Here is a 115,343-nt window from a genome sequence, read left to right as displayed (position 1 = left end):
TATTTTTTCGTTCGCTTGCGGGGTTCCCGAAAACCCCGCCTGGGGCTCGGGAGACTCCATCTTTTCTGGAGAACTATCATGTCCCAACGATACGATCTACTGCATCACGACCGTTCAATCTGCATTCTCCTTGGCGGTTCCGGCATTCTCCCTGCATGCAAGGAGCAAGCTAGTCTGAGCGCGATCCCGCGAGGTCCAGCACTGACGATAGGCATTCAGCAGAGTCCAGCCAAGGCGCGCCTGCTTTCAAGTTGGCCGCAGATGCCGCATACCTGCCGGCTCCTGTGCCCTGCACGGCCCAGGCTCTCCTGGTACACCATGGCACTCGCGTCTCTTTTCCATGTATCGGTCAGTAAGCTGCCGCAATGGGCTGCGCGCAGTCATCCATGCGTCAACCTGGCAAATAAACAGGGAGGCTGAGATGAGTACCATGGTATTTGGCAACGGTGTCGAACCTGGCGGCATGGAACTGGACGACGAACGCTATCAAGGAGAGTGTCCTGGGTGCGGTCATGAATGGGCACGCTACCGTTACTGGGAAAATGCCGACTCCGGGTCAATCAATCAGTACTGGAGCATTGACTGTCCCGCCTGCGGTTACTGCTCCCCCTATGGGGAGGAGTAGTCAGTCCGATGGCGACACCCGCCATTCGCTGGCGAGCTGCAGTCAAACCCTGCCTGTGCAGTAGGCCATCACAGCAGGCAGTACTGCTTGCAGCCAGTGGCCAATGTCAATTGGCTAGTGCATCTCACGCCTATGCTGCCGGATAACTCCCGGCGGGCGTGGCATGCGGTCATCGCAGATATCGGCCGCATGGCACGCAATCCGTAGCAGCCTCCCTATTCGAGCCTGCCGCTGGGCTTCCTGCGGCGCCAGGCCACGCTGACAAGGTAGTCCGTGTGCGCATGGTACAGCGATGGAGCGCGATTTCACATAGTCACAACCATGCGGTGAGCGGAAACCACTCACGGCCGCATGGCTGAAACACATGATTCAGCAACCACCCCACAACCCAGAGCACGGAGGAGGACATGAAACACCATTTTTCACCTTTCAATGGAGTGCATGCGCTGAGCACTGCCAGTTCGGCTGGCGAGCCTGCCGCATTGATTGAACAGCTGGAGGCGCTGCTTCCAGGTACGCGCGTCATGACCCGGGATGGCGCGCGTTTCATTCGGACAAACAGAACGTGTTTTTGTTTCTGCGACCTGGCGACGGGGCACCTGTGCTCGGCAAAAGATCTTTGCTACCTGCACGGAGGGGCGCTGCACGACGGCACAAAGCGTATGCATTAAGGAGTAATAAAATGGATGAGGTTCTGAGTATTACCATCAGATTGATTTATCAAGACTATTGCCGCGCACTGGACATGCAATACCATCCTCAGCACCGGCATGAACGCATGAGTGTATTGCTCTTCCGCGCTGAAGAAATCGGCTATGACGACTACGCGCGCGGCAATAACCAGGTACCACGCCTCTTTAATTGCCAGATTGAACTGCGCGATGCCTGGCTGATGGGATTTGCGGAGGCAGCCATTCGCGACAGCGTGAATCAGCTAAGAGCATCTTCGCAGCCGAGCCGGCAGTCCCGTGAAGCTGACGGACCAGGATAGTAAGCAGGTACTGTTTCCGAGCCATGCCGAGGCTGGCAATATGTCTATTGAGTGCGAAGTCATGCAGAAGCGTCCCCATTGTTCTGGGGACGCTACCGGGATCGCGGCCGGATGGCCGCGCCGGCTTCCTTGACGGAGATGATGCTGAGCCGCCAGGCGAAGCCTGCCGGCAGTCCTATTGGGAACTAATGTCGGCGCTCTCGCCACTACCGCCGGGCTGGCCATCCTTGCCCATGGAGACGATGTCGTACTCGCCTTTGGTGCCTGGCGAGCGGTATTGGTAGGCGTGCCCCCATGGATCCAATGGCACATTCTTTTTCAGATAAGGGCCATTCCAGCGTGTGCCTGCGCTTGGCGGCGCGAGGAGCAATGCCGCCAAGCCTTCTTCTGTTGTGGGATAGCGTCCCACATCCAGGCGATAGGTATCCAGAGATTTTTCAAATGCTTCGATCTGCGCCTTGGCTACTGTCACCTCCGACTTGCCCAGCTGGGCGAAGTATTTCGGACCGACATACGCTGCCAGCAAGCCGATGATCACGATAACGACCAATAATTCGAGCAATGTAAAGCCACCCACGCCGCGCAACAGCGCCAAGTTCTTCCTTCGTATTCCGTGCATTGATTCCTCATTCATTGTTTGCCGATTGTTGCTACCTGCTCTAAATGCAGCTATGCGCCAATTGTATCTCTGCAGTCCTGCCTCCGGATGTATTTCGTTATCTGGCTTCTTCTCGTTTCGCTGACTTGAGGACCACTTCGCCAGGTCGGAGGAGTCGTGAATGGCAGGTTCCCATGACGCAGTTCACGCCATAGGTGGTCATTATCGAGAAGGAAGCGGTCCCGCTTGATGTATCGCCTTCATAGCGATATAAGGCACGATCGATATTGTCCACGTGATGGGTGCCGTTGTCGTCGTGCCGCATTTGACTTCACCATCGGCGTGTCCTACATTGAGAGATAATTCAGCAGCAGCTGGCCCTGCAAGCATCGGCGAGCCACCATAGTTGCGCGCAGCACCGTCACTTTGCCTATCGATGGCTGTCGCGTCACCACTGTCCTCCTGTCGCCATCCTTTCCATCTTGAGACCTTTCGTCGCGCCGCATCGCTGCTTCATGCGCCGCGTCAAAAGGTTTGTAGGACGGTAGCTGGCAGCCCGTCATTGCGGTTCGTGCCGCATCTTAAGCCAGTCTTGTCATTGCCGGCTCCGCCGGTATTCTTTCACCCCCAGGGACAAACAATCCCGGGGGATTGATTGCCCCTGCTCCATGGGAGGCAATCATGCATAGCACATTTAACCATTCCGGCCTGACACCCGAATCAGGCCGAAGCCTGCCCCAACCAGACATGTTTCAGATCGACAAAGGTAGTCAAGGCGATCTGAGTAGCCAGGCATTACTGCAATCCATTGATGCTGCGCCAGATGTCCTATGGGACGAGCAAGCTGTGGTCAACCTTCACTGGCTGCTCCTGACGAAAATCGACGGGCTTCGCGATCCACTTGCACCACTGGAAGAGAAGTTTGAGCTGCTACGATGGATCTTTACCGATCCTGAACACGACCGGATGCCGTTTTCCTTTGCCAGCTGCCTGGAAGTGGTGGGAGCGAGTCCGCTTTCTCCGACTGCCTACTTCGGCAAGCTCAGCGCTGACGACATTCGCGGCTGGATTCTCAGCCATTTGAAGGCATGGTTCAGCGCTTCGCTGCACCACTATCCGGCCTGGATACAGTCCGAAATCCTGCACCACCCCGACTGGGTCGCACACCAGCTGGAGAAAAATCCGCAATGGATCAACCAGCAGATCAAGCAATCTGCCGTCCAGACCGATCTGTTTTCCTGAAGCGTCGGCATGCTTCAGCAATCCGGCTCCGCCGCACCAACCACCATTATCACCCGTCATTTCAAAGGAGATCAACGTGAAAAATTCATTCAACCATGTCGCCGGTCCCCGTGGCCGCATGCTCCGCGTCACAGCGATGGCGGATCTGTCGTATCTCGTCAAAGAAAGGGAAGTGGTATACGGCCGGCCAGGTCGGTATTTCTTTGTAGGGAAGCGCCGGAACCTGGCATTTGTGATCCATGCCGAAGGCAATGGCTTCGAGATCAGGAGAGCGGATAGTCATGCTGCGAACGAAGTGCACTACGTGACGGACCAGCAAGCAGCCGAAACCGTCATCGGCAGCGCACTGCGCGACGGCAAGCTGTTCACGCCAAGGCTCGCCGATTAACCGATTTTCATCCACAAGCGGGGTGCAGACCCCGCCGGTCGCGCTTCGCTGCTGGGGTGCTGACCAATGGAGGAGATGATGAGGAAAGAGGAATTTGACGAAAGAATGCGCAGGATGCTACCGCTGGCACATGGCCGGTGGACGTCCATCCTGGCGCAATGCGGCGTCGACGAGCGGCTGTTAAATCACCGCAATGGCCCGTGTCCCATCAATGGCTGTGGCGGTAGAGATCGCTTTCAATACACCGATAAGTTTGGTGAAGGGAACTATTTTTGCCGGCACTGCGGTGCCGGTGGCGGTTTCAAGCTGCTGCAGCATTGGCTGCGAATCAGCGCCGGCGAGACGCTGCGCACCGTCGAACGCGTGCTCAACGTGCTTCCCGAGCAAGCCCCCGGAGAAGCACTTCAGCGCGCGGTCCATGATACCCGGCGAAGCCGGAACAAAGTCTGGAACGAGACCATACCGATCCGTACGGGAGACGATGTCGACCGCTACCTGGCCAATCGCGGCATCGCCCTGGAACACTATCCGGCGACGCTGCGTTTACACCCAGCACTGCCGTATTTTGTGCGAGAAGGTGCGGCAGGCAAGTATGTGCATGTGGCTGATTTTCCGGCCATGGTGGCTTGCCTGCAGGGGAAGGATGGCGGCATCGTGGCGTTACATCGCACGTACTTGAAAAATGGCGCGAAGGCCCCCGTCGAGGAACCGAAAAAGCTGCTGGGAGAGGCGTGGTTTGGTTCGGCCGTCCGTCTGGGAGAGCCTACGACTGAATTGTCGGTGTCGGAAGGCATCGAGAATGGCATTGCGGTGCTCAAACGCACCGGACCACCCGTCTGGCCTGCGCTAACGGCCGGTAACCTGGAGCATGTCTGGATCCCGGATTCGGTCACCAAGCTCAGAATTTACGCCGACAACGATGCGGATCGCTGCTTTGATGGCCAGGCATCGGCCTACTTCCTGGCACGGCGCTTGAAAAAGACACGCCGTACGACGCCCATCGACGTGGAGGTGTTTGTTCCCAAAGCACCAGGATCAGACTGGACAAATGTGTTTGCAGCGACATTGTGCTGCACGAGCAAGGCGGCCTGATCCTCCGACAGGAATCGCGAGGTATCACGTCTGCTGATGGCGCCACCGGCAATACCGGGTGGCGCATGGACGCAGCACGATGCGTCCAGGTAATTGACTACTTTCTATTTTCACCCTGCGGGGATGTTCCCGCCCGGGTGCATCTCCGCTTTTTTTTAGGAGATCATCATGAGAGAAGGCCGCACCCTGAAAAATCTGGCTGTTGAGCTTGAACGTCAGCTGGCCAGCAAGAAAGACCTGATCGTACCGTCGATGAAGATGCGCTTGTCCACCAGTATGACAGGGCAGTGCACTTTAATGATTGACGAATCCGACGGTCCGCGCGAATACCCTGTCAATGCATTCGCCTTGCGCCAGATTGCAGATAAACATGCGATCCCGCATGGCTACTTTGAACGCATGCGCCAGGAAAAGCCCGTGCTGCTCGACCGGAACGTGAATACCTGGCTGCACGCGCAACCCCAGATCAACCGGCTGGTACGCACGCTCGATGGCAGGGCCCGTGCGTTCCTGACCGACCGCTATCGCCGCATCGACCACTGGGACTTGGCGAACTACATTCTGCCCATCCTCGACCGGCTGCCCGGCGCCCGCTTCGAATCGCTGGAACTGACGGAGTCGCGGTTGTACCTGAAAGTGGTGACCAGCAAGGTCTGCTGCGAGGTCGCCCCTGGCGACGTGATACAGGCAGGCGTCGTGGTGAGCAATTCGGAAATAGGCAGCGCCAAATTGCGTGTCGAACCACTCATCTATCGCCTGGTGTGCAAGAACGGCCTGATTGCCGCAGACCGTTCGATGCGCAAGACGCACCTGGGACGCAAGATGATCAGCGATGAGGATCATGTGATCGTATTTCAGGACGACACCTTGAAGGCCGACGATCATGCCTTGTTCCTGAAGGTACGGGACATGGTCGAAGCCGCAGTATCGGCAGCGACCTTTCAGATGATCTCCGCCAAAATGCAGAAGACCATGGGCATCAAATTGACGGGAGACCCTGTCAGATCGGTGGAGGTATTGGCGAACCGCTTTGCCCTGAACGACGAAGAGCGGGGCGGGGTATTGCGTTATTTGGTTGAAGGCGGCGCGTTGTCCGGTTATGGACTTGTCAACGCCGTAACGGGCTACTCGCAAGAAATTGCCGACTATGACCGCGCCACGGCATTCGAGGAATTCGGCGGACATATGCTCGATTTCGAATCCTCCGAGTGGAAAACCATTGCGGCTGCAGCTTAGCCGAACCTATCTGCGCGATGACAATTTTTCTTGTTATCGCGCAGTACTCTCTTCCCGCTGCAAGGAAGCACACGTCCTGTTTGTCTGCAAACAGCCAGGATAAACCATGGTAGCGGCCCCCGAGGTGCATGGCCGGCAACATGGACGCACACTATCCCCCCACACCGCCAACGAATGCGGTTTCCCCAGCGAGCTTGCGCTGCCCCCACGCTGTCTGGCCTACCCGGCCGCTCAAAAGTGCACTGGATTGAACACCAGCTTGACTTTTCCCATGATCTTCAAACCAGGCAAAGGGCGCGGGACGCTGATCGGCGCGTAGCGCATATTCTCGCATCGCAATACCAGATCGCGTCCCAGCAGCACTTCAATGTGGCGCACCAGCATCTGCCCCGAATAGTCCAGCACGTAGGTACCATTGGCATCCGTGCGCGTATCAAGCAGGTCAAAAAAGACGGCGGCGCCCGGATTAATCAAGGGTGCCATGTCATCCCCCGACATGACATGCACCTGCCAGGCATGCAGGTCGGAGGCGGCTTGCGCAATCAGGGCCCCGATCCAGTCTGGGCGCTTTTTATGCTCATCAGCAACGTGTGCGGCAACACCGTCGACCAGGTCATCCAACAGAAACGCTGTGCGGTGTTGCGTCAGGCCAAGCATCCAGTTTGCGTCCACACCGAACTGGATGCACAGGATGGCCAGCGATCGCAAGTCTGGCAGGCCAGGCATTCCCGGCTCAATCCAGCGGCCGACCGTTTGTAGCGCGCGGCCGGTTATGTCGCTCAGAAAACGTTGACGTTGCGTTACAGGAATATTCAAGCTTGCGAGCTCGACATTTAATCTGTTGCGGAAACCTGGCATGAGATCAATCACGACAGTGCTTGCTGTCTCTTTTGACAACGGTACAATTTTTTTCAGCGTATTCATTTTTGTGCTACTCCCCAGAGTCAAAAATCGCGGAGCCAATTTATTTGTAAGGCATTTGCAGCATTTGCTATTTCCTCCTATCACTAAATACACGTCCCATTTCGAGAGCTACCACATAAATAATTATAATCAAGTCGCCCCTCCAATTTTCCCCACTTCCTACCAAAAGAAGCATCTGCTATTGACTCCCCGTTTTTCGTGGTGTAGCCTAAAAATTAAATAGCCGAGCGAATTACTTACTAAGAATAATTTAATAGACGAGATTGCTAATTTTCATAGCAGCCACCCAAGTTATTACCTTTTTTAGTTTCAATATGGAAAAGATTGAGGACGACCATGGATAACGACCACGTTTTTAATAGTGTGCAATGGATGAATTTCCAGTTATTGACGCTCATTCATTCCAACCTCAAAACCAACCCCGCTGCCACTGCATACAGCTTCAGGCTCACGAAGGAACAGTGCACGCGCTTGCTCAAGATGAGTTTCACGGACATCCAGACCATCGCCGTCAACATGACGGGTGAAAGCCTGTTCTTGCCGCGTGACAACCTGCTTCAGCTGCTCGATGCCCCAGCCGGGCTGGCCAGCATCCTCTCTGCAGTACGCAAACATGTGCCACCTGGCAGCAGGATGGAGCCGGGCATGGCGATGTCCTCTTGAAGGAGGTGCGTCATGGGCCATATTCAGGTGAATCGCCATATCAATGCGTTCATTCTTGCCGATACCTGCGCGCAGCTGGGCGCCACCATCGGCACCGCATCCTGTGTCAGCGGATTGAGTGTGACCGTCCTGCGCCGTCTCTTGTACGACCAGTCCGGCGAGAAACGTGGGAGGGGAATTGCTTCGGCCATTTTCTGGTATGAACGGGCGAACAATATGGCCAAGGCAGACGCCTGCATGTTTGCGGCCATTTTCATGCAGGTCTGCGAGCTGAATGACTTTGAAACAAGCTATACGCCTGGCAATGCGTTGATTGATAGTTTTAAATTGTATTCGGAACGATGCCGGCGTGATCCGTATGTATCGATTGACCGCGCATTTTTATTGGCCTGCCATTTAAAAGGCATCTGGACGCAGCGTTCGCCATCGCTGTTATTAAAAACATGCCGCTACTGTACTTCTCAATATATTGTTCATCGAAGAAATGTAATGAGTTGCAATAACCCATGCATCTTCTGCCATCTGGTCAAAGCCTATGCGACGGATCCACGCATTCGCCGGCATTTTCCACAACCTGATCCGCACACTGCCCTGCAGGATCTTGCCGCGCACTACGCCCTCCGACGCGCCGGCCATGCCTAGCCCTGAGAAAAGATCAGCTCCCATGAACTACGGCATATTATTGATGTACTAAGGAACCATGCATCATGCGCTGGCCAGCCTGGCTCCAATCGATCTTGCGGCGTGATCCGCGCGGCGGCACGGAAGCGGAACGGGCGCGCCTCCCGCAACAGCATCCAGAACAGAGCATGGCAGATGCATCCCGCCAGCACGAGGGTATGGCCATCCGCTCCACAGAGGCAATTATGCAGAGCCAGCGTGCGTTCATTCAGCGCATCAAATTGTCATATGGCAGTGATCACGAGACATTCCAGAGAGAACTCATCCCACCGATCCGCAAGTTCATCGACTATGTGCTCGACTTGCCAGCAACGCCCAATCAGCACTTCTGTGCCAGCGGAGGGATGGTCGACCTGGGATTAAGGACGGCATTCTTTGCCCTGCAGGCCACCGATGACCAGATTTTTGAAGGGCGCGCGACCATTACGGCCCGGCGACATCTGGAGCCGCGATGGCGGCGGGCCACGTTTATCGCCGGCCTGTGCGCTGAACTGTACCGGACACTGAGCCATATCCGGGTCAGCGATGAGCATGGCGAGCAATGGCAGCCCTTTTTCATGCCGTTGGCACAATGGGCCGCGCGGCGTCAGGCAAGGCATCTGGTGGTGCGATGGGAACACGGCATGCCGGAAACACGCTCGGTTGGCTTGTTTGCGCTGCCGATGATCATCACCCCGGAGACGATGGCGTATCTGGCAGAGGGCAACAGCGTGGTGGTACCGCACATGCTCGCCGCGATCAGCGGCAGCACGACACGGCAGCAGCACAACTTGGTAGACGAGCTGGTACGCCGGGCGGCCGCCTTTGTCATCGACAAGAACCTGCAGGAAAGCGCCCGAATACAAGGTGCTTTGAAACCCGCGCTGCATCTGGGCCGCTATTTTCTCGACACCATGAAGGATCTGGTCGACGCGCATCCCGGATGGGTGCCGAACAGCGAGAAATCGCGGGTCTGGTTCGGCCCCGACGGGGTGTTCATCGTCTGGCCGAACGCGGTTGCCGACATTCTCAAGGTCCTGGAGGAAGCATTGCTGCCGGGGCTGCCCCAGTCGGCCAACGAAGTATTGGACATCCTGCTGGCCAACGGCATCGCGCAGCCGCGGGACGAGGTACAGCTTACCTGGCTGATCAAACCGCCCAACGTGGCCAGCGCGCTGGAGGCGGTCAGGCTCGATAGCCCGGGATTACTCTTCGAAGGCATGGTGCCGCAACCAGTGCCGCTGGCGATGCCATTGGCGGTGACGGCCAAGGGTTCGCGCCCGCCTGCACCACCCGCGCCAGTGCCGGGCGCGGCGCAGCGATCGGGACAAAATCCGAAGCCGTCTTCATCGGACGGGGCCAAGACCAGCGCACCAGTTCAACATTTGCGGCTCGCCGCTGATAACACCGCAGCCAGGCCGGCGCCCGTGGTGCCAATCACCTCTGGCAGCAAAACAGCCGGCGTGGAGGATCTGTTCTCCGGAATCGAACCCGGCAGGGAACGCGCTCCCAACGGCATGGACGACATGCCGCCGGCAGCCGGGACAGTGGAGGCAATCCCTGCCGGCCAGAATGACTCGCCGGGGCGGGAGATCGAGATGTTGTCGTTCGCCGCGCCCATGCGCCTGCACCCTGCGCTGGTGAAGGCCGTGGCAGATATCCTCCATACGCTGAACTTGCCGGTCTCGCGGATGGCCTGTTTGACCACCTCGGAGGGAGTCTTCATTCCGCTCGGTGAGCTGGCGCAGCGCCAGATCGATATACAGACCGCCATCCGCAGCATGACAGAACTCGGTATGCTGGTACGGCAGCGTGGCAAGGGGACCACCACCGACTTGCCATTCCGCGGCAAGACCGTGCCTGGCGTGGTCCTCAAGCCGGCATGCGTCAACGGCTTGCATGTCGAGGATTTCAAAGATCCGGATGCCGAGGAGTGACCCATGCTGCTGCGCAAATACGAAATGCCGTGGCGCCGGCCGTCAGAACTGCTGGCAGGAACGGCCTGGATGGCCGCGGCGGCGGCCTTCGTGTACATGACACCAGATGGCATGCCAGTCAAGCTGGGCCTGTGTTCTGCCGCGGCCGCTGTACTCATGGCCGCCATCCGCATGCGGCAGGGCCTGCATATCGTCAAGGTGCGCGCCGCCCTGTCAGGGCGCGCCATGGAAATGATCAGCACCAGTACCCTGGCAACGTATATACAGCAGGACGACCGGCTTTTCCTGGGCTTTGGCTTCGAATGGACGCCGGTGCACTCCCAGCGCCTCTACGAGCTGTCGAAGATCGACTACAAGGACTACCTGATCTCGCCGCTGCTGCAGAAAGTGTTGGGCTATGCGATTGGACGCAGTTACGTGATCCAGCCGCAGCCCGATGCGGAGATCGGCCTGCCGATACTGCACGGCGTCAGCCCCGTGGAACAGCCCCTCTACCGGCCGCTGCAAAACTTCGAGGGCGGCACGGTCATCGTCGGCACCACGCAGGCCGGCAAGGGTGTCATGCTGGGCAACCTGCTGACCCAGGCCATCAAACGCGGCGATGTCGTAATCATCCTCGATCCAAAAAACTCCAAGCGCCTCAAGCGCATTGTGATGCGAGCCTGCCACGACTATCGCGATCCAGACACTTTTTTGTGGTTTCATCCTGCTTTTCCGGAAAAAAGCGCCCGCATCGACTTCACGTTCAACTGGCAGAAGCCAACCGAGATCGCCTCGCGCCTGGAATCGATCCTGCCACCGGATACGGCCGGCGCCTTCACGGCGTTTGCCTGGAGCGCTGTCAATGTCGTGTGCCAGGGCATGGTCACCCTGGAACGGCGTCCGAATCTGATGAAGCTGATGCGCTACATCGAAGGCGGCATCGAGCCGATCCTCGAAGCCTGCTTACGGCGGCACTACCAGACCTTGTTCGGTACAGGCTGGCGCAGCCGGCCGGACATGGCGCACCTGCTGGACAAATCCAGCCGGGGCCTGATCAAGGCTCCGAGCCCGTCCGCCAGTGCCGACCTGCTAGCATTCGTCGCCTACTATGAGCTGCTCCTACCGGAAGCGCAGCACGACAAGGTCATTGACTCCCAGGTCGGCGTCTTTCGCCACAACCGCGAGCACTACCAGAAGATTACGGCCAACCTGCTGCCGATCCTGTCCATGCTCACGTCAGGAGACCTGGGCAAGTCGCTTTCGCCAAATCCCTTTGATCCGGATGACGAGCGGCCAATCATGAATTTCGAGAAGATCGAGCGGGGAGGGCATGTCCTCCTGATGTGCCTGGACTCGCTGCCGGATCCCTCTGTCGCCAGCGCGATCGGCGCCCTGGCGCTGGCCGACCTGGCGGCGCGCTCTGGCATGCGCTACAACCTGGGCGGCTATCGCCGCATCACCCTGGCGGCGGACGAAGTATCCAACGTGATCAACCAGCCCCTCATCGAAATTCTGAACAAGGGCGCCGAGGGCGGCATCTATTCGATCGTGGCGATGCAAACCATTTCCGACCTGGTGAACCGCCTGGGCAGCCAGGATGCAGCCAGGATGGCACTAGGCAACCTGAACAACCTGATCGCCTTCCGCTCCAAGGATCAGCCGACGCAGGAATTCATCTGTGAGACGTTTGGCAAAACCGGTATCCACAGCATGAAAGTGGGGCGCAACACCGCCTCCGACGGACATCTCTCCGATTTTACTTCCGTGACGTCGCAGCAGGTGACGGAGGAACTGGACGATGCGATTCCGCCTTCGATGCTGGGAAAACTGCCCAATCTGCAGTATTTCGCCTCCGTTTCCGGAGGCCGGCTGATCAAAGGGCGTTGCACGCTGCTCGATCCGGGTCCGGAGAACGCAGAGGAGGCCGCATGATCATCCGCATCGTCGCCGTGGCGTCACTGTGCCTGATGCTGCTTCTGGTGCTGTATCTGCCGGCGGCCTATACCACGGCGCAATTCCTGCAGCAGATCCGCGTGGAGCACGCCATCTGCAGCCAGTACTGGCAAGGTGGTGCTGCGGCACGCATCCTGGCGCGGACATTGGCCTTCGTTGAGAGCAAGCCGACGCGCGCGCCCCTCATCATCCAGGACAAGCCGCCAGCGTCGCCGGGCACTGCCGTGACACAAGAGGTGGCGAGAGTCGGCACCCGCACGTTCGACAACGCCTACATCCGTTCGCTCAACGGACTCTTCGCCCTGGGTGCCTATCGCCTGGCAACGCTGGTTGAATGGCTGCCACCGTTCGGGATACTGCTTGGCGCTGCCAGCATCGACGGCATCATCATCCGCGCCGTCAAAAAACAGGAATTCAGGCGGTACAGCCCGGAAATCGTGAGCTTGTCAGCCTGTATCACGATCATGACGGCCTGCGCCATGGTGCTCCTGCTGGTCATGCCCTGGACCTTGCACCCGGCTGTCCTGCCAGTCATGCTTCTCATCATCAGCATATGGATGAATCTTGGCATCGCCAACTATGCCAAGGCGTAAGGCATAAACTGGCCATCCATTCAGTGGATGTACGTCGCCGCGCAATCTGGTTTTGCAAGACCCTCTGGTGGTTCGTTCAAAACAATAGTGGCCCGCATTGAGCGGGCCACTATTGTTAGGCTTCTGCGTACTCTCTTTTTTCAGACTCTTCCGCGATTAAGCTCATTGCAGCTCTGGACAAGAACCCACTTCGCGTTTCATGTCTAGAATCGACATAATTATCAATTTTCTTTAAGATGAAGCGCGGAAGGCTAATATTGATTCGTTCAGGCTTTGAGTCAAGGTCTGACAAATCAATATTTACGATTGCCCATATTCCATCGGCATATTCCTCATTTTTGATTAGATCCTCAATCTTGGAATTTTCAATTGAGACTGGTTCATTTAATAAGAGCAGAGTTTCGATATGACTGCGGATTGCTTCCTTAGCATTCTTCATCGCGTCATCAATTGTATCGCCCCAGGAGTGGCATCCCTTAATGTCAGGAACAGTAACACCATATACACTCCCGTTATCCTTATGGATTACGACGGAGATTTCCATTTTACACCTTTGGTTATAAAGTAATCGAAGAAACGATCCTTTTCTTTATTTCAATTTTATTGCATTTCAAAAACAAGCTTCCTTCAATTTTTCCACTTCAAAATAATTAACTGGATTTCTCAGTCAATTATTTTGAAGGGAAAAAAGCCGAACTATCTTAGTCCGGCGTCTTTGAGGATGCTGTTAACAGTTCCTATAGGCAAATCTTTTTTAGGGTGAGGCACCGTAATCAAGAGCGGCTTAGTTGGATGTTTGAAATGGTGGTGGCTACCAACTACACGTACTAGTTTCCAACCATCCTCTTCCAGCATCCGAATAATTGCTCTTGAGTTTTTCAAGATCGCCTCCTCGAATGAGGTTGTGTGTAATTATACACACAGAAAATCCAACGGCAAGTTTTTTTGTGTATTCGTGTGTATTTTATTGCCTGAAAGTATCTCAATGTTTTTTGAGATCACTGACATGCCACGCGTAGGCGCAATCACATCCCGAAAAACCTCCCGTGACTCTCTGCCCGGCGCTTGAGATTGCTCGAAGCGATGCATTGGATTGGCAAGCAGGGCATTAAGCCAGAAATGAGGACAGCCATCTCTTCCTGCGTCAGGCAGGTCTTGGCAAAGAAATACACCAGTACCAAGAACCAGGCAACTCGCCATACAGGATCCCGCAATCCCTGCACATATTCACCACCGCCAGGATTCCCGCGACGCAGCCTTGGCGATGTTGAACACCGACAATCGCCAATGTGGGGAAGCGGCCGCACTGCAGCCTGAAGCAGGCCGGCGTTCACCTGCGGAGAAAGCAAAGTTCAGCTAAACGAAATACGTGCGAAAAACAATAATTTGTTGGCGACACAAGGCATTCCGCTGCGCTTACGATCCTCTTCATGGATCACTTTTCGCTCCCCAAGAACATGTCTACGCCACATCCGCCTTCGCCGCCGGGTTTCACTACGCCATGCACCAAAGCCAGCCAGGCGCAGGCGGACGATCCGAAGCAAACCGTGGCGACACGGGTGTTCTACGAAGAGTTCCGCTGCGTGAAAGCGCTCTACCTGGATGCCGACAACTATGCTCCCCAGTTCAGCGCGACGGACCTGATCAGCGCCTACATTTCACTGGCCTTCACCCTCGATAACCCGGAAGGCCTGATCTTTACCTATTTGCATACCGAGCTGCTCCTGCGCGATCAACGTACCCCGCGCCGCCAGGAGGAAATCTGGAAGCCGCAATACCAGCTATTAAGGGCGCTGCAGCGATCACCCCTGAACTGTGACCCGCATCCCCATTTCACGCTGGACCATTTCACCACGGCCTGCATTGCCATTGCGGTGAAAAAAGGAGTCGCAAAACACAGCATCTTTGGGCAAGCCCGCAAGAATACCGTGGCCCGCTCCATTGGTTTGAAGAATACCCGGCAATCGTAACGAGCACCAAGCAACAACCACCGCACCACCACCGCCTGCATCTACCTGGAAACACCCTTGCCTCGCGCTCTGCGCACGCGGCACCGGCTGACACCGAAGCGTCCTGTTCGCTACGCAACAGGCTGTTGAATCCTTTTTCCGGTGGTTTTACGCTCATGCAATCGGTCCTGTCATTCGCCACGCTTTCCTGCGCACTGCTGCCCGCACTGCTGCCATGCGCCGCGCACGCCTGCTGGGATGATGCCGGCCGGCAGTACGGCATCTCTCCCGCACTGCTGTTCAGCGTGGCCCAGGCTGAATCGTCCCTGAATCCGCGTGCCGTGAACCGTACGCATTTCCAGGTCACCCATACGGTCGATATTGGCTACATGGGGATCAATACGAACAGGGCCATGCTGAAAAACCTCGGCCTGAGCGAAGAGGACTTGTATAACCCCTGCAAGAACATCCACGCCGGCGCCCGCATACTGCGCGAGAAATTCCAGCGTTTTAACGTTACCTGGGAGGCCATCGGCGCCTACAACGCCTCGTGCGTCACGCTTGCGCCAGCCGCGTGCCAGGAAGCTCGCAGACGGTATGCCTGGCGCGTGTATGGCTTCCTCACCAACACCAGGGCGCCAACGGTACGCCGCTCCCCGCCAGCTGCCAAGCACAACATCCCCAACAAAACACGCTCCGACCGGTTGGCACCTGCCCCGGCCACGCTTGTCTCGGTGAGCTTGCCATGAGGCGCACGTTCACTCACGCTGCGCTGGCAGCGACAACAATCGCGAGTGCCTGCCTGTTGCTGGCCGCCTGCGAAAGCCTGTACACCCAGCCTCAGCCGGCAATCCTTCCCTCCCGCGCAGCCGCGTTTGGGTCCCACATGCAGCACATCGCCCAGCTCCACTACGGTACGCAGGCGCACTACGGCCTGTGCATTGCGCCGGCATGCCCTGCGCGCACGCCCAAGACGCTGGCAAGACAGGCGGCGCGCCTTGGAGACTTGATCCAAACCACGACACCGGCCGACAGCGCTGCGCAGACATCCGCTGCGGCGCCGGTGGAAACCGGTGCAGCAGACGAGACAGGCTTGTCCGATGCCAGCCAGCTGACGGTGCACTTTGCGCCGGGTTCCTCGCGGCTCGATAGCGCGGCCCGACACGCTCTCCAGCAATTTCTGACACTGGTGCAGCCAGGGACACGGATGCATATCGCGGGCAGAACCGATAACACCGGCACACCGGCATCGAACGACGCCATTGCCCACCAGCGTGCAGCCAGGGTCGAGCGCTATCTGCGCCGCCATCTGCACGTCCCGGCGGTCCAGTTCGAGGTCGAAAGCAGCGGGGCCTGCTGCTACGCCGCCGCCAATGCGACCGAAGCGGGCCGCCAGACCAACCGTCGCGTTGAGCTTAGTCTCAGCGCCGATCCACCTTGGCAGGCGCAGCGATGAGGACCTTGACACCCCAGGTCAACCTGACTGCGGTACTGGCAACGTGCCGGCCAGGTCATTTCCCCTGCTGCCGCCACTGCATCGCGTGGCATTGCCGCGTCCGCGGCCCTCCCGCATCGCCATGCAGCGCCAGATAGCCGCCCTACAACAGCCAGTTTTCTTCATTTTCACGATTGGAATGCACATGAACACCCTGCAATACGTCACCGTTCTCCCCTTCAAACAACATGGCAAGCGCCCCCTGGGCCTGCGTGTCTCCGCCGCAGCCAAGGTCCTGGCGCTGCTGACCCTGATTACCCTGGGTCTGCTTGCCGCCATTCCCGCCACGGCCATCGATCTCGTCGCGTTCACCGGCATCACCGGTCCGCTGACGTCCGCACTGACGCAACTGGCCGCACTGGCACCTGGCGTGAAAGCACTGGTCGGCTTCATCGGCTTCGTGGTGGCCCTGATCTCGCTGACTGCCCTGCGTAATTTCAGTCCGGTGCTGTTCTACATCGGCATGGCGATTTTCGGCGCGGTCGGGCTGATCATCGGCGGCTCCATCATGGGCGCCACGATCTGAACCAAGCGGGCAGATACACCACGCATTGAGAAAAGGAGGACGCCATGCAAGCCGATACCTACATTCCCCGGCGGCTGGACGACCAATGGAAAGTTGGCCTATGGGACTTTGATGTCGCCTTTCCCGTCCTCCTTTCCGTCTTTGTCGGCTATCTGGCCAGCAGCAAACTCGGATTTTTCCTCGCGGTCTGCGCCGGCGTCGCCGTGTCACGCTGGCTCAGCCGCAAAAAAGCGGACAAGCATCCGGCCTTTGTCCTGCACTGGGCGTACTGGTACCTGCCTGTCAGTCCACTGACGTCCATGCGCTCGACCCCGCCATCGCATATCCGCAAGATGGTTGGATAGCGAAAAGGAGAGCATCAGTGAAACTGGAAACCTATCAGGATGACCTGGGCGCACTGCGCCGCCGCGTCTTCGACCAGCGCCTGGCCATCGGCATCCTTTCCGTCTGCCTGATGCTGGCGTTGACCATCATTGTCCACATCGCCGGCACGGAACGCACTGTCATTGTGCCGCCGGCTATCAATAAAACGTTCTGGATCGAGGACGGCAAAGCCAGCAACGACTACCTGGTGCAGATGTCCGGCTATATCGCCTACCTGATGCTGGACGTCACGCCGAAGTCAATCGAATGGAAGAAGGACATGCTGCTCAGCTGGTGCCTGCCGGAGAACGCCGGCAGCATCAAGACACGCCAGGATCTGGAGGCGGCACGACTGAAGAAGCTCAATGCGAGCACGTATTTCCAGATGCAGCAGCTGGTACCTGACGAAGAAACGCAATCGGTCACGATGACCGGCTACCTCAAAACCCAGGTGAACGGGGCCAATACCTCCGACAACCTCAAGACCTACCGCGTGGACTTCGTCTTCCGCGGCGCGCGCGTGCATTTGAAAGATTTCAAGGAGTTGAAAGATGGAAAACCGGATACTGCCACTGGCGTGGCTGCTGCTGGGGCTCGTTGAGCTGCCCGCTTGGGCCGTACAGACCAGAGAGGTCAGGGACGGCGCTACCATCGAGGCGGTCATCGCCGCACATGAACCCACGCGCATCCGCATCGAGGGCGGCAAGATCATCGACGTCGTTGGCAACATCTACTCGAGCAGCAACTGTGCCCCCAAACCGACCGACGCCAGCCTGCCCGCAGCGCCTGGTGCCGTCACTGCCGTCAATCCCGGTGGCCAGGTGTCGCTTGCCTGCGACTTGGCCAAAGGCGAAATCTATATTCAGCCGGTGGGCACTGCTGCCAAGCCGATCAACCTGTTTATTTCCTCCGCCACGGCGACCTACACCTTGCGCCTGAACCGCGCGGAGGTTCCTGCAGACACCATCGTGATCTCAGACAAGTCGGCCAGACGCCAGGTCACGGCAGCCAATGCCAGCGGCGCGGCGGCGAGGTCCGTCACATTCATCCGCTCCCTGAAATCGATGCTGATGTTCATGGCTTCCGAGCAGGTGCCCGAGGACGTCCGGATGGAAGAGCGCGACGAAGCGCGCCTGCTGTGGGCGGAAGCGGAAATGAAGCTCATCCGCCAGTTTGAAGGCCGTGGCCTCATCGGCGAGACCTATGCACTGAGCAATATCAGCGGTGCGCCGCTGGTGCTCGCAGAACAGGAATTTGACCGCGACGATGGCGATGTCCTGGCCGTCGCCATCGACAACCTCAACTTGCGTCCGAATGAAAGCACGCGAGTCTATGTCATCAGGGCAGGGGAGTGAGCCGCCATGCGCATCATGCAAACATTGAAATCCTGCACGGCACGGTTGACGCCCAAGCAGCAGCAGTACCTGGCCGCCGCCAGTATCGTGACAGCCTGCATTGGCGTCCTGTGGGCGGTATTGGCCTATTCCGAGTCCGGCAGCCCGGCCAAGCAGCTCCCCAAAGCGACCGACAAACGCACCACCGTCAATGTGGATGGTGCCAGCATGATGGTGCCCGGCCAGATCTCGCCGGAAGACCAATGGGTCGGCAACGCCGGCAAGAAGCTGGCGCAATATGACAGCGACAAGGAAGCGCAAGACAAAATCAACAACGATCACAAGGCCGTCGAAGCAGCCTTGCTCAAGCGCCTGGCCGATCTGGAAGCAAAAACGGCCGCCACGGCAGAACCAGCGCCGCCACCCGCGCCGCCCACGCCCGTTACGCCGCCCATTCCGCAGCCATCGCCATCGGCACCGGCTCCGTCGCAGTACCCTCCCGGCACGCCACTCGGTGGCAACGCGCCGCCAGGACTACCCGCCACCGACGTAGCCAGTGGCAACCCCGGCGTACTGCGGCCAAACGAGCCACCGGAGACGCCCGCCCCCATGATCCGCGTGTCCCTGGGCGCCGCGGCAGACTCCAGCAGGAAGACTGGATCCACCGGCGAGATCGGGGCGAATGGGGGAAAGACTTCGAATACGCTGGAGGACTTCCTTCCGGTCGGCATCCTGCCGGGAGAGCTGCTCGGCGGGATCGATGCGCCGACGGGCGGCCAGGCCCAAAGCAATCCGCTGCCGGCACTCATCAAGATTTCAGCCGCCGCCATCCTGCCGAATCAGTTCCGCGCGGACGTCAAGGAATGCTTTGTGGTTGCCTCCGGCTATGGCGACATCAGTTCCGAACGCGCGTACCTGCGCACTGACGTGCTCTCCTGCATCCGCTACGACCGCTCGGTGGTCGAGGTCAAGATCGAGGGCAACATCTTTGGGGAGGATGGCAACCTGGGGCTGCGCGGCACGCTCGTCTCCAAACAGGGGCAGCTGCTGGCCAACAGCCTGCGCGCCGGCATCGTCAGCGGCATCGGCCAGGGTTTTGCACAAGGCAACAGCTCATTTACGACTTCGCCGTTTGGCACCCTGTCGACGACGACCGGCGGCACCGGCGACCAGTTCCGCCGTGGCATTGGCAGCGGCATGGGGAGCGCGCTCAACAACCTGGCCAACTATTACATCCGGCTGGCCGAACAGACGTTTCCCGTCATCGAGGTGCATGCGGGGCGCAAAGTGGACGTGGTGCTGACCCGTGGCGTGCGTATTCCCGCGCGGCCCATGTCACGCAGCGACGCGGACCGGCAGGATCAGCTTGGCCTTGCCGAGCGCACGATGGAGGTTCCCAATGAAGATGCTGACTAGACTGGCCCTCGCCGCGCTCGCCTGCGCCGCCACACTCGGTGCCCACGCCAGTACGGCCGAGGACACGCTGCTCGCCACGCTGAAGCGAACCTATCCCGGCACGGCCTTTGATATGGTCACGGCGACACCGATCCCCCACGTCTTCGAGGTGTGGATGGGCGACAACGTCGGCTTTGTCGCCGATACACGCCCTGACTACATGATTTTTGGCCGCCTGGTCGATCTGCGTGCCATGCGCGACCTGACCGCACCGAAACTGCAGCAGCGGAGCAACGCCGCCAGCCCGGCAGCGCCGACGGCAGCGGCTATCGATGTCCGCCAGCTGCCGTTGACCGATGCGATCGTCTCCACGCAGGGCAAGGGCGAACGCGTCCTGTATCTCTTCACCGATCCACATTGTCCGTATTGCCGCCAGCTCGAACCGGAACTGGTCAAGGTACCCAACCTGCGCATCTACAACTTCATGGTGCCGTTCCAAGACCAGGTTTTACCTCTGCGCATCTGGTGTGCTACCGACCGCATCGCTGCCTGGCGCAGCGCCGTCAGCGGCACATTGGACGGGCAGGGTGCACCAGCCCAATGCGCCCATCCGCTCGACCGCAACCTGGCCCTGGCCAGCACATTGGGCGTACAGGGCACGCCGACCCTCTTCTTTGCTGATGGCGCACGGGAAACCGGTTTTATCAGTGCCAGTGAGATTGAGGCCCATCTGGCGCAAGCCGCGTCGCGCCACCAAGCCAGTAAGAACCCACAGGAGTAATCATGCAGCTGATTCCATCGAATTCATTCCGAGTCAACAACCTGTCCGCCGCAGCGGTTTGCCTGACGATCCTGGCCGGGTGCGGCGACATGACAGGCCTGGGCGGCAAGTCCGAATATGCCTGCAAGGCGCCGGAAGGCGTGCAGTGCAACTCCGTATCCGGCAATTACTACAACTCGTTGACATTGGGCGGCGGCGCGGCGGCCAAAGGGGCAGCTGCCAAGGGCAGGCCACCTTCAGCCCCGCGCAGCATGTACACGATGGCCAAAGCGGCCTCCAGCGGCAGTTCCATGCAGGGACTGCCTGCGTTCGAACCCGCCGCACTGCGCTCGCCGCCGCGCGTCATGCGGCTCTGGATCAAGCCGTGGGAGGACAGCGACCATGATCTCCACGATCAGTCCTTTGTCTACCTGCAGACAGACTCTGGCCGGTGGCAGGTCGCCCACGCGCAGCGGCAGATCCGTGATGCCTTTGCTCCCCTGAAACCGCCCGCACCTCAGCAGGCGTCATCTTCGGGTACTGCGTCTCCCTCTGGACAGGCCAACTCCGGCGCCGAAACACGGCCAACCTTGCCGCCAGCGGGAGCGCTTGCCGATCCTCCAGTCGGGGCCGTCACGCCGGTTCCAGAAGGCGCGCCGTCTCCAGCGCCGGCAACAAACCAATAGCGATATTGCATTCAGAGAGGACAAATATGCTCAAGTTCTTCATGCCAGAAAACGATGGCGAAGGGATCCGCGCTGGCCTCTGGGATCTGCTTGGATTGAGCCGAGGCGAGGCATTTTCCCAGGATCAGTTTGCCAGCTGGCTACCGTACGGTCCCTATGTCGACAGCGAGCAGCTGTTCGTCAATCGCCATCACCGGCTCGGTTTCATGCTGGAACTCATGCCCCAGGCCGGCGCCGATGAGCGCATGGTGGAAGTGCTGCAAAGCCTGTACACCAACTGTCCCGCCAACACGGGTGTGCAATTTCACCTGTTTGGCTCGCCGGACATCCGCGCCCCGCTGATCCAATATGCCAACATGCGCATGGAAGACGAGGATCAATATGAAAACTCGCAGCAGTGGGGCCGTCCGGCCCGGAACAGCAACCTGTACCGCCAGCTGGCACGCCAGCGCGTGCAACATCTGCTGGCCGGGAGCCAGAAATCCCTGACCAAGGGATTTCATTTTACGCTGCGCGACTTTCGATTGATGATGAGCGTCACGGTGGATGGACGCGCCGATGATATCGGCCAGCGCGAAGCGGCGATCGGTTTGCGCGACTCGATGGCAAGCACCCTTGACGCCGCCTCTATACCCAGCAACGTATGCGAAGCGGCCGACTTAATCAACTGGTGCGCACTGTTCACCAATCCGCACCGGCTCACAGATGGTTTCATCCCATGGATTCACTACGATGAGGGAAGAGAACTGCGGGATCAGATTGTCGACTTCGATACCGTCCAGGAGCCGACCAACGAAGGCATCCGGTTTTCGAAGCCAGGCAAGCCGCAGCAGGTGGAAGCACGCTTCTTCTCCATTAAATCGTTTCCTGGACGTTTCCCCCTCTGGCAGATGGGTGCGCTCATCGGCCACGCCATGCAACCGGCACTGCAGTACCGTGCGCCGTTCCTGCTCACCATGGGCGTACACATCCTCGATACGAACACGACGCGGACATTGATTACGGCGAACCATATCCGCGCGACACAGAACGCCGGTAGCAAGATGGCCGCCATCATGCCGGACGTGCAGAAGAAGCAGGAAGACTGGAATGCCGTCGCCAACGCCATGGATGTCGGCGGCAACCTCGTCTCGATGTACCACCAGCTGGCCATTTTCTGCCCGCCTGCCGAGGCGACTGCGGCGGCAGAAGCGGCCAGGGCCATCTGGCGTGCCAGCGGCTTTGAACTCAATGCCGATGTGTACATGCACCGCCAGGCGCTGCTGGCGAGCTTGCCCATGACCCTGACGCCTGCGTTCCACAACGACATGAAGAAGATGAAGCGGGTGACGCGCAAATCCATGGCGAACGCCATCCATCTCGCGCCCCTGCTGGGGGAATGGCGAGGAACCGACACGCCAACGCTCATCTTCGCCGGCCGCCGCGGCCAGCTCGTGACGCTGGACCTGTATGACAACGACTTGGGCAACTACAATTTTGCCGTCGTCGGCGCCCCAGGATCCGGCAAGTCCGTCACCCTCAACGAGATAGCCTGGTCATACCGCTCCGGCGGTGCGCAAGTGCGCCTGCTTGATCTCGGGCGCTCATTCGAGAAGCTGTGCAAGAAAGCCAATGGCACGCATGTCGAGTTCAGCCCCCGCTCGAAGATCATTTTGAACCCGTTTACGGCGGTCAATGACATTCACGAAGACATCGATATGCTAATGCCCGCCCTGGCGAAGATGTGTTCCATGAGTCAGCAATTGCAAGAAGTGCAATATAAGGCCATTTCAACGGTCCTCCTGAAGCTATGGAAATCCTACGGCAATGATCTGACGATCACCGCTTTGCGCGACGAATTCAAGACCGGCAGTATTGCTGAACTCGAAATCAAAGGCGATGAGCGCATCCGCGATCTTGCCATCATGCTCAATCCATACTCCAAGGACGGGCAGTACGAACGCTTCTTCGAGGGCAAGAATAACGTCGACTTCTCGAATGACTTCGTCGTGATCGAAAACGAAGAACTCAAACGCAAGCCCGATCTGCATGCCGTCGTCAATATCCTGCTGATGTACCAGATCACCGGCGAGATGTACCTGAACCGTGATCGCAAGAAGCTCCTGATTATCGATGAACTCAAGCAACAGCTTGGAGAGATCGGTGCAGACGACCCGGTCAAGGCCGCCGTGGTGGAAGAAGCAGCCCGGCGTGCGCGCAAGTATGGCGGTGCACTGGGCACCGCGACGCAGGGTGCCGATGATTATTACGGTTCTGTGCAAATGACGGCCGCTTTCAACTGCTCCGACTGGGTTTTCCTGCTGCGGCAAAAACCGGAGTCGATTGACATCCTGGAAAGCAACAAGCGCCTCGTCATGGATGCTGCCAAAAAGCGGCTGCTCAAATCGCTGCGCACGGAAGCGGGGGCCTTTGCGGAAATGTACGTCTCGTCGCCCATCGGCGAAGGCGTCGTACGCCTCGTCATTGATCCAGCCACGCAGCTGCTGTTCTCGAACAAACTCGCGGATAACAAGCCGATTGATGCCCTGCGCGCCCAAGGCTACTCCATCGACGAGGCCATCGCCCGGGTACTGGCCGACAGGGGACTCCAATGAGAATCATGCTGATCAATTTCCTCGTATCGGCCTGCTTCGTGGCGATCGGGATTGCCGCCTATGACCGGCTGGTGCTGCGGCCGATGCTGGTCATCGGGGTCGTCGACGCGGCGAACGTCTTCAATGCAAAACAGGAACAGTACTTCAAAGCCATGACGACCAGCCGTACCGACATGGAACGGCGGCAGGCGATATCCGATGCTGAACGATTCGTCCCCCGTTTTGCTGCTGCGTTGGCGCAATTGCCGCAAGAGTGCGCATGCCTAGTGGTCGACAAAACGGCGGTGATCGGCAGCCGCGCAACATTGATCGATCTCACTCCATTGCTCAGAAAAAAGGTGAAACTGTGACCCGCGATTTCTTTCAGCATGTGCGCAGGCGCTGGTATCTGTACCTGGTGCTGGTCGTGATCTGGACACTCGCCTATGTCCGTCTGTTTATCGATGCTACCCCGCGTCTGCCTATCCTGTTTAACGTGACCCCCAGCTTGCCCTACACGGTCGCAGTGGTCGACTACCGGGCGGACGGCATCCGTCGCGGAGATTATGTGGTCTATGCATTCGAAGGGGCGGCGTACCGCATCTTCCCCGGCCTGTACCACCAGCCGTTCTTCAAGATCGTGCGCGGCGTGGCCGGCGACAAAGTGACCGTCCGGGATCGCCATGTTTTCGTCAATGGCGAGGAGGTCGGCATTGCCAAGACCCATACCACCGTTAAACACCTCCGGCTCGAACCTATCGCCGAGACCGTGATTCCGCCCTCGTATTTTTATGTACAAGGCACCAGCCCGGACAGCTTCGATTCACGCTACAGCATCAATGGCCTGGTACGCGCCGACGCGGTCCTGGGCGTCGTCATTCCGATCTTTTGAAGGAAAAGCAAATCATGCCATTACTTGAACCCGCACCCACGACACGGGGTTTTCACATCCTGCCATGCGGTGAGCTGACCAGGCGGATTTTGTCCGTCCTGTTGCTGGCCAGTGGCCTCACGGGAGCATTGGCAAAGGCCGAGGAGCTGGCTGCGATCGGGCCGACGTATCCGATTGCCGAGCAAAACCTGCTCGACATGATCGCCCAGCGCCTGCGTGCGCTGGAAAAGAGCGGCCAGCTTCACGCACTGCAGGAGCAGGCGATCGCCAAAGGCAGGGCGGCCGTGGCCAATCCGGCCCCGGTGGCAGGTTTGACGCCGGCGAAGGCACCGCGGACCCTTTACTTTGATCCCACCTATGTGCTCGACAAGAACATCCTCGATGCACAGGGTCACGTCCTGCTCCCCGCAGGCACCCGCACTAATCCGCTGGCGATCACGTCCATGTCCAAGAAACTCCTGTTTTTTGACGCGCGCGATCCTGTACAGGCAGGGATGGCGCGCAGCCTGCTCCAGCGCGATGGCGCGCGGATCAAGCCGGTACTCGTCGGCGGCTCGTATTTGCAGCTGATGAAACAGTGGAAGACGCGGATCTACTTCGATCAGCAGGGCAGATTAGTAGGGCGCTTTGGCATCCGGCATGTCCCCGCGTTGGTCTACCAGGAAGGCATGCGCCTTCGCATTGATGAAATGGTGGTGGCCAGATGAGCCTACTAAAACACACCATCGGCTTGATCCTGCTCCTCATCGGGGCAGGCCATGCCCAGGCGGTGCCGGTCGGAACCTGCACTGGCGCCTTCCCGAACCCGATCACGGATATCTGCTGGTCATGCATCCTGCCGATCTCCCTGGGCAGCGTCACCCTGGGCAACCTGGGCGGCCAGGAAGACACCGCCAATCCGTCCAGTCCGATTTGTTCGTGCAAAGTCAATCCGCTGATCGGCCTGTCCATTGGCTTTTGGGAACCCGTGCGCCACGTGGAAGTGGTGCGCAAACCGTTCTGCCTGGTGTCCCTGGGTGGCATCGATCTCAATCCGGGCATCCCTGCGCCGGAAGCCGCCCGGGCCACGGACGCAGGCGGCGCCCAGGACGCCTTCTACCAAGCGCATTTTTATGTCAATCCAGTCATGTACTGGCTCAAGGCGGTCGCCGATTTCCCCTGCCTGGAAGCCGGCTCCTTCGATATCGCCTACATGACCGAGGTCGACCCGCTATGGGGTGATGATGAGCTCACCTTAATTATCAATCCCGAAACAGTCCTCTTTGCCAATCCGGGGGCGGTCGCCGCCTGCGCGGCCGACTGCGTTGCCGCCACGGCGGGATTTGGCCGCCCGGAATTGTTCTGGTGCGCCGGCTGTCAGGGAGGTCTTTTCCCGCTCGATGGCCACGCGGCCTACCACGTGGGCGGGGTGCGCACCGCCGAATTGATGATGCAGCGCCTCACCGCCAAGATGCACCGAGAACTGCTGACATGGGGCATGCATGGCCAGAAAGGGCTGTGCGGTCCGTACTTCCTGCCGGAAATGGACAAGACGGCCTACAAATCCCAGCTGACGTATCCGATTCCGGCCACCGACAAGGAACTGGGCAAATGTTGCCAGCCTTTTGGCCGCACCACCATCGCCTGGGGAGCCGGGAAGGAATACCCGGTCAAGGGCGAAGATTTTGCGTTTATGTTATTTCGAAAAAGGAACTGCTGTGTTGGCTACTAATCCGATCCAAGTGCCCTCTGCGGGCGCCAGGCCTGCTGCACTGCGTACCATGGCAGGGCTAGGTGCTCTGTTCCTGGCCCAGGCCGTGGCGGCGCAGGCGATACCAACGATCACCGACGCGGACATCGAACGCGCCAAAAAGCTGCAGCCGGTCATCACCGAGCAGGATATCGCGCGCGCCATTCACACCAATCCCATGCCGCAAGACCCGCCGCCAGGGCCAACTCCCACTACGCCACGGATGCGGATCGACGCCTTGCCGCAGCCTCGCCCAACGCTACCCGTCGATCTGGGTGCCATTGCCAAAGGCTACGAAGCGGCATCCAATCCAATCGCGCTCTCCGGGTTGAATGGCGACCGGCTGCTGGTCTTTGTGACCTTCGCCATGCCGGAAGCCGCTCTGAATAAACTGGCGATGCAAGCGGCGCAGCTGCAGGCGACCCTGTTACTACGGGGCCTGGACGACGGATCACTGGTCAAAACCGTGGTGCATGTCCAAAAAATTATGGGCGAGCGCAAGGTGGCATGGCAAATCGATCCGCAGGCATTTGACCGCTTTGCCGTACGCCAGGCGCCGACCTTCGTTTTGCTGCGGGGTAGTGCACCCGCCCAGGCCTGCGGGGCAGGGAGTTGTTTCGCGCCGGATGCTTATGTCCGCGTCGCCGGCGACGTCTCGCTTGAATACGCGCTCAAAACCATCCAGCAACGCGCACCGCGCTTCGCCGGCAGCGCCGGCCGCTTCCTGGAGAAGATGAGGAAATAGCCATGCGCCGTTTGATCGCCTTGACGACCGCCTGCTGCTTGAGCAGCATGCAGCCTGCCATTGTCCTGGCGCAAGTCAACCAGGATCTGGCCGGCGCCACGGCTGCCAACCAGGCGGCCCGGGCCAGCGTCACCACCCAGAGCGCCACTGCCCACGTGCCCGGCTATACGCTCACGCCTCCCGAAACCGTCTACCACGGCAAGAGTAACCTCAAAAGCGATGCCAATACCCACCTGGCGGCCTGCGCCCTGACGCCCGGCGACCCGGCCTGCGCGGCGCAAGTGGGTGCCCTGAACTCGGCCAATACGCCGCGCCCGCCCGTGCTGGCCACCGATCCGGCTATCGCCGCCGCGCAAGCCATCGCCCGCGATCCCTTGAGTGCCGAGACGGCGCTGGCCGCGTACACCACCGGCTGTCCCGCTGGCGCCACCTGCGCACCCAAGTCATTCTGTCTCGGTACGCAATGTTTCAGTACCAGTTATACGAATGACGTCGATTTTGCACAGGTCATGACCTACATGGAGGCAGTGCGCGAGGCCGGCGTCTATCTCGATCCGAAGACCATGACCTTGTTTAATGGCGAGGGCAATACCTGCCGTAACCGGCTCCTCAAAAACTGCTGCTATACAGATGGCGCCGGGGCCCACTTTACTAACCAGTCCCTGTTTGGCATCGGCTCGCGCCTGGTATTCGACATCCTGATGAACAGTGGCAACCGCGAGTTCATCACGCAAGGCGCCAAGGCGCTGCTGACCAGTGGCGGTTTCAGCGGCAGTTATACGACGTTCGGCGTGACGGTGGCCGTCAATGGCACGGCGCTGCCGGCAGGTTCCATCACGCTGGCCACCACCGAACACCTGGCGATCGCGTTCAATCCCTGGAGCCTGGCGATGACTGCGGTGATGTACATCGCGGTCTCGATGATGTCCTGCAACGCTGGCGAGGGCAAGCTGGCGATGAAGGAGGGCGCCCAGCTATGTCACACCATTGGTACCTGGTGCAGCTCCTGCATCCGGGTATTAGGGAAATGCGTGTCGTGCATCGAGCACACGACCTCCAAATGCTGTTTTAACTCGCGCCTGGCCAGGATGATCAACGAACAGGGGAGGGCGCAGCTCGGCATGGGCTGGGGAGCACCAAAAAATCCTGCCTGTTCTGGCTTTAGCGTGGATCAATTGCAAAGCATCGACTTTGCCAAACTCGATCTGACCGAGTTCTATGCCTCGATCGTGCCGACGCTGCCCAACGTGGCGGCACTGAAGGATGCTGCCGCCCAGCGTGCGCCAGCCTGTTATCTGGGGAGAGGGAAATGCTGAATCGAACCACGACGCGCAAGGTTTCGCTTGCCCTTTGCTCTGCCATGCTCTGCGCCGCAACCTGTGCGGCCCCGGAAGCCACACCCCGCGTGGCGGTGAACGATCCGAAAGTACTGATGTTGGCGGCCATCGATGCACCCGACGGCCGTGCAGCCGGCATGTTGACCGGAGAAGTGGCGGACGCCATCTCCCGGCGCTTTTCTGCCACCTCTGCGCTCTTCATGGATGTCACGACACTGGCCCGTTACGCCCAGGACGGCTGCCGCCGGCTCAACGTCCGCTTTTGGCAGGAAGGCGTCAGGCTTGCGGCGGGGCAGGCACCAAATAGGCAAACGATCGATATCGGCATCAATTACTGCCGCAATGGCCAGCCGCCCGCCCATCTGCGCCTGGAGAAATCGCCATGAGAAGGTACCAATACTGTCTGGCAGTGCTGCTCGCATGCGGAGTCGTACACGCCCAGGTTCCCGCCAGTGTCCCTGCACAAAGCCACGCTGCTGGCGCGCAGGCCGCTGTGCGGCGTGGCTGGCATTTTTATGACGACCCGGCATTGCACGAACCGCAGAAAGGCTCAGTACCGCCTGCGTCAGTCGCGCCGCCAAAACCCACCACGCCGCAGCCACCGCCTGAAGTCAAGGCGCTGCGTGAGTTGCAACTGCAGCTGGAGCAGCTCAAGGCCGTCGCCGTCATGAACCCGACTGTCGCCAATGTGCGCCGCTACATGGAGCTCGAATCGAAGATCGTCAGGAATGCCTCGCTGTTCGCCGACCTGTCGCAGAAAGTGGCGTGGGCCAATCCGGACCTGGACCCCACCACGCAGGGCCGCCCCGTCAATGCCCAGGCGCTGGAAGTATTTGAACAGGTGCAGATGCAGGAGAGATATTCCGCCCTTGCCAACATCGGGAGCGACCACATCCTGATGTTCTTCTTCCGTGGCGATTGTCCGTACTGCCATGCCTATGGGCCGGTATTGCGGGCGTTTTCCACGAAATACCGTATCCAGGTGCTGCCGGTCAGCCTGGATGGCGGCGCGGTGCCGGGCTTTACCAATGCCCGCACCGACAACGGTACCGCCGCCACGCTCAACGTCAAGCAAGTTCCGGCGCTGTTTTTGGCACAACCCATCACCGGCAAGATCATGCCGGTCGGTTTTGGTGTGCTGTCGGAAGGCCAGCTGGTGGAACGGATCGATGCCCTGCGGCCGCGCGCCGTTGAGACCGTCGAAACACTTTTTGGAAAAACACTTTCATCTCGTTAAGGAGCTCATCATGCCTATGCGCAAACTCATCATCGCACTATCCCTGTCCACCAGCAGCCTGTACATCCATCCGGCCTTCGCCGGTGACCTGAATGCCGAAGTCAACAAGATGTTCAACGACCTCGGCGCCATCGGCAACTACTCGGCGCCGGGTGCCTTCCGTGGCCAGGTCTACAACACCTATAGCGGCGGCAGCCTGATGCTGCGCGCGCCGAACAAGACCTATCAACTCATGGCCATCGACTACCCGACGGCCAAAGCGGGGTGCGGTGGCATCGATCTTTTCGGCGGCTCGTTCTCCTACATTTCGGCGGCCGAATTCAAGAACATGCTCAAGAACGTCACCTCCGCGCTGCCAGGCGTAGCGTTTCAGCTCGCGCTCGAATCGGTGTCTCCGATGCTCGGCGGTATCACCAAGTGGACCAAAAACCTCGAATCGATGATGACGAATGCGCAAATCAATTCCTGCAACACCGCCAAATCCCTGGTCTCGTCGGCCGCCGAGGCCACGGGGTTCAGCTCCAGCAAGGCCTGCGAGGACATCGCCGTCTCGCTGGGCCTCGAATCGGACTATGCCGCCGCAGCCGTCCGCTGCAAGTCCGACAAGGGTTCCATTCTGGATGCCGCGCGTAAATCCTCCGATCCCCTCGTCAAAAACAAGGCGCCGTTCGTCGGCAACCTCACCTGGGAATCGCTCAAGCTCGCCGGCAACTACCTCGATGACAAAGAGCGGGAAATGATCATGAGCATGGTCGGGACCGTTATTTTCTATTCGGAAGGACGAGACCCGAATCCGATCGCACCGACCTTCACGTCGATCTCCCAGCTGCTCTATGGCCAGTCGGATGCCGGGAGCGGCAACGTCCACCAAACGGTCCTACGCTGCAACAACTACACCAACTGCGACCAGGTCACCATCGACCCCGAGTACGTCCATACCCCGTTTACAGTCAAGGTCGAAAAGCTGATGCGCTCGATCGCCTACAAAATCGAGACGCGCACACCGATTCCCAACATGTCGCCGGAGGTCGGTTTTGTGAACCAGACCAGCGAGCCTGTCTATCGCATGCTGTCGATCGGGGCATCGTTTCCTTCTGCCACAGCCAATGAGCAGCTGATAGCCACCTATCGGGATGTGATTGCCGCAGATTACGCCTACATGTTTCTAGAGAAGAACCTGCGGTTGGGAATGCAAGCCCTGGAGAAAGACTTCACTTTAGACATGAAACAGCAGGGGAGAGCCCAAGAAATCCGGCTACGCGCCAAGGACATGCTGGCCCAGCTGTCCCGCGAAAAGGCCCTCGTCTACCAGAAAGTAGGCTCTATCACGGTGGTGTCCAACCACCTGGAACAACTGTCACGGCAAATGCGCGCCAATATGCCGCAGCAGGTACTCGATCTGCTGGGACGCCAGGCCGCCTATCTGCGTTGATAAAAAGTAGAGAAGTAAAAGAAGGAGGTAAATAGTCATGTGGGAAATTTTCGCTTACCAGAACTCGGACAGTTTGTACGGGCTGATGAATGCAGTGGCCGCCATGGTCGGCGCCAACACCTACCGAAATGCTCTCGGCATCGTCGCCGTGTGCGGCTTCGTGGCCGCACTGGTAGGCTATGCCTTCGCCCCGGAAAAGATGGTGGGCTGGAAGTGGCTCGCCTCGGTCGTCCTGGTATTTTCAGTACTCGTAGTGCCAAAGGTCACTGTCGGTATTGTCGACAAGACGGGAGGTTCGGCCGAAGTATTCGTCGACAACGTCCCGTTCGGCCTGGCGGTGCTTGCTTCGCTGACCAGTACGGTCGGCAATAGTCTGACGGAACTCGAAGAAACAGCCATGCAGGTGATTCCGGGCCCCGCCGGCATGCCGGATAAGCTGAGCTATCAGAACAATGGACTCATGTTCGGCAGCCGGCTGGTGCGCGAAACGTCCAAGGTCGTGTTCCAAAGTCCGTACTTCAGGAACGATCTGATTAATTTTCTGCACCAGTGCACGATGTTCGATCTGGCCTCTGGCTACCTGTCACCGGAAGCATTTGCGACCTCTGGTGACGTTTGGGCGCTCATGGGGGATCCCAATCCTGCCAGGTTTACCGGCGTCACGAATGCGGCCGGTACCTCGGAAGTGCTCACCTGTCCTCAGGCATATACAAAGCTATCGGCGAAAATGCCGGCCGAAGTTCAGCGCATCCAGGGCACACTGGCATTCCGCATGAATCCGACGCTTCCTGGGACGGTAGCCTCGGCCCTGATCGCGGACCAGATACAGCAAGCCTATCTGAAAGCAAAAATTGCCGACGCCTCGGCCAGCGCTGCTGATATCATCCGCCAAAACGCACTCATCAATGCTGTGAACGACACTAGCCTTCTGGCTGGCCAAAAGGACAACGATCCGGCCACGATGCTGCTGGCTGTCGGCCGCGCGCAGGCGGTGGTTCAGACCAACGCGGCGTGGATCAATGCTGGAAAAATAGCCGAACAAGCACTGCCCGTCATCCGCAACGTGGTCGAAGTGGTGGCGTACGCGATGTTCCCGCTGCTGATCCTGCTCCTTATGCTGGCTAACGGCAAAGATACCGTGGCTGGCTTCAAGAACTATGCGTCTGTGCTGATTTGGATCCAGCTTTGGCCGCCGTTGTATGCCATCCTCAACTACGCTGCGACCATGTATGCAATGCGCGATTTGGCCGCCGCGGCCAGCGTAGGCACCGGGGTCAACGCCCTGTCGCTGACTACTTCCTCGACCATTTTTTCCAGCGCCATTTCGGGCGAAGCCGTCGTCGGCTATATGACCATCAGCATTCCTTTCATTGCCTGGGCTGCCCTCAAGCGCATGGAGAACTTTGGCACCGCGCTCGTCGATGGCATGCGCTTGTTGCAAAGTAATACGACCAGTGCCACCAATTCGGCGGCAACAGGCAACGTATCCATGGGAAATGTGGCCATGGATCAGATGACCTTGGCGCCTGTCCGCTCGTCACCGTTCTTCAGAAATCGGCAAAACGATCTTTCAGGAAATAGCTACACCTCCAACGCATTGTCTGGTCTGACTGCGGTTAAGGCGTTGGCTAATGAAGGGCCAGTATCCAGAACAGTGGAGGGGAAGGTCACGGAAAATCATGTTGCAGCTGCCACGCAACAGGTATCGGCAGCGGAGTCAAATGCTGTTGCTGCAACAAGGGATAAAGCCGCCGCCTTGTCGAATGCCCTGCTGCATGTTGACGGAACTAGCGCTACAACGAATCGGTCTAAAGGTGCCACAAGAAGCAGTATTGAAGGATTTGGCGCGCGTGCGCAAGAGCTTAAGCAACTTACCGACACCATTGGGAAAGCCCTGGGGGCCAGCGAGCAACAGGTCGCAAGCGTAGCATTTGGGGTAGCGGCCGAGCTCAACATCGGCACGCCGCAAGCGGGCAAAATTCCTGGAGCTAAATTTGCGATACCAGGCCGGGGTGGAAAACAGTACTCCGCCTCAATAGACCAAAAAGAATCGGAGATACGGCAACACTTAAGTAGTGATGATGTTTCAAAATTTAAAGATTGGGGCGAGATGCTAGTCAAGAATACTAGTTTGTTGAACTCCGTTATTGCGGATCAAAGGATCGCCACCGAAAATGCAGCCCGGATCACCGAGACGGTAGCGACCTCGGAGCGTGCAGACGCAACGTTACGCGAACAAGTAGACTACGCTACTAGTATATCGGCAGCGTATTCGCGCGGGGATTCTTTTAATTTTGATCTTGCAAAGGATCCGTACAATATTCAACTGTTTGAATCACTTTTATCACACAACCAGAACAGTGCAGCTGCTAAAACTATTATCGACTCCCATCTCGGAAGCATTGCAAACACTCCCATATTACCAACCAAGAACAGCAATCTTCCAGAATCATTTGAATCAGTAAGAGTGAAATATCGTGACATGAAGGACAACTCATCGTTTCATCCCGACATTGATAGGAAGCATAAGGCTAATAAGTCACGTATACATTCGACAACTCCAAATGTTTCTACAAACAGCGTTGAAAACGACGAGGGAGCATCTTTGCCGTTAAAAGGGGAAGATTGGATGACAGCAGAGCAAGCTAGAATTAAGAAATCGTCTACGAAAGTTCAGTCAGAAATAGAAAAAACAGATGAAAAAGCCAGAGATGAGAAAAATAAGGAGCGACAAAAATTTCGAAACGATAGTGGAATTGTCGAGACTCCGTCTGGCAACATTTCGTCGAAAAAATCGTTGTTCGGCAAGGCGAATAAACTAGTCACCGAAGATCCAGACATTGTTGCGGAAGAAATGAAAGAAATTAGAAACGAAGGCATGAGAAAATTAAAAAAACTTTTTAATAAGCGATAATTCTATTGTGGTTCGCGCAGGAGCCATTGGGGGTCTAAATCTGGATCCCCACTTTCGTTTAATCGATAGGCATGATTGCTAAAGTATTTAGTTCCACAACATTCATATTCATTCGTATAATTGACTAATTGCGATGAGTAAAAGTTATCCTCTTTGAGAATTTTCTCATGAATAAGTACAGCCAAAAAAATTATCCCATATAAAAATAAGAGTGCAAAAAAGCCAATAACCGCAACCACAACAACTAATAGTAAAGGTTCGCCAAAGCTCAACAAAACCCCGATTATTACACCGGCAAGTCCACAAAGAAACATTTGTCGTGTTGCTTTCAAAATAACCTCAAGTATATGTGTTTATATATACTAATATACTAGCAAAAACAAAAAAATTATCAAGGGGAGCCAGGCGGGATAGATAGGTTTAATTTTCCATGGGGATTTACATTATGAAATTATTGTATATAGGCTTTACTCTAATCTTGGTATTTGCGGTTTCATCGGTGCAAGCGGTTGCACTCGCACAAAAGCCCACAGACGACTCAGTCTGCGATTTGTCGACGATGACGACGTATAGATTGTCCCAACGAACTTTCGTCGAAGCACGCACGCGAGATGAGAACGTTATTTACGCTCGGCTAGCTCTTCGGTTTATCACAAGTCATTGTAAGAATGGCCAGCTCTTGCTACTCCATTCTGAGGATGGCATCGCATTCGACGATCAATATTTTCGGGTAGTTGCTGCTCAGTTATGTAGTGTTTCCAAGGTCACACGAGAAGCAGCGAGCACGCAAGAATATCCTCAGGCTTTTGTTATGCGCTGCCCAATCTCAAAGCTTAAAGAAGCCACTGCGGCATTAGCCGAAATGGAAAAAGCAAAATCGACGGAAGCCATGATCGCGGAAGGCGCGCCGATGCGAAGTGCGCAGCCAAACCGGAGAGAAGAAGAAAAAAAAGCGTGTGGTGACAAGATGACCTGGGAAACTGTCGTACTGGGTTGGGGGGGCAGTTGTCGCTAACTTATCGCGCCTAGCCCCCCAAGGAAACGCCATGGAAAACAAAGACGACAAGAGTCAAGCTGAACTGCAGGCCGCCAATATCGCACTACTGATGTTGGCTGAGATACGCGAACAACGCGCGGGATTCAGGGAAGAACGCCTGGCGCTTGAACGGGATCGAAAATTTGCTCGCCGCCTCACCGTGGCGCTGAAGTCGTTGCTCGTTCTCATGCCACTCCTGTTCGGCCTGTACTTTTTCATGCAAATGTTGCAGTTTAAAATAGGTCCCTTCGGCCCGGTCATAGGCATAGTGCACATCGAAGGCGAGATCGCTGCAACCTCACTCGCGTCCGCAGACAAGATCGTGCCGGCCCTGAAGCGCGCGTTTGAGTCAAGCAACGTTACTCAGATAGTTCTGGCGATAGACAGTCCTGGCGGCGCGCCGGCCGAGGCCGAGCGTATCGGAAACGCGATTCACTCTTTCAGGAAAAAGCACCCGAAACCGGTAGTGGCGGCGATCAGCAACGTCGGCGCATCGGCTGCCTACATGATTGCCTTGCACGCCGACAAGATCATCGCAGGGAAATACAGTCTGGTGGGATCGATCGGCGCCATCATCGCGCCATGGCAGCTGTCGCGTGCGCTGGATCGGATGGAAATCTCGCAGCAGGTATATGCATCCGGTCACCTGAAGGCATTCTTGAATCCGTTCACGCCGCCTAGTCAGGACGCGCAAGCCAAGGCGCAGGATTTGGTGGACAGGGTAGGGCGAACATTTTTGCGCGAACTAGAGGAACGGCGGGGCCGCGTCCTGAGGCACGATGTTAACTACGCCAGCGGGGAAATCTGGAGCGGGTTAGAGGCAAAGGAAATCGGCCTGATCGATGCCATCGGCACGATGGATGACTTCGTGGATGCTCAAAAGGATGCGACTGCATTCAACTTTGGACCACACCCTGGCGGATTTGGTCAAATGGGTACCCTGATCTCAACCTCGATCACTTCTGCGTTCGACGACATCATCGCGAGGCAGGAGTTTAAGCTTAGATAGGGGAGGGAGAGCGGAGCTGCAATTTAGTACGGTATGCGACCCATGTCAAGCCAAAATACGGCGCAAATTGGTTAGCTTTCTTGTGGCCGATACTGCCTTCGCACGAGTAAGCTTGAAGAATTATGGAAAGATATCAAGCCTACAGGTTCGAGTTGAGACCAACCGGCGAACAGGAGCGCGCCATGCGCCGCTTCGCCGGTTCTTGCCGGTTCGTCTACAACAAAGCCTTAGCTCTGCAAAAAGAAAATCACGCAGCCGGCAACAAATTCATCGGCTATGTGGCCATGGCGAAATATCTGACAGCATGGCGCAACGGTTGCGAAACCCCTTGGCTTGCTGCCGCACCTTGTTCAGCACACCAATATGTGCTGAAGGACTTAGAGAAAGCTTACTCGAATTTCTTTGCTGGCCGTGCAAAATTTCCAAAATTCAAGCGCAAGGGCGACAGAAACTCCTTCCGCGTGGCAGCAAAAGGGCCAATTAGAATCGAACAAACCAACAGCCGCCTGCGTTTCCCCAAATTAGGATGGCTACGGTACCGCAAGAGCCGGGACATTGTTGGTGAACCTGTGAATGCAACCATAAGCCAGGCTGCTGGTAAGTGGTTCATTTCAATACAGACCCGGCGCGAGGTAGATCCGGTGGCTCCTATCGCTACGAGTGCAGTTGGAATAGATGTCGGCATCGCTCGCTTTGCCACCCTGAGCGATGGTCGCTTCATAGCGCCACTCAACAGTTTCAAGAAACACCAGCAGTGTCTGGCGCGCTACCAACGCCGCATGAACCGAAAGGTCAAATTCAGTAGCAACTGGAAAAAGGTAGTCGCCAAAGTTCAACGGATTCACACACGCATCGCAAATGCCCGGAACGATTTCCTGCACAAGACAACCACAGTGATAAGCCAAAACCACGTGCTCGTCTGCATTGAGGATTTGCAGATAGGGAAAATGTCCAGGTCCGCCAAAGGCACTGTCGAACAGCCGGGCAAGAGGGTCAGTCAAAAGTCGGGGCTGAACCGCGCCATTCTCGATCAGGGATGGGGCGAGTTTAGGCGGCAGCTAGACTACAAGATGGCGTGGAACGGCGGTATGTTACTGGCTGTGCCGCCGCACCACACTAGCCAGACGTGTCCAGCTTGCAGCCACGTATCAAAAGACAATCGGCAGACCCAGGCGAGTTTCCTGTGTGTTAATTGTGGCTACGAAAATCACGCCGATGTAGTCGGCGCGATGAATACCTTAGAGCGGGGGCACCGCTTGTTTGCCTGTGGAGAGACGGCGCAGTCAGGCCGCTCAAAGAAGCAGGAACCCTCCGAAGCGCGTCGCATCTCATCGCGCCACGCCGTAGAAATCTCCGTCCTTTAGGCGGGGAGGATGTCAATGGAAGAAGGCGAAAGCCCGCGTCTAAAAGATTCACAGCCGCAATGCCAATACTCGGAAAGATTTCCTACACAGCTACCCAGGAGGCAATCCCTGGCTGGCGGTCAAAAGGTCCCGAGGTCGATATCGAGACCGACCCGATCCAGGTAGACATGGCGATGACGGCCGAGGCTTGGAAAGTCTTGATCGCGGCGCTAGAGCGATGTGCCCAGCAAGCCGACAGCGGGCGGGACCGGATCGCCCTCACGATGCTGCTGTTGATGGGCGATTCGGGATTGCGTCGCGCGGAAACCGTATCGGCCCGCAGCAACGCGCTCACGCCCGGGCCCAACAATTTTAAACGAATTCTGAAAATGGATTTTGACCGGCAAACTGAGTTTTCAGAAGCTGCGAATATCGGAATAGATTTTGCTGCGAACCGGGTGACAATTGATGGTCAGGCACATTTTTCAGCAAGCTCGATGGTTTTCGCGCGCCATGCATTTCACCTTGCTTTGCTGTTAGCATCCTTGCAAAAAGAATACTTTCGCTACCCACGCTTGTTGATACTCGATGGAATCGAGGACGGTGGGATGGAGCCTGATCGCAGTTATAACTTCCAACGTATTATTGCTAGTAGCTCGGACAATTCGACCGTTGTTCATCAAATCATCATGACGACAATGAGCGTCTGTCCCGAATTAGACGACGAAAAATATATCGTTGGGCGGAAATTTACGCATGACCAGAAATCGATCGGCCTGGCGCCGAGCACTGCCAAAGATGGCCTTGTTGAGTAGTGAGTAGACAGCGGCGGCGAGCGCGCCGGTGCTATCTACCCGTTTATCGGCGCGGCCAGGTATTTAAGTCGCCTATCATGGAGCTGTGGTTTGATTCGGTGGGGAGTCGACGTTCGAAAAAATCTCTTCGCTCCGCCGTCTACCCCTAATCCAAAATCAAAATTCGGGGATTCCCAAGTCGGCCTCTTGGGCGTCGTTGTATTCAAAATCCTGCTCGCGCCAGCTCTCGTCTACGCCAGCTGAGCCTTCGGACTCTACGAAGATCAGTCCGGCCCGGCCTGCTTTTCCGAATATGAGCTTGCCGCGGCAGTTGAGCGTGTCGCCAGCGAACATGCGGTCGCTTTCGGGGTCATGTCCTCCATTCATGTCGCCGCTGGCCTCGATGCTCCACTCGGATCGTGCTGCCCACAAGTCGTCGGTAGTGGGTATCTCATAGGGCAGGTTGGCTTCGGAGTCGAAATAGGCATTGGTTTCCGACATGGCGGCCGACACGTCGTCGGAGTTGGTGATCGTGTCAACTAGCCTCTCGCGGGCATAGTCATTGTAGAATTGGTCGAGGTCCTCGTAAACGCGGACAGGCGCCACATTTTGCAAGGCGGCGATGCACGCTTCAATCAGGCCCGGAGCGGCCAAGTTTAGAGCATGGGCCCGCCGCTCGCCCGCGGGAGGGTTTAATACCAGCATCTCGGCGTCGTCAAGATGATATTCCATGCTGTCGTCGTTTTCTTCGACTGAGAAGGCTGCATAGGTCTGGTAACCCAGCATGGCTGCTAATACTTCCTGGAGGTGCGATCGTTTGATGGATTGGCCGTTTTGGACCACGGACTTTGATGCGGCGTGGGATGCCGCGCTGATAAGCTTCGTCATAACATTCTCCAAGTGAGTTCGGGCGCGCGGGTCATTTTGTCGCTATCGAACAGTCGGATTGGTTTGACGGTTGGATGCTTGGTGGTGCTGAGTTGTTGAATGCCGTTTCAAGCTGACCAGAACTTAGGCGGGGCGCCTTAGCAATCATCTTAACTTGAAATCCGGCAACGCGCAATCGCGACATTGGAGATGGGCCTGCTTGGCCAAGAGCAAGCGAAGCGCTGTGTATCGCCAATGGAGCGTGGCGGGCATAGCAACATGATCAAAGTACTGTGGTGGAGTGCTGATGGTGGGTCGAACTTCTGCTGCACCATCGCACCACCGCCAAACTCACCATACTCAGAAAACGTTCAACCCGCACACCGCATAGCGGTTGTGGTGTGGATCGCTGGGACGTCTCGCATGTTCGTCATCGCGCACCAGCCGCAGCAACTCCATCGAGATCAGAAGGTTCTTCGCGGTGTTGATGTCGTTGCGACGCAAACCGGTGTAACTCTGAATTTTCTCGTATCCGATCGACGCGAAGTTCGTATGGCGATCGCGGAAGTGCAGGATCAGCATGTACAGTTTAAGCGCGTGCAGGGAGGAGGGCCGGCGCAATTGGTCGACGAAATGCCCCAGACGCCGCAATTGCGCTTGACCGTCCTGTAGGTGCGATTGAGGCAGTGCGCACCAGTGTCCGTTCTGATCGATACCGTTCAGTGTGAAGAGGTTGCGACGACCATCGCGCACCTTGGTGATAGCCTTAACCATCACCAAAAGCTCCAACCCATCCGAGATGAGCTTGCGGGACAGCGGCACCATTGCATGGATATCGGGATACGTCGCCGCTATCGTATCGTCCTTGCGCAAACCATCCTCGCGTTGGGATTTGTTGGAGATGACCGCGAGCGCGAACAGAATCAGCAGGGCGGCCGTGGCGCCGCCTTTGTGCTGACTCCATTGGAGCATGGCCAATCCCCCCTCGACATAGACTTTGTTTCCCAGTTCATCGATGTACGGGACAGTGCCTTCGCCGGCTGCGGGGAGGCGTTTCGGTTGCCGCACCCAAGACGAGGGCAACTTGGCGAAGGCACCGCGGCTCATCGTGGGCCTCCGCGCTTGATGGCCAGCAATGCCACGTATAACGCCAACCCCACGACACCTAGAACCACTAAGAGCGAAATAAACATTTGAGTAGCTGGATCGTTAATTGCAGCGAGCGTTTCAAACAACGTAACTAAGATCTTCATGATGCTTCTTCCTAACTAGGTTATCGGAATCTGCATAATGAAGGACTTCGTTAGCTGTTTCTAGAAAGCGTACCAGCAGTGTATTCGAAAATTTTCCGACTTAACCATTTAAAATCATAGAGTTAAATGAATTCTAAATAGTTCAAAAGAGATATCGATTAGTTCACCAAAGGCCCATTTTAGCCCGATTCCGGTGCGTTCCACTGGCAAAACATAGTTCATTCTGGCCCAATTAGTTCACGAGAATGGGACAATCAGCGTCTTCTGTCGAGTTCGACCAGGTCGCCGCGACTGAACGCGCTGAGAATGGCTGGGCGGTTAATTTCGCGCTTGACGTCGCTGCGCGCATTTAGCGCCTTGTTGAATGACTCCACCGCCCCTGCTTGTAGTGTTGGATACCCAGTACCGCCAGCTCCCCCAGGGGCACCTCATGCAGCACATCTTTGCTTGCTCATCAAACACCGCTCCATGGCGAGTATTCTCGCCTAAATCAGTGTCCGGGTACATTAAACCACTACACTGCTTCGTCGACGCTGGCGGCCAGTGGTTCGAAGTCGACGTGCTTGGACAAGCCCACCAATGGATCGCCAAGCTTTGTGCGCCGGTCTTCACGCTCATGCTCGCCAAACAGGCTGCTCCGGGGCTTCATCATCGTGGTACTCGCAGGTCGGTTCAATCTCAGAATTTTACCGAAGCGCTGGCGTCCTGGCCAAGGTTTCTAGAGGTGCCCTTAACTGGAAAGTTGCAGCCCACAACTTGCAGCGCCTGGTCTATCTGAAGGAGGCCAAGGTCGGGGCGTTCTGACGCCCGCGGTACGTCCGGACTGCCGAATTTGGTGGTGTCGGCCTCAAAAACGGGCGGAATCGACACGCCGAAGCCTTATCGCGCCTGATTCAGGGACCGCGCATGCCGTCAACGCCGAAATCTCTAGTTATTCGAGGTGCCCTATAGCCTTACTGCAGTATTTCCTAGCCGATTTACGTATCAATTTAGCTGTTTTCATCTTATTCGTAGGATCAGATATCATCGCCCTAAAGCAGCGCGGAAGCTCGCAAATCAATGGTAATCGGTCAATAAATTTGCTTTCCGTTAATTAGTATGGCAGTCTTAAAATTACACACTATGTCGTAGTGTGTAAATTATAACAGGGTGCCATATGCCATTTGATCCGCAGATGTATGACAACAATCCCGTTTACCAAAGCTGGGTAGATCAGCCATTTCGTTTTGTTGAACCAAGTGACAGAAATGAACAGAGGGGGCTACGTCGGCCGCAACTTGGTGCGATATATACCGTGCTGGCCCACTTAACCTCTTCTTCCAGAGAGGGGCCGGTGACTGTCGTTATGCCTACCGGGACGGGCAAAACCGACACTATCGCGGCTTTATTGCTGGCAGGGCCATTCCCACGCACCCTTGTGATCGTGCCATCAGACGCACTGCGTGAGCAAATCAGCGGGAGTTTAGCCGCGTTAAAAAATTTGCGAGCAATGGCAGCAATAAGTGCTGAAGTCAAAGCACCTATCATCCGAAAAATCGACACACGGATGACGGTTGACCAAATAAAGACTCTGAATGAGGCCAATGTAATTATCGCCACCCCTCAAGCTCTTCAGAACTTTTCCGAGGCCGAGTTAGAAGCTTTAGCATCATTCTGTTCACATTTGATCTTCGACGAAGCACATCATGTGGCTGCGCATACGTGGTCAAAAGTTCGGGCGGCTTTTGATGCAAAGCCATGTATTCAATTTACCGCGACTCCATTCCGAGAAGATAAGAAGAGTCTGGATGGTAAGATAATTTATCAGTATGCTTTGCGGGATGCTCAAGCCGATGGATATTTTAAGGAAATTGAATTTCATCCAGTTCGCGAATACAATCCCCTGTTTGGAGATGTAGCAATAGCTAAAAAGGCAGTTGAACTCCTACGGGCGGATTTGGCTGACGGAAGGGACCATCTGATGATGGTCCGCGCAAAGTCTCAGGCAAGAGCAAGAAAGCTCTACGATATTTACAAAGAATTTGACGAAATTCCCTCGATTCTCATTCATTCCAAAGTGAAAAACAAAGATGAAATATTGAGAGATATAAAGTTAAAAAAATATAAAATTATTGTGTGTGTAGATATGCTGGGAGAAGGCTTCGATTTGCCTGAACTGAAAATCGCTGCGATTCATGATCAACATCAAACTCCGGCTGTTACACTTCAGTTTATTGGGCGATTAACACGGGTGAACGATAATCTGGGAACCGCCAAATTTGTCGCGAATATCGCAAACCAAAAAATGGGCTCTCAAATGGCTGCGCTTTATGAGGAAAGTGCTGATTGGAGCGCCATTATTCGGGAAGTAAGTGAAGAAAAAATTGATCGCGAAATTTTACGCGAAGAGTTTGCAGAGCAGTTTGATGACCAAGGCGGGAAGTCTATATTAGCATTAAATCCAAGTCCTAATATAAGTGCCCGAGCGTATAATTTAAGGGGAGATGATTGGTTGCCCGGAAATATTCAATATTTTTCAGGTTTCAACGAAGACGTAGAATTTTATTCAGTTAGTGATAAGAAGAATTTAGTTATCCTTGTGACTAGGGCAGATGTTTCAGTTCCTTGGGCAAAGACTTCAGAAATATCTAATGTGGCCTGGTTTTTGTATTTGGCTTATTACCACGAAAAGAATTCAACCTTATTTATTCACTGTTCCGGCGATGATGCTCAGGCAAAAAATTTTCGCTCTCTTATTTCCAAAAACGCTCAGTTAATTGCTGGCGAAAAAACCTTCCGGACTTTAGATGGATTCAAGCTCTTAAAATTGCAGAATGTTGGACTATCTAGAAATAAAAAAAATATAAGGTTTACGATGCATGTGGGACGAGATATTAACTCCATTATAGGTGATCTCGAAAACAACACCGCTATAAAATCTAATATTTTTGCGGCTGGCTATTTGGACGGAGAAAAATCCAACGCAGGCTGTTCACACAAGGGGAAAATTTGGGAGATGGATTCGGGTCCCATAGATGATTGGGTAAATTGGTGCGATAAAGTTGCAATCAAACTCAATGATGACACTATTGATGTTAAGAATATAATTAATAACGTTATGCGTTCTGAACAAATAGTCGACACCTGGCCTGCTGGATTATTTTATGCAGACTGGCCTGAAAGTTTGCTCATCGAGAATGAAAGCAAAATAGTTATAAAGACAGGAGGAGTGTCTTACAATTTACTTGATCTGGAATTAGGTCCTCCGACGTTGACCTCTCCTACAGAATTAAAAATCCCATTGCTCTTTGAGAAGAATTTTGAGGAAAATATAATTTTGTCAACCATTACTCTACGGTTGCTTAAGGATGATTTTTCTTATTCGTGCGGAGATTTAAAAATCTCTGTTCAAGGAGAGATTAATCTTTCCGAGTATCTTCATGAGAATCCTATTAAACTTTTGAAACAGGATGGGTCTATGGTCTTTGGAAACTATAGATACTACTCACCCGCCACACTAAATATTCTTCTTCCGCAAAGATTGCTTACTGTCTGGGACTGGAAAGCGACCAAAATCCAAGCTGAATCAATGAGAAAGGATAGAGATCTAGATACCGTACAAGGCTTCACATTTCAGAAAATTTCAGAAAAATATACCATCATTTTCAATGATGATGGCGCTGGCGAAATTGCCGACTTAGTCGCAATAAACGTGCGTGCTGGCGTAATCGAGGTAGACTTGTATCATTGTAAGTATTGTGTGGCAAAGGATGGGGTTGCAACGCCAGGCGGGAGGGTGGATGACACCTATGTGGTATGTGGTCAAACTTCCCGCTCGACCAAATGGATACACTCCGGAGAAGCTCTGTTTAATCGACTAATTAGTAGGTATCAAAAATCAATCGTATTGGGATTTGATCGGATGCTTAAAGGTAGGATAGACGATATTGATTTGGCGCGCCACAAATCCGTTGATCACGAGATGATTCTGGGTTTTTATATTGTGCAGCCAGCCATTTCTAGGGCACAGATCACAGATGAACAACTTGCGGTTTTGGGGACTAGCTATACTTACGTAAAAGCAATTTCCGGTGCAGATCTTAACGTAATTATTAGCAAATAATATTTTAAATTTTACTAAAATAGAATTTCTAACCAAAAGGGGGATGTGTGACTGTTGTGGGAAAATCGGCGACCGCTCTTAATTCCGGAGCAAACTGGCAACGCTGGGAGCCTCATGTGCATGCCCCAGGCACAATTTTTAATGATCAGTTTAAAGGAGATTGGCCTAGTTACCTTGATGCACTTGAAAATTCTGAGCCCCCAATCAAAGTCATCGCTGTAACTGATTATTATATGCTTGATACTTATCGGAACGTGTGTAAGGAAAAAGCGAAAGGCCGGTTGCCGCAATGCGAGATGATTTTCCCCAATGTTGAGTTACGGTTAGACGTTGGTACAGCGAAAGCTTGGGTAAATATCCACCTCTTGGTTAGTCCTGAAGACGATCGGCATATTGACGAGCTGGGGCGTTTTCTCGCCCGCCTGTCTTTTAGAGCATACGAGGACACTTTTGTTTGTCAAGCCCATGATTTAATTAGACTAGGGCATGCCGCGAAACCGGAGACAATTGCAGAGAATGCGGCGTTAAAGGTTGGTGCCGAGCATTTCAAGGTTTCGTTTGAACAACTTCGCCAAGAGTACCGAAGCAGTGCGTGGGCGCAAAAGAATATACTTATTGCAGTGGCTGGTGGACAAGGTGATGGAAGTTCTGCACTCCAGAGTGGTGCCGACCAAACTCTGCGTCGAGAGCTGGAGCGATTCGCTCACATTATCTTTTCTTCGAATCCAAATCAGCGCGAATTTTGGTTAGGTAGAAAAGGGCTTGATGCGGACGGTATCAAGGCTGTATATGATCATCTCAAACCTTGCCTTCACGGTAGCGACGGCCATTCCGTTGCCAAAACGGGCAATCCGGATGGAAACCGCTACACATGGATTAAGGGCGCTGCGACTTTTGATACGTTGCGCCAAGCCGTTATTGATCCCGTTGGACGTGCCTACATCGGTGACGAGCCGCCTCCGATGGCCACGCCTTCGGAAACCATCTCTAGTATATCGATCACAGATGCGTCTATTTGGGCGATGACCCCTGTAATACCGCTTAACGCAGGCTTAGTCGCGATCATTGGGGCGCGAGGTTCTGGAAAGACCGCATTAGCTGACATTATCGCGGCAGGATGCGATGGACATTCCGATCATATCCCGGAGCAAGCGTTTCTTCTCCGTGCGAGAGAGCACCTTGCTGGTAGCGCTGTAGAGCTGGAATGGAAGACTGGCGAAATTTCGAAACGGAACTTAGACGGTAGCGGCTTCTTGCCTTCCGATAGCTATCCCCGTGCTCGCTATCTATCCCAGCAGTTTGTCGATAACCTTTGTTCGTCAGACGGCATGACTGATGGGCTGCTTTCAGAAGTCGAGCGTGTGATCTTCGACGCACACCCAGTTTCCAATCGGGATGGTGCAATTGACTTCGCAGATTTCCGAGAACTTCGCTCGGCAAGACATCGTGCTGCTAGAGTGAGGGAGGAGCAGTCTCTTGCGGTGCTTTCTGAAAGAATCGGGGCTGAAATCGAGAAGCACAAATTGCTAGCTAGCTTTTCTGCGCAGGTAAAAGAAAAAGATGATTTAGTGAAGCGCCACACAGCTGACAGGTTAAAGTTGGTGTCAAAAGGGAGCGAAGAGAGAGTGGCACGTCTCACCGAATTGAGCACATCCGCCGAAAAAGTGCGAAATAATATTAGATTCTTTAAAACAAGAGAGCAACAACTTGTTTTGATGCAAGATGAGATTGCAAGTTTTCGGTCCAACGGTGCTCTGGAAGATCTCCGTGAGCTACAGCAAACCTATTCTAAATCTGGAATTGCCACGAATGAGTGGGACGCGTTCATGAGGGAGTACAAAGGCGACGTCGACACTGTTCTCCAAAGGTTGATCGAACGTTCGCAACAAGATATGGCTACATGGCGCGGCGAGGCGATAGAACAATCAGGCGACCCTAATATTCCGTTAATTGTCTGGGATGCAGATCTGTCCAAGCAAACCTTGGCCTTGCTCGAGGCCGAAACATTTAGAATAGAAAAGTTGATCAGCATCGATAAAGACGTGGCACAGCGCTTCAAATCTTTATCATCGAAAATTGTGGCCGAAACAGAATTATTGAAGGGGCTTAATGATAAGCTTCAAGATTCTAAGGAAGCGAAAGCCCGCCTAGACGGCCTATTGATAGAGCGCGAAGTAACGTACTCCAAGGTGTTCGATGCACTTATTGTAGAGCAGGCAGTGCTGCGTGAATTGTATGCTCCAATTCGCGAAAAGTTAGAGTCTGCGTCAGGGACTCTGAACCGGCTATCATTTTCTGTCGATCGCGTCGCGAATTTGGAAAAGTGGGCGGCTGAGGGAGAGGAATTGCTCGATTTGAGGAAACAAGGGCCGTTTCGAGGCCGCGGGGCTCTTATTGAGGCCGCGAGAACGCGTTTGAAAGTTCAATGGGAAAATGGAACTTCAGGTGAAGTAGTTACGGCGATGAAGGAATTTCGCGACGAGTACCAGTCCGGTTTACTCGAACACGCAACCGTGTCCAAAACGGACCCTGTTGAGTATCGTGCTTGGACAAAACGCTTTGCCAAGTGGCTCTATAGTACAGATCACATAGTTGTTCGTTATCACGTCAACTACGATTCGATTGATATTCGTAAGTTGTCGCCTGGGACGCGGGGAATTGTCTTGTTACTTCTTTACTTGTCCCTAGATGATACTGACACCCGTCCTCTTATAATTGATCAGCCAGAGGAAAATCTGGATCCTAAATCAATCTACGACGATTTAGTAGGGCTATTTCTGACCGCGAAAACGAGACGTCAAATCATAATGGTTACGCACAACGCGAATTTGGTTATCAATACCGATGCTGATCAGGTCATCATCGCGTCTTCGGGCATCAGTTCTTCGCAATCATTGCCAGAAATAACGTACACCTCGGGAGGACTAGAAGAGGAGCACATCCGACTGGCAGTATGCGATATCTTGGAAGGGGGCCCCGATGCATTTAAGGATCGGGCACGTAGGCTTCGAGTTCGCTTAAATCGGTAGGGTACCTCGAAAAAACAGCCCGGTTATTGCATGATGGCGGGGCACCGATTATGCCCACTCTACTCATGATCAAAGCTAGCCTGTATGCTGACCAAGAACGCGAAGCCAAGCTCACAAGCTGGGCGAAGCGCTGCGGTTGATGGAGCAACAAGTCGACTTAAACGACTATTTCGTGTTGCCACATGGCGAGGTCAGACTTGTGTATAAGCATGCGGCCTCGAGGTTATGCTCCAAGTTGGCGGTGCTGAGCACCCGTTCAATGAAAAAAGAAGTTTTTTGCGTGCAAAAAACTGATGCACAGAGGAATGGTGCCATGGAAATCTGATCCAGCGACAGGGTGATGATTTGAGATCTTTTATGGCGTGTAGAAGAGGCGCTGATTGCGCCCTTCTGGACGGAAGCGAGGATGGCTTTAGCTGATCATTCTCTCTATTGCACTGCTTCTAGCAAAAGCAATTGTTCATGAACGCAGTGTATCTATAGGGGCAAGATTACTCTTTTATATTCAATGGGTTAGTCGAAAATGTGAACAAATCGAGTTGTCATAAACAACGTATGTAATTATAGAATTTTTCCCATATTGCTCGAAAGTGAGGAACGTTCGAACCGTCTACGATACGTTAGAAACAGGAGCTCCATGATTATTGAGAACTAGCGTTTCTTCGACAAACTTTCCTGTTTTTTGATCCGTGCGAGCTTGCTTTGAAAGCGAAAAATGTGGTAGTGCGCCGACCTCAGTGGAAACAAGAGTGCGCTCACTAACTTGCAGTGCAGACCGCGAAACAATGAAGAACGCGAACGCAATTAAAACTGATGCGGCCACCTCAAAAAATACTTTATTTCTTCCAAGCCAAGCACGAATCTTAATGAGAAATGCCATTTCTTGCCCGAGATAGATTGATAAACTATCACCCCATCCTACAACAAAGAGTGCAACATTTAATTTGGAATTTGAGGTACTATGAAGTGGAAAATTAGAGCCAGATTTGAATTTATTTTTTTGCAATTTAGATTCAATGATGCAAAGATTAGGCATTTTCAGATTTCTCAAGAAGTCTACTCGAATATGAACCGAATTGTAAAATATGCAAAGTTCGCAATTTTCAGCATGTTAAACAACATTGAAGGACTGCCTTGAGCCGGGAAAAAGAATTCATCGACGCTGTAGCTGACTTGTCTGCAGATGGCCGGCGCAAGATTAAAGTTAGCGAAGTGCGTACTTGGATTGATGTTCACTCCGAACGCCCGCCAAACGAACATTGGGATGTTTTGGCTCGACAAGTTCTTAGAACGCTTGTCGAGATCGGTTTTGTTGAGCTTGGCGAATACCAAGATGTCTTAATTACCGATGCATTCTTAGATAGCGCACCAGCCAAAACTGCGCGAGAAAGACTCCAGGCAAACGACAATCAGAGGCGCCCGCCGCCCGGTGATGGCGGACCAAATGAGCTGGGCGATTTGGGCGGCAGTGGATTTCGGGAAGTGCTTTCGCACCCATTCCTCTTCGCCATTTCCGAAGATAACTTCAACCAGTTACTTGAAGCAATCTAACTATGATAACCACCTCATCAGAACGAACCGGGAATGGTTTGGCCCTTCTCGCAAACAAATGCGCTGCACGCACGTTTGACATTTCCTCAGGTATGGTCTATGCGAGCATGCGAGACCAAATTGTACGCGCGCAATTACTGATTCGCGACCTGAAGCGCTGCGATCCGTCGTGCACGCAAGTCCTAATCGTCGGCGCCGGTGTCGCCGGTATTGCAGCCGCAGTATGTGCCACGTCACTCGGTTTGAAAGCTCTGGTAGTGGAAACCAATCCAGATCCATTTCAACTGCAGCATGGTGTACATAAGCGAATGGTTGGCCCTTTTATGTATGAATGGCCGAGCGTGCTATCTGGCTCCCAATCATATCCACCAACAAAAAATGTTATTGGGGAGTCGTTAGATTTAACTCCAACGTGGAACGCAACTACTCCTATTTCAGCTCATGATCTAACAAAGGACCTTGCTGCTTGGTATGCGTCCCTGCCAACTGGAGGTGTTTATCGCCAAGTAATTTATGATTGTGTTAAGAGTGATATCACGAGCTACGTAAAAAAATTTGTCAACGCACATTCACGTCTCACGTCAGCAGGTGCTCGGGTGAAGTCGCCAAAAATCACCATCGGTACCAATCCAAGCTTTGAACCGGACTACATTATCTTAGCAGTCGGGATGGGAAGCGAACGCACACACCTAATTGACGGCACAGAAAACGATCCTAAAAGTTTAAAAGGAGAGCCATTCTGGAAGGATGATGACCTGCGCAATAAGCCAACAATGGAATGGAACGTGGGCGTATTTGGAGGTGGAGATGGCGCATTACAGGATGTCCTAAGGCTCATAACAAGGTTCGACCATCCGCTGTTGTTTATCGAGGAGTTAAAGCATGGCGTGGACGCAATTACAAAAGAGCTCGCCTATGTAATGCCAGAACTGGAAACACTTGAGCAGCAGAGCCGCCTCTATGCGACTTGGAGCACCGGCTCGATCTATGATTTGATCGATACTGAATGCGAACGTATTTGCGCGACTCTCGCCGATCAACCCAAAGTGGTTTCGAAAGTATTGGCACAGATCCGTAGTGGAACGGGAAGTGTAAAACTTGTTCATCGCGGAAAACATTTCGGCAAGGCCTATCTGCTGAATCGATTTTGCGTGCACCTCATCGAAAAATGCCTGCTTAAGAGTCAACTTGAGCTATCAGGAAAAGTAAAGTACGAACGCATCCAAGGGACATCTGCATCAAAAGCGCACACTGACGCGACAGGCGTACATGTTGTCGAACTTTCTACAAGAGCCAAGCTCCGACTAAACAAGGTCGTAGTTCGGTTTGGCCCAAGCCAGGACGAGTTGCAACAAAGGCAACTCGTAAAACTCCATCCCGAGACGCAGGCGGATCGCACAAGCATGGCGTCGATCCCTTTGCCGTTTACAGTAGCGGGGTAAAAAGTATGCCCCAAATTTTTTGAGTGCTATAAATAAAGATTAAGAACACCTAACAAAACCGCCGAATGTATCTCCAACAGATGAGTATGCAGGCAAGCGAGAGGAATGCCTGATGGATATCGGCACGGCGTTCGTGGCGGATGCGTCATCGGCGGAAGCGGTGCAGCCATCCCCGCGTGCGTTCGACCACCCAGCGCCATTTACCTAGGCGTTCGCGCGACTCGATGCAGTACTGGGCTATGCTTGGAGCGATGCCACGGCTGCGCAACCAAGTCCGATGGGCACGCGAAGCATATGTCTTGTCGGCATCCTTGGCGGCCTAGCGGTCGGACTGGCCGGAGTCCTTGATTTCCTGGCGGATTTTCGGGGTGGTACGGGCTTGGGGATGAATGCGTGAGCTCATGGACTGAAGTTTATGCGATGTGCTGCAACCGGTGGGACGATCTCCGTGGCGAACCGCCAATCAACTCGTCAAGCACGGCTCTGGCACGGAACAGGGCCATACTGCGACGAGGAATATGATCACACGAAACTAAACACTTAACTTCTATTTTTAGAGTGCACTAAAAATGGGGGGGATTACTGCAGCAATCGGCAAGGGCTGCCAAAGGGCAACCAGCAGCTCCGGCGTCCACAGCACCGCAGCAGGCTCCAACGATGAAGATGGCGGCACCACGCATGAAGATGTGATTGCAAGATATTTTCAAAGCCAAGCCCCCCTTGCCACGCCTATAATCTACGGTAGAGTAATAATCTACCACCTCTTGCAAAGACATCTCGCATGAATAGCAAGAAGAAAAAGAAAGAGTCATACGACCCCAAGACGTCATTGCATCCGGTATCTCTTCGGCCAGAGGTGGAGGGTTTAGCACGCGACCTACACAAACTTGCATGTAAAGGTTCAGAATCCGTATGGCCCGAGCTGCATGGAAAAAGCTTCAAAGGAAATCCAGAACTGCAAAAGAACTTTTTGACGGCCTCACACGCGGGCATGAATGCGGCTCAGAAAAAAATTACCGAGTTAATTCGGTCAGAGGAACCACTAACAGACTCCCATCACGTTCTGTTCACTGGCATTGCTGATGCAATGGCATGGCAGCTAATCGGACAACAGCTCTGCCATGCCCGCCGCTTCTATAAAGGGCATCGGCCAGTCAACTTAAGTGAATCCAATTTTGAATCGGTCGTGTACTGTGCCGAGGAGATGGCGAGGAAAGAACCTGGTAGCATTTCCATCATCTCAGACCTAACCTCTTTCGTGCAAGTTGGAGACTTACTCAAGATGGATTCGAGTGGTCGCCTCACAATCGCTGAGGTCAAAGAGGGGAAGAAAAATCACGAGATTTTGGATTTCATGAACTTCTACCTTGAGACGCATTGTTCACACGCATTTGACTACTTCGTACAGCAACACGGCGAATCCGGCGTGAATCAACTAGGGAGGATGTTCCGCCAAGCTGAACGGATGGGTCATATCACTGAGGTGATGCAGAAGGGGAAATCAGTTGATCCAGACACGAAGAAGCTCATACTTATTCCCGAAGAGTACGTTTACATAGACAAATGGGATGAAGAATTAAATGTCACTCTTGAGCACTGTGATGCTAAGGGCTGGGGCTGGAACATCGTTGATGAGTGTCTGTTTATCGGTGCGTACTCCGAAGACACGAGGAACGGAAACAGCCATATCCTTTTTAATATGTTGTTCGATCAGTTCGACGTCGGTTTAGAGTCACCACGACGCAGGCTCAACGATTGCATGCTTTCTCCTTTGGCACTCACGGTGTTCAATTTGAACATTTCCGAGGAGCACAAATTTGATATTCTCTTCGGGAGAAAAAATGTTTGTCTTGGACTTAACATCGCTAATTTTTTAGACGGGGTGCAAGAGGTTGGAGTAACAGTGAGACCCGCCACGAACAAGGAAGTAACCCAGATGGAACAGAGCGGTGATAAACCCTACCGATTCCATGGCAAGGCAGTATTTATAGGAAATGGCACGCATGAAGTGTGCCTTTCCGATGGATTGTTCATGAGAATTTTTTTCCACGGCCAACGACCCATCGATACAGTGAAAGCGATATTGAGCAACCTGCCTACTGAGCAAACCTAACGCCAACTACCTAGAAGGAACTGAAAAATGACCAAGGTGCTCAGTCCTAATCTTAGCTTGATGCGTTCTTTTATCTCCGCTTCGTTGAGCAATTACAGCAATGTTGAAAAAATAATATTTATGACTCAGCTAGCGAAAAGCCACCATTATCGATAGTCAGCAGGAGCCATCGTAAGATATCTTTTTGCGATAGCCACTTTACCTGGGTACCTCGTTGGCCGCTCAGTAGAACAAATAGCGCCGCAAGGCCGTCGTACAGGGAGAAGTGATTTGTCGACAAGAGCTGGGTCTCACGCCGGAAGAGGATTCCGATATCAGGACGCTGTTGTGGCCCACCTCTCTGTGCAGGGGTTCGTTGGTCAATCAGAGTACGCGGCGATCACACCGGAAGGAGGAGACGATCTTGAACTGAGAGCGAGCGGCTCTCGCACCTTGGGGCAGGTAAAATCGCGTCGTGATCACCTCGGGCCATTTACCGCCCGTTCGGCCGCCGTTTTCATCAAGAAGATGTGGGACGCGAAAGATGTTACTCCTGATGACCATTTCCTGTTGGTGTTGGAGAGCAATGTCGGTGAGCATCGCAGTGCAGTTGCGCAGCTTCAAGACCTATCCGTATACCCAGCGATCGTCGCAGAGCTGAAGGGCCGCAAGTCGCTCGCAGCTATAGTCGAAAGAACCAAGATCCTTGTTTTGCCGGATCCTCGATCCAGTGCCATTGACCTTATCTCGACTTGGCAAGGCTGCACGCCCTTTGAGGCTGAAATCTACATTTCAGATCTACTGGGCTTGGTGGGGAGAATCTCTGATGACAACGGTATGCGTGCGCCTGGAACATTCAGGAACATTGCAAGATCCGACGTCCAGCAGCGGTTGGATGCGCTACAGTCCCTGTTGACGTCAGCAGTTGTCGAAAAGGCGCTATTGGCAGGCTACTGCGAGGCGGTCGACTTCCTAACACCGGACGCAGATCCGCTCTTTTATCTTGGCGTCGATGCACAAGCCTCACACGTTGCTGCCGGTCTGGTCGTTGAGCGGCCGGAGCTACGCTCAGCGGTGCTGGCTGGCCTGGAGAGGCGACGCAACGTGCTCATTTATGGTGTTTCTGGCTCCGGAAAGTCTGCGGCGCTCTGGGAGGCTGCCTACGCTAGCCGTCATGCGGTCCGTTGGTTTCAAGTTCGCTACCTACCGGCATCAGCAGTGCAGTCGCTGCTGCAACTGGCCCGCTCCAGGCGCGCAACCGCCGATGCGCCGGTAGGCTTCATCATTGACGACGTAGGACGAGGGCTCTCGGACGGCTGGACAGCCATGACTGCCGAGGTGGGTCACAATCCTGGGATTTTGCTGCTAGCATCCGTACGAGAGGAGGATAGGTATCCGCTGGTGGATAGCCATCGCGCCGTTCAAGTCAAAGTTCAGGGCGACAACACCTTGGCGGAACGAGTGTGGCGGGAGCTGCTTGATAGAGGGCAAACCTCTTGGCAGGGCTGGAAAGAGCCTTGGAACCTTGCCACTGGTCACCTACTTGAGTACACGCATGTACTCACTCGGGGGCGCCGACTTAGCGAGACGCTGCATTCCCAGGTTGCCGCCCGGCTGAACGATGTTGCACGACACGATGAACTTGACATCCTTAGGGCCGTTGCATGCGTAAACGCGACTGGTTGTAGCGTCGAAATAACGCAATTACCTCAGGTCTTGTGCAAGCTCCCGTCGGCGGTTTCGCACGCACTTACCAGTGCTAAAGGATGAACACCTTGTGCAGGATACAAGTGACGGACGAATTGTTGGACTACATGAATTAAGGTCAACAGAACTGCTTCGCCTGTCTCACGAGTTTCCACCGCCGTTGTTGTCAGCGACGGCCGCAGCTGCAGTGTGGCTTGTACCAGTAGGCGAGTTAGCTAGGTTCCTTGCGCGCACCCTCTCAAAATACGATAGGGGTGACGAGGCAGTTATTCAAACGCTTGCGCTTCGCCTCGAAGCAACGCCTTCTCCGGAGTTGTTCAGTTCAATCCTGACGGGTTTGGATCATGCAAACGCATATCGGGTCATCCGTTTGTGGCAGGGCACTCCTGAAGCGCAGACTATGGCGAAGTCGCTGCAAGGGATGCCTGCCAGTTTTGCGATTGGAGACATTGAGCCGCCAGACATCGGACCGATGGTACTGGCAACCCGTCGTTTCACGGAGATTCGATCTAAAATAAGTGCCACTGGCCTGACAGCCCACTTCCTGACGCTGTTGGCCCCCAGCGATCTGCGGCGGGTTCTGAAGGCCGCTGGCGAAATTCGAGATTTAACCCCATGCCTTGCTGCACTGGTGGGGCAGGTCATTCCACAGGAACATCTGGCCGAATTGGCTCGGCTCACTCCCCCCCTTGTTACCGCTGATTTTCAGGATGTAGTTGCGTTCCTCGAAGTGGCTGCACGGGTCGACCGACCATTGGCAATAGCTTGGGTCGATGCCGTTGGGCAGTCCACCATGTTCCAGCGTTTCTCTGAACACGTTGCCTGGACCGACGCTCCGATCTTGTCGCCCTGCGAGGAGGGGCACGAAGTTAGAGCAAACGTTTGGCACGTAGCCTCGGCTGGCCAGACTGACATCAATAATGAAGTGGTGCGAACATGCGAAGTATTATTAGCCCTGACACCAATAGCTGACGTGGTTTCAAGCGTCGCGTTGGGTGCTGACGGCGTCGTCATTAGCATTATGACTGGAGGCCATCCCCTTGCACAAAAGCGCATGACTAGGTTAAACGTGCCAGCTCCAGCACAGGTGGTACGCAATCGCGAGTGGCTGGCCATACTCAACGCGCAGCTCGCTACAGAGAGTTATACGGCGTACTTGTCGGAGTGCCTTGACCTTGTTCGTCTCGTCAACCGGAACCTGAAGCTGCTTCTCGATGGGCTGTTCAGGGGGAAAACAGACACAGTCGCAATTGAAGCTTTAGGTCGAGTCTATGACAACTGTCAAACTTTGGTTGCACCACAGTTGTCGCAGCCGATAGCTGAACCGAAGAGATGGTCGAGGTTGCAGTCGATCCTTTTCAGTTGCTCCACAGATCTCGTTCGTAGGTTCCGGGTGCTTCCAGACGGTGCCTCTGCATATCTGGCGTGGATCAATGACTTACTGGAGAGTATCTCAGCCACTCAGGCCGAAGAGCCTTGGGGAGTTTTATCTCTCGAATCACCGAAAGAGCTGGGCGAGCTGTTTCGCATTATCGAGACATTACAAGCAATGGCCGGCGAAGCTCATGGAAGAAAGCGTTCACCTTTTGTGACGCACCTCAGAAAGACAGCTGCCAAGGGTAGCGCGTTTGATAAGGCCGGACAGGCTGCGAGCCAGTATCACGACGCGGAGTTCAGGGCTTTGGAGGCAAAGCTTAGGGCAAAACTGTGCAGTATCACTGAGGGGATCGGGGTCTATCTGTTGGCTGACGCCGAGATACCCGCCCTGTGGCCACCAGCAGACGTGCTGATTACTGTTCCAGTGGCTACTGATGGTGCGACTGTCGCTCTGGATGAGAGTTGGCCAGTGTGGCGAGCCGCTGTGGACCAAGGGCGCAAGATCTGCATCTTGCCAGTTATGCGGAATCTCGGGATGACAAACCTCGCCGTATCTGGCTTCGATATGCTCATGCCCGTTCTTTCTTACGAGAAGGTACAAGCATGGTGTTCCATTGCCGGAGTAGGAGTGGCGCCGTTGGAATCGGTGAATACCTTCACTCGCCTCACGAACCCTTTAATAGAGCTTCAGGGTATCAACGCCTACTGGAACGGCAAAGAGGGAAAGACACCCGAAGAAGAGCGGACTTATCAAACGATCTTGGACAATCTAGACAAAGCTAGAGCAGACTGGGATAAGCTAGAGCTTCCCGATGATCTCAGAGGGGCTGTGCTGACTCTTATCGAGGCCGGGTTACAAGGTGAATTTACTCTTGCAGATGCCACCGCAAAGTTAATGCACGGTGAGCGCACTCCCACAATTGAAATCTTTGAGATGTTATTGCTAAGACTTACACAAATTGACTGCTTCCGTGCCGTTCTTCCGCTAGATGATCATCTAGCTTAGGTATTCATACCAGTATAAGAACGCCTAACAAAACCGCTGAATGTATCTCCAGCAGATGAGTACCCAGGCAAGCAAGAGAAACGCCTGGTGGATATCGGCACGGCGTTCGTAGCGCATGCCTAATCGGCGGAAGCGGTGCAGCCAACCCGGTGTGCGTTCGATCACCCAGTGCCATTTATCCAGGCGATCGCGCGACTCGATGTCGTAGCGGGCTATGGCTGGAGCGATGCCATGGCAGCGCAACCAGGCCCGATGGGCACGCGAAGCATTGGCCTTGTCGGCATCCGTGGCAGCCTCGCGGTCGGATAGTCCAGACTCCTTGATTTCCTGGCGGATGTTCAGGGAGGGGCAGGCTTGGGGATGAATGCGTGAGCTCATGGACTGAAGTTTATGCGATGTGCTGCAATCGGTGGGACGATCTCGGTGGCAAACCGCCGAGCAACTCGCCGAGCACAGCTCTGGCACGGAACAGGGCCATGCTGCGACGAGGAATATGATCACACGAAACTAAACAGTTATACGGGGGCAAGATCAGGTGCTGGTTCAAGCAGTTACGCTGAGGCGTGTTGCTGGCTAAAACAGTGTTTCCCTAGGTTTTGAGCCATCGAGATATTTCGTCCTGAGTGCCAAACTTCATTTTGATACTGTTGACATCGTCTGGTTGAGTGGCAACCTGTAAAGCAGTCATACCGTGATCACGCAGCCAAGCAAAGCGATGTCGGCCGTTATTAAACCGGACAAAGCCGTCCACGAGGCAAACTTCCGGCATCTCCACGTACTTCCCGGACATTATCCATTCTGCAAAATGGTCGTACTTGCCTGGCATTCCGTTGTCGCCGCCAGCTCCAATGTATTCAGTTATGCTAAGACGCCACTCGTTTTCTAGCTTGGTGACGGACACCCAGACAGGAATATCTCCTGACTCCGGAAGCGCGAGTTCCCATTCAATTTTCATCCAGTTTTCGGATCCGGTTTCGCTCGTCACTTTATCATTCTGAGATAACATCAACGTTCCTCTTTAAGCTTGGTAGTGCACTCTTTCTTGGTTTGATTGACGTGATAAATAGCCGCCTCACCTCTCTTTTGATATACACGCTCGATCATTTGACGAACAATTTTTCTATCACGGTTACTCATGAAATCGTCGCTACCGAGGTACTGTAGTGCCGTTCCCTTCGGTATTTTCGAGTCACGCTGTAGCACAGCGGTCTCGGTCAACACGATGAAGTCCTTGCAATAAAGTGGTATTGTCTCCGCCCTCAAGATTCCAGAAGAGATAGCAATTGCTAACGTAAATACTGTCTTAGTTATCATGATATTTATTTTTTAATTTTTTGCAAAGTTCCATCAGATCTGGCGGACGTTCACCACTGAACTTTTGGTGAGTTAGTATCCACTGCTGGAGCATTTTATTTCTATCAGATTGTCACGATCAATTTTTAATCGGATGTCAACAAAAACAAGAAGCGTTTTGGGACTTGGTATTGATGTGGCGATTCAGCAAGTGGCAGTTCTCCCTCAATGACACTGCGGGTTGGCCCTTCGCTGACCAGTTTTATGCGCTGGCCGGACAGGTCCGTCCGGTTTGAGGTACCGCAGTTCCTTTCCTGGAAAATCCGGCATCCAAATCAACAATGTGACAAAACCTTACTTCTTTCCACCAAAAAACGAAATAATCGACGATAGCAAACCAGTCTCCGGAGCGTGCGTCGCGATTGCGCGCGCATTACGAGGTGCATTCACGGAATTTGCTTGGGACTCGGAAAATGACGGGGGGATTACCTTCGCAAATGATGGGAGCTGAGGCAGTGACCTCCTTGGCGTTTCCGTGATAACCGTCGGTACCACAACTTGAACAGCAGCAACCGTCGGTGCTGGCGGCACATTCCATTTTTCGGCCAATCGAGATGGAACGACGAGAAGTTTTTGTGCTCTGGTCGCTGCAACGTAAAGGAGCCTGGCCTCCTCTTGATTCAGGACAGGCTTTGGAGGAACCTCCTTGCTCAAGCGAGGCTCAAAGTCGGAGAACAAGGTGACGGAATCCCATTCTCGCCCTTTCGCCTTATGACCAGTAGAGACAATCAGATCAGCCCCTTTTTCTTCAGCGGATACAGATTTCAGGTTACGGATAAGGGTGTCCTCTCCATTGGCGAGAACAATACTGACAAAGGACTTCAGGGATTCCCCTTCTTCTGATTCAGAAAATTCAACGACCTCAGGCCAATCCTTAAAGCCAAAAAACTCTGGAGACTCGGCCGGTAAGGCGCGTTTCAGCTTGCCCACATCTTCCAGCATGCGGACCAAGTCCTTCACTCCCCCCACGACATGGGGTTTGCGATTTTGGCCGAGAGCATCAATGACAACAGAAACCACACCGGCGTTGGTTCGACAAAGCGTGGTCGCGGTCCTTCCTGATGCAGCGATCCTTGTGTCACGATTGGGGGCCCCAATAACACTTTTTGTCTCCCCCAAAAGCCTTAGAATGGACGTTGCAGCAGCAGCCACAGTGCTCCCAAATCTGAACGACCTGGTAAGGAACGCCTCTGCGTCAGTCTCGACACTAGCCATTGCGTTAACTGCCCCGCGCCATTCGTAGATCTGCTGATGCCGGTCCCCAACAAGCGTCAAATGGCTGTCTTGGAGTCGCAGAACACTCAGCACTGCCTCATTAGTGTCCTGGGCTTCGTCCAGCAAAAGGAAATCATAATCCAAACGTGGCTTCGAGAGTGACCAGAGCTTTAGGTAGCCATCGTGCCCTAGTGGTGCTTCGCTTGCAGGATCCAGCATCCTATCCCAAAGATGTGCCGCGAGATCGCTCACGTATTTTTTAAACTCATCCTGATATTTGGGGTCAAGCTTCTGCAACTTGCCAGATAACGGGACGTGGCCAACAGAGAGCTCATCGTCACCGCTCTGGCAAAACCGCTGCACGGTCTGCGCAGCCAGGAAAGCGAGCGACCTAGGCTTCAGGGAGATGTTACCTGCAGCTATTTCCTCGATCGCAAGGATTCGGGTAACAAGATTGCTATGCAACGAATTGGTGAGCTTCGGCATGTTCCCTCGATACATGCTGGGCACTGCTCGAAATGCTAACGAGTGCATGGTTCTGCAATCAACAGAGCGAGGAAACTTGGTCGATGCTTCAGTAGCAATGTTCTTGTTAAAAGCTAGGTAGAGCCCATTCTTCTGCGTCGACTTCGCAAGCGCAGTCAGGGTAGAAGTCTTCCCAGTACCAGCGAACGCACTGATTTTGAGTGAGCGTGAAGTTTTGAAAAGGTCTACGGCGTGCGTTTGTTCGTCGGTCAGTATCAATGAAGTCTCCAGAGCATAAATTTACCAATGCTCAGCCATAAATAGTCTGGGAAGCTGTTGCACCAAATAAGCAAAGAAACGCCAAGCTTGAAAAAACTCTTCGAGAACGGGTATTTCCTTGCAAAAAAATGGGAAATTTAGCTGTGTGATTAGAAGTATACTGCCTATATGGATTCCAATAGGCAATATTCTTTACGTAGTTCGCAACGCCACAAAACCGCTTCATCCATCCTAGCGCCTGCTAAACAATACGCAATGAACAACGAGAAACTCGAAGAATCCGCCATTGACGTAAGTTTCCTAAGAACTACTGAGCTCGCTTTCATGCAGAACATCCACAAGCGGTACACGCTGTATTACGACGAGACGAACAACATTCGTCGTTTGACGCTCACGGAATCCGGGCTGAATCACGACGCTCTGGACTGTTTTGTCTTGGGCGGCATTGCATTGGAGCCGGGGGCAGTGCTTCCTGATATTACGGCGCTCAGGGCACTGCTGCGGATTCAGGATTCGGCGCCGGAAATGAAGCTCAAACACCTCGTCCAAGGGGATTACGCAGCTTGTCTTGATTCGAGAAAGGTTGAGCAATTCCTTACTTGGCTTCTCAAGGCACCGGTATACATCCATTACTCCAACTTTAGCGCCTTGAACTGGTCCATCGTAGACTTGATTGACTCCCTTATTGTCTCAGAGCGCTTTCGGCATCTGGGATACGCGCACGATGCACTGAAAAACGAATTACATGCGCTAGTTCGGCTCGACCCACTTGGCTACTTCCGTCTGCTCAAGTCCTTCAACTACCCCAATGTAGCTGTCGAACGTATAGAAGAGTTCGTGAATGCCGTTCGCGCCTTTTTGTTTCGCAGCGGGTTCCTGTTCAGGAACACAGCGACAATGATGCTGTGTGATTTGCTAAAGGATGCCGCCTGCGATACCACACTCGACTTTTTGGTCGGCAACGATTCGAATATCCTGGTGGATAGCTTCGACACGGTATTCCTCCATCGGCTGGCGACGTTCACGAGCGCCGTGCACGTGTTCGACGAGGAACCTCAGATCCGCATGAGCTTGGAAAAGGAGCGGATTGTCGTCGGCGACCAAACCGTCGCATACAGTTTTGCCAATTCGAGGGATGAGCCGGCTATCCAAGTGTCGGACGTCCTATGCGGAATTCTGGGAAAACACTTCAGTTATATGGAAAAGCGCAGCATCGAGCAGCTGGAGGCTTGGAGTGCGAACCTTTCAGACCAGCAGCGCCGCAACGTCGCCTTACTGGCTGAGTTGACCGACAAGGCCGACGAAGAATGTCACGCCTTGATCTTCAACCAAGCCCCAAACGACAGTAAAGCCAAAAGCTTGTGGTTCCTGCACGGGATCGAGTTCCCAGATGATTACCGAGACAGCTGAGCGACGGGTAGACCTCTTCAATGCGCCAGCGCTGGTGGTACAGGGTGCCGAACTCGTAGGCAGGCCGGAAACACCGCTGGGTAGAGTAGATTGGTCATCAGTGCGCGCACCCTGCCGGTGCTGGCGACATGACTCACTAGGGGCAACGTTGGCGCCGTCGCCGGGGATTCGTAGGCGGCGGCTAGCGTGACGATCCGTTCGTCATCGTCTGATCGCAGGAAGTCGCGCACTCACGCGAAGCCGGCGTTGCAGGCCTTCTCGACGCGCATGCAGAAGCCGACACAGCGTTTGTTGAGCGGGGCGGCCAACCAGCGCGATGGATAGTCTCCAAGTCCATCATGGCGCTTGACGCCAACGTCGTCTCGAAACGCACCTCGGGCTCGGACGGCAACCTCGGTCGCACCGAGGGTATGTAAGCGCGCAGCTGGCTCAGGCCGCCCTGATACACGCGCTCAACGATCTCACGATCCAGCACACTGGCTGGTACCTGTTGTCCGTGGCCTTTGCCACATAGGCGAATGATTGGGAGTTGATCGGCCGATCGCGTTTCACGATCTGACCCGGCAACACGGTCGATCTGCATGGGTGACGCAACAGTCACCGAAGCCGCCTCAGGGTAATAGTCAACAGCCGGCCACGCCGGCGCCGTGGACCTGATCGACCATCAGCCGGCGCCGCCGCAAGATCGACTAGCAACGCAGCACCTGGTCGCGATGTAGGCGGCACCTGGTTCATCAGTTGGTTGATGCCGGTAGCTGGGCAAAAAGGTCAGGCAAAAGTCGGGGCTGAACCGCGCCATCCTCGTTCAGGGATGGAGTAAGTTTCGCCATCGGCTTGGCTATAAGGTTGCATGAAACGGCGGCATGTCGCTGGCCACGCCACCGTATCACACCAGCCAGCCGTGCCCGGACCAGGGATAGGAGGGGCAGTAACGGCGTGTGCGCCACCGCATCAAACAAGCTGTGTCCTATCTATAGAAAAAGCCTAATTTCAAGCGACTGGCAAGTGTCTAGTGAATTCGTGGCGATTCACCTCAAGTGCTTCGATTAGTGCTCATACTTTCATCCTATAAATGGTTTACACCGCATTTTCGTTGCGCTAGCGGCCGGCATGTTGGCGCCCTGGGCGCGATTCCCAGACTACTTGGACGGTACAGGAAGAGAAGCCCAAACGCGTTGCGCACCGTCCTTCGCACTCCGCTGCAAGGCGGCCTTACAAGTTCGCCGGCTGCCGGCCGGTTCGGTGCGCCAGGTGGCGCGGGTCTTTTCCGTCCTATTCTTGGTCGGCACGACGGCTAACCTGTGCCATAAGTGCGTCGTCTTGATGGGTGAGAGAACCATTTTCCAAAGCGACCGCCGCATCGGCCAGAATGCCCATCTCAGCATCATGCCAACCGGTAATCCAAGACTTTCGGCCGAACGCGCCAATCTCCGATACCCGCGGAGCAGACTCACATTCGGCGTTCGCTAGACGGGCACGGCGTCCTGCTTCAAAATGTTCAGGATCCCAATCGGTCGCATCCTCGTGTGAGTTAAATCGGTCCATGATCGTTTTCCGGTTTTGTTAGTGTGCGCGGGTGAACATCTTCCAGTCGGGGGCCAGTCTACGAGCGATCATAGGGACCGCTGAAACGGCAGAGACGAAAAATCCGCCGATGATGGCACTACTCAGTTTAAGACCAAGCAACGCCGGAGGCAGGGGAATGCTATCGAGCGGCGAAGCAACCTTGACCAGCAGCGGGTAAGCATATACTGATATTGCCATGAACACCATAGCGGCGGCGACCATCAAGCAGTTGATGATGTGCCAGATGTCCGGCATGTGGAAGCGTTTCGTCTTCATTTCTTTTCCTTGATCTTTATGGCCTGAACGAGCGCGTCAGTGACTGCGCCAACTCGTCCGGTATCTCCACACCCGCAATGTGGAAATCGGATGGACTCAAACGATCAATATGCGGCTGATAGACTCGCAATTTCTTGACACTGTCGCCATCAATTTCAAGCATTGCTCCCACCAAGTCCATGGGACGGCCGTATGCCGTTTGAGCGGTACTGGCTCGAACAGCCTCACCATAAACGAACTGGTCACAGATAAAGCAGGAAAACCAGGTGGAAATCCCTTCATTTAGAACAGACGTGATATCAGCAATTAGTGAGTTACCGTCCCGCGACGGATGCAACGTGTGACAAACTTCGTGCGCCAGCTGATAAAGCGTTTGCAGTAAATCGTTCTCGGCGCGAGGACTCAATTGAATGTCTATGAAACGCCCTTCAGGGATGTAAATTGTGCACGGCCCGAAATCGGCGATTCGAACCGTACCAAGTGTCCAATCATGACGCGCTGGCCCAAATATCTTCTCCGCAATTTCGCGAAGCTTACAGCACAAGCGCTTGCGTTGACGCTCTGCCGCATCGTCAGCATCGACGGTGATCGAAGCCCCTGCCAGCGCGGCGGCAGCCATCGTCGCGTCGTAGTTCTCGGCCTGGCGCACCAGGTCGATCAGTTCTAGCAGGTCAAATTGCAGTTCATCCGACATGGTCGTCGATTTCCTTTATGGCGCCCGTAACAGGCGGGCGTGTGTTACTTCGCTTGCCTTACAAGCAGGGCAAGTGAGGTGGATGCCCCCGAAGACGTTCTGTAAATCCTTTCCCTCCGTGGCAACCCACTTGTGCCCGCAAGCACAGATGACTTCGGCCTCTCGGACACCGACGACGACTTCCTCATTGCTTCCGATCTCTCTGCTACGCTGAGCAATGTTTTCAACTCGTCCGAGCCTAAGTTGAATTGTGCTAGTCATGATTATCCTTGTCAGTCCAATTGCGTTACCAGGGAACGTGCTGGAACGTCCATGCGCTTACCGGCGCTGGCGCCAGCCGTACCTTCCGAGCCAAGCTGCGCAGAAACTTCGACGCTTCATCATCCCCACGCTTACTGGCCACCAGGTAGGTAGCGCCGTTTCGCTTCAAAAAGGGCGTTTGTCGCGCGCTTAAACTTGCGGTAAGCACGGCTTGCGTTCGTTGCACTCATTTGGTTTGTCCTCGCTGGCCAGGCACCGCGCTGGCCTTTTCACAATGGACAATGCCCGTCCCTCTTAATGCCCCGCTCGTGGCGGGGCAATAGTTATAGCTGGGGCGTTTTCCTAGGGAAGTGCTGATCAATTCGCTTTCGTAGCGAGTTTGGCGCGCCAAATGGTCGACTGGCGCGTCGTTCAAGCCCGTTTTTCGTTCCATTCGACGCGATGTTTCGCGTCTTTCTGTCATCAGGACGGACTACGGGATTCGGTGATCGTAAAACGTCTTCCGGCCAGTACCAGGTTGGCAAAGGCGAACAAGGTAAAAAGCTGTGCAGTGTTCTTGGCCAAGCCGCGATAGCGCGTCTTACGATGACGGAACAGGTTCTTGATGACATGAAACGGATGCTCGACTTTTGCCCGCACGTTGGCCTTCAGATGCTCCAACTTTTCCGTCAGGCGCCCCAGTTTGTTATTGGGCAGCGCCTTGCGTTTGGAGCGCTTCATGGCCACGTGCCATCTCACCGACTTGCCGATGTTTTCGGGCCGTTTTTCCACGCCCTGATAGCCGGCGTCGCCGAGCGCGGCAGTCTCGTCGCCGTGCAGCAGCGCGTGCGCCTGGGTCACATCGGCGACATTGCCGGCCGTGCCGATGACCGTATGCACCAGGCCAGAAGTGGCATCGACGCCGACGTGGGCCTTCATGCCAAAGTGCCAGTCGTTGCCTTTCTTCGACTGGCGCATTTCCGGATCACGTTTGCCGTCCTTGTTCTTGATCGACGGTGGCGCGGCGATCAGCGTGGCGTCGACGATGGTGCCTTCGCGCATCATCAAGCCTTTCTCGGCCAAATGGCCGTTCATCGTGTCGAAGATCTGGCGCGTCAGGCCGTTGGCCTCAAGCAGGTGGCGGAACTTCAGCAAGGTCGTCGCGTCCGGCGCCGACTCGCGGCCCAGGTCGATGCCGACAAAGGCGCGAATAGATTGGCTATCGTAGATCGCGTCTTCGATGCCTTCGTCAGACAAGCCGAAGCATTGCTGGGCCACATACATGCGCAGCATGCGCGCCAGTCCGATCGGTGGCCGGCCGGCGCCTTCGACCTTCGGATAGAACGGTTCGACGGCTTTATGCAGCTTGCCCCACGGCGTTACGCTGTCGATCTCGGCAAGGAACCGGTCGCGCCGCGTCAGTTTCTTCTTGGCGGCGTATTCAAGGTCGGAGAAGCTCTTTTGCATGGTCGATGGCGGATGGTGGCGATACCGTTATTGTCTCAGGTCGAACCGCAGCAGGGAACGGTGCCAGATGAATAAATCAGTGCTTCCCTAGCGCTTCTCGTTGATCGCTCGCGGCGGACGTTCAATCTCTTCAACATTCACGATGTTGGTTAAAATGACGCTATTTCTATTCCGACGATTGCCAAGTGCCTTGACACCTGCAGCGTACCAACAGACTTTTTCGCCTGGAGCCGAACTAACGAATCGTTCCCAAGGCGATGACTTACAAGCTTCGGGAAATCCATCGTCTATTTCCGAACCACATCCACCGCTAAATGGGCATGTGACTTTTCTACTAGCGAACTGCGCAGTCGTGTGAACAACTCCCTCACTTGAAAGATGGAGTTGGCTGAAGTGCATGGCGGATTGTAGCGCCCCCAAACATTGAGATGTATCCAAGGTCTGAGCAATGTGGCCTGGTCCGATCCAATAGATGTCAAGTTTTCTCTCAGGCTTTTGTTGAATAACTAGACAGTCGAGCATGGAACCGAAATGAGATCGTAGCTTTTTCGTAGTCAACCGTGATGAAAGAAAGACCATTTCAGGTGCCCACCGCTTCCGGCGCAACTGAACTCCGGCCTCAGCCAGTCTCATGTACTCCCCCATCGCTGTCCAGATTGTATCTCCTTTACTCAAGTCAACGCGCTGCTGACGTATCTCAGACAGAATTTTCTCTGCTTCAGGCCTAAATATTGCCCGGGCCTTTGTAAGAACCTGAAAAACCGGATGCTCAGTCTTTTTTAGTTCAGCGCAAATATTGGCAAGCGCGGCTCCAGAATAACTGCTTGTTAGCGCAGTTACACCAATTCCGATACGCTCTTGAGCTGTCAGCTTTCGACCTGACCAACGTTCAATCAAAAGACGATACGCTATATATGGGAATACCTTAGCATGAGTGTCAAGAGTGTCCTTTTCTATGCCGCTCAACCTTCGAATTTCCCGATCGACCTCGTACGCAATTCCCTCTGTAACGAAGCTTAATCCTATGATAACTCGTTGTGTTAGGACCTCCCCCTTAGCATTTTCTGCTGTGAATACAGTTTCAACCCGCGTAATATCGCCATTCCTACACAACTCGGCGCCGCTACAGTCCCACTTGGAGTAGTCCGTGCAGGTATTGAGTGACGCGACCGCTGTCGTTCCCAGTTGGGCTCTCATCAGCATGCCCACAAGACGCAAGTTCTCGCGATGTTCATCTGACATACTCTCGTCCCCGAGGAAATAGCCACGTTCATCACAGCCAGACGCCAGTGCCCTCAACAAGACAAGGTTTGCGACTAAGTAGGCTTGGCCTGAAGTCGTTGAAGCATTATGCAAAAAATGGACATATTCGTGTGCGTGCATTGCCACCGCAGCCAGGGCCAGATCCTCGGCATTTACATCGAGGTCAAATAGACTATCCATTCGCATATAGAACGTGTTTTGCCGATATGCGCCGGCAGTAAAACTATTGGCACTCTCAAACCAATCCTCCGATATGGAATCATCTTTAACGGGCATACCTTGTGCGGTTTTATCAATCAAGATTTTTCCTCATTGGCCAAGCACAGCGCTCGACCTTCTCATTGAATGTTTCGTCGTAATAAAAAGCTTGAATGAAGGCCTCCTAAAATCAAGACCTTACGCTTCGATGACCAGCTTACACCTGGTGCAGATTCTTGAACAGGTAACTCGGCCTAGGGAAAGGGATATTACGCTCTTGGCTTATTTGTGCAACAAAGCCCGCATGAATTGCAGCTTGGATTGGTACTAGACAAGCAGATGTTCATTTGCCTTGATTTCGTCTCCGCCCTCGCTGGCAATTCGATCAGCCAGGTTGATGGCAATTTGAGAAAGTTCGTGACGATTGAGGGCAGGAGTCATACCATTATTATGCGTTTCAATTGCAGGGCGATCATCCTGGGTAACGCTTTGCACGGCTGCAGCAAGTTGCCGCAGTTCCGACTCCAACGTCGTCAGGACAGGATGCATATCAATACCTTTCTTTTAATTTTTTATCGATTAAGAACCCCTTAAATATTACAACATGCACTGATATAAATGCTATATTGCAAATAAAAAAATGGGCATAGTGCCCGCTTTTTTTCATTTACTGAGCTTGATATTACATCAGATCTACTGGCATAAAGGCCAGAAAGACTGCTTCCGCCCCTAATTCCCGCGACCCGATTTAGCTTTGTAACGTGACTTTGCAGCGCATCACAGGCCGCGAAATCGATTTTCTCGCCACCGTAGTTGATCCGCCGCTTGCGGTTCATACTGAACTTGTAGCCTTTGAAGGTCAGGATTAGCGCACTGTCTGAGCGCAAGCCCGGATATCGCTTCGGAGCGTCGCTCATGCGCCAGCGCCGCTCGACCCTCAGGGATAGATAGTCCACAAGCGCGGCAACAAGATCACGGTTGGGCGCGGACCAGCTTCAGCAGGTCCTGCAGGAGAACTGCGGGAGACGCTTGTATGAAGTAGCGCACGCACTACTGGATGACCATGCCGACGACTGCGCGGAAATCAGCGACGTCACCGACGGGGTCACCCGCACCATCTGGCTGCTGACTCACTGCGTGAAGGCCATACCGGTCAAATGCCCGATGCGCGACGCGGCACGGCTACAGGCGCTGGCCGGCGTGGATGGCGGCCAGCCGGTCGCCGTCGGTACCTTGTTCAAACAAAAAATGGAGTGAAACCGTTGGTTCGATCAGCGGCAGGGGAGTGGTGGTGGACCTGGCACCTGCGGCAGGCTTTAGCACCAGGCGGGAGGTGCCGGTATGCCGGACAGCTGCTTGGGTGTGAACGATAGCGCGGGGATACGCCGGCGGTGGATGGCCAGGGGCAGAGGCGGGCGCCCATCGCTGAAGGCGGGTCGGTCGAGCACCAGGTCACGGTTCACCATACCGCCCAGGCGCTCGGCAAACCGCTGTAGAACGCAAAACAACGCGTCGGATGCACCCGGCCTTCCGTGATAATCCGTATTATCACTGAAGGATTATTACGTTTTTTTCGCGTGAAACAAGTATGCTGACTAGGAAAATGTGGAAAAGAGACAAGTTTGAGCGGTCAAGTCCGACACTCACGTTTTAGCCTGTCGATACTTGCCTATGCGCATTGTATTTTGAACGTATTCCGTATATTGGGGGGCCATCAACGGTCACGAAGCACTCGCGTCGTCCGGACGCCAAAACGGTTCTCTTGGAGGGGTATATGAGCGGTCTATGCTGTGGCTGTACGCAGGACGAGCATCTGCGGGGGATCATCCTGAACGAGGGTTCGTCGATTCCTTGCTGTGTTTGCGGGATATCGGCGAACAATGCAGTCGATCCGGGACAGATTGCCGAAATTATCGCCCCGATTATCCGGCACAACTTCAAGATCGCAGTCCCTCGCAACGGCCGGGACTATGGTGCGCCGTTGATTGATGTCATTGTTACTGTCATCGGCCGCCATTTGGACTGCCTGGAAGAAGTCGAGAATGCGCTCTTGGCCATGGACGAGCCGGTAGCCCGTACCGGCGGGGATACGTTCTTCAGCCTCGACGAGTCTTACGTCCGGCGCCGCGTGGACTACAGGGCTATGATCCACAAGCGGAAGTTCGTCGAGCAAGAATTGAAGCATCAGCAGCGATTCTTCAGTCAGACGGCGCAAAGTTACTTCAAGATGCTTTTCGCGCGCGTCGACGAGTACAGGGACGGCTTGAGCTTACCCGTCGTCGTAGATTACCACCCTGGTACCGAGCTCTTCCGCGCGCGGGCTCTCGCGAACATCACCGCGCTCGACAGTATCTGCCAATCTGCAGCTACGGAACTGGGTCCTCCCCCAAGCGAACTCGCGCCGGCCGGTAGGATGAACGCCAGCGGGGTCTCGGTATTCTACGGGGCATTCGACACCGCCACATGCTTCGCCGAGATGCGCCCATCCCTCGCGAGCCAGGTGCTGATCGGGACCTTTAGGACGACCCAGATGCTCCGCGTGCTGGACTTCTCAATGTTGGCCCAATCTGGACCTGACAAGCAGCCAAGCTTCTTCGACCCGGAACTCGACCAGAAGCAGGAAGCTGCCGAGGTGCTGAGGATCATTCATGGACTTATCTCAGGCCCAGTGCAGCCCGGCGCGGAGTCGTCCGAGTACATCATCACGCAGTCTGTCGCGGAATACCTCGCATATGCTCAGAACCCACCGCTCGACGGCGTGATCTTCAACTCTGTTCAGCGCGCGGGCGGCAAGAACATCGTCCTGTTTTCCCAGTTCGGTCGAGGTGAATTGCTGCAAGACGACTACTCCAAGTGCTTCCCTATCGAGTACGTGGACGGGAGTGTCCAACTCTTCAAGACCAAGGAGATCAAGTACGAACCTGAAGAGATCGCGCTCACAGAAAACGGCGGCAAATTCTACGCTGACTACCACAAAGAATACCGCGACGACGATTTCCAGTACGATGTCTAGCGGCGCGACGAGCAATACGGCACGTGACATGCGACCGGCTTGTCTGGGTCTGTGGTTACGTGAACAAAAGAAGTTGGTTATCAATGAGTTTCCCACCATTGCTAAGAGGGTGTAGACAAAATCAACAACGAAGTCGTGGCATGCCATCTCGATGTGGAAAAATCATGGAATGGCAACGAAACCTCTAATCAACGGCATTGAGCACCTCCATCGCCAGCGTGCAAAATTCCCGATCTCGTCAAGCGCACAAAGCAAGGGATGGGCGGGGATGTGTTCGCCGGCTGTGCCGCCACAGCACTCCGAAGCCGGCGTCCTGGGACTACTTCAGTCAGCTATGCCATCCTTCGCCGGTAGTTGCGGCTAGGGAAGGCCTGCTTTTTCTAACGCACAGTAGGAGCCTCTGCAGGGCAGGGGGTAGATAGCTCAGACCCGATCTCGTCGTTGGATCAGGCAGCTACGAGATCGCACGCCAAGCACCTGGCGCCAGGCAGGACACCCAGCCCCCAACACGATCCATCGGTTTTCATCTTTCAGAACCATGGGGCAGGAGAGTCTAAGCTACTGGTGGCGATTCATATTCAAAGATAGTAAATGATGCAGGTGTCTGCCTCTGGCCGCAAATTCAGTCACTAACTGTTGCTATGCAGGTGCAATCGAATGGGATATCTTCGTTAAACTCATCATCCCAGAACACGTCACACCTCCCAGACCACTTGAGTTCCAGCTGGCTCCCAGATTGATTGCCAAACGTCACGATGCACGACCTGACATCATGATGCCCAAACACACACATGTAACCACCTTCGGGGTGGGAACATCCTTCATCGTTTGTGGCGATCCAAGAAGTTCGCTTTCCCTCTAAACCCACATCTTCAAAAGCGCTAGCTAACAAACCCTGATGATATAGCCTGGGCTCCCAGCGCTCGCCATCGTATTCTTCACTTTCCGTTTCAACTTCAATTTCCCATAAGTGTTCTCGACGAGAAATAATTGCACGTCTGATATTGAAAGGTCTAGTACCTAAAGTAAGAGTTCCAACAATTGACCTCATTCAACCGCTCCTGAAATTTAGCCTGACCCGATCTCGTCGTTGGATCAGGCAGCTACGGGATCGCAGCCCTGGTGCCTGGCAGGACGCCCGGGCTCCAACACGATCCATCGTTTTTTCATCATCCCAAAACCATGGATCAGGTGAGCCTAAGCTACCGATGGCGTTTTGCCCCAATGGCACCGTCCGCTTCCGCCGTCGTACCTGGCCGTTAACTGACTTTGTGTCCGGTAGCCAACCGGCGGATCGCAGCGATTCCTGCCTCCATCTTCTCACGTGCGGAGCTGTTGGCCGAATGAACGAAGATAATTGGAGGACTAAAACCGCGCAACGCGACCGCTTCCTCAATCCACAGAATGACGTCATAGCCGGTGCCGCGCTTGTCATCCCCAAGATCATGGTCAAGACTAATCTCGGCAACCTCGCCGGCGGCAAGTAGTGCTACTGCCTCGTCAGGCCAATATACTCGGGTCCAACCCTCCGGCGTATTTCGCTCATCATCGAGATAAACCTTCATTCCTTCGTTCCCTTGGATAATTTGATGAATATTTCTTCCCTTCCGATAATACCCTGTGCGAATGCTCCGAAGCTCGGACAACCTTTGGCTTGAGCGCGGTAGGAGTGTCTGCAGGGCAGGGGAGATAGACAGGCCAGACCCTATCTCGTCGGTGGATCAGTCCGCTACGAAATCGCACGGCAGTAGTCTGACAGGACACCCAGGCCCTGACACGATCCATCGGTTTTTCATCTTTCAAGAACCATGGATCCGAAGAGTCTAAGCTACTGGTGGCGATTCAAAGGCCCCGTCCGCTTCCGCCTCAAGGCAGACGTTCAACTCGGTAGTCGAAAATAAGTGTGTTCAGATACACAAAAATTCTGTGAGCCGTCCAGCAATTTCTGGTTGACATGCAGCTAGAAGCGAACCTCTACGGTAGCGCCGGCATCGACCAGGGCGCGCTGCCACAAAATAAACTGCGATGGCCAACCCTGTGACACTTTTAGCTGGCCCAGCGACATCGCATGCTTTGTTTCCGCAGGTGTCATGGACGTTGCTTGGCGAATTATGGCGAACACACGTGCTGCGTTTGGACCAATTGCCGTTATCCATAGAGATGGATCGTGCAACGGCGAACTCTCCTCTGCTGGAAACTCTCCAAACTGCCCCTCCAACCTAGATAACGCTTCGGCGTAGCACAATGAGGCATATGCCCGCGCTTGCTGCAAGTGGTCCCGGCAAAACCACTCAAGTCCGCGGGGATGCCCCGCCGCTCCCTCGTTAAGCCGTTGGAAGTCGGCGAACTGAACTACATCTCCGCCACTTGTATAATGAAAATACTCAGAACGGAAGTCCCTGTGGCAAAGTGAGCAAATAGGCGGTTTCATCGATCAAAAGTAGATTTAAATTTTCGTAAATTGGAATGTCCGCTTGCGCCTGCGGATTCAATCGATCACCACCACACTTTAACTTAAATGCATCGTTGCAGATCAGAAATGATGCGAAAAAGAACTCGAATCGATTGCGCTGTGCCCCGCGAAACTCGAGATTACCGTCGCAAGGCGTTTTGCCATGTGAACGTTAGTGCAGGAACGCGCCAAAGCTCAAGTAGCTTTTGCTAGCGCGCGGTAGGAGTATCTGCAGGGCAGGGGAGATAGACAGGTCAAACTAGAGCAGGCTGGGACGAGATCGCATACCAGGTGCCTGGTAAGACGCCCACTCTACTTACACGATCCATCGGTTTTCATCCTTCAAGAATCATGGTTCAGGAGAGTCTAAGCTACTGGTGGCGATTCAGCGCCACTGCCAACAGCTACGGGTCGAGAGACCCAAAATGCTAAAAAATATCGGCCCATCGTGGCCCCAGCCATTACAATTTAATCACGCAACATTAGCTCATGTGCAGCAGTCACGATGGGCCAGAATGGGCGGTCACGTTCGCCGAAATACGCAGCAGAGCCGTGATGCGAGCGGATAGTGCTACTTCGATACCTTCTGATAGCTCAACTGGTAATGTCTAAGAGAGTGTCCATGGACGAACATTCGACAAGTGGGTACCAATACACGCTTCGCACGCAAGCCCAGTTGCGAATGCGCCGAAAAATGCGCCGGCTGTTGGTTGTTTTCGTTGCGCTTGTTTTCTTGGCGTTTTGTGTGTTCTTCATCTCAAATTATAGCGGCCGTCCGATTGAAACCGCCCCAATAACAAAGGCAGACAGTGTTGCCCCACCGCCGCCGGCGCCAGTCCATATAACGTTCGAGCCACTTTGGACAGAATCAGGCTGGCTCGCGTGCGTACACGCGTACAAGGCTAAATTTGATCCCAAGAGACAAAAGCCTTGGTGGTACCGCTACGTCAATGGGCGGTGCGCCGAAAACCCAAACCTTCCTCATGAGGGTAGCTGCTATATGATGATCCACGGGCCAGATCGAGGGATACGCGACCGCAAGGGCTACGAAGTGACCCTCGAATGTATGGTTGGAGGCAGTTCCATGATGACTTGCTCTACGAGAAAGGGTTATTACACAGACGAAGTCGTTGCGAGAATGCGCACCGACACACGGTGTTTAGGATTCCCAAATCTGGCATCTGACTTTCTCACCTTGACGCCATCTTTGAAAACGCAGCCTGCTGAAGTCCGATGAGGCTGTTCCGAAAGTAGGAATTGCCTCATGCAGGCTCGCAGAAAGGGAAGGGGGCGTGCAGAAGATCGTTTTATACGATCTCCACGGCAGGACATACGCGATTAACGGAACCGCGCGCTCCAAAGCCACCTAACATGGATGGCTCGACGGGTTCAAAATATTCTCGCCAGGATAGATGGAGGAAATGATGACGGAGACGCGGCGTCTCGGTCGACGATTCATCGATCAACCAATGGGCGATCCGTTTGCTACAGCTCATCGAAAAAATGATCTCAATCACACGTCTGGGCGGTAATCCCCCCATTTTTAGAGCGCTCTAAAAGTAGAGGTTAAGTGGCCAAGGCAAGCTTCTGTTTTGGCGTGATGCCGTCAGGTGCCATGTCGCGCTGGCCATGAGCGCAACTCAACTGCCAGCGCGCAAAGTCCCCGTTCTGGCCGAGCGCACGAAACAGATGGCGGGCCAGTCTATCGTAGCCAACTGTGCCGAGGTAGCGCTCAGAAGCAGGCGCTCTGCTGTTGCCGTGGTCAGCTATGCCATCCTTCGCCGGCAGTTATGGCTAGGGATGGCCTGCTTTGCTAGCACGCGGCATGAGTCTCAGCAGGGCAGGGGATAGACTGGCCAGCCCCGACATCGTCGTCGGGGCAAACAGCTACGAGATCGCACATCAGGTGCATGGCAGGACGTCCATGCCCAACACGATCTATCGGTTTTTCATCTTTCAAGAACTGTGGGTCAGAAGTGTCTTAGCTACTGGTGGCTATTCATATCTCCTATGTGACAAAAAGGAAATGTATGTTCAAGAGGATACTATTAGTTGTTTCGGCAATGACACTTGTCTCAAGTGCTTGGGCCGATGATGGAATATGCAAAACGATGGCAACGCTAGCCAAAACCTCTGCCGAGCAGCGAGATGCTGGAATAGCGCGCGACGCTCTACTCCGACGTTTGGTTCAGGAAGGCAAGCTCGAAAAGGGAGACGCTGCTACACCGTTCGTCTTTAATACCGTGGTGTGGGTCTACGATGAGAATATCTCTGCAAAAACGGCATATAGACAAATGTATGATAAATGCTCCAAGGCTCTTGCGAAAAGGCGTTAAATGTTAAATGTGTTGGGCTTGTCGTAAGCGTCTTGCCTGAGCCGTCTTGAGTTGAGCGTGGTATTGCGAGATGATGGCATCACACAGCAGGGAAGCGGCGTGTTTCAAGCCGTTGGAACCTGCGCGGCGAAGTGCCAGTATAGGAATTCGTCGACCCGGTTGGCCCAGTGGTCAGCGATGCGCGCGAGCACATGGCGTAGCCAGGCCTCAGGATTGACACCATTGAACTTGGCCGTCCCGAACAACGAGCAGATCAGGCCGGCGCGCTCGCCGCCACTGTCGGCGCGTTCAATGAGCCCCGTGCAGTGACAACTACCCTTCATCCTCCCGTAATGATTTGACCTAAGATAGGCCAGATTTCCCAGGTTTGGATTGTATGTGCATGATGCGTAGCGGCAATGAGCATCTTTCCGCCGATGTCAGACGCGATGAATTGCTCCGTCAAGTACTTAAAAACCTTGTAGCAATTCATAAGGGTTTGCGCATTTGCCAGGGCATTTGCGAGCGGGGATGGTTTCGTTTTTTGTGACATAGGGTACTCTCCTTAAGGTTGAAAAATGGGCCGTACGCTTATTACAGCTACTGGTTTTAAATTTCTTCGCCGTCCGCCCTCGGCTTGATCAACTTGGCCGGCGTCGCACACGACTACCTGTGCGGTTGCGCAGGCTGCGTGCCACTCAAAACTACTGTCACGACTTGCTGTCCGTGCAAGCTCTCAACACATCATGCTGAAAAATCGACCTGCATTCCTCTGGTGGGTTTTCCAGGGGTTCAATCCCTGACCACTGCCAATGGCGCAGTAATCCAAGCACTGGCGCCAGCGTCAAGCGTCAACCTGGCGGTTAAAACAGTCGTCTGGCTTGTCTAGTACCGGGATTTATTCCCAGCGGCTAAATCAGCGCGCAGCTGTGAGAAAGATTGATCAATGGGGGGGTGGGGTAAAACGAAGAGGAAGCAAACCGACGAAAGCGATGTACCTGGCAGGTACGACCACAGGCAGTTAATCCTATAGTGGGGGTTTATTACACCGCCCCCTTGTGAGGGGTACTGGTCAGATATGGAGACATCCCTGAATTGGGAAACTCTTGTGGAGCCTGTCTCTACCTATACTGCGGGTTAGGCTTTGTGTTCTGTAATATATGAGACTTCAACCGGAGCAGGCTGCTTTCTGTCTAGTGGTGTACCAAAAGGTGCGAAGCGGGTGGATATGGAAGTGATGCTGAAGGCTGGGGGCGGGACCAAGCGCAGCGGCAAGCCGGCCTCCGAGGGCATGAAGCCGGCGTAGGCGCCGACTGGCCCCACTTGATGCATTCGTGAGAGGGGCTGGCGTTAATGGACTATAATGATCCTTATAAGGAAGTTGAAGGGATAACATCATGACACTCAAAATTCGCACTAGCGCACGTAGGTTCAGCTCCCCGACAGTATTGAAGGGCGATGCCCCGTTCCTCGGCGCCACCGTCCAGGAATGGGACAAGGCGATCACCGGCAACATGGACAAGACGCTTGCCCAAGTCAAGCTGCGCGCAATGGGCAACGGCCCTAAGCGCGATGCATCTAAGGCGACCACGTTCGATCTAGCGAGCTTCGCCGGAAAACGCTTGTCCAACGCTAAATAGTTCTCCTTCTCCTTCTTGAAAACGCGGCTTCGACCGCGTTTTTATATGTCCAACGAAAAAAAAGATAATGTGCTCGATCTGCATGTGGTGGTGTTCGCTGGTCCGAATGGGTCTGGGAAGACTTCGCTGATCGACGAAATCAAGCAGACAGGTCTTGCGACCGTCAGGGGCGTCTATCCTCTTCCTGCCTACTTCATCAACCCCGACCAGGTGGCCAAGGATCTGCAGGGCGAATTCCCGAACCAGAACGCCAGGGATGAAGCCGCGCAGAGCGCCGCCATGCGCATCCGTGCTGAAGCGACCGAGAGCAAGTTGCCGTTTGCCTTCGAGACCGTCATGTCCCATCCGTCGCGCATCAACGAAATGCTGATGCTTAAGGAGCAAGACTACCGCCTGTTCCTGACCTTCATCACCACCGACGACCCGGAAAAGAACGTCGATCGAGTGACGCTGCGCTACGAAACTGGCACGACTACGGGGCACTACGTCGCGCCCGATAAAGTGCGGGAACGCTACCACCGCACGCTCGCGCTGCTCCCGCGCGCGGCCGAGATTGCCGATGCCGTCTACATCTACGATAACTCCGTCGATTTCGAGAAGCCCAAGCTGCAGGCCGTTATCGAGCGCGATGGGCAGTTCTCAATCTCACCGGATGTGAAGGATTGGGTCATCCAACGCCTGGTCCATCCGCTACAGCAACGCGAACGGGAACTGGACCAACTGATCGCCGATCTCGATAAAGTCGGATATCAGGTTGGCGACGTAGACGAGCTCCACGGCACCTACAGGGGCACGATACTTTCGATGACCACCTACTTCCTGACCCAGCTGGACGACACGACCAAACAGGCCGTGATCCACGACCGGCTCATGCTCGACACGGGTATCAAAGGGGCCGGCAACGAGCCTCCCATCTATGCACACAGTGAAAGTGTGACGATCCACTATTCGCAGGCAAACGCACCCCGGGTGGAGCGTCACGGTTTGCCGCCTAAGTAAGCGGCCGCATGCGCGCATAAGAGCCAACGTCAGAGCCGGAATGTGCAGCCGCTGTGCATGGCCAATCCTGGACGTCATTGGCTATGTGTGTCCGGTCATGCTGCCGAACTCCCCCCACTGATTCGCCAAATACACCGCCAGCGTACCCAATCCCCGATCTCATCTAGCGCATCCAGCAAATGATGGACCACCTGTCGTAGTCAACTGTGCCTCCATAGTGCTCAAAAGCATGCGCTCTGTTACAACCTCGGTTAGCTATGCCATGCTTCGCCCGCAGTTATGGCTAGGGAAGGCCTGCTTTTGCTAGCGCGCGGAAGGAGTCTCTGCAGGGCAGGGGAGATAGACAGGCCAGACCCGATCTCGTCGTTGGAGCAGGCAGCGACGAGATCGCACACCAGCTGCTTGGCAGGGCGCCCGGGCTCCTAACGCGATTCATCGGTTTTTTGTCTTTCATGAGCTATGGATCAGGAGTGTCTATGCTTCATGTGGCGATTCAGTTTGATCTTGCCCCCGTACGCCGAGCCACGAAGTCTCGAAATCATGAAATACATCATCCACAAGAGGAATCCGCATGCGGAAGTCCTGAACTGGTTTTGCGCCTGCAGAGTTACCGGCTGAGGGGAAAATATCAGCACAGCCTTTGCCGATGGGCTACGGGACTACAGTCGTCCCAAATCTCTTGTGGCGATCTGCCACCGGTCATATGCAAAGAAGGAGTTCGGTGTAGGGAAGGGGCTGTCGATCTCAAAAATACAACCACTTTAGTAGAGGTGCTCAATTCTTGGCTCAGAAACTTAAAAAAATAGTTGACCCACAAGAATGATCGTTCTACTATATTGAGAACGATCATTCTACATCTTACGTTACATGGACACTTCCCAAGACTCGCCCCTTAACGCCCGCCTGTTGGCAAGCACGGAGAAGCTCATTTACTCCGGGGGCATTCACGCGACAGGCATGGACGCGATAGTCAGAGAGTCGGGTGTGGCTCGGCGCAGTATTTACAAGCTTTACCCAAACAAAGAGGAGCTGGTGGCAGCGGCCCTGCAGGGGAGGGACGAGCGGTGGATGTCGTGGTTTATTGAGGAAACTTCGCGGGCCAGTACGCCTATCGGGCGGCTGGAGTCGGTGTTTCTCGCTCTCCGGCAGTGGTTTGACGCTGCTGACTTCCACGGATGTGCCTTCATCAATGCGGCGGGTGAGTTGGGGGTTACGAACCCCGAAATTGGGGCCGTTTCGGCGCGGCATAAAGAGCGTCTGCTTTCCTACCTTCGTGAGCTGACCAATGAGTCAGGTTTGGCGAATCCTGATGAAGTCGCAACCTATTTTCTAATCCTAATCGATGGCGCGACAGCAGTTGCAATGGTCACTGGCGATGCTAGTGCCGCCGATAGTGCAGGCAGGGCGGCAGCCCTGCTTTTATCAACCCTGCCGCGACAAGCAGGATCTAGTTCACCTAACCGTTAAGGTCATATCATGTCATCCAGTACTGAAATTCGTCCGCCCCTTCCGCCATTCACCCGCGAGTCAGCGATTGAAAAGGTCCGCCTCGCTGAAGATGGATGGAACAGCCGCGATGCGGCAAAGGTTTCCCTGGCCTATAGCCTGGATACCAAGTGGCGCAATCGCGCTGAATTCGCCAATGGCCGCGACGAAGCGCGAGCCTTCCTTGATCGCAAGTGGTCCAAGGAATTGGAATATCGTCTCATCAAGGAACTGTGGGCGTTTACAGGGAACCGCATTGGTGTGCGCTATGCCTATGAATGGTGCGATGACTCCGGCAACTGGTTCCGTTCCTATGGGAATGAGAATTGGGAATTCAATGAAGATGGGCTGATGGCCAACCGTTACGCCTGCGTCAACGATCTCCCCATTAAGGAATCCGAGCGCTTGTTCCACTGGCCGTTGGGACGCCGCCCCGACGATCATCCGAGCCTTTCCGACCTGGGTCTGTAACTAGACTTCGCGCGGTGCGGTCGCGGTTTGCGCCACGGCCGCCCGTTGCAGCGGCACGGATTATGTCACGCGAAGGCGGCTCGTCCGGACCATGCACGATCCGTTGCGCCTGTGTTCCCCTTTAAACTCCCCGTGTAATGCACGGTAACTAGACTGGGCTTGCCATCTGAGCTGTGCCGGTACCCTTTCTCCGCGTAGGCTGGTGGCGGTCAAGCGAATGCACCGCCTCCGCGAGCTTCACCTTCTTGCTAGATTCTTCTCCCGCCTTCGGCTCCGTCTTTGGCTACGGTGCGGGCAGGCTCTGCCAACCACCTAAGGTCGGGTCAGAATATTAGACACTCTGTGCTAGGCGGTTGAGTACACAGCAGCCGGAATAGTTTCGTAAGGGAACGGCGGCTAGCGGCCCGGCAAAGGCTTAGTTGATGTCGGGGATGGGGGGAGTGACGGCCGCGGATAGTTTCGGGTCGCCACGTCCATCCAGTTGGCGGGGTGTGCGCTGCGTTGAAGCGCCAGACGCATGGTTCGGTTTTCGCGTTGGGGGATTGCCATCGTCTCTTATCAAATAAACGCCGGTTCCGACAAGGATGGCGGGGCCATCAGCCAAAACGGCAGGGTGCCTGAGCAATTTATACAACAAGGGAAACAAATGATCAGTGCACATGAGAAACAAAAAACGCTCAGTGTCGCCGCCCGGCTTGGGCTGAGCTTTGCCCTGGTGCTGGCGATGATGCTGGTACTGACGGTGGTGAGCATCCGTAAGGTAAATTCGATCGAAGGCAGCCTCACGACGGTGAGCGAGGACAATAACGTCAAGCAACGCTATGCCATCAACTTTCGTGGCAGCGTCCATGACCGCGCTATCGCCCTGCGCGACCTGACCCTGGTAGGCGATACCGAGGTCAAGGATGTCGTATTGCTGATCGACCGCCTCGACGCCGACTACCAGCAGTCGGCCAAGCCCCTCGATGAGATCTTCTCCGCCCATGGAGTACATGCACCCAATACGAAGGAGCGCGAGGCCCTGGCCCGGATCAAGGCGGTAGAAGCCCGCAGTGTGCCGCTGGCCGCGCGCATCATGGCTTTGCGCGCCAGCGGTGACGCCGATGGCGCGCGCCGGGTCATGCTGGCCGAGGCCAAGCCGGCCTTTATCGAATGGCTGGCGGCGGTCAATGCGTTCATCGATCTGCAGGAAAGCATGAGTCAGGCCGAATCGGCCAAGGCACGTTCGACGGCACGCGACTTCCAGACCTTCATGCTGGTGCTGCTGGCGATCGCCATGGTGGCCGGCGCGGTCCTGGCCATGCTGATCACCCGCAGCATCGGCCGCGCCCTGGGTGCCGAGCCTGACGAAGTCAAGCAGCTGGCATTGGCGGTCGATCGCGGCGAGCTGTATCACACCGTGACGCTGCGGCGGGTCGAGTCCGGCAAGCATCAGAGCATCATGGCCGCGCTCGCCGAGATGAGCGGCAATCTGCGCAGTACCGTGACCGAGGTACGGGATGCCGCCTCCGGTGTCGCCACCATCAGCGCCCAGATCGCCGCCGCCAATGGCGACCTGTCGGCCCGTACGGAAGACCAGGCCGCCTCCCTGGAAGAGACCGCCTCGGCCATGGAACAGCTGACCGCCACCGTCAAGCAGAATGACGGCCATGCACACGAGGCCAACCAACTGGCCCACAACGCCTCGGACATCGCCAAAGAAGGCGGTGCCATCGTGGACGAAGTGGTGCACACCATGGCAGCAATCAATACCTCCTCCCGCAAAATCGTCGACATCATCGGCGTGATCGACGGCATAGCCTTCCAGACCAACATCCTGGCCCTGAATGCCGCCGTGGAAGCGGCACGCGCCGGAGAGCAGGGGCGCGGCTTCGCGGTGGTGGCCACCGAGGTACGCAACCTGGCCCAGCGTAGCGCCGCAGCGGCCAAGGAGGTCAAACAGCTCATTGATGCCTCGGTGGACAACGTGGAGGCAGGCACGCGCCTGGTCGAACGCGCCGGCGAGACCATGGAGCAGATCGTGGCCAGCGTGCGGCAGGTCACCGATGTGATGGGCGAGATTTCCTCGGCCAGCCGTGAACAAAGCCTGGGTATCGAAGAGGTGCACAAGGCCATCGCGCTGATGGACCAGGTCACACAACAGAACGCCACCCTGGTGGAACAAGCCAGCGCCGCCGTGGGTAGTCTGCAAGACCAGGCCCGGCACCTGACGCACGCCGTAGGGGTGTTCCAGTTGGGCAGGCCCTCTCCGGCGGCACCGGTCATGGACCTTGCCCTCTCTCTCGAAGATGCCACTGTGCAAATCGCGGAACCGGCCTCGCCGCCCCCGCTGCGCCTGGTCAACGTCGGCAAGCGTGCCCGTGGCTAACGACAGGATGGCCCTGACGGCCAGGCCCGGCGATGAACCGCAGCGCCTGGCCGCGCTGCATGCCCTGCACTTGCTCGACACGGGCACCTCCGAAGACCTGGACAACATCACTCGCCTGTGCCACTCCCTGTTCGAGGTCAGCGGTGCCTACATCTCGCTCATCGACGCTCGGCAACAGTGGATCAAGTCGCAAAGTGGCCCTGATATGTGCGCGGCCTCGCGTGAGCTGTCCTTCTGCGACCATACCGTCAGCCAGCGCGCCCTGATGCTGGTTGAGGACGCTGCCGCCGATGCACGCTTCGCCGACAACCCGCTGGTCGCAGGCCCCCCGTACATCCGCTTCTACGCGGGGGCGCCGCTGCTCACGCCCGAAGGCCACGCCATCGGCGCCCTGTGCGTGACCGATACCCGGCGCCGAAGCTTTGACGCTGCCCAGCGCCGGCAACTGCAACAACTGGCCGCGTTGGCCATGTCGCAGCTGCTGCTGCGACGTGCCATCGGACGGGTCGATTCCCTGACCGCCATGCCCAACAAGTACCAGCTGCGCGAGGATCTGGCGTCGCTGGTGCCGGTCGATGCGTCGGCGCAGGGCGCGTCGACGGGCCTTCGCTCGCTCGCCTACATCGACATGCCCGACGCCACTACTTCCTTCGAGATCGCTAGCGTACTGGGCCCGCGCATCCACGACGAGTTGATCCGCAACGTCGGCCAACGCCTGCAGATTTTGCTCAGGGGCGAGGCCGACGTGTATCACATCAGTGATGGCCGCTTCGCGCTGCTCTCGCATGCAGGCAGGGGCGATACGCTGGGCCTGCATCTGCGCGGCCTGACGGCGGCACTGGAAGAGCCGGTGGAGAGTATGGCAGTTCCCCTGAACCTGCCCAGCTATGGTGGCATTGTCCGCGTGGAACCGACCCACGACAGCCTGCGCGATGCACCGCGCAAGGCAGTGGCTGCGCTGCACGAGGCGCTGGCACGGCGCCAGCGCTGGTCCGACTATGATGCCGAAGCCGATGTGCTGCACCAGCGGCGTTTCCGCTTGCTCAATGACATTCAGGATGCGCTGCTGCCTAATCAAGCGGACGGGCGCGGCCTGACATTGGACTTCCAGCCCAAACTGGACTTGCGCAGCAACCGCTATCACGGCGGAGAAGCGCTACTGCGCTGGCGGCATCACGAGCTGGGGCCGATTTCGCCGGCGGAATTCATCCCGCTGGTCGAGCGCACCGCCCTGATTCGGCCCGTGTCGGCATGGGTCGTCGCGGCGGCTCTGCGGCAGATGGCGGCATGGAAGGACGAGGGCTTGCCGGTCAAGCTCGCCATCAACCTGGCGGCGCCCAATTTCGAGGAGGCGGACCTGATCAAACGTCTTGAAGCGGCTTGCCGGGAAACCGGGATCGAGCCGTCCATGGTGGAGATCGAGTGCACCGAGGGCTTGTGGATGCATAGCCCGGCGGTGCTCAACTTGCTGCACGAGATCCGTGCGCTGGGCATGGGACTGGCCCTGGATGACTTCGGTACTGGCTACAGCAATTTCGCCTACCTGCAGCAAGTTCCGGCCTCGGTGGTGAAAATCGACCAGTCGCTGATCCGCCACCTCGACACCAGCCCGCGCGACCGGCGCATCGCACAGTCGCTGATTGCTCTAGCTAAGGAGCTGGAGTACCACATCGTAGCCGAAGGCGTCGAAACAGCGGAAACCTTGGCGCTGCTACGCGAGTGGGGCGTGGATGAAGCACAGGGTTACTACATGGCCAAGCCACTAACCGCCGAGGCCTTTGCAGTGCATCTACGGGCAACGTTCGATCACCTGTAGCTCTCGGGCGCAGACGAGGAGTGCGAAGATATTCTTAGAACGTGTTCACGATCTCCTGATCAGCATCGCCAGGAACGTCAAGTGGATGAACTGCAAGCGGGTGTTGAGCCATCGTTCGCAGTTTTTCCATAGTCGTCTGTTTTTCTCCAGCTAGGCAAAGCTGCGCTCTACCACCCAGCGCTTGGGGATCGACGAACAGCTCGTGCACGCGGCTACGCAATGCCATGCGCTCAACATCAATGTGCCGGGGGCGCTCCCGATACGCATACAGGCATAACCGCGCTGCGTCGAACACCGCGCAGATCAACTCGATTGATTCGTCACCACAAATCTGATCGATTACCTCGTACGTTCTATCCCGTCCGACATCAAGAGCGCGGTAGCCTTTTTTAAAATGGACTTCTCCCGCTCGAGACGCTCAATGCGTGCTTCGAGTTCCTGTATTCGCTGCTGATCAGGCGTCATTGCCTTACTCTGTGACGTGATGCCTTGCCGCTCCAACTGAAGCTGCTGCACCCAGCGGCGCAGCACTGATTCGCCGATGCCGACCGACCGGCTTGCCTCCGTATGGCTATATCCTTGATCCAGTACCAGGCATGCCGTCTGCTGCTTGAACTCAGGGGAAAACGTACGACTTTGCTTGCTCATCAAACACCTCTCTGTGGCGAGCAATCTCGCCTAAATCAGTGTCCGGGTACATTAAACCACTACACAGGCAGCTCTTGCTTGAGAGCGGCATGAGTCTCTGCAGGGCAGGGGAGATAGACCCAGACCCGCTCTCGTCGTTGGATCAGGCAGCTACGAGGTCGCGCACCCGGTGCTTCGCAGAACCGGTGAGCGATCAAACACGTTGTTCGTGCGCGAAGGATCGTTTGCGCAACGTCCTTAACGTACTACTTTTTCCGCTTCCCCTGTTTGCCTCTCATTGCGCAGTGTCAACGTCGCCGCATTGCATCCAAGCAAGAATGGCCCTTGGTCGTTGCTGGGGGTATTCGGATGAGAACAGGCGATGCGTGGCGCGTGTGGTTCGATCTCAGACGTAAAGAGGATGAGCTGAAGTGGGGTGGCCACTTTGGTGGTTCTGGCCAGTCCTACGACAGCATGGGGCGGTCGGCCGACATCTCCCGCACCAGCTGGGGTTACGAGCAGATGGGGCGGGTAGAGCGCGTGCGCCAGGCACTGGCCGACTCGGGGCCGGCGGCGCAGCACATGATCGCTCGAGAACTCTCCGGCATCAACCTGTCCTCGATCTGGAGCATCCTCATGGCGGTGTGTGAGGACATCGCCCTGTACTACGGGGGATCGGTGATCGCAGGCGGGCTGATCGGAGGTATCGGCGGGGCCTTGCTGGGCGGCGTCGGTGCTGTGCCAGGCGCTGCTGCCGGCGCTGCTGCCGGCAGCTATGCGGGCGGCGCAGTACTGTCGCTGCTGGGCCTGAAATCGTTGGTGGAAGGCGTGGTTCAGTCCGTTCCCCAAGCGCTGGAGTATTACGAAAAGGGTTTCCGTGAGGCGTGGGGGCCGACCAGGGAGGACCGGCTGTCGCATTACGGCATGGCAGGGGGCAGCCCATCGTCGGGGGCGTTCTACCTGGCTCATGGCCATGTCATCATGATCACCACCATCCTTTCCGTACTGCTGGCTTACGTCACTAGGGGCAAGGGCGGCAAGGCGGCGGCGCTGAAGGAAATCAGCAAGAGCCCGCGCCTTGGGCCGAAAGTGGCGCAATGGGTCGAGCAGAACGAGGGTAAGCTGAACAGCCTTCCCCAACTGCGGCCACGCGGCGGCGGGGGTATGGGCCACGGGGAGTCACCACCACCACCGCGCCGACGCGGCTCAGAGCGGGCGCCGGGGCGCCCCCGGCCCAATGGCATGCCGAAGAAGACAGTGCCGTGCTTTAAGGTCAACGGACTACCCCAAGGCGGCGTTCCGGAGTTTGACCGCCAACTCGCAGGCCAAGAGGCTGGCATCAATAGCATGACGGTTGCTGAGTATATCAAAGGACGTGAGGCATTTACGGCCGGTACTTCGGTGCGCGATCCGAACGTGGCGCGAAATGCGAGGGTGGCCTATCAAAATTTGTTGCAGAAAGATGCGTTAGACAGCCTTCGTGAAAAAGGAATGTCTTTCTCGGACGCAAAGGTTGAATCTGCCGCAATAGCTGCCGATAAAATGAAGACGTTGGCAGCATTACATAACCCGGACATGGTAGCCGCAGGGAAGGATAAAATTGGCGACTTCGGGGATCGAAATATCAACTCACGCATCGGTGCGCAATGGAATAAAGGGCAGCGTTTGGTTGAGCTGGACAGGGCGGCAAACGCAGTTCCAGAAGCCCTGCGTGGTAATAAAATGAATGCAAAACTTGAACGATGCAAATGAGGCAAAAAATGGATGAAGACTTCGCGGGTTTCCTGAACGATTTTGGCCCGGCATTCGACAAGCGGTATGTGCCGCCGTCAAGCATCGAGCGCTATCGTGGCAAGCTGCCGGATCAGTTGTTGTCCTATTGGGCAGAGCATGGTTGGTGCGGCTATGCCAATGGCCTGTTTTGGACTGTTGACCCACAAGAGTATGATCCAGTACGAGAGGCGTGGATTGGCGATACCTCATTCATGGAGCAAGACGCCTATCACCTCATCGCCAGAAGTGCATTTGGAGAGCTATATTTTTGGGGCGAAAAGACAGGAGATTCATTGGGAATTTTTGCTCCCGGTTCTTACTGCATCCCTCGCAAATCGCGATTCGTTGGCGAAAAAATGGACTTCGGGATGCGACTGTTTTTTGGTGCACTTTCTCGAAAGGCAAATGACTTTGCGTGCATGTTCACCCCCGCATTAGCAAAACTGGGGCGTCTGAAACATGACGAAATGTATGGCTTCGTGCCGGCCCTCGCCTTGGGCGGCACTTCTACGCTTGCTAACTTGCAGAAAGTGAAGGCCGTCGAGCATTTGGTACTGCTAGCGCAACTCGCGCCATTGGACGTCATTACTTCTCCGCCGCCTTGATGGCCGGATGAGTATCCGCGAGGGATGACCAATGCCACGTCGCGGTCATCGGTGGTACACCACGAACCCATCGGTGCAGGGTTTCCGGCAGCGTCCTTGCCTTGGTTGTTGCTCGCTTCGATGCGGATTCGCCCGCCGCAGGTGATGAGATTGATCCTGCCGCCTAGCCTAGTCAGATCCGTTATGCCCGCCTCCAGATCGGCCATCTCCGATCGGAGCGCCGCGATTGCGGTGGGGGCGGGCAGAGAGTGAATCGACCGATGGCATAGTTGGTGGCCACAGCCACAGCGCTGGCGAGGGCTAGGGCGAACACAAGGGGGAACTTCCAGCTGATCCAGGCGCCGGCGTCGCGCATCTGGTCGGCGGCGTCGTCCAGGGCCTCCATTGAATCGCCACGAGTTCTCTAGGCGCTATTTAGATGCTCAAAGTACTGCTTTTCGCAATTGAGCGGGCTGGGAGGCTCACGATGAGCAGTCCACCTCCAGCGTGCAAAGTCCCCGATCTGGCCGAGCGCACGAAGCAGATGGCGGGCTAGTTTATCGTAGCCAACTGTGCCGCTATCGCGCGCAAAAGCAGGCGCTCTGCCGCTGCCGCGATCGGATAAACCATCCTTCGCCGGCAGTTATGGCTAGGGACGGCCGGCTTTTGCTAGCGCGCGGTAGGAGCCTGTACAGGGCAGGGGAGATAGACCCAGACTCGATCTCGTCGGTGGATCAAGCAGCTACGAGATCGCGTGCCAGGAGCCTGGCAGGAAACCCAAGCCCCTAACGCAATCCATCGTTTTTTCATCCTTCAAGAGCCAAGGATCAGGAAAGTCTAAGGTACCGATGGCGTTTTGCCCCAGTAGCACCGCCCGCTTCCGCCCAATTCGTCGTTAAAATGCGGACCTCTACGGAGTCAACGGGTAACTTCTCTGAATGGCTGTTGACGAAGATAAGGCGAGCGAATTCGTTCGACAAATAGACCTAGATCGCGTGCGATGGCAATCGACCGCCCGCATTTCGAGGGTACTCCGATGTACATGTAGTAGTCATAGCCAAAGTGGACATACGCCTTACCTGGCACGACGAGTTTTCCCCAGGCCTCTTCGCGAAGGACGATACGCGCGAAATCGAGGCTTTGAGCAATAGAGAGGTTCTCCCGGTGCAGGACGCCATCTGCGGGGGCGTCGCCACGTTCCAATGCCGTCAATTCCAATGACTCGATACCTGCCTCATCCAAGAAACTTTTCATCGCAGACAGGTAGCTATTTTCAACATTCAGATACACCGCCTCAGACAACATCCCACCGCCAAATACCCGTCCGATATCAGATCGCGAAGTCCAATCGCAGCCTGTGTATGCGCCTGTCGCATCTCTCAGCGACGGGTCATATTTTGTTACACGGTATTGATTCTTCATGGTCGCGATTCAGGCAGAAGGGAACTGCGGAAAGCCATCACTGGCAACGGCTGCTCCTGGCCGATTACGGAAGGTGAGCATAGCAGACCAACCGCCCGTTTAAGGCCAGACCGGTGCAGTTTTTGAACAGACACCTGTCCTCAGAAAATCCACGGTGTGCTAGCAGCTCAAGGAAAGCTCTCTGCGCCGCTACGCTAGGTGACTTCCAAGTCAAGCCACCCGCAGCATCTTTCATGGCAAACACAGCCCAAGTTGTTTGTTCAGGTGCGCATTCTACATTCCATTTTTGTGAGCAAATTTTGCACTCATAATTTGAAATTTCATAATCGAGTGGGGGTGAAAAAGTCTCTGTATCCAAATCTTGAAAATAGGTAGAAAACTCCTCCGCTCCTTTGTATTCAAAGCGTTTTTGCCAGTACGTGAGGTTAGCAATCGCCAGCGGGACTTCTTTGCACTTGCACATAAACTTCACACCTTGATTGTCCGAAGCTGTGTTGTGGAACGTATGGTATTGGCCGAAAACGGCACTTCAATAAAAATCATGCAAGTAATGCCGTTCAGAACTGATTTGCTACGCACAAGTCTGCAGGTAACGAACTAGGCGAAAGCTCAAGCAGTGCCGGTGGGATAAATTCAATATTGCTCGCCGTATCTTGGTCTAGGCAAGAGTAATCAACCAGAAAATGAGCAACGTGGCTAAGATAATGGATGACCAGACTCCGGTATGGGTCACTTACTCGAGCATGAGTGACTGCCAAAAGCGCATCGTATGACCTCTTCAGAAAGATTGGAATCACGGAGTAGTTCTTGCTCAAGAATAGAGCCGTAACTTGGTTCACATAGCACACTAACCCATAAGTCGGACTAGCCATGCGGTAGCATTGCTCTGGCACCAAACTCGGCGCATTGATGTATTCCTGGAAGCGTTTGATCTCACTACGTGCTTCCTTGGCACCTTCATTCAAATTACCCACGTCATATTCCTTTAAGCGCATATGCGTCAATGTTTGCTGCTGGCCGGTTGCCGTCGTTGTCAGGTTCCGCCTGCGGATTCAATCGATCAACGCAACACTTTAACTTAAATGCATCGTTGCAGAGCGGAAATGATGCGAAACAGAACTCGAATCGATCACGCCGCAACCCGCAAATCCAGGGATTAACGCTGCAAGAGGTTTTGCCACGAAAGAGTTCATGGTGTTATCCACCGAAGCTCAAGCAACTATGGCTTCAGCGCGGCAAGAGTCCCTATAGGGCAGGGGATTGGCAGGTCGGCCTCGATCTCGTCGTTGGATCAGGCGGCTACGAGATCGCACACCAAGTGCCTGGCAGGACGCCCGGGCCCCAACACGATCTATCGGTTTTCACCTTTCAAGAACCATGGACCAGGAGAATCCAAGCTGCTGGTGGCGATTCAAATGCAAATAAAATTCACTTCGAAAGAGGGGTTGAATTACCAACTAAAGGCCATATTTAATTTTTGGCAACTTGCCAAAAATCAACACAAAGGAGAATTAAAAATGTCCTTAAGCGATCACGAGTATGTAAATTTTTCTCAAGAGCACGAGTTAAATTATCATTTGCGCAAAGTTGAAAAATCACAATCAATTGAAAATAGGAAGACCTTGGTCGTAATGGGGGTTGAGCTCAAATCAAAATTAAACGCAACTTACCTAACCCATGCACAATTTCATGCCTATGTAAAAACTCAACTTACACGATTAGGTTAAATTTGGCGCGAAACATGATACTTTGCAGTAAGCCTGTCGTCCTCCTTTTCAGGGCAACAGGCACTTACTTTCAGTGGTGCCTGTCGAAGTCCCGCGTCCTATTGGAACGTGGCGGCGAGTTTGATGGCATGTAACGTCGTCAACTAACTCTTTGAAAATACAGGTTTTCTATTGCACTCTATGAATAAGCAAAGCCTGGGCAAGCCAATCTTGCAGGATCCGCAGCAAAAAAAAGGGGGGGCGTACTGAAAGGTAAGCTGGCCGGCTACTTCATCGGTCAAACACCCATCTTAGCCAGCAGGGTAAACCTGTCGACACTATTTCAGGCATCTCGAGAGAACCGGTGATGGCACGTCAAAGCTATTCCCGTGCCTTCGACTGATTGTCTGGTTTTCTCTCGCTGGGCTGGCCAGAGGTCGAAGGAAGCGCTTGATTCAACTTTGCATCAACCGCAGAATTTATGGCATTGAATTTCCCATACCCATATGCAATGAGAGCAACCAGGATAATCGTGAGGAAATTGGTGATGAGTGCGGCACCGACCTCGGCCATCCAGCCGTAAATTCCGCGCCGTGATGCCAATTCCGCACTGAACGATGCTAACTCGGTCGCAACCGTTTGATGTGTAGAATCAAATTTGGTGGCCAGCGCTGATTGCAAGGTATCAGCGCTAAGATCATCTAACCGTTCCTGGGTAGCCACATTCAGGAATGTGGCGGCGAGAGCCGCCGCGCGATCCTTGTAACCCTGCAATTGTGCCGGCAATACATTGAAATCATGAAACATCATGCTTTCTGCCGCCGTTGGCTCTAGTCCACCATTGGCAGCTTTTAAATTAATGATCCACTCCACTTTCGTTTGTTTGTAGAGTGAATATGCCAAGGCCCCAATAAAATCATTGGGGCCTGTCACGAGCTGATCGTATACGTACATCGCCACGGCCTAACTCAAGCAGCTAGAAGCTTGCGTGCTTTAGTCATTGCTTCGTTCATTTCTTTGGCCGAGAATGTGAGAGAAGTCCCTCTGGCTTGCCTTGCGGCAGCACCAGAAACGAGTACACCACTCTTGACAGCGGCAGGGCCAGATTGTGAAGAAATATCCGTGTCGGCACATTGCTCCATTAATTTCTTGTTGATATGCTGGGCATCCGCAGCACTAAAAACAAAAGTATGTCGCATAGCTTACCTCCTTGGTTACCTACTACTTAATCCTGACAGCATAGCACGTAAGACATACCGGTTCTTGAGCGGTTACAAGACTTAACGAGATCATCGCACTCATCCATGCTTCATGAGTGCATCGTGGCCTTAGAACCATTGCACACAAAGTAACTAGATAGGCCACCGGTTTGCAGGCCCTGTTGGGGCGTTGCATGGTAGCTCCCTCCTGTACACGTTCGGCTCAACTGATGGGTTACTAGTGGAAATTCCTACTCTTCGTATCAAGCTGGCCGAGCAGATGCGAGCAATCCACCAGCCGCTTGGCGATCAGGTTGCGCACGCCACTCTTTGATTGCCAAATACCGTACACCCCCAAGAGTGAGGCATTCATCAGTTCGGCGCGCTGCTTTTCCACCAGCGTGGGCCAGACAATGATGTTGATGGTGCCAAACTCATCTTCCAGGGTGAGGAAGATCACCCCCTTGGCCGTCTCCGGCCGCTGCCGCACGGTAACAATGCCACACCCCCTGGCCAGCTGGCCATCGCTGAAGGTGTTCAGGATATCTGAAGGTACAAAGCGCATCTTGTTGAGCCGTTCACGCAGGAGAGCGAGTGGATGGCGGCCCAGTGTCAGGCCGACATGCCGGTAGTCCGCTACGATGTCATCGGCTTCCGTGGGCGGCGCCAGCTCCAGCACGGGTTCGGCAATGGTCGTCGCGCGCATCAAATCCCGCTCCGGCACGCTCGCCGCGGCATCCCACATGGCCATGCGCCGGTTACCCGTCAGCGTTACCAGGGCATTGGCCGACGCCAGCGCCTTCATATCCCCCGCATCGAGTTGCGCGCGCATGGCAACATCGCGTGTGTTTTTGAAGGGGGCTGCAGCGCGGGCTTCCTCAATGCGCCAGGCCGCCTCTTTCACCATCCCGTTGATATTATTTAAACCAAGGCGTACCGCCAGTCTGCCGTCCGCCATCGGCTCCAGGGATGCTTCCCACCCGCTCGCGCAGACATCGACGGGTCTTACCTCGACATCGTGCCGGCGCGCGTCCTGCACCAGGGATGAACGGCTATAAAACCCCATGGGTTGGCTGTTGAGCAGGGCGGCCAGGAACTCGGCGGGATGGTGGCACTTGAGCCAGCTGCTGGCATAGGCCAGCAGGGCAAAGCTGTGCGCATGGGATTCCGGAAAACCATATTCGGCAAAGCCGCGTATCTGGCCAACAATCGACGAGGCAAACTCGATGCTGTAGCCTCGCTCGGCCATGCCGCTCATGAGCTGATCTTCGAACTGTTCCAGGCCACCCTTTCTTTTCCAGGCGGCCATGGCGCGGCGCAGGCGGTCGGCTTCACCTGCCGTAAATCCCGCCGCCGTCATGGCGATCGACATGACCTGCTCCTGGAAGATCGGCACCCCGAGCGTGCGCCGCAGCACCGCCTCGATCTCCGGGCTCGGATAGGTCACTGCTTCCAGACCCTGGCGCCGGCGCAGGTACGGATTGATCATGCCGCCCTGGATGGGGCCAGGCCGGATGATGGCCACCTCGATGACCAGATCATAGAATTCGCGCGGCTGCATGCGCGGCAGCATCGACATCTGCGCCCGCGATTCGATCTGAAACACGCCGACGGTGTCCGCTTTAGAGATCATCTGGTACGTGGCGGCATCCTCATGGGGAATATCGCCCAGTTCAAAACGCTCGCCACGCTGCTCCGAGATCAAAGCCAGGGTACGGGCTATACACGACAGCATGCCCAGCGCCAGAATGTCGATTTTTAGGAGACCCAGTTCATCGATGTCGTCCTTATCCCATTGAATCACGGTGCGCTCGGGCATGGCCGCGTTTTCAATCGGCACCAGGCGGGAGAGCGGACCGCGCGAAATGACGAAACCACCCGGATGCTGGGAAAGATGACGTGGAAAACGCATCAGGCGCTCGGCAATTGCCGCCCATTTCTCGGCGATGGGGGAGTGCGGATCGAGTCCGCAGGTGGTAAGACGCTGCTGCAGGTCGGCACGCCCGCCCCAGCTATGCGAGGCTTTGGCCACCTTGTCGACCACCGATAGATCCACGCCCAGCGCGCGCCCCACATCGCGCAGGACACTGCGCGGGCGGTAGGAAATCACGACGGCGGTCAGGGCGGCCCGCATGCGGCCGTACTTGCGATAGATGTATTGAATCACCTCCTCGCGCCGCTGGTGTTCGAAATCCACGTCGATGTCGGGCGGCTCATCGCGTTCGCGTGAGATAAAGCGCTCGAAGAGCAGGGTGCCGCGCGAAGGATCGACTTCGGTGATGCCGAGGCAGTAGCACACGGCCGAATTCGCCGCCGATCCGCGCCCCTGGCAGAGGATTTTTTGCGAGCGGGCAAAGCGCACGATGTCAAATACCGTCAAAAAATAGGGCTCGTACTGCATGTCGCCGATCAGTTCCAGCTCATACTCGAGCTGCGCCTGCACGTTGTCTGGAATGGCGTGCGGGTAGCGCCAGTGCGCCCCAATATAGGCTTGCTCGCGCAGGTAGCTGGCCGGGGTCTGTCCCTCGGGCACGATCTCGCCTGGATATTCATAGCGCAGTTCATCAAGCGAGAAGGTGCAGCGCTGGGCCACGCGCAGGGTTTCATCGAGGGCGTCGCGCGGATACAGGTTACCCAGCCGTAGGCGCGAGCGTAGATGCGCTTCGGCATTCGAGGCCAGCTGATAGCCGCATTGCGCAACCGGCGTATTCAGTCGAATCGCGGTCATGGTGTCCTGGATGATTTTCATCGAGCGCAGGTGCATGACAACATCGCCCGTGGCCACCACCGGCAGGCTGAACTCGGCGCCGATGGCTTCGACCATGGCGCGGTGCCGGTCATCCTGTGCGCGGTGGTGCAACGTCAAAGCGACGCGCGCGCGGCCCGGCGCGCTGCGTACCAGCCACTCGGCTTGCCGCTCGATCTCTTCATAGGGGGCGTTATATTTGGGACACAGAATAAGCTGGCAGCCAGGCAGCCCTTTTAAGTGAGCGAGAGATCCGTTGGGGTTGGCGATGTCGCGTGGCCACACCAGGTAACTCCCCTTGTCGGCGCGTGTGCGCGCAGCGGTAATGAGCTCGCTCAGGTTGCCGTAGCCATCGCGATCCATGGCCAGGATCAATATAGTAAAAGGTGGCGTGCCGTCTTCCGGTGTCACTCTCATCTGGCTGCCAATGATCAGGTGGATGTTCCACTCCCGCGCGGCCACATGCGCCTTGACCACGCCGGCCAGGGAGCACTCGTCGGCCACGGCGATGGCCTGGTATCCGAGCTGGGCCGCGCGCGCCACCAATTGATCGGGCGGAGAGGCGCCGTGCAGGAAGGAGTAATGGCTCATGCACTGCAGCTCGGCATAGTCGGGCAGCGTGGAAATTGGCGGCTGGTCCATGATCAGCCGAACATGCCGTGCAGGTACCAGCGGCCGTCGACTATCCGCTCCAGGTAGATCCAGTAGCAGGTGGCATCGCTTCCTTGCGCGATGTAATAGTCGCGGGCGGCGATTTGATCGTTCCACCAGCCGGCCTCAATGCGTTCCGGCCCCTTGAGCATTTTTAGTGGGGAACCATAGAAGGGACGTTCGCCGCGCAGCAGCAGCGGGATAGGTTTAGGTAGCAGCCAGAACGGGCGCTCAAACGCCTCATCCTCGGCGTTGACTGCCTTGCGCTTTTCGGTGGCGGCAGCCCAGGCATTGCTTTCCTCCGGCCGATGGTCGTGATGCTCGACAGGCGAGAGGACGTTGTCGCTACCAAGACGGGCACTGAGTAATTCCAGTAGGCGCTTGTAGTCGGCGGGGCTCCCGCCCGGTTCGGGAAACAGGTCTCGTGTCGGTGGCGCCATCGCGGTGAGCAGGCGCGCTTCCAGGCGCAGGGCGATAACCGGGGCAACCAGTTCCGTGCGCGCCAGGCGCTCCTTCAGTAGCCGAATCAGATGTTCATCGCGCCAGGTCGGCTCTGCCAATCCGATCTCGATCGGCGTGGGCGGGACCGCGGTCTTGCCGCGTTCGTGCTCCAGCAGCAGAACAAAAACACTCACGGCCTGCTGACGCGCGACCAGCCATCCGACAAATTGCTGCAACAGGCCAGTGGCGCCATCGAGCAGGGCATCGGCGTGTTCGATCCGGTCAAAAGTCTCGATGCGCGCTGAAAAAGTTTCGGGAATGGCGATCCATTCAAACAGTTCAGGAGCGAGCCCATAGGCGCGGTCGAGCTCATCGAGCACTTGTTTGTTCATCCTGCGCTGGATGCCAGGGCGGGGCAGGCGCCGTAGCGCCGCCAGATGATCGGCACCAATGTCGGTTAGCCACTCCAGGTGACTTGCCGTGCTCGGCAGATAGGCGCAGGGCATGCGGTCGAGCTGGCGCTCCAGTGAGCGCATGTGCACCGTGCGCCGCAAAATGACCTGGCGTTTGGCTAGCTGCCAGCGCGACAGCAGCCAGGCCCCCATGGCCGTCGGCGCCGTGCCGAGCTGCGCGGTCACGCCCAGTGCTTGCAGGGCAGCGCGAATGCGCCGGCTGATGGCGGCTCGCCCGTTAAACAGTCGAAGGCTGGCGGTCACGTCCAGCAGCAGGCTGAAGTCGCCGGCATGCGCCACTTCCGGGGTGAACTGGAGGAGGGCGAGCGCGATGGCATTGCTGGCAATCCGTTCGCGCTCAAGGCTGCGCTCCAGGATGACGGTATCCGGCGACACGGCCGCCACGCCGCCGGGGCGCATGCCGACGCGCACGCCTTCGGCAAAGGCTTGCTGCGAGACTGTGATGATGCGGCCATTCTCGACCACCGCGTACGGCCCTGGCTCACACCAGCGCGGCCTGAGGCATTCGAGAGGCAACAGTGGGAGGTGTACGCTGAACCAGAACCGCATTTTGATCGTCCAAAAATCGTTGACGGGCCGGCATGTCAGCCAGCGGGATAAAGAGTGGCGCCTCATGATGTGGGCCACGCCGTTTAACAATGTGAGTGGAAATGCCACCGGCGGCAGGGCGCAATGCCAGGCGCAACGGCGCTGGTGACGCATCTGCCGCTGCGCTCATCGGCCGGACCAGCCAGAAGAACGTCTCGGTGGTCTGCGCCGCCAGATTGAGGCGCCGCAGTGCTTCGTCGCGGATATTCGTCTGCCACAGCAATACCGCACCGCAACTGCCATTGCGCAGGATCTGCTCGGTCGACCAGAGCGCATCGGCGGTGCCGGGAGCGCGTATCCAAAGCAGGTTCGGACAACTCAAATCCATGAATTTACAGGCGGCCGAGTTGGGCAGGTACGGCGGCTGCACCAGGGCGATCCGACGTTGTTGCGACAGTTGCGCCAGCACTGGCCGCAACAAGTGCATTTCCCCGATACCAGCTTGCTGAACTAGCAACTCCGTGAAGGTCGATTGCGGCCAACCGTTGCCCGGAAGCTCACGATCCAAGATGCTATGACCGGTAGTAACTGTGCTGGTTGTACCTCGACTCAGTTCACTTGCCCGCCAGACGTCACGCAGCAGGGCGCTATTCGCCAATGCGGTAGGGCTGGTGCGTTGAAGGGGCGGTGAAAGCATGGCGACTGGCGAGCGAGGTTATTGATCATGCTCAAAACTACTGTACATAAAAACAGTATATGCTGAGGACGTCAAAAACTGCAAGGTCCATGAGTTTCTTGAATTGTCAAAATTAACAGATGCGATGGCACGAAAGAGTCAAGGTGACCCGCCGAAGCTCAAACATGGTTTGCTTGCGTGTGGCAGGAGTCTCTACAGGGCAGAGGAGATAGACAGGTCAGACCCGATCTCGTCGTTGGATCAGGCAGCGACGAGATCGCAGGCCAGGCGCCTGGCAAGACACTCAGGGCCCCAACACGATCCATCGGTTGTTCATCGTCCGAAAACCATGGATGAGGAGAGTCTAAGTTACTGGTGGCGATTCATGCATCGCGAGCACGAAACCCGGGGCAACCACGCCAGCGGGCTTTTGGCACACTACAGTCCGAACGATGCAAGTGCGCATGGATCGTGTCGTGACGCCAGAATGGACGTGAGCCGGCGAAACGGCGCAAGCGGAGGATATTAAAAATATGACAGCAAAAAAAACTGGAGCGCCAAGGACGAAGTGACCTACCTGGCTGGTATACAGAAGTACTGGATCGGCTATCTGTTGAGCTTATTCGGGAAAACGATACTCCTCCTAGGAGGAGTTGTCTGCGCGGCAGAGAACGTCGCTATATAGCTTCCTTGGATCCTTGGCCGTCTTGGAGCATGACGGTTGTGCGCTGCCGGAGGGGTGTCGCGCGCGAAAAAAAAGCGGCCACTGGCCGCTTCATCATGCTGGCTTGGGCTTCCGGACGCTGGAAAATTCCGGAATGTCGATCGAAGACGGTCCGAACACGCCCGAACGGGCATCCCGGCTGATGGCTTTGCCACCCAGCGTGACCCGGATCCGGCCCTGGGATGGCTTGACTTCACCGATGATCGGCGCACTCATGGAAGCAACCTTGGCGCGGCGAGCGGCCGCTGCCAATTTGTAGGCACTGTTCTGGGGCAGAGGCGTTTTCTTCAAGGCGGTCATGGTTCAATCTCCGGTAGAGGGAGTGATTGATACAGGTAGTTTAGCAGAATCGCCCAACTTCGACTGTCGGCGCTCAAGTCGAAGCGCATATCCCGGCCCCTGCCGTGTACATTCCACCAGTCTTGGTCCACAGCAATAACTTCCTGGACCGTCCGGCAAGCACGCAGGAGCTCGGATGGTGCCATGTTCAGTTCGGCCGGTTCGAGTGGTGCGTCAAACCCGAATTTCGGCCATTCAGCGAATCCAACGAAACCGTCCGGGTCGTCTGGGTCGATCGGTCCGTTTCCAGCTGCGAAAAGCGAAATGTGGTCAAAGCCTAGCCGGTAAGCAGAGATAGCCATCAGGCCGAATGCGACCGTGGCCATGCGTTCAGGCGCGTCGGCGGCGAGCATCAGTCGGCGGATATAGAGCGCGTCGACGCGCAGGGATGTGCCCTCGTCATCCCTATAGGCGATGACACTGGTGGTCTCGTCTTCGGCCATGAAGAGGTTGTTCGACACGACGTCCAAGCCGGCAGGCGCCTCGCCGTGCTCCCTTACTTCGAGCGCCCACACAGTGGAGCCATCCGGGATCATGAACAGCCTGCCGGTCTCAGATTCGTCGAGGTCCAACCTGGCGCCGTCGAGTTGATCGATAGTGATTCCCTCGAGGCGGGAAACGCCATCGCGTTGATACAGCTCGCCCTGAAAATAGTCGCGGGCAATCTTCTGCCCGGCAAGAAGGGTTTCTGCAGGGGTCAAGTTGTCGCGGTCGAAGGGATCGTTCGCATTCATCGAGGCATTGTACTGAGATCGGCAGGCGTCCAGTCAATATATTGGAATCCCGATTAAGCCAGGGGGCGGCTCTACCGGTAATCCCCCCCAGTCTTAGAGCGCGCTAAAAGTCGAGGTTAAGCGACCACGGCAAGCTTCTGCTTTGGCGTGATACCGTCAGGTGTCATGTCGCGTCAGCCGTGATCGCAACTCCAACGCCAGCGTGCAAAGTCCCCGATCCGGCCGAGCGCACGAAGCAGATGACGGGCTAGTTTATCGTAGCCAACTGTGCCGCTATAGCGCGCAAAAGCAGGCGTTCTGCTGCTGCCTCGATCGGATAAACCATCCTTCGCCGGCAGCTATAGCCAGGGAAGGCCTGCTTTTGCTGGCGCGCGGCATGAGTCGCTGCAGGGCAGGGGAGATCGACAGGTCAGACCCGATCTCGTCATTGGATCAGCCAGCTACGAGATCGCACGCTATCCGTTCGACAAACTGCGCAGCAACGTACCCTTTCGTAGTTGCTCTGGTGGGTGACCGCGGCAAAACGTGAACGTCTCCTGTCCGGCAAAAATGGACCAACAGCGGCATTTGTGTTCGATCCGGCACAAAGAAATGCGCCGAAAGTTACCGTCCAGCAGCTACTGGCAATGCGGTGCCAACATCTTCCCGGCTCGCCGGCTACACTTGAATGTACTGGTATGCCCAAGACATGTAGCGGTAGACAGAAAAAGCTTGACCTTCCCGCCATTGGAACGATTACAGTGTGAATATGGAAAAGGACTCATAATTGTCGACTCCTATCTCAACCAGGTTGGCTGCATTCCTTTAAAACGTTGATGAAGACTACTCGCTCCACGCGCTTATTGACGATGTTCGTCGCGATACTCAGCATGCTGTTCATGCAGCATGCTGCAGCGGCGTACCTGTGTCCGGGCGCGCCGCAGGCGGGGAGTAATCAGACTGCATCCATGCATGCAATGATGATGGCCATGCCGGACATGCCCGGTTGCACCGGCATGGATACGGATCAATCGACCCTGTGCCATGTCTACTCGCATGGCGACGCCGCCAGACAATCCCTGGACAAGATACCCGGCGCCGACCTGCCGCCTTTCGTCGCCATTGTCGTGCCGCTGTTGTGGGTGGTTCTTGACGTACCCATCCTACCGGAAGTCCGTCCGCCCTTGGATGTGGCCTTGGCGCGCTCCACCGCACCGCCCATTGCCATCCGCCATTGCTGTTTCCGCATTTGACACTGCAGATTGCCTAGAACGTTGCCGTCTCGCCATCTTTGGTGTGACGCTATTGTCCATTGCATTCTGGAGATCCCATGTCACTCTCGTACTGCGTGCAGACGCACGCACGCGCAGCGCGTCTTCGCCCTTGGCGCAAGACGGCGCTTGCATTCGCCCTGGCATTGCCCTTGCTGGCAGCGGCCGCGCCGCATCCACTGACTTTCAACGAGGCGCTGCGGCAGGCCGTCGCCCGGTCGCGGCAGCTGCCTGCGCAAGACCAAGCGGTGACCGCCGCGCAGCAAATGGCCATCGCGGTTGGGCAGCGGCCCGATCCCGTCCTCAAGGCTGGCATCGACAACCTTCCGCTGAGCGGCCACGACCGCTTTAATTTGAATAGCGATGCCATGACCATGCGGCGCATCGGCATCGCGCAGGAACTGACCAGCACCGATAAATTGCACTGGCGCGCTGTCCGCCAGGAACGCGAAGCGGGCAAGGCGCAGGCACAGAAGCAGGTGGCCCTGGCCGCCATCGAGCGCGAGACAGCAATCGCCTGGCTGAACGTGTATTACAACCGGAAGGTGGCCACCGTGCTGGCCAAGCAGTTGGAGCTGTCGCGCCAGGAAATCGACGCTGCCGAGGCCGCTTATCGCGGCGGGCGCGGCAGCCAGGCCGATCTGTTGGCCGCGCGCGCCGCCCTGTTTGTGCTGGAAGACCGCGGCAGTCAGTCCCGGCGTGACCTCGACGTGGCCGCCAATGCGCTGGCCCGCTGGACGGGATACGAAAGCGAATTGGCAGAATCCGACTTGCCGGACCTGGACAACATCGGCCTCGATCCGGCCATACTCGACGCCCAAAGCGCGCGCCGCCCGCAGATCGCCGTGCTGGCGCGGCAGGAAGAGGCAGCGCAAGCTGATGTGCACCTGGCGCAGGCGAACCGCCATGCGGACTGGAGCGTCGAGGTAGCCTTCCAGCAACGCGGCAGCGCCTACGGCAACATGCTTTCCGTGGGCCTGTCGCTCCCCCTGCAGTGGGACCGTCCGCAACGCCAGGACCGCGACTTGGCGGCGAAACTGGCCTTGGCCGAGCAGGCGAAGGATGAGCGCGAAGAAGCCATGCGCGACGATGCCGCCAACACCCATGCCTTACTCATCGCCTGGAAGAATGGGCGTGAACGTACCGAGCGCTACACGCGGCAACTGCTGCCCGTGCTGGAACAGCGCAGCGAAGCTGCCCTGGCAGCCTACCGGGGTGGAAAGGGCACGCTGGCCGACGTGCTGGCCGCCCGGCGCGGCACGATGGATGCACGTATTGAATTGGTACGACTGCAGATGGACACTGCCCAGCGCTGGGCGCAACTGCGTTTCCTCTTTCCTGACACCCAGCAAGACCTGGAGCACCCGCAATGAGCAATAAAAAAACACTCGCCATCGTCACCGTGCTGGCAGCCAGCTTTGCCGCCGTCGGCTACTCCGCCTATCAGTTCGGCGCTGCCAACGGCACCCACGCTGCACCGGCAGTTGCCAGCAGCAGGACGCCGCTGTACTGGCACGACCCCATGGTGCCGGGCCAGAAGTTCGACAAGCCAGGCAAATCACCGTTCATGGACATGCAGCTGGTTCCTGTCTATGCAGACAGCGATGCCGCCAACGATGACAGCAGCATCCGCATCGATCCCCGCGTGCAGCAAAATTTGGGCGTGCGCACGGCGCTCGTCACTTCGGGCGCACTGTCCGTACCGCTGGCGGCCGTCGGCAACGTGGCCTACAACGAGCGTGACGTGGCCGTCGTTCAGGCGCGCAGCGGCGGCTTCCTTGAGCGCCTGGCCGTGCGCGCGCCGTTCGACCCCGTGCGCAAAGGCCAGGCTTTGGCTGAACTGTATGTACCGGACTGGATCGCCGCGCAAGAAGAATTCCTCGCCGCCCGCCGCATGCGGGGCGAAGGTGCGGCTGGCCTGGCTGATGCAGCCCGCCAGCGCATGCGCCTGGCAGGCATGGACGAGGCGCAGATCCGCCTGGTGGAAACGAGCGGCACCGTACACGCGCGGCTGACGGTGATGGCACCCATCGGCGGCGTCATTGCCGAGCTGGCGGCCCGCGAAGGCATGACGGTCACCGCCGGCGCACCGTTGTTCCGCATCAACGGCCTGGCCAACGTGTGGGTTAACGCCGAACTGCCCGAGAGCGCTGCGGCCACGGTGCGTCCAGGCACGCCGGTCGAAGCGCGCGCGCAGGCGCTGCCCGGCAAGGTTTTCCATGGCAAGGTCAGCGTGATCTTGCCTGAAGTGAACGCAGCTACCCGCACCGTGACGGCCCGCATCGAGTTGGCCAATCCTGGCAGCCAGTTGCTGCCCGGCATGTTTACAACGCTCAATTTCGCGCCTGGGGCGGCTACCGACGTTCTGCTGCTGCCCTCGGAAGCTGTAATTCAGACGGGTACGCGCAAGGTCGTCATGCTGGCCGGGGAGGGCGGCCGCTTTACTCCGATCGAGGTGCAAACCGGTGCCGAGGGCAATGGCATGACGGAAATCCGTACAGGGCTGGCTGCCGGGCAGAAAGTGGTGGTATCGGGCCAGTTCCTCGTCGATTCCGAAGCCAGCCTGAAGGGCACCATCACGCGCATGGGCGGCATGCCTGCGGCCGACGCGACGCCCGCCGTGGCGCAACATCACGCGGCGGGCACGGTGGAGCAGGTCGGCCCGCAAGACATCATCATTTCCCACGGCCCTGTCGCGTCGCTGCAATGGGGACCAATGACGATGGCGTTCAAGCTGCCGTCGGGCGGTTTGCCGGCGCAGCTCCGCGTGGGCGACAAGGTGGACTTTGCTTTCAGTAAGGGCGCGCAGGGCGGCTTCGTCATCACAGCCATCCGGCCTGCCGCCGCATCCATGGGCGGCATGGCGATGCCGGGAGGCAAGCCATGATTGCCAAGCTGATACGCTGGTCCATAGGCAACCGCTTCCTCGTCCTGCTGGCGACTATTTTCCTGGCGGCCTGGGGCGCCTGGTCGTTGGCGCACACGCCGCTCGACGCGATCCCCGACCTGTCCGACACGCAAGTCATTGTGCGCACCAGCTATCCGGGACAGGCGCCACAGATCGTCGAAAACCAGGTCACGTATCCGTTGACGACCACGATGCTATCGGTGCCGGGCGCAAAAAGCGTGCGTGGCTATTCCTTTTTCGGCGATTCCTTCGTCTACATCCTGTTCGAGGATGGCACGGACCCGTACTGGGCAAGGTCGCGCGTCCTGGAATATCTGAGTCAAGTGCAGTCGCGTCTGCCGGCGCAGGCGAAGACGGCGCTGGGGCCGGATGCCACGGGCGTGGGCTGGATCTACGAGTATGCGCTGGTCGACCGCAGCGCCAAGCAGGACCTGGCGCAACTGCGCGCTCTGCAGGACTGGTTCCTCAAGTTCGAGCTCAAGGCGCTGCCGAACGTGTCGGAAGTGGCCAGCATTGGCGGCATGGTGCGCCAGTACCAGATCGTGCTGGATCCAGACAAGCTGCGCGCCTACGGCATTCCACACGGGAAGGTGATTGCCGCCGTGCAGCGCGCCAACCAGGAAACGGGTGGTGCCGTGCTGGAACTGGGCGAGGCGGAATACATGGTACGTGCCTCGGGCTATCTGCAGTCGCTCGATGATTTCCGCAAGATTCCTCTGGCAACGACGGACGCGGGCGTGTCAGTACGCCTGGGCGACGTGGCCACGGTGCAGCTGGGGCCGGAAATGCGGCGCGGCATTGCGGAACTGAACGGCGAGGGCGAAGTGGCGGGTGGCGTGATCATCATGCGCTCGGGCAAGAATGCGCTGGAAACCATTGCCGCTGTGAAAGCCAAGCTGGCCGTACTGAAAGCGGGCTTACCGCCCGGCGTGGAGATTGTGTCCGTGTATGACCGATCCAGCCTGATCCAGCGCGCCGTGGGCAATTTGCAGCAAAAGCTGATCGAGGAATTCATCGTCGTGGCCCTTGTCTGCGCCGTGTTCCTGTTTCACTTGCGCTCGGCGCTGGTGGCCATCGTCTCGCTGCCGCTGGGTATCCTGATCGCCTACATCGTCATGCATTACCAAGGCGTTAATGCCAACATCATGTCACTGGGCGGCATCGCTATCGCGATCGGCGCCATGGTTGACGCGGCCGTTGTCATGATTGAAAACGCACACAAGCATATCGAAGCCTGGCACGACGCGCACCCAGGACAGCAGTTGCAGGGTGAAACGCACTGGAACGTGATCGGCGACGCTGCCGCCGAGGTGGGCCCCGCCTTGTTCTTCTCCTTGCTGATTATCGTGCTGTCGTTCATTCCTGTGTTTAGCCTGGAAGCGCAGGAAGGGAGACTGTTCGCCCCGCTGGCGTTCACCAAGACCTATGCCATGGCGGCCGCCGCCGGCCTAGCCGTCACCCTGATCCCGGTACTCATGGGTTATCTGATCCGCGGCCGCATCCCTGCTGAGCACAGCAATCCGCTCAACCGGTGGCTGATCGCGTTGTACCGCCCTTTGTTGGACAGGGTGTTACGGCGTCCGAAAACTACCTTGCTGCTGGCGGGCCTGACTGTGCTGCTGACGGCGTGGCCGATGTCGCGCCTGGGCGGTGAATTCATGCCGCCGCTCGACGAAGGCGACCTCTTGTACATGCCATCGGCCTTGCCCGGCTTGGGAGCGGGAAAGGTGGCCGAACTGCTGCAGCAGACGGATCGCCTGATCAAGACTGTACCGGAAGTGCTGACGGTGTTCGGCAAGGCGGGCCGTGCCGAGACGGCCACGGACCCGGCACCGATGGAAATGTTCGAAACGACGATACAGTTCAAGCCGCGCGCGCAGTGGCGGGCCGGCATGACGCCCGACAAGCTGGTCGAGGAGCTGGACCGCGCCGTGCACGTGCCGGGCCTGACGAATATCTGGGTGCCGCCCATCCGCAATCGCATCGACATGCTGGCCACGGGCATCAAGAGCCCCGTCGGCATCAAGGTGGCGGGCGCCAGCTTGCAGGAAATCGACCGCATCACGGCCGGCATCGAGCATGTCGTCAAGCAGGTGCCCGGCGTGTCCTCGGCGCTGGCCGAGCGCCTGAACGGCGGGCGCTATGTCGACATCAAGATAGACCGCGACGCGGCGGCCCGCTATAGCTTGAATATTGCTGATGTGCAAAGTATCGTCGCCAGCGCCATCGGCGGTGAGAACGTCGGCGAAACGGTGGAAGGCTTGCAGCGCTTTCCCATCAGCGTGCGCTACCCGCGCGAGCTGCGCGATTCCGTCGAGAAACTGCGCGAGCTGCCCGTGCTGACGGAGCGGGGCGCGCAGATACGCCTGGGCGACGTGGCCTCCATTCGCATCGCCGATGGTCCGCCCATGCTGAAAAGCGAGAACGCGCGCTTGTCTGGCTGGGTGTACGTGGATATCCATGGGCGCGACCTGAGTTCGGCCGTGCGGGAGATGCAGCGCGCGGTCGCTGCGCAGGTCAAGTTGCCGCCCGGCTATTCGGTGTCGTGGTCGGGGCAGTTCGAATACTTGGAACGGGCCACGGCGAAGTTGAAAATCGTCGTGCCCGCCACCTTGCTGATCATTTTCGTGCTGCTGTACCTGACCTTCGGCCGCGTCGACGAAGCCGCACTGATCATGGCGACCTTGCCGTTTGCGCTGGCGGGCGGCATCTGGCTGCTGTGGCTGCTGGGCTACCACCTTTCGGTGGCCAGCGGCGTGGGCTTCATCGCACTTGCGGGAGTGTCGGCAGAATTTGGCGTGATCATGCTGCTGTACCTGAAACAGGCATGGGAGGCGAAACAGGCGCAGGGCGCGCACGGCGAGGCGGCCTTGCTGAACGCCATCCGCGAAGGCGCTGTGTTGCGCGTGCGGCCGAAAGCCATGACGGTGGCCGTCATCATTGCCGGGCTGGTGCCGGTGATGCTTGGGACGGGAACAGGATCGGAAGTGATGCAGCGCATCGCCGCACCGATGGTGGGCGGCATGATCACGGCGCCGCTGCTGTCGATGTTCGTCGTGCCAGCGGTCTACCTGTTGATTCGTCGTAAGGCGATGCGGTCTGCAATGGGCAAGCGGTTGTCTACAGATGTTGCTTACTAGGCAGGCGCAAGGTGCTCGCAGCTTGAGAGAGCTTGTGGGAGGAAATCTATTTTTTAGTTACTCAAAGGAACCATCATGAAAAACACTTTACAACTCCCTTTGCTACTGGTCATGTGTATTGCCGGTCCGGTGTTTGCACAAGCGCCAATGGCAGTGAAAGACGGAAAAATGGAACGGCCAGGTTGCCAGGCTATGAAGGGCATGGCGACCAAAGATTGCACAGAAATGATGGCCACTACCGACGCCAGTCACCGTCCTACAATCACCCATAGCGCCGTCGCCACCGTCAAGGAGGTCGATGCGGCCAAGGGCAAGGTGATCTTGGCACATGAAGCGATTCAAAGCCTGAACTGGCCACCAATGACGATGGGTTTCACAGTAAAAGATCTGGCTCTGTTTGGCAAACTGAAGGTGGGGAAGCAAGTACATGTCGACATCAAGAAAGAAGGTGCTGAATATGTTGTTGTCGGAGTAAGATAAGATCCGGTAGGAGGTGATCTCGATACGAGGTAGCACCTCCTTTAACAATGTCTATATATCGATTGCGACGAGATGATCCGAAACGATGTGATCTTGCCCCCGTATAACCAAACTCTGCTCTTTGAACCATGAGGCGATCACGAACTGGGTAAAAGAAAATGTACCAGGGCAGGTATCGTTCAATCGCTTGTGTCAGCGTTGTGAGCCGGATGCACCCTGCGATGAAGCCGCAGTCATTCGTGACGATTTTGAAAAGCGAACTCGAAAAGTGATGAGCGATGATCGCGATGCTCGACGAACTCGGTTAGCTGCAAAGAAGATCCGGAAGCCAGACGTTCGCTATGTGATGACAATAGTATTTGATCGAGATCCTGACGTAGTCGCCGAAGTTTTAGAGCGCGCATGCGGTAAATGTGAAGGCTGTGGGGCATTGGCGCCATTTATTAAAAAGGCGAATGGGGAGCCATACCTAGAAGTTCATCACATTGTCCCACTCGCAGAACATGGCGACGACATGCCCGAAAATGCACTAGCGTTATGTCCAAATTGTCATCGTCAACGACACTACGGGAAAAAGCCGTGGAGATCAATTTTCGTGGGAAGTTGTTAGTTGGGATGAAATCGACATTCGTTGTTGCGGCGCGCAGAGGCGTTGGTGCGGCAAAGAAGCACCAACGTGTGAATGAAAGCCCTGTTAAGCAAAATGGGAGATCGAGGTGTTTCGCGGCATCAGCGCGCTTTGGATATCAGCCCCCCCGCACTGTGCACATGCGTCTCGAAATGCTTTCCGCAAGTTGGACTGTTTGACGAGTGCTGTGGCTACGTTCAAGGTGCCGGCACTTCGGCTTCGGTGATACGGGCGAGGGCTGGGCTCAGTTTGTGATCCCGTGCGATTCTGTGCACACGCTATTTTTCGTCATAGGTTATGAATCGATGTCCTGCTGCGGTCAGCAGCGGTAACGCACGTTCGAGATCGCGTCTCTGAAGCAATAGATGATCGCCGTCGAAGGTTGATACAACGAAGATGCCGATCCCGCCGCGCGAGAGCGGCTCGATAACTGACAAGACAATGCCCGTGGCGCCGAAAGCGAACGGACCGACGAAACGCCAACATACCCAATCCTGTTCGGACTGAATGCCTGCGGGTACGCGGTCGGCCCTGCAGACGATCGATAGCTCCTGGCGCGAGCGGCTGATGGTGACAAAGCCTTTTCCGTCGACCCAATCGGGAATTACCGAATCATGCGCGAGGCGGCTGACTGCATAGGAGTATGGATCTTGTTCGAGTGTTATCTGATGCATATTAATCTTTGCCCCTGGAATGATGTTGAAGCCAGCATATACGATCGGGTGGCCTCTTGTAGTGAATAGTTTTAATCATCCATTCACGACTCTGATGGTAATCCCCCCATTTTTAGATTGGACTAAAAGTAGAGGTTAAGCGGCCAAGGCAAGCTTCTGTTTTGGCGTGACACCGTCTGGTGCCATGTCGCGCTGGCCATGAGCGCAACTCAACTGCCAGCGTGCAAAGTCCCCGATCTGGCCGAGCGCACGAAGCTAATGACGGGCTAGTCTATCGTAGCCAACTGTGCCGAGGTAGCGCTCAGAAGCAGGCGCTCTGCTGTTGCCTCGGCCAGCTATGCCATCCTTCGCCGGCAGTTATGGCTAGGGAAGGCCTGCTTTTGCTAGCGCGCGGTAGGAGTGTCTGCAGGGCAGGGGAGATAGACTCAGCCCCGATCTCGCCGTTGGATCAGGCAGCTAGGAGATCGCGCGCCAGGAGTCTGGTAGGACACCCAGGCTCCAAACACGATTCATCGGTTTTTCAACGCTCAAGACCTATGGATCAGGAGAGTCCAAGCGACCGATGGCGTTTTACCCTAATGGCACCGTCCGCTTCCACCCGGTAGCGGTCGTTCGCCACTTCTGCTTATTTGGCCTTCAAACGCAGCGCGTCTAGCACAAGCAAAAACGCCTGCGACGCATTGCGCCGGCTCGGATAGTACAAATGGTAGCCGGGATAGGTCGGACGCCAGTCTTCCAGCACCTGCAACAGGTGGCCAGATGCGATGTGCCGGTCAGCAACATCCTGCGGTATATAGGCCAAGCCATACCCTTCCAGCGCAGCTGTCACGATTTCCGGCGACGTATTCAGGATGATCTGGCCTTGCACGTGAACGTTCAGCTCCTTACCTGCTTTCTCGAACTCCCATGCAAACAGCCCACCATGTGTCGGTAGGCGCAAGTTGATGCAACTGTGTTCCGTCAGGTCTTGTGGGGCCAACGGCGGTTTTCGCGCCAAAAAATAAGAAGGCGAGCCGACCACGGTCATATTGAAATCCGGGCTGATCCGCATAGCGATCATGTCCTTGGCTACCTGGTCGCCTACTCGCACACCTGCATCGAATCGTTCGGCAACGATGTCGATCAGCCCGTAGTGTATCGAAAACTCGACTTTTAGGTCTGGATAAGCGGGGAGCAGTTTGGATAGCTTCGGCCAGAGGATCGTTCGAACCGCATGATCGTGCGAACTGATCCTGATCGTGCCAGCCGGCTTGTCGCGCTCCTCACTCAGTGAAGCCAGCTCGGACTCGATGGCTTCGCAGTAGGGGCCGACGCTAGCCAACAGGCGCTCCCCAGCCTCGGTGGGTGACACACCGCGCGTCGTCCGGGTCAGTAAACGCATCCCCATCTTCGCTTCCAGCGCGCTGATCGTATGGCTCAAGGACGACTGAGATAGACCGAGCTGGGCGGCCGCCCGGGTAAAGCTGCGCTCCCGCGCAACGACGACAAACGCTGCCACATTGTTGAGATTAATTCGTTCCATTTATCGAAATTTTGCATATCATCAATCGAAGTATATGGCTTCTCGCAGGGATCGTGCAAGCTTATAGTTCGTTCATAGGTTCTGCCGGCTACCTCCACACCTCCTTAGCCGGCACTTTCAGGAGTACGGCATGCAACAACGTAAATTGGGAAATAGTGGTTTGGAAGTGTCGGCGATCGGACTCGGTTGCATGGGTTTGACGTTTGGTTACGGCCCGGCCACCGATAAAAGTGATGGCATCGCTTTGATCCGTGCTGCTTACGAGCGCGGCGTGACCTTGTTCGATTCCGCCGAAGCGTATGGCCAGGCCAACGAAGAGATGGTCGGCGAAGCAGTCGCGCCGTTCCGCGACAAGGTCATTATCGCCACGAAGTTTGGCTTCAAGGACGGCAACCCTGCCGCAGGCCTTGACAGCCGCCCCGAACGTATCCGGCAGGTCGCCGAAGAGTCGCTCAAGCGCCTGAAAACGGACTGCATCGACCTGTTCTACCAGCACCGTGTCGATCCAAACGTGCCGATGGAAGATGTGGCTGGCGCCGTACGCGACCTGATCGCCGCGGGCAAGGTCAAGTATTTCGGTATGTGCGAAGCCGGCGTGGATGCCATCAGCCGTGCCCATGCCGTGCAGCCGGTATCGGCCCTGCAGAGCGAATACTCGATGTTCACTCGTGAGCCAGAGCACGAAATCCTGCCGCTGCTGGAAAAGCTGGGTATTGGCTTCATTCCATTCAGCCCGCTCGGGAAAGGCTTCCTGACCGGCAAGATCGATGCCGGCACGACCTTTGCAACAGGCGACGTGCGCAACAACTTGCCGCGCTTTGCCGATGAAGCCCGCGAGGCCAACCATAATCTCGTGACCCATATCGGGGAAGTCGCCGCACGCAAGAATGCTACGCCGGCACAGGTAGCCCTGGCTTGGCTGCTGGCCCAGAAGCCGTGGATTGCGCCGATTCCTGGCACAACCAAGCTGCACCGCCTAGAAGAGAACGTCGGCGGCGCCGATGTTGTTCTCACCCCGGAAGACCTCAAGGCGCTGGCAGACGTGCTTGCAAGGGTGCCGGTACAAGGCGAGCGCTACAACGCGCAGATGATGAAGTCCATCAACCGCTAAGCAGTCCCATTTACCGCGCGTCTGGCCTGACAGTAGTCACCGCAGGGCGCGCACCGCTCTCTTCCACTCTGGGAAATATCATGGTTACAAATACCCTCAACGGGCGCATCGCGCTCGTCACTGGCGGCACGACGGGCATCGGCTTTGGCGCGGCCCAATGCCTACTCGAAGCTGGCGCCACCGTCTACATCACCGGTCGTCGCCGCGAAGTGCTCGACTCCGCCGTGGCAAAGCTGGGCAAGGGCGCCGTCGGCGTCCAGGCCGATGCGTCGGTCAAGGCGGATATGCAGCGCGTGGCAGACACCATCAAGCAGGCGCATGGCCAGCTCGACATTCTGTTCGCCAACGCAGGCGGCGGACACGCCACACCACTGGTGGAACTGACGGAAGAGCAGATCGACAGCGAGCTGTCGATCAACGTCAAAGGCGTCGTGCTGACGATGCAAACTGCCTTGTCGGTGCTGCGCGACGGTGCATCCGTCATCCTGAACGCCTCCATCACCGCCGATATGGGCCTGAAAGGCTTCAGTGTCTACGCCGCGACCAAGGCGGCAGTACGCTCGCTCGCTCGCAGCTGGACCACAGACTTGCGCGACCGCGACATCCGCGTCAACACCGTCAGCCCCGGCGTTGTTCCCACCGAGGGTTACGGTAAGGAACAGAAAATGAGCGACCAGGACGTGGCCGATTACGTGGCCCGTGTGTCCACGGAGATCCCGGCGGGACGGGTCGGCACCACGCGCGACATCGGTAATGCCGTCGTGTTCCTGGCGTCCGATGCGAACAACTACATTCGCGGCATCGACCTAATCGTCGACGGCGGCATGACGCGCGTCTACGCTGGCAAGAACTGAAAGGCGAGCCATGAACAATGCTAAATCAAACGAACGCCACATCATTTGCGAACTGCGCTGCGACTCGAAGGACCGCGAGCGCGTACGCGACCTGATTCTGCGATTCGTGGAGCCGGCACGTGCAGAGCCGGGGTGTCTGTATTACGACCTGTACCAGCGGCTCGACACGCCGAACACCTTCTTCATCCTGGACGGTTGGGTCGATGAGGCGGCGGTCAACAGTCACGCGACGCATCCCCATGTTGCCGACGTGATGAAAGAACTTGGACCGCTGTTGACTTTCGGACCGTCCATTACATTGGCCACGCGCACCAGCGATTAATCATTCATTGAAAGGCATTCCATGACAGACCTGAATCAACAAACGAACGCCGCAGCGTCGGAAGCGCGGCAAGCCACGCAGGCCATTTCACCAGCACTTGACAGCTACAGCGACAATGTCTTGTTCGGAAACTTATGGGAACGGCCGGACCTGTCGAAACGTGATCGCAGCATCGTTACGCTATCGGCCATGATCGCACGCAACCACACTGCGGAGGTTGGCTTCTATCTGAATCTCGCGCTCGACAACGGCGTGAACGCAGAGGAAATCTCCGAAATTATTACGCATCTGGCTTTCTATTCCGGTTGGGGCACAGCCATGTCGGCGGTCACCATCGCGCAACCGATCTTTGAGCGACGCTCTGTGGCTCCGGGGTCGTTACCAGGTGCGGCAGTTACTTTCCTGAAGATCGACGAGATTGCGGAAGCGCAGCGCGCGGCAATGGCGGAGCAAAGTGCTGGCAAGGTCGCACCGGGGCTAGTGCAGTTCACCACAGATACTCTTTTTAAGGACCTTTGGCTGCGCCCAGGATTGGCGCCGCGTGACCGCAGCTTAGCTACCGTCAGCGCGCTCATCGCGTCAGGGCATTTCCCCCAAATCGCCTACCACCTGAATCGCGCGATGGATAACGGCTTGACCCAGCCCCAGGCGTCCGAAGCGATCACGCACCTGGCGTTCTATGCTGGCTGGCCGAATGCGTTCTCGTCGGTGCCAGTCATGAAAGAAGTGTTCGAGAAGCGTGTGCAGTAATCATGCATAGCCGCTGCAGGGCAGGGGAGATAGACAGGCCAGACCCGATCTCGTCGTTGGATCAGGCAGCTACGAGGTCGAACACGAGGCGCCTGGCAGAACACCCAGGTCTCAACCCGATCATCGGCTCTTCATCTTTCAAGAACCATGGGGCAGGAGAGTCTAAGCTGCTGGTGGCGATTCACCCGTCAACGGGATTCCCCATGATAGCAATGGTTGGATATATCATCGGCGGAGCAGATACAATCATTACTTAGGAATTTTAGAAGGATTAGAGGACAATTGCCCACTCTTATGACGGGGCCACTGTAATAACAATTTTCGCAGGCATATCGGGATTTGGCTATACACCAGTGAGCTATATATTTAAAAAATTTCCGAGAAAATAAAATGAATAGTAAAAAAAGTGAAAAAGAATTATATAAAGATATTTTTACGAAAGATCTGGGAGAACGTCTCGATGAAATGTCTGATTTTCAAAGAAAATTTTACTGGGGATTTGTATTAAGTGGCATTATTGCAATGATTCTTATTGTTATTTTTTTAGGATGAGAAGATTTTGGGTTCTGCCGTATTAGCAACCCGTCGGAGGTCGATCAGGTAGACTACAGGGCCCAAACACTGACTCACTAAGAACGCCTAACAAAACCGCTGAATGTATCTCTAGCAGATGAGTATGCAGGCAAGCGAGAGAAACGCCCGGTGGATATTGGCACGGCGTTCGTAGCGGATGCGTAATCGGCGGAAGTGGTGCAGCCAGTCCAGTGTGCGTTCGACCACCCAGCGCCATTTACCCAGACGATCGCGCGACTCGATGTGATTGCACAGCATCGTACGCGATCGCAAACGATTCGTATGGCTGCAGGCTGAGGTGGTCGGTCAAGCTGTCACGCTGGGCATAGTTGCTGATCAAGCCTTGCCCGGCAATGCCGTGCAGCATCGCCGGCAGATCCAGTTCGACGTGTTCGCCGGAGAAGTTGTTGACGACAACCAGCTGTTGGCTTCCCAAGCTGCGCCGATAGGCGAACACCTGCGGGTGCTGCTCCAGCAACGGCAGGTATTCTCCGTAAACCATGACGTCCCAGTGCTTACGCAGTTCGATCAGCTTCTGGTAGTGGAAGAAGATCGAATCGGGTTGATCCAGCGCGGCCGCGACGTTGATCTCGGGGTAGTTTGGATTCAGCTTTAGCCATGGCGTGCCACTACTAAAACCGGCGTTGTCCGTGCTGTTCCACTGCATTGGGGTGCGTGCATTGTCCCGTCCGTTGGCGTGGATGCCGGCCATCATCGTCTCCGGTGACACGCCGGCGGCCGTGCGTTCCTGGTAGAGGTTGAGCGATTCGATGTCGCGATAGTCGTCGATGGAATCGAAACGGACATTGGTCATGCCTATTTCCTCGCCTTGATAGACGTAGGGGGTGCCCTTGAGAAAATGTAGCGCGGTGGCCAGCATCTTGGCCGACTCGACCCGATAGCGGCCGGGATCTCCGTATTTGGATACGGCGCGCGGCAGGTCGTGGTTATTCCAGAACAGTGAATTCCAGCCGGCATCGGCCAGCTCGGTCTGCCACTTACTGATGATCTGCTTGAATTCAAACAGATCGAATGGCCGCGGCTTCCATTTTCCCTCCTTGGCATCGTGGGTCATGGTGATGTGCTCAAACTGGAAGACCATCGACAGCTCCTGACGCGCCGGGTCGGAATACAGCTTGGCGATCTCCGGGGTGGCGCTCCATGTCTCGCCCACCGTCACTACATCGCGTGCGGCCAGGGTCGCTTGGTGCATTTGCTGCAGCAGCGGGTGCAGTTGTGCACCGTTGGCGATAATCTGCTGGTCGACCTGTTTGCCGATGAGATCAATCACATCCATGCGGAAGCCGCCGATGCCCTTGTCCAACCACCAGTTCATCATGCGATGCACCTCTTCCTGTACCTGGGGATTTTCCCAGTTCAGGTCCGGCTGTCGTTTCGAGAAAAGATGGAAGTAATATTCACCGCTGGCGGCATCGTATTCCCATGCACTCCCGCCAAAATACGAACGTTGCTGGTCGGGCGGGGAGCCATCGGCGCCTGCATTGCGCCAGTTGTAGTAGTCACGGTAGGGGCTATCCTTGGATTTCTTCGCCTCGACGAACCAAACATGCTCGTCAGAGGTGTGGTTGACCACAAGATCCATCAGGATACGGATGTCGCGCTTGGCCGCCTCTGCGATCAGCTGCTCCATCTCGGCCAATGTGCCGAATTCAGCGGCGATATCCTGATAGTCGGAGATGTCATAGCCGTTATCGTCCATCGGCGACCGGTACACCGGCGACAGCCAGATCAGGTTGATTCCCAGATGTTGCAGGTAGTCCAGTCTGCCGATGATGCCGGCCAGATCACCGACCCCATCGTGATTGCTGTCTTGGAAACTACGTGGGTAGATCTGATACACGACGGCGTTATGCCACCATTTCTTATCCAACATGATTATCTTTCTCGCTTATGGATTGGCGGCACTGTCTTGCAACGTGCCAAGGGATCGCCAGGGCGCGGGCAGACCCGATCTCGTCGTTGGCTCAGGTAGCTAGGAGATCGCACACCTGGAGTCTGGGAGAACATCCAGGCCTCGTACATGATCCATCGGGGTCCCATTTTTCAAGAACAATGGATCAGGGGAGTCTAAGCTACCGATGGCGTTTTGCTGCAATGGCACCGTCCGCTTCCGCCCCGAAGCAGACATAGATCTGACGCATTCGACATATGCCACCGCAGCAGATTAAGCGTCGTGATAAACAACGCCGTATGTGTCGAACATAGCTCCAGCTAGCTCGACCATGCTTAAGCCGCTGCGCTCCCAAAAAAACAGAAAGTACTCCAACTTGTCGTAAGGTGCTTCAGCGTCCATGCCGTGCAGCGCACAAATCGTGGTTCTGATACGCAACACCTCAGGGTCATCCGACATATCGCGTCCTCGGATGGTCTCCCAAAGCCTCACCCGGACAGCTAAGGCCTCGCTATCCGTTGCCGCGCCCTCAAGATATCGTTTAGCAGCCAAAACAGAAGATTGCGCGGTAACGGGTAGACATTCGATCACCCGAGCCAGGGCGTTAACCATAAAGCGTTGAGCATCATCGTGCTCTGCCGGATCATCCAGATCAACGGTGGATGAAATTACATCAAAAGGATCACGGTAAGACATGCTGACTTTCTGAGTAAAGCTTGATTGGTCAATTGCCGACTGTCCGCTGCTGGCCG

102 protein-coding genes and 5 pseudogenes are annotated in these 115,343 nt (G+C 55.9%); 67 read left to right on the top strand and 40 right to left on the bottom strand.

Features of this window, described 5'->3' with window-relative positions; translation table 11 throughout:
* The first annotated feature begins 1,032 nt into the window (after nucleotides 1–1,032).
* Both AC1RJW_RS26645 and AC1RJW_RS26640 read left to right on the top strand, forming a co-directional pair.
* A complete protein-coding gene (locus AC1RJW_RS26645) occupies nucleotides 1,033–1,296 on the top strand; it encodes a hypothetical protein (RefSeq protein ID WP_493047591.1) in 264 nt (87 codons plus the stop codon).
* An 11-nt stretch (nucleotides 1,297–1,307) separates the two neighbouring features.
* Entirely contained in the window at nucleotides 1,308–1,616 is a 309-nt protein-coding gene (locus tag AC1RJW_RS26640; protein ID WP_493047590.1) for a hypothetical protein, read from the top strand.
* Between the two features lie 175 nt (nucleotides 1,617–1,791).
* Here the strand turns inward: AC1RJW_RS26640 and gspG are convergent, their stop codons facing one another.
* Nucleotides 1,792–2,235, bottom strand: coding sequence for a type II secretion system major pseudopilin GspG (gspG, locus tag AC1RJW_RS26635; protein WP_493047601.1), 444 nt, complete (start codon nucleotides 2,233–2,235; stop codon nucleotides 1,792–1,794).
* A 660-nt stretch (nucleotides 2,236–2,895) separates the two neighbouring features.
* Here gspG and AC1RJW_RS26630 point away from each other — a divergent pair.
* From AC1RJW_RS26630 to AC1RJW_RS26615, 4 genes are all read left to right on the top strand, one after another.
* A complete protein-coding gene (locus tag AC1RJW_RS26630; protein ID WP_493047589.1) occupies nucleotides 2,896–3,456 on the top strand; it encodes a hypothetical protein in 561 nt (186 codons plus the stop codon).
* 76 nt (nucleotides 3,457–3,532) lie between these two features.
* Nucleotides 3,533–3,844 carry a hypothetical protein gene (locus AC1RJW_RS26625; RefSeq protein WP_493047588.1) on the top strand — a complete coding sequence of 104 codons (312 nt, stop codon included), beginning with the start codon at nucleotides 3,533–3,535 and terminating at the stop codon, nucleotides 3,842–3,844.
* Nucleotides 3,845–3,919: 75 nt separating this feature from the next.
* Complete coding sequence (locus tag AC1RJW_RS26620) at nucleotides 3,920–4,936, top strand: DUF7146 domain-containing protein (RefSeq protein WP_493047587.1); 1,017 nt, start codon at nucleotides 3,920–3,922, stop codon at nucleotides 4,934–4,936.
* 168 nt (nucleotides 4,937–5,104) lie between these two features.
* Complete coding sequence (locus AC1RJW_RS26615; RefSeq protein WP_493047586.1) at nucleotides 5,105–6,172, top strand: DUF932 domain-containing protein; 1,068 nt, start codon at nucleotides 5,105–5,107, stop codon at nucleotides 6,170–6,172.
* Nucleotides 6,173–6,403: 231 nt separating this feature from the next.
* On the opposite strand, the gene AC1RJW_RS26610 is transcribed toward AC1RJW_RS26615, so the two are convergent.
* Nucleotides 6,404–7,096 carry a S24 family peptidase gene (locus AC1RJW_RS26610; protein ID WP_493047585.1) on the bottom strand — a complete coding sequence of 231 codons (693 nt, stop codon included), beginning with the start codon at nucleotides 7,094–7,096 and terminating at the stop codon, nucleotides 6,404–6,406.
* Between the two features lie 336 nt (nucleotides 7,097–7,432).
* On the opposite strand from AC1RJW_RS26610, the gene AC1RJW_RS26605 reads away from it, so the two are divergent.
* The 5 genes from AC1RJW_RS26605 to AC1RJW_RS26585 all read left to right on the top strand — a co-directional run bounded on the left by AC1RJW_RS26605 (nucleotide 7,433) and on the right by AC1RJW_RS26585 (nucleotide 12,884).
* Nucleotides 7,433–7,759 carry a hypothetical protein gene (locus AC1RJW_RS26605; RefSeq protein ID WP_493047584.1) on the top strand — a complete coding sequence of 109 codons (327 nt, stop codon included), beginning with the start codon at nucleotides 7,433–7,435 and terminating at the stop codon, nucleotides 7,757–7,759.
* A gap of 12 nt (nucleotides 7,760–7,771) precedes the next feature.
* Nucleotides 7,772–8,401 carry a FlhC family transcriptional regulator gene (locus tag AC1RJW_RS26600; RefSeq protein WP_493047583.1) on the top strand — a complete coding sequence of 210 codons (630 nt, stop codon included), beginning with the start codon at nucleotides 7,772–7,774 and terminating at the stop codon, nucleotides 8,399–8,401.
* Between the two features lie 65 nt (nucleotides 8,402–8,466).
* Nucleotides 8,467–10,356: a MobH family relaxase gene (gene mobH / locus AC1RJW_RS26595; protein ID WP_493047582.1), complete on the top strand. Its 1,890-nt coding sequence runs from the start codon at nucleotides 8,467–8,469 to the stop codon at nucleotides 10,354–10,356.
* Between the two features lie 3 nt (nucleotides 10,357–10,359).
* Entirely contained in the window at nucleotides 10,360–12,270 is a 1,911-nt protein-coding gene (gene traD / locus AC1RJW_RS26590) for a conjugative transfer system coupling protein TraD (RefSeq protein WP_493047581.1), read from the top strand.
* Nucleotides 12,267–12,884 (top strand): IncC plasmid conjugative DNA transfer DtrJ family protein, encoded by a 618-nt coding sequence (locus AC1RJW_RS26585; RefSeq protein WP_493047580.1) that lies wholly within the window; start codon nucleotides 12,267–12,269, stop codon nucleotides 12,882–12,884. Before traD ends, AC1RJW_RS26585 begins: the two co-directional genes overlap by 4 nt.
* Nucleotides 12,885–12,999: 115 nt before the next feature.
* On the opposite strand, the gene AC1RJW_RS26580 is transcribed toward AC1RJW_RS26585, so the two are convergent.
* Together AC1RJW_RS26580 and AC1RJW_RS26575 are read right to left on the bottom strand one after the other, a co-directional pair.
* Nucleotides 13,000–13,428, bottom strand: coding sequence for a type II toxin-antitoxin system HicB family antitoxin (locus AC1RJW_RS26580; RefSeq protein ID WP_493047579.1), 429 nt, complete (start codon nucleotides 13,426–13,428; stop codon nucleotides 13,000–13,002).
* Nucleotides 13,429–13,580: 152 nt separating this feature from the next.
* Nucleotides 13,581–13,739 (bottom strand): type II toxin-antitoxin system HicA family toxin, encoded by a 159-nt coding sequence (locus AC1RJW_RS26575; protein ID WP_465047029.1) that lies wholly within the window; start codon nucleotides 13,737–13,739, stop codon nucleotides 13,581–13,583.
* 575 nt (nucleotides 13,740–14,314) lie between these two features.
* Here AC1RJW_RS26575 and AC1RJW_RS26570 point away from each other — a divergent pair.
* The 21 genes from AC1RJW_RS26570 to AC1RJW_RS26470 all read left to right on the top strand — a co-directional run bounded on the left by AC1RJW_RS26570 (nucleotide 14,315) and on the right by AC1RJW_RS26470 (nucleotide 34,251).
* The gene (locus AC1RJW_RS26570; RefSeq protein ID WP_493047578.1) at nucleotides 14,315–14,854 is read left to right on the top strand and encodes a hypothetical protein; all 540 of its coding nucleotides are present in this window, start codon (nucleotides 14,315–14,317) and stop codon (nucleotides 14,852–14,854) included.
* Nucleotides 14,855–14,979: 125 nt separating this feature from the next.
* Complete coding sequence (locus AC1RJW_RS26565) at nucleotides 14,980–15,582, top strand: lytic transglycosylase domain-containing protein (protein ID WP_493047577.1); 603 nt, start codon at nucleotides 14,980–14,982, stop codon at nucleotides 15,580–15,582.
* Nucleotides 15,583–15,719: 137 nt separating this feature from the next.
* Nucleotides 15,720–16,289 carry an OmpA family protein gene (locus AC1RJW_RS26560; protein WP_493047576.1) on the top strand — a complete coding sequence of 190 codons (570 nt, stop codon included), beginning with the start codon at nucleotides 15,720–15,722 and terminating at the stop codon, nucleotides 16,287–16,289.
* A 184-nt stretch (nucleotides 16,290–16,473) separates the two neighbouring features.
* A complete protein-coding gene (locus AC1RJW_RS26555) occupies nucleotides 16,474–16,854 on the top strand; it encodes a hypothetical protein (RefSeq protein ID WP_231958615.1) in 381 nt (126 codons plus the stop codon).
* Between the two features lie 44 nt (nucleotides 16,855–16,898).
* Nucleotides 16,899–17,198 carry a type IV conjugative transfer system protein TraL gene (gene traL / locus AC1RJW_RS26550; protein ID WP_493047574.1) on the top strand — a complete coding sequence of 100 codons (300 nt, stop codon included), beginning with the start codon at nucleotides 16,899–16,901 and terminating at the stop codon, nucleotides 17,196–17,198.
* Between the two features lie 17 nt (nucleotides 17,199–17,215).
* The gene (gene traE / locus AC1RJW_RS26545) at nucleotides 17,216–17,818 is read left to right on the top strand and encodes a type IV conjugative transfer system protein TraE (RefSeq protein WP_493047573.1); all 603 of its coding nucleotides are present in this window, start codon (nucleotides 17,216–17,218) and stop codon (nucleotides 17,816–17,818) included.
* Nucleotides 17,769–18,572, top strand: a complete 804-nt coding sequence (locus tag AC1RJW_RS26540) for a type-F conjugative transfer system secretin TraK (RefSeq protein ID WP_493047572.1) — start codon at nucleotides 17,769–17,771, stop codon at nucleotides 18,570–18,572. The genes traE and AC1RJW_RS26540 overlap by 50 nt, the downstream gene beginning before the upstream one ends.
* Before the next feature lie 6 nt (nucleotides 18,573–18,578).
* A complete protein-coding gene (locus AC1RJW_RS26535) occupies nucleotides 18,579–19,967 on the top strand; it encodes a TraB/VirB10 family protein (RefSeq protein ID WP_493047571.1) in 1,389 nt (462 codons plus the stop codon).
* Nucleotides 19,951–20,727 (top strand): DsbC family protein, encoded by a 777-nt coding sequence (locus AC1RJW_RS26530; RefSeq protein WP_493047570.1) that lies wholly within the window; start codon nucleotides 19,951–19,953, stop codon nucleotides 20,725–20,727. The genes AC1RJW_RS26535 and AC1RJW_RS26530 overlap by 17 nt, the downstream gene beginning before the upstream one ends.
* 2 nt (nucleotides 20,728–20,729) lie before the next feature.
* Nucleotides 20,730–21,392, top strand: coding sequence for a TraV family lipoprotein (locus tag AC1RJW_RS26525; RefSeq protein WP_493047569.1), 663 nt, complete (start codon nucleotides 20,730–20,732; stop codon nucleotides 21,390–21,392).
* Nucleotides 21,393–21,418: 26 nt separating this feature from the next.
* Nucleotides 21,419–23,986 (top strand): type IV secretion system protein TraC, encoded by a 2,568-nt coding sequence (gene traC / locus AC1RJW_RS26520; protein WP_493047568.1) that lies wholly within the window; start codon nucleotides 21,419–21,421, stop codon nucleotides 23,984–23,986.
* A gap of 5 nt (nucleotides 23,987–23,991) precedes the next feature.
* Nucleotides 23,992–24,336, top strand: a complete 345-nt coding sequence (locus tag AC1RJW_RS26515) for a hypothetical protein (RefSeq protein WP_493047567.1) — start codon at nucleotides 23,992–23,994, stop codon at nucleotides 24,334–24,336.
* Complete coding sequence (traF, locus tag AC1RJW_RS26510; RefSeq protein WP_493027841.1) at nucleotides 24,333–24,857, top strand: conjugative transfer signal peptidase TraF; 525 nt, start codon at nucleotides 24,333–24,335, stop codon at nucleotides 24,855–24,857. The genes AC1RJW_RS26515 and traF (AC1RJW_RS26510) overlap by 4 nt, the downstream gene beginning before the upstream one ends.
* A gap of 14 nt (nucleotides 24,858–24,871) precedes the next feature.
* Nucleotides 24,872–25,564 carry a type-F conjugative transfer system protein TraW gene (gene traW / locus AC1RJW_RS26505; RefSeq protein WP_493047566.1) on the top strand — a complete coding sequence of 231 codons (693 nt, stop codon included), beginning with the start codon at nucleotides 24,872–24,874 and terminating at the stop codon, nucleotides 25,562–25,564.
* A complete protein-coding gene (locus AC1RJW_RS26500) occupies nucleotides 25,561–26,568 on the top strand; it encodes a TraU family protein (RefSeq protein WP_493047565.1) in 1,008 nt (335 codons plus the stop codon). The genes traW and AC1RJW_RS26500 overlap by 4 nt, the downstream gene beginning before the upstream one ends.
* Nucleotides 26,558–27,331, top strand: a complete 774-nt coding sequence (gene trbC, locus AC1RJW_RS26495; RefSeq protein WP_493047564.1) for a type-F conjugative transfer system pilin assembly protein TrbC — start codon at nucleotides 26,558–26,560, stop codon at nucleotides 27,329–27,331. Before AC1RJW_RS26500 ends, trbC begins: the two co-directional genes overlap by 11 nt.
* 2 nt (nucleotides 27,332–27,333) lie before the next feature.
* Nucleotides 27,334–28,647, top strand: a complete 1,314-nt coding sequence (traN, locus tag AC1RJW_RS26490) for a conjugal transfer protein TraN (protein ID WP_493047563.1) — start codon at nucleotides 27,334–27,336, stop codon at nucleotides 28,645–28,647.
* The gene (locus tag AC1RJW_RS26485; protein WP_493047562.1) at nucleotides 28,641–29,054 is read left to right on the top strand and encodes a hypothetical protein; all 414 of its coding nucleotides are present in this window, start codon (nucleotides 28,641–28,643) and stop codon (nucleotides 29,052–29,054) included. Before traN ends, AC1RJW_RS26485 begins: the two co-directional genes overlap by 7 nt.
* Nucleotides 29,051–29,905: a conjugal transfer protein TraF gene (traF, locus tag AC1RJW_RS26480; protein WP_493047561.1), complete on the top strand. Its 855-nt coding sequence runs from the start codon at nucleotides 29,051–29,053 to the stop codon at nucleotides 29,903–29,905. Before AC1RJW_RS26485 ends, traF (AC1RJW_RS26480) begins: the two co-directional genes overlap by 4 nt.
* 10 nt (nucleotides 29,906–29,915) lie before the next feature.
* The gene (locus AC1RJW_RS26475; protein ID WP_493047560.1) at nucleotides 29,916–31,337 is read left to right on the top strand and encodes a conjugal transfer protein TraH; all 1,422 of its coding nucleotides are present in this window, start codon (nucleotides 29,916–29,918) and stop codon (nucleotides 31,335–31,337) included.
* 37 nt (nucleotides 31,338–31,374) lie between these two features.
* A complete protein-coding gene (locus AC1RJW_RS26470) occupies nucleotides 31,375–34,251 on the top strand; it encodes a conjugal transfer protein TraG N-terminal domain-containing protein (protein WP_493047559.1) in 2,877 nt (958 codons plus the stop codon).
* 2 nt (nucleotides 34,252–34,253) lie between these two features.
* On the opposite strand, the gene AC1RJW_RS26465 is transcribed toward AC1RJW_RS26470, so the two are convergent.
* Entirely contained in the window at nucleotides 34,254–34,583 is a 330-nt protein-coding gene (locus tag AC1RJW_RS26465; protein ID WP_493047558.1) for a hypothetical protein, read from the bottom strand.
* A 113-nt stretch (nucleotides 34,584–34,696) separates the two neighbouring features.
* Between AC1RJW_RS26465 and AC1RJW_RS26460 the strand changes: the two genes are divergently transcribed.
* The 4 genes from AC1RJW_RS26460 to AC1RJW_RS26445 all read left to right on the top strand — a co-directional run bounded on the left by AC1RJW_RS26460 (nucleotide 34,697) and on the right by AC1RJW_RS26445 (nucleotide 38,454).
* The gene (locus AC1RJW_RS26460) at nucleotides 34,697–35,266 is read left to right on the top strand and encodes a hypothetical protein (RefSeq protein ID WP_493047557.1); all 570 of its coding nucleotides are present in this window, start codon (nucleotides 34,697–34,699) and stop codon (nucleotides 35,264–35,266) included.
* Nucleotides 35,267–35,297: 31 nt separating this feature from the next.
* Nucleotides 35,298–36,296, top strand: a complete 999-nt coding sequence (locus AC1RJW_RS26455; RefSeq protein ID WP_493047556.1) for a S49 family peptidase — start codon at nucleotides 35,298–35,300, stop codon at nucleotides 36,294–36,296.
* Between the two features lie 122 nt (nucleotides 36,297–36,418).
* Complete coding sequence (locus tag AC1RJW_RS26450; RefSeq protein WP_493047555.1) at nucleotides 36,419–37,660, top strand: RNA-guided endonuclease InsQ/TnpB family protein; 1,242 nt, start codon at nucleotides 36,419–36,421, stop codon at nucleotides 37,658–37,660.
* A gap of 59 nt (nucleotides 37,661–37,719) precedes the next feature.
* Nucleotides 37,720–38,454, top strand: coding sequence for a hypothetical protein (locus AC1RJW_RS26445; RefSeq protein ID WP_493047554.1), 735 nt, complete (start codon nucleotides 37,720–37,722; stop codon nucleotides 38,452–38,454).
* 156 nt (nucleotides 38,455–38,610) lie between these two features.
* Here the strand turns inward: AC1RJW_RS26445 and AC1RJW_RS26440 are convergent, their stop codons facing one another.
* The 4 genes from AC1RJW_RS26440 to AC1RJW_RS26425 form a co-directional block, all read right to left on the bottom strand.
* Nucleotides 38,611–39,321: a hypothetical protein gene (locus AC1RJW_RS26440; RefSeq protein ID WP_493047553.1), complete on the bottom strand. Its 711-nt coding sequence runs from the start codon at nucleotides 39,319–39,321 to the stop codon at nucleotides 38,611–38,613.
* Nucleotides 39,322–39,660: 339 nt separating this feature from the next.
* Nucleotides 39,661–40,407 (bottom strand): hypothetical protein, encoded by a 747-nt coding sequence (locus tag AC1RJW_RS26435; RefSeq protein WP_493047552.1) that lies wholly within the window; start codon nucleotides 40,405–40,407, stop codon nucleotides 39,661–39,663.
* Nucleotides 40,404–40,553 (bottom strand): hypothetical protein, encoded by a 150-nt coding sequence (locus AC1RJW_RS26430; protein ID WP_493047551.1) that lies wholly within the window; start codon nucleotides 40,551–40,553, stop codon nucleotides 40,404–40,406. Before AC1RJW_RS26430 ends, AC1RJW_RS26435 begins: the two co-directional genes overlap by 4 nt.
* A 514-nt stretch (nucleotides 40,554–41,067) precedes the next feature.
* Nucleotides 41,068–41,205: a hypothetical protein gene (locus AC1RJW_RS26425; RefSeq protein WP_493047550.1), complete on the bottom strand. Its 138-nt coding sequence runs from the start codon at nucleotides 41,203–41,205 to the stop codon at nucleotides 41,068–41,070.
* 504 nt (nucleotides 41,206–41,709) lie between these two features.
* Here AC1RJW_RS26425 and AC1RJW_RS26420 point away from each other — a divergent pair.
* Together AC1RJW_RS26420 and AC1RJW_RS26415 are read left to right on the top strand one after the other, a co-directional pair.
* Nucleotides 41,710–44,655, top strand: a complete 2,946-nt coding sequence (locus AC1RJW_RS26420) for a DEAD/DEAH box helicase (RefSeq protein WP_493047549.1) — start codon at nucleotides 41,710–41,712, stop codon at nucleotides 44,653–44,655.
* Nucleotides 44,656–44,702: 47 nt separating this feature from the next.
* A complete protein-coding gene (locus AC1RJW_RS26415; RefSeq protein ID WP_493047548.1) occupies nucleotides 44,703–47,684 on the top strand; it encodes a TrlF family AAA-like ATPase in 2,982 nt (993 codons plus the stop codon).
* 610 nt (nucleotides 47,685–48,294) lie between these two features.
* On the opposite strand, the gene AC1RJW_RS26410 is transcribed toward AC1RJW_RS26415, so the two are convergent.
* On the bottom strand, nucleotides 48,295–48,735 hold the full coding sequence (locus AC1RJW_RS26410; RefSeq protein ID WP_493047547.1) for a hypothetical protein: 441 nt from the start codon (nucleotides 48,733–48,735) through the stop codon (nucleotides 48,295–48,297).
* A gap of 83 nt (nucleotides 48,736–48,818) precedes the next feature.
* On the opposite strand from AC1RJW_RS26410, the gene AC1RJW_RS26405 reads away from it, so the two are divergent.
* Nucleotides 48,819–49,235 (top strand): hypothetical protein, encoded by a 417-nt coding sequence (locus AC1RJW_RS26405; protein ID WP_493047545.1) that lies wholly within the window; start codon nucleotides 48,819–48,821, stop codon nucleotides 49,233–49,235.
* Between the two features lie 2 nt (nucleotides 49,236–49,237).
* A complete protein-coding gene (locus AC1RJW_RS26400) occupies nucleotides 49,238–50,677 on the top strand; it encodes a hypothetical protein (protein ID WP_493047544.1) in 1,440 nt (479 codons plus the stop codon).
* Between the two features lie 49 nt (nucleotides 50,678–50,726).
* Here the strand turns inward: AC1RJW_RS26400 and AC1RJW_RS26395 are convergent.
* Nucleotides 50,727–50,984: pseudogene (locus AC1RJW_RS26395) on the bottom strand (transposase); the annotation flags it as partial.
* A 474-nt stretch (nucleotides 50,985–51,458) separates the two neighbouring features.
* On the opposite strand from AC1RJW_RS26395, the gene AC1RJW_RS26390 reads away from it, so the two are divergent.
* From AC1RJW_RS26390 to AC1RJW_RS26380, 3 genes are all read left to right on the top strand, one after another.
* Entirely contained in the window at nucleotides 51,459–52,790 is a 1,332-nt protein-coding gene (locus AC1RJW_RS26390; RefSeq protein WP_493047543.1) for a hypothetical protein, read from the top strand.
* Between the two features lie 327 nt (nucleotides 52,791–53,117).
* Entirely contained in the window at nucleotides 53,118–54,539 is a 1,422-nt protein-coding gene (locus AC1RJW_RS26385) for a hypothetical protein (RefSeq protein ID WP_493047542.1), read from the top strand.
* Nucleotides 54,540–54,876: 337 nt separating this feature from the next.
* Nucleotides 54,877–56,859 (top strand): hypothetical protein, encoded by a 1,983-nt coding sequence (locus tag AC1RJW_RS26380; protein WP_493047541.1) that lies wholly within the window; start codon nucleotides 54,877–54,879, stop codon nucleotides 56,857–56,859.
* A gap of 237 nt (nucleotides 56,860–57,096) precedes the next feature.
* Here the strand turns inward: AC1RJW_RS26380 and AC1RJW_RS26375 are convergent.
* The 4 genes and pseudogenes from AC1RJW_RS26375 to AC1RJW_RS26360 form a co-directional block, all read right to left on the bottom strand.
* Nucleotides 57,097–57,237 (bottom strand): annotated as a pseudogene (locus AC1RJW_RS26375) (IS481 family transposase); the annotation flags it as partial.
* A 211-nt stretch (nucleotides 57,238–57,448) separates the two neighbouring features.
* A complete protein-coding gene (locus AC1RJW_RS26370; protein WP_493047540.1) occupies nucleotides 57,449–57,865 on the bottom strand; it encodes a hypothetical protein in 417 nt (138 codons plus the stop codon).
* Nucleotides 57,865–58,080 carry a hypothetical protein gene (locus AC1RJW_RS26365; RefSeq protein WP_139335812.1) on the bottom strand — a complete coding sequence of 72 codons (216 nt, stop codon included), beginning with the start codon at nucleotides 58,078–58,080 and terminating at the stop codon, nucleotides 57,865–57,867. Before AC1RJW_RS26365 ends, AC1RJW_RS26370 begins: the two co-directional genes overlap by 1 nt.
* Nucleotides 58,081–58,506: 426 nt before the next feature.
* Nucleotides 58,507–60,171, bottom strand: a complete 1,665-nt coding sequence (locus AC1RJW_RS26360; protein ID WP_493047539.1) for a UvrD-helicase domain-containing protein — start codon at nucleotides 60,169–60,171, stop codon at nucleotides 58,507–58,509.
* A gap of 255 nt (nucleotides 60,172–60,426) precedes the next feature.
* Between AC1RJW_RS26360 and AC1RJW_RS26355 the strand changes: the two genes are divergently transcribed.
* Nucleotides 60,427–61,581: a DUF3800 domain-containing protein gene (locus AC1RJW_RS26355; RefSeq protein WP_493047538.1), complete on the top strand. Its 1,155-nt coding sequence runs from the start codon at nucleotides 60,427–60,429 to the stop codon at nucleotides 61,579–61,581.
* Nucleotides 61,582–62,853: 1,272 nt separating this feature from the next.
* Here the strand turns inward: AC1RJW_RS26355 and AC1RJW_RS26350 are convergent.
* The 6 genes from AC1RJW_RS26350 to AC1RJW_RS26325 all read right to left on the bottom strand — a co-directional run bounded on the left by AC1RJW_RS26350 (nucleotide 62,854) and on the right by AC1RJW_RS26325 (nucleotide 67,834).
* The gene (locus tag AC1RJW_RS26350; RefSeq protein ID WP_493047537.1) at nucleotides 62,854–63,126 is read right to left on the bottom strand and encodes a hypothetical protein; all 273 of its coding nucleotides are present in this window, start codon (nucleotides 63,124–63,126) and stop codon (nucleotides 62,854–62,856) included.
* Between the two features lie 18 nt (nucleotides 63,127–63,144).
* Nucleotides 63,145–63,423 (bottom strand): hypothetical protein, encoded by a 279-nt coding sequence (locus AC1RJW_RS26345; RefSeq protein WP_493047535.1) that lies wholly within the window; start codon nucleotides 63,421–63,423, stop codon nucleotides 63,145–63,147.
* A 16-nt stretch (nucleotides 63,424–63,439) separates the two neighbouring features.
* Nucleotides 63,440–64,117 (bottom strand): hypothetical protein, encoded by a 678-nt coding sequence (locus AC1RJW_RS26340; protein WP_493047534.1) that lies wholly within the window; start codon nucleotides 64,115–64,117, stop codon nucleotides 63,440–63,442.
* A 723-nt stretch (nucleotides 64,118–64,840) separates the two neighbouring features.
* Entirely contained in the window at nucleotides 64,841–65,824 is a 984-nt protein-coding gene (locus tag AC1RJW_RS26335; RefSeq protein ID WP_493047533.1) for an IS5 family transposase, read from the bottom strand.
* Between the two features lie 87 nt (nucleotides 65,825–65,911).
* Nucleotides 65,912–67,387, bottom strand: coding sequence for a hypothetical protein (locus AC1RJW_RS26330; protein WP_493047531.1), 1,476 nt, complete (start codon nucleotides 67,385–67,387; stop codon nucleotides 65,912–65,914).
* A gap of 225 nt (nucleotides 67,388–67,612) precedes the next feature.
* Nucleotides 67,613–67,834 carry a hypothetical protein gene (locus AC1RJW_RS26325; protein ID WP_493047530.1) on the bottom strand — a complete coding sequence of 74 codons (222 nt, stop codon included), beginning with the start codon at nucleotides 67,832–67,834 and terminating at the stop codon, nucleotides 67,613–67,615.
* Nucleotides 67,835–68,314: 480 nt separating this feature from the next.
* On the opposite strand from AC1RJW_RS26325, the gene AC1RJW_RS26320 reads away from it, so the two are divergent.
* Nucleotides 68,315–68,542 (top strand): plasmid fertility inhibition factor family protein, encoded by a 228-nt coding sequence (locus tag AC1RJW_RS26320; RefSeq protein ID WP_493047529.1) that lies wholly within the window; start codon nucleotides 68,315–68,317, stop codon nucleotides 68,540–68,542.
* A 517-nt stretch (nucleotides 68,543–69,059) separates the two neighbouring features.
* On the top strand, nucleotides 69,060–70,298 hold the full coding sequence (locus AC1RJW_RS26315; RefSeq protein WP_493047528.1) for an RES family NAD+ phosphorylase: 1,239 nt from the start codon (nucleotides 69,060–69,062) through the stop codon (nucleotides 70,296–70,298).
* Nucleotides 70,299–71,557: 1,259 nt separating this feature from the next.
* Here the strand turns inward: AC1RJW_RS26315 and AC1RJW_RS26310 are convergent.
* Nucleotides 71,558–71,863: a cyclic-phosphate processing receiver domain-containing protein gene (locus tag AC1RJW_RS26310; protein WP_493047527.1), complete on the bottom strand. Its 306-nt coding sequence runs from the start codon at nucleotides 71,861–71,863 to the stop codon at nucleotides 71,558–71,560.
* 2,917 nt (nucleotides 71,864–74,780) lie between these two features.
* Between AC1RJW_RS26310 and AC1RJW_RS26305 the strand changes: the two genes are divergently transcribed.
* Nucleotides 74,781–75,086 carry a hypothetical protein gene (locus AC1RJW_RS26305; RefSeq protein WP_115057675.1) on the top strand — a complete coding sequence of 102 codons (306 nt, stop codon included), beginning with the start codon at nucleotides 74,781–74,783 and terminating at the stop codon, nucleotides 75,084–75,086.
* A gap of 104 nt (nucleotides 75,087–75,190) precedes the next feature.
* Here the strand turns inward: AC1RJW_RS26305 and AC1RJW_RS26300 are convergent.
* Nucleotides 75,191–75,382: pseudogene (locus tag AC1RJW_RS26300) on the bottom strand (transposase domain-containing protein); the annotation flags it as partial.
* 1,080 nt (nucleotides 75,383–76,462) lie between these two features.
* Between AC1RJW_RS26300 and AC1RJW_RS26295 the strand changes: the two are divergent.
* The 6 genes from AC1RJW_RS26295 (at nucleotide 76,463) to AC1RJW_RS26270 (ending at nucleotide 83,844) form a co-directional block, all read left to right on the top strand.
* Complete coding sequence (locus AC1RJW_RS26295; protein WP_070259990.1) at nucleotides 76,463–76,705, top strand: hypothetical protein; 243 nt, start codon at nucleotides 76,463–76,465, stop codon at nucleotides 76,703–76,705.
* 45 nt (nucleotides 76,706–76,750) lie between these two features.
* A complete protein-coding gene (locus AC1RJW_RS26290) occupies nucleotides 76,751–77,704 on the top strand; it encodes an ATPase (RefSeq protein ID WP_493047525.1) in 954 nt (317 codons plus the stop codon).
* Between the two features lie 867 nt (nucleotides 77,705–78,571).
* Nucleotides 78,572–79,171 carry a TetR/AcrR family transcriptional regulator gene (locus AC1RJW_RS26285; RefSeq protein WP_070259986.1) on the top strand — a complete coding sequence of 200 codons (600 nt, stop codon included), beginning with the start codon at nucleotides 78,572–78,574 and terminating at the stop codon, nucleotides 79,169–79,171.
* Between the two features lie 9 nt (nucleotides 79,172–79,180).
* Nucleotides 79,181–79,660 (top strand): nuclear transport factor 2 family protein, encoded by a 480-nt coding sequence (locus AC1RJW_RS26280; protein ID WP_070259985.1) that lies wholly within the window; start codon nucleotides 79,181–79,183, stop codon nucleotides 79,658–79,660.
* 646 nt (nucleotides 79,661–80,306) lie between these two features.
* On the top strand, nucleotides 80,307–82,028 hold the full coding sequence (locus AC1RJW_RS26275; RefSeq protein ID WP_493047524.1) for a methyl-accepting chemotaxis protein: 1,722 nt from the start codon (nucleotides 80,307–80,309) through the stop codon (nucleotides 82,026–82,028).
* Complete coding sequence (locus AC1RJW_RS26270) at nucleotides 82,021–83,844, top strand: sensor domain-containing phosphodiesterase (RefSeq protein ID WP_493047523.1); 1,824 nt, start codon at nucleotides 82,021–82,023, stop codon at nucleotides 83,842–83,844. The genes AC1RJW_RS26275 and AC1RJW_RS26270 overlap by 8 nt, the downstream gene beginning before the upstream one ends.
* Nucleotides 83,845–83,889: 45 nt before the next feature.
* Here AC1RJW_RS26270 and AC1RJW_RS26265 read toward each other — a convergent pair.
* A pseudogene (locus tag AC1RJW_RS26265) lies at nucleotides 83,890–84,033 on the bottom strand (transposase); the annotation flags it as partial.
* A gap of 150 nt (nucleotides 84,034–84,183) precedes the next feature.
* Entirely contained in the window at nucleotides 84,184–84,492 is a 309-nt protein-coding gene (locus tag AC1RJW_RS26260; RefSeq protein ID WP_493047522.1) for a transposase, read from the bottom strand.
* Nucleotides 84,493–84,864: 372 nt separating this feature from the next.
* Here AC1RJW_RS26260 and AC1RJW_RS26255 point away from each other — a divergent pair, with 372 nt between their 5' ends.
* Both AC1RJW_RS26255 and AC1RJW_RS26250 read left to right on the top strand, forming a co-directional pair.
* Nucleotides 84,865–86,223, top strand: coding sequence for a DUF6861 domain-containing protein (locus AC1RJW_RS26255; protein ID WP_493047521.1), 1,359 nt, complete (start codon nucleotides 84,865–84,867; stop codon nucleotides 86,221–86,223).
* Between the two features lie 8 nt (nucleotides 86,224–86,231).
* The gene (locus AC1RJW_RS26250) at nucleotides 86,232–86,849 is read left to right on the top strand and encodes a GAD-like domain-containing protein (protein WP_493047520.1); all 618 of its coding nucleotides are present in this window, start codon (nucleotides 86,232–86,234) and stop codon (nucleotides 86,847–86,849) included.
* A gap of 897 nt (nucleotides 86,850–87,746) precedes the next feature.
* Here the strand turns inward: AC1RJW_RS26250 and AC1RJW_RS26245 are convergent.
* The 3 genes from AC1RJW_RS26245 to AC1RJW_RS26235 form a co-directional block, all read right to left on the bottom strand.
* Complete coding sequence (locus AC1RJW_RS26245; RefSeq protein WP_493047519.1) at nucleotides 87,747–88,250, bottom strand: hypothetical protein; 504 nt, start codon at nucleotides 88,248–88,250, stop codon at nucleotides 87,747–87,749.
* Nucleotides 88,251–88,314: 64 nt separating this feature from the next.
* Nucleotides 88,315–88,713, bottom strand: a complete 399-nt coding sequence (locus AC1RJW_RS26240; RefSeq protein WP_493047518.1) for a hypothetical protein — start codon at nucleotides 88,711–88,713, stop codon at nucleotides 88,315–88,317.
* Between the two features lie 94 nt (nucleotides 88,714–88,807).
* Nucleotides 88,808–89,224, bottom strand: a complete 417-nt coding sequence (locus tag AC1RJW_RS26235) for a hypothetical protein (protein ID WP_493047517.1) — start codon at nucleotides 89,222–89,224, stop codon at nucleotides 88,808–88,810.
* A 441-nt stretch (nucleotides 89,225–89,665) separates the two neighbouring features.
* Here AC1RJW_RS26235 and AC1RJW_RS26230 point away from each other — a divergent pair, with 441 nt between their 5' ends.
* Complete coding sequence (locus tag AC1RJW_RS26230; RefSeq protein ID WP_493047516.1) at nucleotides 89,666–89,977, top strand: hypothetical protein; 312 nt, start codon at nucleotides 89,666–89,668, stop codon at nucleotides 89,975–89,977.
* 360 nt (nucleotides 89,978–90,337) lie between these two features.
* Here AC1RJW_RS26230 and AC1RJW_RS26225 read toward each other — a convergent pair whose 3' ends face one another.
* The 7 genes from AC1RJW_RS26225 to AC1RJW_RS26195 form a co-directional block, all read right to left on the bottom strand.
* The gene (locus tag AC1RJW_RS26225; RefSeq protein WP_493047515.1) at nucleotides 90,338–90,916 is read right to left on the bottom strand and encodes a hypothetical protein; all 579 of its coding nucleotides are present in this window, start codon (nucleotides 90,914–90,916) and stop codon (nucleotides 90,338–90,340) included.
* Nucleotides 90,917–90,924: 8 nt separating this feature from the next.
* Nucleotides 90,925–91,155 carry a hypothetical protein gene (locus AC1RJW_RS26220; protein ID WP_139248315.1) on the bottom strand — a complete coding sequence of 77 codons (231 nt, stop codon included), beginning with the start codon at nucleotides 91,153–91,155 and terminating at the stop codon, nucleotides 90,925–90,927.
* Nucleotides 91,156–91,393: 238 nt separating this feature from the next.
* A complete protein-coding gene (locus tag AC1RJW_RS26215; RefSeq protein WP_493047514.1) occupies nucleotides 91,394–94,543 on the bottom strand; it encodes an error-prone DNA polymerase in 3,150 nt (1,049 codons plus the stop codon).
* 2 nt (nucleotides 94,544–94,545) lie between these two features.
* The gene (locus AC1RJW_RS26210) at nucleotides 94,546–95,931 is read right to left on the bottom strand and encodes a Y-family DNA polymerase (protein WP_493047513.1); all 1,386 of its coding nucleotides are present in this window, start codon (nucleotides 95,929–95,931) and stop codon (nucleotides 94,546–94,548) included.
* Between the two features lie 16 nt (nucleotides 95,932–95,947).
* The gene (gene imuA / locus AC1RJW_RS26205) at nucleotides 95,948–96,691 is read right to left on the bottom strand and encodes a translesion DNA synthesis-associated protein ImuA (protein WP_493047512.1); all 744 of its coding nucleotides are present in this window, start codon (nucleotides 96,689–96,691) and stop codon (nucleotides 95,948–95,950) included.
* A 757-nt stretch (nucleotides 96,692–97,448) separates the two neighbouring features.
* Nucleotides 97,449–97,694 (bottom strand): hypothetical protein, encoded by a 246-nt coding sequence (locus AC1RJW_RS26200; protein ID WP_493047510.1) that lies wholly within the window; start codon nucleotides 97,692–97,694, stop codon nucleotides 97,449–97,451.
* The gene (locus AC1RJW_RS26195) at nucleotides 97,691–98,467 is read right to left on the bottom strand and encodes a hypothetical protein (protein WP_493047509.1); all 777 of its coding nucleotides are present in this window, start codon (nucleotides 98,465–98,467) and stop codon (nucleotides 97,691–97,693) included. Before AC1RJW_RS26195 ends, AC1RJW_RS26200 begins: the two co-directional genes overlap by 4 nt.
* A gap of 815 nt (nucleotides 98,468–99,282) precedes the next feature.
* Between AC1RJW_RS26195 and AC1RJW_RS26190 the strand changes: the two genes are divergently transcribed.
* From AC1RJW_RS26190 to AC1RJW_RS26165, 6 genes are all read left to right on the top strand, one after another.
* Nucleotides 99,283–99,699, top strand: coding sequence for a hypothetical protein (locus AC1RJW_RS26190; RefSeq protein WP_076573097.1), 417 nt, complete (start codon nucleotides 99,283–99,285; stop codon nucleotides 99,697–99,699).
* Between the two features lie 77 nt (nucleotides 99,700–99,776).
* Nucleotides 99,777–101,090 (top strand): TolC family protein, encoded by a 1,314-nt coding sequence (locus tag AC1RJW_RS26185; RefSeq protein ID WP_493047508.1) that lies wholly within the window; start codon nucleotides 99,777–99,779, stop codon nucleotides 101,088–101,090.
* Nucleotides 101,087–102,604, top strand: a complete 1,518-nt coding sequence (locus tag AC1RJW_RS26180) for an efflux RND transporter periplasmic adaptor subunit (RefSeq protein ID WP_493047507.1) — start codon at nucleotides 101,087–101,089, stop codon at nucleotides 102,602–102,604. The genes AC1RJW_RS26185 and AC1RJW_RS26180 overlap by 4 nt, the downstream gene beginning before the upstream one ends.
* A complete protein-coding gene (locus AC1RJW_RS26175) occupies nucleotides 102,601–105,765 on the top strand; it encodes an efflux RND transporter permease subunit (protein WP_493047506.1) in 3,165 nt (1,054 codons plus the stop codon). Before AC1RJW_RS26180 ends, AC1RJW_RS26175 begins: the two co-directional genes overlap by 4 nt.
* 75 nt (nucleotides 105,766–105,840) lie before the next feature.
* A complete protein-coding gene (locus AC1RJW_RS26170; RefSeq protein ID WP_493027869.1) occupies nucleotides 105,841–106,245 on the top strand; it encodes a copper-binding protein in 405 nt (134 codons plus the stop codon).
* Between the two features lie 271 nt (nucleotides 106,246–106,516).
* On the top strand, nucleotides 106,517–106,855 hold the full coding sequence (locus tag AC1RJW_RS26165) for an HNH endonuclease (protein ID WP_493047505.1): 339 nt from the start codon (nucleotides 106,517–106,519) through the stop codon (nucleotides 106,853–106,855).
* Nucleotides 106,856–107,151: 296 nt separating this feature from the next.
* Here AC1RJW_RS26165 and AC1RJW_RS26160 read toward each other — a convergent pair whose 3' ends face one another.
* Entirely contained in the window at nucleotides 107,152–107,547 is a 396-nt protein-coding gene (locus tag AC1RJW_RS26160) for an ACT domain-containing protein (RefSeq protein WP_092797984.1), read from the bottom strand.
* 625 nt (nucleotides 107,548–108,172) lie between these two features.
* Nucleotides 108,173–109,069, bottom strand: coding sequence for a LysR family transcriptional regulator (locus AC1RJW_RS26155; protein ID WP_092797983.1), 897 nt, complete (start codon nucleotides 109,067–109,069; stop codon nucleotides 108,173–108,175).
* A 130-nt stretch (nucleotides 109,070–109,199) separates the two neighbouring features.
* Between AC1RJW_RS26155 and AC1RJW_RS26150 the strand changes: the two genes are divergently transcribed.
* The 5 genes from AC1RJW_RS26150 to AC1RJW_RS26130 all read left to right on the top strand — a co-directional run bounded on the left by AC1RJW_RS26150 (nucleotide 109,200) and on the right by AC1RJW_RS26130 (nucleotide 112,658).
* Entirely contained in the window at nucleotides 109,200–110,180 is a 981-nt protein-coding gene (locus tag AC1RJW_RS26150; RefSeq protein ID WP_493047504.1) for an aldo/keto reductase, read from the top strand.
* Between the two features lie 80 nt (nucleotides 110,181–110,260).
* Nucleotides 110,261–111,034 (top strand): SDR family oxidoreductase, encoded by a 774-nt coding sequence (locus AC1RJW_RS26145; RefSeq protein ID WP_092797981.1) that lies wholly within the window; start codon nucleotides 110,261–110,263, stop codon nucleotides 111,032–111,034.
* 10 nt (nucleotides 111,035–111,044) lie between these two features.
* Entirely contained in the window at nucleotides 111,045–111,356 is a 312-nt protein-coding gene (locus tag AC1RJW_RS26140; RefSeq protein ID WP_493027871.1) for a putative quinol monooxygenase, read from the top strand.
* Nucleotides 111,357–111,377: 21 nt separating this feature from the next.
* Nucleotides 111,378–112,106, top strand: coding sequence for a carboxymuconolactone decarboxylase family protein (locus tag AC1RJW_RS26135; RefSeq protein ID WP_493027872.1), 729 nt, complete (start codon nucleotides 111,378–111,380; stop codon nucleotides 112,104–112,106).
* Between the two features lie 390 nt (nucleotides 112,107–112,496).
* On the top strand, nucleotides 112,497–112,658 hold the full coding sequence (locus AC1RJW_RS26130) for a hypothetical protein (RefSeq protein ID WP_493047502.1): 162 nt from the start codon (nucleotides 112,497–112,499) through the stop codon (nucleotides 112,656–112,658).
* A 111-nt stretch (nucleotides 112,659–112,769) separates the two neighbouring features.
* On the opposite strand, the pseudogene AC1RJW_RS26125 reads toward AC1RJW_RS26130, so the two are convergent.
* The 3 genes and pseudogenes from AC1RJW_RS26125 to AC1RJW_RS26115 form a co-directional block, all read right to left on the bottom strand.
* A pseudogene (locus AC1RJW_RS26125) lies at nucleotides 112,770–112,922 on the bottom strand (transposase); the annotation flags it as partial.
* The gene (locus AC1RJW_RS26120) at nucleotides 112,897–114,573 is read right to left on the bottom strand and encodes a glycoside hydrolase family 13 protein (protein ID WP_493047501.1); all 1,677 of its coding nucleotides are present in this window, start codon (nucleotides 114,571–114,573) and stop codon (nucleotides 112,897–112,899) included. The gene AC1RJW_RS26120 and the pseudogene AC1RJW_RS26125, both read right to left, overlap by 26 nt.
* A gap of 291 nt (nucleotides 114,574–114,864) precedes the next feature.
* Nucleotides 114,865–115,343 (bottom strand): hypothetical protein (locus AC1RJW_RS26115; RefSeq protein ID WP_493047500.1); only part of this gene is annotated, 479 nt, incomplete at its 5' end.

Source organism: Janthinobacterium sp. GW822-FHT07A03, assembly GCF_058798815.1.
Note: the sequence above shows the minus strand (reverse complement) of the source record. Positions and strands in the feature narration are given on the sequence as shown.

Coding starts and splice junctions, on each gene's coding strand:
- AC1RJW_RS26400 (WP_493047544.1), top strand. CDS start 49,238: ATGATAACCACCTCATCAGAACGAACCGGGAATGGTTTGGCCCTTCTC.
- AC1RJW_RS26280 (WP_070259985.1), top strand. CDS start 79,181: ATGTCATCCAGTACTGAAATTCGTCCGCCCCTTCCGCCATTCACCCGC.
- AC1RJW_RS26350 (WP_493047537.1), bottom strand. CDS start 63,126: ATGGACCGATTTAACTCACACGAGGATGCGACCGATTGGGATCCTGAA.
- AC1RJW_RS26150 (WP_493047504.1), top strand. CDS start 109,200: ATGCAACAACGTAAATTGGGAAATAGTGGTTTGGAAGTGTCGGCGATC.
- AC1RJW_RS26605 (WP_493047584.1), top strand. CDS start 7,433: ATGGATAACGACCACGTTTTTAATAGTGTGCAATGGATGAATTTCCAG.
- AC1RJW_RS26585 (WP_493047580.1), top strand. CDS start 12,267: ATGATCATCCGCATCGTCGCCGTGGCGTCACTGTGCCTGATGCTGCTT.
- AC1RJW_RS26165 (WP_493047505.1), top strand. CDS start 106,517: ATGAGCGATGATCGCGATGCTCGACGAACTCGGTTAGCTGCAAAGAAG.
- AC1RJW_RS26535 (WP_493047571.1), top strand. CDS start 18,579: ATGCGCATCATGCAAACATTGAAATCCTGCACGGCACGGTTGACGCCC.
- AC1RJW_RS26260 (WP_493047522.1), bottom strand. CDS start 84,492: ATGAGCAAGCAAAGTCGTACGTTTTCCCCTGAGTTCAAGCAGCAGACG.
- AC1RJW_RS26460 (WP_493047557.1), top strand. CDS start 34,697: ATGAAATTATTGTATATAGGCTTTACTCTAATCTTGGTATTTGCGGTT.
- AC1RJW_RS26170 (WP_493027869.1), top strand. CDS start 105,841: ATGAAAAACACTTTACAACTCCCTTTGCTACTGGTCATGTGTATTGCC.
- AC1RJW_RS26135 (WP_493027872.1), top strand. CDS start 111,378: ATGACAGACCTGAATCAACAAACGAACGCCGCAGCGTCGGAAGCGCGG.
- AC1RJW_RS26380 (WP_493047541.1), top strand. CDS start 54,877: ATGGCGAAGTCGCTGCAAGGGATGCCTGCCAGTTTTGCGATTGGAGAC.
- AC1RJW_RS26130 (WP_493047502.1), top strand. CDS start 112,497: ATGAATAGTAAAAAAAGTGAAAAAGAATTATATAAAGATATTTTTACG.
- AC1RJW_RS26145 (WP_092797981.1), top strand. CDS start 110,261: ATGGTTACAAATACCCTCAACGGGCGCATCGCGCTCGTCACTGGCGGC.
- AC1RJW_RS26600 (WP_493047583.1), top strand. CDS start 7,772: ATGGGCCATATTCAGGTGAATCGCCATATCAATGCGTTCATTCTTGCC.
- AC1RJW_RS26160 (WP_092797984.1), bottom strand. CDS start 107,547: ATGCATCAGATAACACTCGAACAAGATCCATACTCCTATGCAGTCAGC.
- AC1RJW_RS26425 (WP_493047550.1), bottom strand. CDS start 41,205: ATGATGAAGCCCCGGAGCAGCCTGTTTGGCGAGCATGAGCGTGAAGAC.
- AC1RJW_RS26455 (WP_493047556.1), top strand. CDS start 35,298: ATGGAAAACAAAGACGACAAGAGTCAAGCTGAACTGCAGGCCGCCAAT.
- AC1RJW_RS26180 (WP_493047507.1), top strand. CDS start 101,087: ATGAGCAATAAAAAAACACTCGCCATCGTCACCGTGCTGGCAGCCAGC.
- AC1RJW_RS26645 (WP_493047591.1), top strand. CDS start 1,033: ATGAAACACCATTTTTCACCTTTCAATGGAGTGCATGCGCTGAGCACT.
- AC1RJW_RS26315 (WP_493047528.1), top strand. CDS start 69,060: ATGAGCGGTCTATGCTGTGGCTGTACGCAGGACGAGCATCTGCGGGGG.
- AC1RJW_RS26525 (WP_493047569.1), top strand. CDS start 20,730: ATGCAGCTGATTCCATCGAATTCATTCCGAGTCAACAACCTGTCCGCC.
- AC1RJW_RS26355 (WP_493047538.1), top strand. CDS start 60,427: ATGAACAACGAGAAACTCGAAGAATCCGCCATTGACGTAAGTTTCCTA.
- AC1RJW_RS26195 (WP_493047509.1), bottom strand. CDS start 98,467: ATGAATGCGAACGATCCCTTCGACCGCGACAACTTGACCCCTGCAGAA.
- AC1RJW_RS26155 (WP_092797983.1), bottom strand. CDS start 109,069: ATGGAACGAATTAATCTCAACAATGTGGCAGCGTTTGTCGTCGTTGCG.
- AC1RJW_RS26215 (WP_493047514.1), bottom strand. CDS start 94,543: ATGGACCAGCCGCCAATTTCCACGCTGCCCGACTATGCCGAGCTGCAG.
- AC1RJW_RS26640 (WP_493047590.1), top strand. CDS start 1,308: ATGGATGAGGTTCTGAGTATTACCATCAGATTGATTTATCAAGACTAT.
- AC1RJW_RS26445 (WP_493047554.1), top strand. CDS start 37,720: ATGCCAATACTCGGAAAGATTTCCTACACAGCTACCCAGGAGGCAATC.
- AC1RJW_RS26250 (WP_493047520.1), top strand. CDS start 86,232: ATGGATGAAGACTTCGCGGGTTTCCTGAACGATTTTGGCCCGGCATTC.
- AC1RJW_RS26560 (WP_493047576.1), top strand. CDS start 15,720: ATGCAGCACATCGCCCAGCTCCACTACGGTACGCAGGCGCACTACGGC.
- AC1RJW_RS26275 (WP_493047524.1), top strand. CDS start 80,307: ATGATCAGTGCACATGAGAAACAAAAAACGCTCAGTGTCGCCGCCCGG.
- AC1RJW_RS26140 (WP_493027871.1), top strand. CDS start 111,045: ATGAACAATGCTAAATCAAACGAACGCCACATCATTTGCGAACTGCGC.
- AC1RJW_RS26245 (WP_493047519.1), bottom strand. CDS start 88,250: ATGAAGAATCAATACCGTGTAACAAAATATGACCCGTCGCTGAGAGAT.
- AC1RJW_RS26530 (WP_493047570.1), top strand. CDS start 19,951: ATGAAGATGCTGACTAGACTGGCCCTCGCCGCGCTCGCCTGCGCCGCC.
- AC1RJW_RS26370 (WP_493047540.1), bottom strand. CDS start 57,865: ATGTTATCTCAGAATGATAAAGTGACGAGCGAAACCGGATCCGAAAAC.
- traF (WP_493047561.1), top strand. CDS start 29,051: ATGAGAAGGTACCAATACTGTCTGGCAGTGCTGCTCGCATGCGGAGTC.
- traC (WP_493047568.1), top strand. CDS start 21,419: ATGCTCAAGTTCTTCATGCCAGAAAACGATGGCGAAGGGATCCGCGCT.
- mobH (WP_493047582.1), top strand. CDS start 8,467: ATGCGCTGGCCAGCCTGGCTCCAATCGATCTTGCGGCGTGATCCGCGC.
- AC1RJW_RS26630 (WP_493047589.1), top strand. CDS start 2,896: ATGCATAGCACATTTAACCATTCCGGCCTGACACCCGAATCAGGCCGA.
- AC1RJW_RS26420 (WP_493047549.1), top strand. CDS start 41,710: ATGCCATTTGATCCGCAGATGTATGACAACAATCCCGTTTACCAAAGC.
- AC1RJW_RS26175 (WP_493047506.1), top strand. CDS start 102,601: ATGATTGCCAAGCTGATACGCTGGTCCATAGGCAACCGCTTCCTCGTC.
- AC1RJW_RS26290 (WP_493047525.1), top strand. CDS start 76,751: ATGTCCAACGAAAAAAAAGATAATGTGCTCGATCTGCATGTGGTGGTG.
- AC1RJW_RS26120 (WP_493047501.1), bottom strand. CDS start 114,573: ATGTTGGATAAGAAATGGTGGCATAACGCCGTCGTGTATCAGATCTAC.
- AC1RJW_RS26200 (WP_493047510.1), bottom strand. CDS start 97,694: ATGACCGCCTTGAAGAAAACGCCTCTGCCCCAGAACAGTGCCTACAAA.
- AC1RJW_RS26310 (WP_493047527.1), bottom strand. CDS start 71,863: ATGAAGGTTTATCTCGATGATGAGCGAAATACGCCGGAGGGTTGGACC.
- AC1RJW_RS26580 (WP_493047579.1), bottom strand. CDS start 13,428: ATGGAAATCTCCGTCGTAATCCATAAGGATAACGGGAGTGTATATGGT.
- AC1RJW_RS26435 (WP_493047552.1), bottom strand. CDS start 40,407: ATGAGCCGCGGTGCCTTCGCCAAGTTGCCCTCGTCTTGGGTGCGGCAA.
- traN (WP_493047563.1), top strand. CDS start 27,334: ATGCGCCGTTTGATCGCCTTGACGACCGCCTGCTGCTTGAGCAGCATG.
- AC1RJW_RS26230 (WP_493047516.1), top strand. CDS start 89,666: ATGCAAATAAAATTCACTTCGAAAGAGGGGTTGAATTACCAACTAAAG.
- AC1RJW_RS26390 (WP_493047543.1), top strand. CDS start 51,459: ATGAATAGCAAGAAGAAAAAGAAAGAGTCATACGACCCCAAGACGTCA.
- AC1RJW_RS26305 (WP_115057675.1), top strand. CDS start 74,781: ATGTTCAAGAGGATACTATTAGTTGTTTCGGCAATGACACTTGTCTCA.
- AC1RJW_RS26325 (WP_493047530.1), bottom strand. CDS start 67,834: ATGCATCCTGTCCTGACGACGTTGGAGTCGGAACTGCGGCAACTTGCT.
- traD (WP_493047581.1), top strand. CDS start 10,360: ATGCTGCTGCGCAAATACGAAATGCCGTGGCGCCGGCCGTCAGAACTG.
- AC1RJW_RS26190 (WP_076573097.1), top strand. CDS start 99,283: ATGAAGACTACTCGCTCCACGCGCTTATTGACGATGTTCGTCGCGATA.
- AC1RJW_RS26220 (WP_139248315.1), bottom strand. CDS start 91,155: ATGCGACATACTTTTGTTTTTAGTGCTGCGGATGCCCAGCATATCAAC.
- AC1RJW_RS26610 (WP_493047585.1), bottom strand. CDS start 7,096: ATGAATACGCTGAAAAAAATTGTACCGTTGTCAAAAGAGACAGCAAGC.
- AC1RJW_RS26540 (WP_493047572.1), top strand. CDS start 17,769: ATGGAAAACCGGATACTGCCACTGGCGTGGCTGCTGCTGGGGCTCGTT.
- AC1RJW_RS26470 (WP_493047559.1), top strand. CDS start 31,375: ATGTGGGAAATTTTCGCTTACCAGAACTCGGACAGTTTGTACGGGCTG.
- AC1RJW_RS26620 (WP_493047587.1), top strand. CDS start 3,920: ATGATGAGGAAAGAGGAATTTGACGAAAGAATGCGCAGGATGCTACCG.
- AC1RJW_RS26450 (WP_493047555.1), top strand. CDS start 36,419: ATGGAAAGATATCAAGCCTACAGGTTCGAGTTGAGACCAACCGGCGAA.
- AC1RJW_RS26575 (WP_465047029.1), bottom strand. CDS start 13,739: ATGCTGGAAGAGGATGGTTGGAAACTAGTACGTGTAGTTGGTAGCCAC.
- AC1RJW_RS26345 (WP_493047535.1), bottom strand. CDS start 63,423: ATGAAGACGAAACGCTTCCACATGCCGGACATCTGGCACATCATCAAC.
- imuA (WP_493047512.1), bottom strand. CDS start 96,691: ATGCTTTCACCGCCCCTTCAACGCACCAGCCCTACCGCATTGGCGAAT.
- AC1RJW_RS26335 (WP_493047533.1), bottom strand. CDS start 65,824: ATGCAAAAGAGCTTCTCCGACCTTGAATACGCCGCCAAGAAGAAACTG.
- AC1RJW_RS26555 (WP_231958615.1), top strand. CDS start 16,474: ATGAACACCCTGCAATACGTCACCGTTCTCCCCTTCAAACAACATGGC.
- AC1RJW_RS26240 (WP_493047518.1), bottom strand. CDS start 88,713: ATGTGCAAGTGCAAAGAAGTCCCGCTGGCGATTGCTAACCTCACGTAC.
- AC1RJW_RS26440 (WP_493047553.1), bottom strand. CDS start 39,321: ATGACGAAGCTTATCAGCGCGGCATCCCACGCCGCATCAAAGTCCGTG.
- AC1RJW_RS26295 (WP_070259990.1), top strand. CDS start 76,463: ATGACACTCAAAATTCGCACTAGCGCACGTAGGTTCAGCTCCCCGACA.
- AC1RJW_RS26570 (WP_493047578.1), top strand. CDS start 14,315: ATGGATCACTTTTCGCTCCCCAAGAACATGTCTACGCCACATCCGCCT.
- gspG (WP_493047601.1), bottom strand. CDS start 2,235: ATGCACGGAATACGAAGGAAGAACTTGGCGCTGTTGCGCGGCGTGGGT.
- AC1RJW_RS26475 (WP_493047560.1), top strand. CDS start 29,916: ATGCCTATGCGCAAACTCATCATCGCACTATCCCTGTCCACCAGCAGC.
- AC1RJW_RS26185 (WP_493047508.1), top strand. CDS start 99,777: ATGTCACTCTCGTACTGCGTGCAGACGCACGCACGCGCAGCGCGTCTT.
- AC1RJW_RS26615 (WP_493047586.1), top strand. CDS start 5,105: ATGAGAGAAGGCCGCACCCTGAAAAATCTGGCTGTTGAGCTTGAACGT.
- AC1RJW_RS26340 (WP_493047534.1), bottom strand. CDS start 64,117: ATGTCGGATGAACTGCAATTTGACCTGCTAGAACTGATCGACCTGGTG.
- AC1RJW_RS26500 (WP_493047565.1), top strand. CDS start 25,561: ATGAGCCTACTAAAACACACCATCGGCTTGATCCTGCTCCTCATCGGG.
- AC1RJW_RS26515 (WP_493047567.1), top strand. CDS start 23,992: ATGCTGATCAATTTCCTCGTATCGGCCTGCTTCGTGGCGATCGGGATT.
- traL (WP_493047574.1), top strand. CDS start 16,899: ATGCAAGCCGATACCTACATTCCCCGGCGGCTGGACGACCAATGGAAA.
- traW (WP_493047566.1), top strand. CDS start 24,872: ATGCCATTACTTGAACCCGCACCCACGACACGGGGTTTTCACATCCTG.
- AC1RJW_RS26430 (WP_493047551.1), bottom strand. CDS start 40,553: ATGAAGATCTTAGTTACGTTGTTTGAAACGCTCGCTGCAATTAACGAT.
- AC1RJW_RS26485 (WP_493047562.1), top strand. CDS start 28,641: ATGCTGAATCGAACCACGACGCGCAAGGTTTCGCTTGCCCTTTGCTCT.
- AC1RJW_RS26285 (WP_070259986.1), top strand. CDS start 78,572: ATGGACACTTCCCAAGACTCGCCCCTTAACGCCCGCCTGTTGGCAAGC.